This is a genomic window from Streptococcus suis (assembly GCF_002964575.1).
In the GTDB taxonomy this organism is placed as follows: Bacteria; Bacillota; Bacilli; order Lactobacillales; family Streptococcaceae; genus Streptococcus; species Streptococcus suis_R.
Map to the genome: position 1 here is coordinate 1 of NZ_POQQ01000084.1, position 115,343 is coordinate 115,343.

Sequence of the window (115,343 nt, forward strand, 5' to 3'; positions counted from 1 at the left end):
TTTTCAAAGGTCTTGTTCACTGCCGCGCTCTCGCGACAACTATCTTAGTTTATCATTTCTTCAACTAATTGTCAACACTTTTTTGAAACTTTTTTTGTTTCTTTTTTCAGTGTTGTGTCTCAGATTTGACAACTCAATTATTCTATCATCTTCATTCAACCTTGTCAACACTTTTTTGAAACTTTTTTTCATTTCTTTCTATCAACACGGTCTCAAAAGACAACTCAATTATTCTATCATCGCATTGTGTGTTTGTCAACACTTTTTTGTTCAATTTTTTAAAAAAAGAAGCAGAGTAAAACTTCCATTGTGGCTCTACCTTGCTTCTTGATTATAATGAACATTTTATAATAACTGATTTATCGAAAATCTTTTAAATGAATTTGTAATTCACGTATCATTTCCCGGCGACCATTGAAACATTGTCCGCTAATTAATTTTTCATATTTATCAAGTTGAGCCTTGCTTAGATTTTGTCGATAATCTCTCAAGGCACCTCTCAACATTAATAGTTCATCGTTTATCAAGCCTGGTGATTGAATTGCATGAGATAATTCATGAATATCTTCATGTGGCATACGATCAAACTTGCGTTTTTGACTTTCCTGCTTGCGAATATGATCCTTGATTCGATTTCTGAACTTGACTTTGAAATAACAATACAATTGAACTTGTTCATCAACTAACCACGGTTCTTCTTCCAATAATTCAAACAAGGTCATCATTCCTTCTTGTTCCCAATCATCGCGATCCCATAGTTTAATATAAAACTCTTTTCGAGCCTTGTTTACAATGCCTTTGACGCTTGCGTACACTTTTTCGAATTCCATTACTTAATCTCCTTTGGTTGATGGGTTAAGTTTATCGAAAAGCGCTATCTTTCTACAGGACATCTTTGTCTAATATACATTATTTGATTTTGTTTGTTGCTTATGACATTTAATAACCACAAAACCCTCACTAAGTATATAATCTTATTGAGGGCTTGTGGTCATTTTATTAGTTTAATAGCAAAGATTGTAGATGTCATACTCAAAGTATCTTTATATTACTCTTTCGTATTAATCTTCTCTATTACTTCTTCGTAAGAAAGGGGATGAACATCCTCGTCTTCTTGTTCAATATTCTCTGGCATTTTGCCTGTTTCATATAGAGATTTAATTTGAACACTATCGAGAGTTTCGTATTTAAGCAAGGCTTCTGCGATTAGTTTATGAGTTTCGCGATTAGACTGAATAATTTCAGCCGCTTTGTTGCGAGCTTCATTCAGCAAATCACGGACTTCGTTGTCTAATTCATAGGCAGTTTGTTCTGATATGTGTTTGTGAGTTGTTTGTCCACCAAACATAGCATGACTACCTTCATACTGCATTGGTCCCATTTTTTCACTCATACCATACTCAGCTACCATAGCACGCGCCATCTGTGTCGCTTGTTCAAAGTCATTTGAAGCACCTGTTGTTTGGGTATTGAAAATAATTTCTTCTGCAACACGTCCACCCATAAGACCAGCTAATTGCTCTTTCATATCTTCTTTAGATAGGAGCATTTGGTCTTCTTTTGGAAGGGCAATCATGTAACCACCAGCACGGCCACGTGGTACAATAGTAACTTTATGAACTTCACGCGCATTTGACAAGACAAGGCCAACAATCGTATGACCAGCTTCATGGTAGGCAACGATCTCACGTTCTTTAGCTGAAATTTGGCGGTCTTTCTTAGAAGGACCAGCAATGACACGGTCTTCTGCTTCATCAATATCTGAAGCATCAATGACAGTTTTGTTTCGACGTGCGGCTACAAGGGCAGCTTCATTAAGAACGTTCTCTAAATCAGCACCAACAAAACCTGGAGTTTGCTGAGCAACCAATTTCAAGTCTACGTCTGCTGCTAATGGTTTATTCTTCGCATGAACTTTAAGGATTGCTTCGCGACCCTTGACATCTGGACGACCAACCAATACCTTACGGTCAAAACGTCCCGGACGAAGAAGGGCTGGATCTAAAACATCACTACGGTTAGTTGCAGCAATGACGATTATTCCTTCGTTGCCTTCAAATCCATCCATTTCAATCAAGAGTTGGTTGAGGGTTTGTTCCCGTTCGTCGTTACCACCACCCATGCCGACACCACGTTGGCGACCGACAGCATCGATTTCATCGATGAAAATGATAGCTGGTGCTGCTTTTTTGGCATCTTCAAACAGTGAACGAACACGGCTGGCACCGACACCGACAAACATTTCAACGAAATCAGAACCAGAAATCGAGAAGAATGGAACGCCTGCTTCACCCGCTACAGCTTTTGCTAAAAGAGTTTTACCTGTTCCTGGAGGTCCCTCTAATAAGACACCTGCTGGAATACGGGCACCAAGCTTGGTAAAGCGTTTTGGATCTTTCAAAAACTCTACCACTTCTACCAGTTCTTGTTTTTCTTCTTCTGCACCCGCGACATCTGAGAAACGAACTTTGATATTGCTTTGCTCAAGAGCTTTTGCTTTGTTTCGTCCAAAGTTCATTGCTCCTCGAGCTCCGCCACCACCCTGGTTCATCATCATCATGAAGAATACACCAACGATAACAAGCGGTAACAAATTAAAGATGATATTTAACCATAGTCCATTAGAACTTTCTGGTTTAATGGTTACCTTAACACCATTTTCATTTGCTAGGGTTTGTAATTCTGATAAATTTGTTTCAGACGGTAGAATAAGCGATTTGAAGTTTTTATAGGTAACAGTACTTGACACTTGGAATAGCTTAATAGAAGAAGCTAGTTCATCCTTGGCTGTCTGCTCTGTCTTGTACTTACCAGTAATTTCAATAACACTTGAATCTGGTTGATAGGTCAATTCTGAAACGTTATTATTCTTAAGCTCGGTAATAACTTGTGAATAGCTGATTTCTTGAGTCGCAACCTGTTGACCTGCATTAAAAAATTGGAATGCTGTAAGAATGGTCGCGATGACAAGAATAATGAGAAAAGGATTTCTTATAAATCCTTTATTTTGTTGATTGTTCATAATATAGTAGGAAACCTTTTTCTAATTTGTATAAACTTCCTCTTTTAGTACACCAACGTAAGGAAGGTTACGGTAGTTTTCATCGTAGTCTAATCCAAAGCCAACTACAAATTCATTTGGAATAGTGAAGCAAGTATAGTCTGGCTCAATTTCAACTACACGACCTTCTGGTTTATCAAGTAATGTAGCAATCTTGATTGAAGCAGCTTGACGGAATGCAAAAAGCTCTTTCAATTCCTTCAAGGTACGACCAGTATCAATAATATCCTCAACAAAGATAATATGACGACCAGCAACACTGTTATCTAAATCCTTGATGATTTTAACAGTTCCGCTACTCTCCGTACCACCATGATAGCTTGAAACAACCATATAATCCGTTTCGATATGCGCATCAATATGCTTCATCAATTCTGCCATAAATGGAATAGAACCTTTTAAAATTCCAACAAGAATAGGGTTCTTATCTGCGTAATCTTTTGCTAGAATTTGCCCAAGTTCTTTACATTTTGCAACAATTTCTTCTTCTGAAACAAGAATTTTCTTAATATCTTTGTCCAACATAGTTGTTCTACTCTTTCATTTTAATATATAAGGTAGCTTTGATTATATCATTTTTTATTGATTTACTCAAATCACTGCTAGCAAGATTGGCAATTCCATAAATTTTACCAGCCTGTTCAATCACAACTGCCTCTTGACGAACTTTCTGAGGTATTTTATTATCAATAAACCAGCGACGAAGTTTTTTAGTGACGCCGTTTATTCGGATAGTATCTCCCGCCTGTCTTCCTCGTACTAGAATGGGTAAATGACTTGGAAAATGTAAAACCTGCTCCGCGTCTTCCATTGGGTGATTGAGTGAAAAAATATACGAACCATAAGAAAAAATACCTTCTGATTCTATCATGATTGGTTCTATTTGCTCATCCGTCTGAGGTCCTATTTTATCAATTGTGAAACGATGATAATCTTTTTCTAAAACATAATTATTTTTTAGTAGATGTTTATAATTCGCTTTTGATTGCAAAATATGAAGAACCTCGTCAAACTGGGAACGGGATAATTGTAAATCAGGGAAGCCTTCTAAATATTCCTCTAGTAAATACCTCTGGACTGCTTGTGTCTGTTGCAGAAAACTTGTCAAATCTGTAACAGATAAATCTTTTGTTAAATCTCGTAACGCCTGTAATAGATTTCTAGTATCAGTTGCAAGGTTATTGACAGCAAACTCAATTTTAGGATTTTCCTGTTTGAATTGTGGTAAATAGGTATTCCTTACCCTATTTCTAAAATAGTTTAAACTTTGATTGCTGGAATCTTCAAAATGAAATACATTTTTGAAATCAGACTTTTTAAAAGACAAGAGTGGTCGAATGAGTTCTCCATTTGCAAAAGGCTGGATAGGCTGAATGGCAGACAGATGACGCAAACGGCTTCCCCTAATCAATCGCATTAAAACAGTTTCTGCTTGATCATCAGCATGGTGGGCTGTGACGAGAGCTGTATAGCCTTCTTGCTCCATGATGTCCGCAAAAAATGCATAACGCCATTTCCTGGCTGTTTCTTCTGAAAACTTCCCTTCAAAATGTGATAGGTAGAAAGGAACATTATAATCCTCTGCTAACTGCCTGAGGTAGCTTTCCTCAAGAGCGGCTTCCTCCCGTTGTCCATGATTTATATGGGCTATACCAAGTTCAATCCCTAATTCTTGTCTGTATTCGTATAGGAGGTGAAATAAATTCATTGAATCCAAGCCGCCTGATACAGCCACTAAAACTTTCTTATGTTTATCAAAAAAGTGACCATCCTGTGTCACTTTTAAAAATTTATTTTTCATTTATTTTAAAATCCCGTAAACATCATTTGCAATTTGTGTAATCTCATCATAGCTTGATTTATCCGTAAAAATAGATAGGACAAAAGGAGATTCTGCATAAACAATGGCTACATCGTGCTTGACATCATCCGCATCACCAATTTTGTGAGCAACCGGAACAGCAATGTCTTTTGAAATACGTTGGTTATCAAACTGCGTTGATACAAGACTTTCTAAAACATAACCTTCTTGTTCATACAAGGCTTCCATCATTTTTCCAGCAACTTCTGCTGTGGTTTCACGTGTAACCATATCCCACTTACTACCTGTAATAGCAGTAATATTCTGGTAGAAGTCGTCATTAAACTGATGTGTCACATAGTAAGAAAGTAAATTGCTGGCTACATTATCCGACTCTTTAGCAGTCTTGTTGATCAATTCTTCTACCGAGTATTCTTTATTGTCTGGTGTTTTAGATAAAGAGCCACTACCACCAACAACATAGGCACCTGGAAAGGACATAGAATCTGCCGTGTACTTCACTTTAGTCGTCAAATCAACCTGTCCTGCATTGATTTGCTCCTGAACATAGTAAAGAATAGGTAGTTTAGCAATACTAGCAGAATAAAACACCTTATCTTGATTAAGACCAGCTGACTGACCAGTTGAAAGTTGCTTAACATATATTCCTATGTTGTTTTTAGAATATTTTTGTGTGAGCAAGGCTTGAACAGCTTCCATTCTATTATCAACTGTAGACAAATCATCCATAGCAATCCAGCCCTTGTCTGCGACATAAGCAAAGTCACCTACTGGCGTAGTAGAAATTTTAGAAATGGTAACAGCTTGATAAGCCTGTATATCTGTTTTGACTTCCTTGGCTTGATTTGCTATCGGAGAAGATAGAACAGTAAGATTTTTATTTGTCCAGTAGGTCTGCTCAACAAGAGTTTCTGTTAAAACGACGTCATCAAATAATTTATTGGTATCTGCCACAATATAGGAAGCATTGTCAATCTGAAAAACCAACTCTTTTTTGGAATTCACAATCACGTCTGTGATGGAAAAAGCCTGATTTGGTTTCAACTGACCTACTACTTGTGTCAATTCTAGGTCAGAATAAAGATTTTCAACTTGAAACACATTTGGATTTTGAGGGATAGTCTGAAAATACTGGTCATATACTGTCTGAGTCAATTCATATTCTTCTTGTGCTGTGAGTTTAAACGGTATTTCTGTACTATCAACCACCTGCCATCCAAATAAAACTGGCAATAACCATACGAGCAGTTTCTTCTGCATACTCCCTCCCTTCTATAAATCCTTTTCCTCTAATTTCAATTCCTGATTTTTTTGAGACAACTCTTCCAACTTCTCTTCCGAATGCTGTAGAAATTGCTCTACAATTTTAAAGATAGAATCTGTCATTTTGGTAACCCTGGAATATTGTAGACAAATTCCCCTTCTTTAGAGTATTGGTATTTGGCACGAACATATTTGGCAGCGTAATCTTCATTCTTTAATTTCGTAACCATTTCAGCTACTTGTTTCTGCTCTTTGGTCAATTCATCATAGTTTTTTTCTAATTCAGCTAACTTCTTTTCCTGTTGCTGAATAGTTGTATAGGTCACCACCAGATTATAGGCTGGCAACATAAATAAAAAGATAACCAAAACCAAAATAGCAGCCATGAAACGATTTTTCTGCTGACGCTCTGCCAATTTATTCTGAGATTTTGCACGTTCCGATTGAATAAAGGCATTATTCAACTGCAGGATTTTAGATTTTCTCATCTGCTTCTATCCTTTTTTCACTGACAATTTCATACATTTTCAGTGCATCTTCTTTTTTTGTAGAATCTTTCATTTCAAGGACTTTTACAGTTAGCAACTTATTGCCGAATTGGATTTCAACTTGATCATCAACTTTCAAATCTGTTGAAGACTTAGCCAAAATACCATTAACTTTAATTCTTCCCTTGTCAGCTACTTCCTTTGCAACTGTCCGACGCTTGATAATGCGAGAAACTTTTAAATATTTATCTAGTCTCATAAACTTACCTCAACTATATATTTTACCATTTTTTCATCTAATTGAGAAATTTATTCTGCCTTTCTGGTCTTGATTTCTTGTAACTTCTCCGCAAAAGAAATCAATTCTTCAATAATTTCAAAGTCTTTCTTCTGTTGAATGTTAAACACAACAGCTAGTTTTCCTTTATTTTCCGTTATCTGAGCTTTCAAATTCGTAGCAGATAGTGCTTCAAAGTAATCTTGCGTTAGGAAAATTTGACCAGCCATGGGTTCAAATGTCACTGTCACTTGATGTTGTCGTCTAAGAACTGTATGACAGAAAACTTGGTCTAAAAATGACTTCAGAAGACCAATTTCAAGCAAGTAGGCTACTACATCAGGATACTCTCCAAAACGGTCTATCAATTCTTCCTGTAGTTCTTGATAGTTTACACGACTGTCAATATTCTTAATACGTTTGTAGATTTCAATTTTTTGACGTTGGTCAGCAATATAGTCACTTGGTAGGTAGGCATCGATCTGTAGATTGACCTCTGAATTGCTTTTCTGACGTTGAGCTGCCTTACCTTGTTTTTCTAAGATAGCTTGTTCTAAGAGTTGAGAATAGAGTTCGTAACCAACTGAATCAATAAAGCCAGATTGGGCTGCTCCCAGGATATTTCCCGCACCGCGAATGGACAAATCTTGCATGGCAATCTTGAAACCAGAACCTAGTTCTGTAAAGCCCTTAATAGCTTCCAAACGTTTTTCAGCCACTTCTGTCAAGGACTTGTCTGGGCGATACATAAGGTAGGCATAGGCAATCCGATTGGAACGACCGACACGACCTCGAAGTTGATAGAGGGTTGACAGACCCATATGATCTGCATTTTCAATAAATAAGGTATTCGCATTTGGAATATCAACACCCGTTTCAATGATTGTTGTGGTCACTAAGATATCATATTCGCCCTCAACAAAGGCATAAAGGGTATTTTCTAGCTGAATTTCCGACATTTGACCATGGACGTATCCGATGGTTGCTTCTGGAACTAATTCTTTTAATTCCGAAACTTTTTGCTCAATGGTGTCAACTTTGTTGTAAAGATAGTAAACCTGTCCTCCACGATCAATTTCACGGAGAACCGCATCCCGAATTACTGAAGGATTGGTTTCCATGACATAGGTTTGAACAGGATAACGATTGGTCGGTGGTGTCTCAATTACTGATAAGTCGCGGATTCCCAGCATAGACATTTGCAAGGTACGAGGAATTGGAGTTGCAGTCAGGGTTAGGACATCTATTTTCTTTTTCAATTCCTTCAAGCGTTCCTTATGCTTGACACCAAACCGTTGCTCTTCGTCAATAACTAGTAAACCTAAATCAGCAAAAACAACATCTTTTGATAGAAGGCGATGGGTACCAATAATAATATCAACTTGACCTTTCTTCAGTCTCTCAAGCGTTTTTTCCTGCTCTGCCTTTGTTTTAAAACGACTCATAACATCCACATTGACAGGAAATTCAGCAAATCGTTCTTGGAAATTAGCATAATGTTGCTGGGCTAAAACAGTCGTTGGAACAAGAATAGCTACTTGCTTACCATCATTAACAGCTTTAAAGGCGGCTCGCATGGCTACTTCTGTCTTACCAAATCCAACATCTCCTACTAACAGGCGATCCATTGGAGAATCTTTTTCCATATCCTTTTTAATTTCATCTATGGAGCGGAGTTGATCGTCAGTTTCCACATGTGTAAAGTAGTTGTCAAATTCAACTTGATTTTCATCATCCGGTGAAAAGGCAAAACCTTTCAACTGACTACGTTCAGCGTAAAGCTTAATCAAATCATCCGCAATATCCTCGACTTGTTTCTGAACCTTTTGTTTAGTACGCTGGAAACGACCATCGTTCAGTTTATTGACCTTTGGAGCTTTTCCATCAGACGCTAAGTATTTGGAAAGGAGATCAATCTGCTCTACAGGAATAGAAATACGATCGGCATTTTGATATTGAACTGTCACATAGTCACGGTGGATGCCTGATATTTCAATGGTTTCTATCCCTAAATACTGACCGATCCCGTGAACATGGTGAACGACATAGTCACCAACAGCTAGCTCACTATAGTCTTTAATGCGCTCAGCGTTCGAGATATTGGTTCTTCGAACCTTACGCTTAATCTTTTTATTGAAAATCTCTTTTTCAGTAATGAGAACTAACTTCTCATCCATCAGATGAAATCCAGAAGCTAGCTGCCCAATGGTCACTTGTTGCTGACCTTCTACTAACTTATCCGATGAATAGGTAGGTAGCTGAATATCATACTCCTGTAAAGATTTTTGTAAAGTCTGTAAACTCGCTTCAGAACTTGCTTGAATAATGACTGTATTCTTCGATTTAGCATACCGAGTTAGTTCTTCTTTCAATAGGGGAATTTGATGGAAAAATTCCTGCATAGGATGCTGAGTAAATTGATAGAGGGCGTCAAATTTTACATTTCCCAACCCCTTTTGAAAACTTGAAAAGAAGGTGGCAGGTTTATATTTTCTTAATTCCGAATAGGTAGATGCAAAATAGTTTAAACTTGACACTGATTTACTCTTTTGTAAATCATCTGTCAATAACTCTGCTGATTCTTTTTCGAATTGAGCCTGCTTATCAGCGATTTTATGAAAATCATCCAAAAATAAGGGGGATCCCTTTGGCAAATAATCTAGCAATGTCCAAGATTGTTCATATAAAAATGAGAGAAATTTTCGTAAATCGGGATGACGATATTCTGTTTGCATATCCGCCAAAACTTCCCGTAAATAAGACTGCTGCTCTTCTATATGCGATTGTTCAATAGCTGTTTCAATACTACTGCAGGCCCGTTCATAGTCAGTAGCTGTCAAAAGAATATCCGATGCTGGAGCAATGCTGATGCTATCCAAATTTTCTAAAGACTTTTGACTGTCAACATCAAAGATACGAATGCCATCAATCTCATCTCCAAAAAATTCTAAACGATAGGGAGCCTCAGCTCGCATATCAAAAATATCTAGGATGTCACCTCGTTGGCTAAATTCTCCCTGAGTTAAAACTCGTGAAACCTTCTTATAGCCTGTGTTGACAAGTTTCTTTACAAGTTTGTCAACTTCAATTTCTTGACCAACCTCAATTTGAATCTTTGACTGTTTGAAAATTTCTGGATTTGGTAAAAGTACCCTACAGGCAGCCATGCTGACAACTAGAACTCCTGACTGAGTTGGATCAGTCAGAAAATTCAAGCTATCAATTCTTGACTGCGTCCGTTCCTTAGAAGCGAAAACAAACTCTGCAATCGGACTATCATCTGTAAAGAAGTTGTAAATATTCTCACTACCTATAATGGCTGATAAATCTGTAGCCAACCTCTCCGCTTCATTCTGACTAGCCGTTACAATCATTATTTTCTCAGCCAAACTATCATAGGCAGTCGCCATGACTAATGACTTACTTGTTCCAGACAATCCTAATAGTAACTGACGTGTTGATTTGTTCAAACCAGACTGCCATTGATTGATCTGCTTGTTCTTGTGAAGTATATCTAGTATATTCATTAGCCATTAAACTTTCTCATAATGGTATCAAAATCATCTTCTTCCAAATAGAAGTTGACAGCCTTGTCAAGTTTATCTAGTGCTAAGTCGATTTCAATACGGTCTTCTGTGTCAAATCCTGATAGTACATGGTTGACAACACTCATTTTTCCTTTTGGTCGTCCAATACCAATCTTGATACGGTCAAATTCCTGTGTGCCAATATGCTTAACAATGGACTTAATCCCGTTGTGGCCACCTGCCGAACCTTTTTGTCGGAAACGGATTTTTCCTACTGCCATATCCAAATCGTCGTAAGCCACCAAGATATCCTTTTCATCCAAACCATAATAGGCCATCAAGGCATGGACTGCCTTGCCTGATTCGTTCATGAAGGTGGTTGGTTTGACCAGGTAAATTTTTTCACCGTCAATAAAGGTTGTGGCAATATCTGCTTGGAAAATCTTGTCATGACTAAAAGTCACATTTTCACGCTTGGCAATCTTATCCAACAACATAAAGCCGACATTGTGCTTAGTTTCAAAATAGCGGTCCCCAGGATTTCCTAGGCCTATGATTAATCGTGTCATTTTTTCTCCTTATCGTCACTTAGTTTATCTTTTATTACTTCAACGAACGAGGAAACTTCGTTTCCTTATTTCCAGATTCAAATAATTATGAAATTATTTGAACTCACCTTGCCGTACTCTAGTACTGCCTACGGTTCGTTGCCTAGTACTAAAAGCAAACTAAACGACTAGAAATACCAAAAGGCTGGAAAATGCATTCCAACCTGATTGTCTATTATACGTTAAAGCGGAACTCCATGATGTCCCCATCTTGAACAACGTACTCTTTTCCTTCCTCACGGAGTCGTCCTGCTTCTTTAACGGCCTTCTCAGATCCGTAGGTCATCAAATCATCATAGGACATGGTGACGGCACGGATAAAGCCTTTTTCGAAGTCTGAGTGGATGATGCCTGCACATTGAGGAGCTTTCATGCCACGCTTGAAGGTCCAGGCACGAACTTCTTTTTCCCCTGCTGTAAAGTAGGTGCCAAGTCCAAGCAAGTGGTAGGCTGCACGTGTTAATTTGTCCACACCAGATTCTGTTAAACCAAGGGCTTCCAAAAACTCACCCTTGTCTTCATCGTCGAGTTCTGAAATTTCTTCTTCAGCACGCGCAGAAATCACTACCACTTCTGCATTTTCTGTTGCAGCAAAGTCACGGATTTGCTGAACATAACTGATAGACTCAGGATCTGCTACCTTGTCTTCATCGACGTTGGCAACATAGAGGACTGGCTTGGTGGTCAAGAGGAAGAGTTGCTTAACGATTTTTTGTTCTTCATCTGTGAAGTCAACTGTACGAGCAGATTTTCCGTCTTCCAAGACAGGTTTGATTTTTTCAAGGACTGCAAATTCTGCCACAGAATCCTTGTCTTTTTGTGTACGGGCCATTTTTTCTACACGCGCATAACGCTTGTTGATGCTCTCTAGGTCCGCCAAAATCAATTCTAGGTTAATGGTATCAATATCTGCGATAGGGTCCACAAAGGCGTCTTCACGGCCTTGTTCACGCATAACATTTTCATCATCAAAAGCACGCACCACGTGGACAATGGCATCAACTTCGCGGATATTGGCCAAGAATTTATTTCCAAGCCCCTCACCTTTAGAAGCACCTTTTACGATACCAGCAATATCGGTAAATTCAAAAGTAGTTGGCACTGTCTTTTTAGGAGTGATGAGTTCTGTCAACTTCTGCAAACGCTCATCAGGCACTTCTACAATGCCGACGTTTGGATCAATGGTCGCAAAGGGATAGTTGGCAGCCTCTGCTCCTGCCTTGGTAATTGCGTTAAATAGGGTTGATTTACCAACGTTTGGCAAACCGACGATTCCTGCTGTTAAAGCCATATTTTTACTCTCCAATTAAAAATTCAATCATGACTATTATAGCAGAAAAATAGAGAAAAAGCTTGCTGTTTGGCAAGCTTCGTTAAAAATAATGCTTAATAAACATTGCACATAAGAAGACAATGAAACAAAGAATGAGAAAGACAAAATCTCCTCTTGTAAGCTGTCGTTTGGATTCTTCGTTCAAGTATTCCCAAACATTCATTTTTCCTCGCTGTTCCACCACAATTTCCTTCTCGGGCTCTTTGCCTAAAACCAGATAATCCAGACTGACACCAAAAATTTCTGACAGCTGGACCAGTTTGTCAATGTCTGGCGTTGCTTCGCCATTTTCCCATTTGGAAACAGCCTGACGGGAAATATAGAGTTTCTCTGCCAACTCATCTTGGGATAGGTTCTTGGCTGTTCGTAAAACTCGAATTTGCTGTGCTAACTGATTCACGATCATGTCCTCCTCTTTTTTCTAAGTCTATTATAGTTTAGAAAGGAACAGTTGACTAGCACTTTTTAGGAAAAACTCGCAACCAGTAGTTGCAAACTGTCAACTAGGCTTCACTTGGTAGAACTTGTTTCATTTTTCGTTCAAAATCATGCCGGCTCATCATAACAACATGGTCACAGTTGGTACAACGGATTTTGATATCCGCACCTAGTCGGATAACCTCCCACTTATTGGCCTTCTTGCCGGTCGATTTGATGACACAGGCATGAGGCTTTTTCATTTCAACAAATGATCCTAATTGGTACATAAATACTCCTTTAGTCCTATTTCTTTCAGTATAACATAAAAACGGCTAGGCTAGCCGTTTATGATTAAATTAGTTTGTACGAACCGGTGTGACTAATTGAACAAGGTCATCCCCTTCGCTATTTGGTACCACTGTAAATGGACGGACTGATGAGATAAAGCTGATTTTGACCTGCTCACTATTGGTAGCCTTCAAGGCTTCAATCAAGTAAGTTGGGTTAAAACTAATCACCAAATCTTCACCTGTCACTTCTAAGGTGTCTAATTCTTCATTTACACGACCGACCTCTGGAGAGTTTACATGAGCTGTGACAATATTGTTGGCAATCTCAAGTTTCACTGTACCATTTTGTGTTGCATTGGAAAGCAGACGGGCACGTTCCATCGAATGACGGAGATTGGCGGTGTCAAATACAGCAACTGTTTTGAATTCTGTTGGAATCAGGCGATCTGTATCTGGATAGGTTCCTTCAAGCAAACGTGTATAGAAGCTAATATGCTCGCTTCTGAAAAGAATTTGATTGTTTGAGAAGAATACTTCCACAGTTTCAATATCATCTGTGAAAACAACTGTAAATTCGCGAAGAGAACGGCTTGGGATCACCACGTTAAAGTCATCTCCAGCCTTTTCAAGAACCAATTTACGTTGGCTCATACGGTGTGAATCTGTGGCAACTGTTTTTAGATTTTTATTATCTGTCAAAACAAAGTGAACACCTGTTAGTATTGGGCGACTTTCTTGCAAGGAAGCTGCAAAAGCTGTTTCGTTGATAGTTTGTTTGAGTACTTTTGTTTCTAGGACCAAAGGTTTTGAAGTTGGTACTTCTTGCAGACGAGGATACTGTTCAGCATCTTTCCCCTTTAGGGTGATTTCTGACTTACCGCTTGTTAATACAACTTGCTTTTGTTCAATTTCATTAAAATCAAGTACGACATCAGGTAGGCTAGAAACCACATTGATAAAGAATCCAGCTTCTAAAAGAATTGCACCTGGAGAAGTTATCAACAGACCTGCGTTTTCATCCTGAGTAGAAATAAAATGTTCGATAGAAATTTGGCCATTGGAACCTGTTAATGTAATTCCATCACTAGTCACTGTAATTTTAACTGTTGAAAGAATGGGAATAGCATTTTTTGTGCTGATTGCTCGTTTGGTTGTATTCAGTGCTTGGAGAAATACATTTTTGTTGATTGAAAATTGAATCATGGAAACTCCTTTATTTATTATTTATAAGGTTAGTAGTAGTAGTAGGCCCTGTGTATTCTGTGGAAAAGTGGCTCAAATCCTTTTTCTTTAAGAAAAATCGCTTGTTCACAACTTGTGGAAAAATAGACTGATTTTTAAAAACTTATACACAGGCTAGCGAATTTTATTTTTGATGCTGGTAATTTCAATTTCTAAATTATCATCGTCCATTAGTAAGCTCTTAATCTTATTGTAGGCGTGCATCACAGTCGTATGGTCACGATTACCAAATTCTCTACCTATTTTTGGTAGGGAATTATCTGTCATTTCACGGGCTAAAAACATAGCCACTTGTCGCGCGTGAACAATATGTTGGACGCGTTTTGACCCCTTTATTTCTTTCAGGCTAACTCCATAGAAATTTCCAACTTCTGTTTGGATTTTTTCAATCGGAATCACCATATTTTGAGGATTGGTTTGCTTTCTGGAGCGGATGGCTTCGGCAGCGACTTCTACTGTTATCTCAGACAGATTGCGCATGGTAGCCAGTAGGTTAATGTCTTTTAATGCTCCCTCAAGGTCACGGACATTGGAATCAAATTGACCTGCTAAGTAGGACAGGGTATCATTAGTGAAATCATAGGGGAAAGCCTCACATTTATTGCGTAAAATGGCAATACGGGTTTCAAAGTCAGGAGGTGTGATTTCACTCGTTAAGCCCCATTTAAAGCGAGTCACTAACCGTTCTTCAAGGTTGTCCAGATAGTCTGGGTTGCGATCACTGGTCAGAACAATCTGCTTATTTTTTTGGTGGAGTGCATTGAAAGTATGAAAGAATTCTTCTTGTGTGGTTTCCTTTTTTTGAATGGATTGGATATCATCAATCAGAAGTAAATCAAGATTACGGTAGGTTTCCTTGAATTGCTTCATCTTGTTTAACCGCATGTGCTCCAATAATTCATTGATAAAGGTTTCAGATGAAACATATTTGATTCTTGCATGAGGATTGTCTGCTAGGACCTTATTACCGATTGCATTTAGAATATGAGTTTTCCCTAAACCAGGTCCACCAAATATAAAGAGCGGATTATAGAGCTCTCCTAAGTTATCAGAAACAGCCAATGCTGCTGCCTTGGCCCAATGATTGTTATCTCCTTGGACAAAATTTGAAAAGGTATATTGGGGCTTAATATCAGAATGGACAGGTTGCAGTACCTTTTCTACCATATCAGTTCTTGAAACTGGCTTAGAAGGTTTGTATGGAGTTCTGTTAGTAGGAATTACGTCAGTGACTTCCTCTGTAAATTGATAACGAGTAGTTAGTGGTTCACCGAAAATCTCAAAACTAGCCGCAATCATCAACTCTTCAAAGTTTGTTTCCCAGAAATCTTTTTTAAAGGGACGATTTAAGAAAATAGTGGCTACTTGTTGTTCAATACTCAGTAATTTTGCATCTGCAACGTAAAAATCATAAATAGAAGCTTTGAAACTTGCTTGGACTAGTTCGATAAATCGTTGCCAGAATTGTTGCTCTTTGTTCATAATTTCCTCCTCTCATTTTCTATTGGTTAGACTAGTGTACCATAAAAAGCAAAAGTTTTCCACAGATACTTTTTAAAATCCACACTGTTAAGAAAAGTTTTCCACAGGATGTGAATAAAAGCTAGAACCTGTGTAGATTCTAGCTTTTTATCGTTAATGCTTTGTGGAAAAAGGTGTTTATTCTAAAATTCTATAAACAAGCTTATTTTAAATTGTTGATAATTCGTTCAAATTCTTCCAGGTTGTTAAAGTGAATTCGGATTTCTCCACTGCCATTTTTTTTCTGAAGAATGTTTGTAGTGGTTCCAAGTAGCTGGTTGAGCACTCCTTCTTGTTCCTTTATAAATTGATTTTTAGGTTTTGATCTTGTTTTTTTGCTTTTCTTCTTAGATAAGGTGTTTTCAAGTTCTCGGACAGTCAAATCTTTTTCGATGATTGCATGAAGCCACTCAGCTTGTTTTTCTTCTGAAAATGCAATGAGCTGACGCGCGTGCCCTTGTGAAATTTTTCCTTCTTTAAGAGCTTCTTGAATTTGTTCTGAAAGATTTAGTAATCGAAGGAGGTTGCTGATATAGGGACGTGATTTCCCCATAATTTGTGCGATATCGTCATGTGTCAGGCCCTTGCTAATGAGTTTCTGATAAGAGGTCGCTTCTTCGATAGGATTTAAGTCTGAACGCTGTAAATTTTCAATGATTGCTTGATAGAGCAAGTCATCATCGCTTAATTCTTTTACAATAGCAGGAATTTCTGTCATTCCTGCTAGTTGACTGGCTCTCCATCTTCTTTCACCTGCTAGGAGTTCATAACCAATAATAGATGATTTCCTTACGATAATCGGTTGAATTAGACCATTTTCTTTGATAGATTGCGCCAGCTCTTCTAACTTCTCTTCATCAAAATGAATTCTAGGTTGGTAGGGATTGGGTTGGATATCTGAAATGTTTATAATACGTAGTTCTTCCATATAGGCCTATTTTAGCAAAAAAAAACAGACTTTACAATCTTGTAAAGTCTACTTTGGTTTATTTTTACTGTAGTTGATCTGTAGAGTGTGTCAACTTGATGTCAACTGTATGTTTCTTATTGTTTCTATAATAGGTAATAGTAATTGTATCCCCAACCTGGTGCTTGTAAAGGGCACTCTGTAAATCACTCTTATTTTCAATGACATCTCCATCAATCTCTGTAATGACATCGTAGGTTTCAAATTTTCCATCTGCTGGAAGTCCAGCTTGTGTAGAAACAACGATGACACCAGAAGTTAGCTCCGTATTAGCTAGCCCTGCTTTTTCGAGTTGACTTGTTGACAAATCTGTCAAGTTAACCATGTGAACGCCAAGTGCAGGACGACTGACCTTACCATCTGTTTCCAGTTGATTAATAATGGATACTGCGTCGTTTGAAGGAATTGCAAATCCCATCCCTTCAACTGCCACTCCAGAACTACTTAAAGAACTAGAGGTAATTTTGCTAGATGTAATCCCGATAACTTGACCTTGAATATTGATGAGTGGTCCACCGGAATTACCAGGGTTAATGGCTGTATCTGTCTGAATAGCATTGGTTGAAATGGTTTGTCCATCTTCAGACTGAGAGGTAACGGTCCGACTGAGGCTGGATATAATTCCTTGTGTGACAGTATTTGCATACACACTACCCAGTGGGCTACCGATTGCGATAGCAGTTTCACCAACTTTAATGGTGTCAGAGTCTGCGAATTCAGCTACAGCTGTCACCTTGTCTGCAGCGATTTTAATAACGGCTATGTCAGAATAGGTATCGGCTCCAACTAATTCCCCAGCTACTTTTTCTCCCGAAGCTAACAGAATGTCAATTTTTTCTGCATTATTGATCACGTGGGTATTGGTTACAATATAGGCAGTGTTTCCATCTTTCTTATAGATAACACCAGACCCTTCCCCAGCTACTGCTAATTCGTCGGAACTAGCAATATTTCCAAAAATGGCACTTAGACTATTACTTGCTGCAGTTTGGTAATTGATAACGGAAACAACGGCGTTTTGCACCTTTTCAACTGCCTGAGTTGTTGAAGTTTCATTATCATATTGGACATTGCTGACGCTGGTAATAGCTGAGTTGGCTTGTTGGACCTGTGGTTGAAAGATAGATGCAGTCAACGCTCCAGCTAAACCACCGATAAAACCAACGGCGAATAAAATAGCAAATTTCAAATATCTTTTCATATAGAGAATCCTTTCTGTTTCTTTAATTTTCCTTAAGATTACTCCTGCTTTCTTAATTATAGCTTAAAGTTTTCAAAAATCAATCCACAACCTGTGGATAACCACATGAATAATGTGAACAAACTCTGATTTTCTGAGATTTTTTTCGGAATTAAGTCTACTAGAAGCCTGTGGATATGTTACAATATTTTTATGAAAATAAAATTGATTACCGTTGGAAAATTGAAAGAGAAATATCTCAAGGATGGGATAGCAGAGTATAGTAAACGATTGGGTCGTTTTACCAAGTTGGAACTGATTGAGCTTGCGGATGAAAAGACACCAGACAGGGCAAGCCAGGCCGAAAATGAACAAATATTGAAAAAAGAGGCTGAGCGAATCATGGCTAAAATCAGCGATCGTGATTATGTTATTGCTCTAGCTATTGAAGGTAAACAGTTTCCATCTGAGGAGTTCAGTAAGAAATTATCTGATATTACAGTGAGCGGCTATTCCGATATTACCTTTATCATTGGCGGTAGCCTAGGTTTGGATCCTCAAGTGAAGAAAAGAGCCAATTTACTGATGAGCTTTGGTCAACTAACCCTTCCTCATCAACTAATGAAATTGGTCCTTATCGAGCAAATTTATCGCGCTTTTATGATCCAACAAGGCAGTCCCTACCATAAATAGTTTCACGTGAAACAAGGAGTTAGAATGAATCAGAAAGATTATCGTGTTTTTGAAGGATTACGCGTAGCTTGTTCCTTGACCTTTATCAGTGGTTATCTCAATGCCTTTACCTATGTGACCCAAGGTGGACGTTTTGCAGGTGTACAATCTGGTAATGTGATTTCTCTTGCCTACTATATGGCTAAGGGAGATATTGCTCAAGTAGTTAATTTTTGTGTTCCTATTTTATTTTTTGTGATTGGACAATTTTTTACCTATTTAGCTAGAAAATATTTCGAAAAACAATCCTGGTCCTGGCACTTTGGGAGTAGCTTGATTATGCTAATTTGCATTCTCTTAACTATCCTCTTATCTCCTGTTATGCCGGCCTATTTTACCATTGCAAGTTTGGCCTTTGTAGCTTCTATTCAGGTGGAAACCTTTAGAAGATTGAGAGGGGCACCCTATGCCAATGTTATGATGACTGGTAATGTAAAAAACGCAGCCTATCTGTGGTTTAAAGGTATGATTGAACAAGACGCAGAGCTGAAAAAGACAGGAAGAAATATTTTATTTACCATTATTGGTTTTATGTTAGGAGTTAGTATTGCAACCCAGCTGTCATTTCAATTTGATGAGTACGCCTTAATCGGAATTCTCATCCCTGTCCTTTATATCAATTATAAATTATGGCAAGAAAAAAGACCTATCTCACGATAGGCCAATATGATTCCAGCAGGATTCGAACCTGCGACCGTTCGCTTAGAAGGCGAATGCTCTATCCAGCTGAGCTATGGAACCTTAACTACTTTATTGTACATTAAACAACTAACTCTGTCAATACGGTAAAAATTTTTAAAAAAGTGTTGACAAAAAATAGGTGGTGTATTATACTAGTTATTGTTCTGAAAAATGGTCCGTTGGTCAAGGGGTTAAGACACCGCCTTTTCACGGCGGTAACACGGGTTCGAATCCCGTACGGACTATTCTTTCCGCCATAGCTCAGTCGGTAGAGCGCATGACTGTTAATCATGATGTCACAGGTTCGAGCCCTGTTGGCGGAGTAGATAAAGCATAGGAAACCTTGAGAAATCAAGGTTTTATTTTTTAAAATTAAAAAGAAAACATCTCAGTAATTCATTCATACTGAGATGTTTTTAGTATACTTGTGTTTAAAAATTTGGTAGCTAGTAAAAAGAATGAGAGCGCATATAGAAATAATTAAACCTAGGTAAAATCCTTGAGGTGTAAAGGTAAGAATTGCTTGTACTTGTCCTGGCTTGACATCGATTTTCATAAAGCCCTTTTGAGCTCTATGAATTTTTACTGGCTTACCATCAATAGTAGCTTTCCATCCTTTATCGTATGGCAGGGTAAAAAGAAGTGATGCTTCATTCTCTGTTTCAAAATCAACAGTCACCTTATTTCCCTCAGCTTGTGTCACCACTTGCTTTTCTTTTAGAACAGTGGCAGCTTCTTGGAAAGCAAGTAAATCAATACGATAAAATTGTGGTTTATCAAAGGAAACTTGATTATTTTCAGGGAAATGGATGTCAACTTGGACTACCTGTTCTTCTGAAAAACTACCGATATTAAAGAAAGAAAAGGCATTATCCAGTGTAAATTCACTTGACTGGTTATTGACAGTAATGACAACTTTTTTTGAACTTTCATTTGAGAAGGTTAGTTTTGGTAAATTGAAATAGACTTGACTATTTGCAGGTACTGTTAAGGTGTAACTAATCTTAGCATTCGTTTCCTCACTTGCTTTATTCACAGTGATGCGATTTCCCAACTCTGTAGCATTTTGAACAGAGCTAATTGGAATGCTGTAGTAATATTTATGATTTAGTCCCGATAATTGATTGAGAAAATTGGTTTGGTTATCAAGTGTGAGATTCGTAAACTTGACATCCTTGTAAACTTGATTAGTGAGAATAGCTAAACCTTGATTAAAACTACTTTCATAGAGATTGATGGTATCGGAACTTTTATAAAGTGAAAAACCAAATTTATTTGGATCAAGGGTTGCAAGATTATATTTTATACCAAATAAGCTATCAGCGATAATTGTATTGTTTTGATAGCGGAGGTTGAGGTTGGTTCCATCTGAACGGAAACCTAATTTATCTAGGACTGAGCTAGAAGCTCTATTACGGATAGAAGAAAATTGCGAAATACCATTGTAGTTATACTTCATACTATCGTTTCCAGTTTGTGGTAATAGTCGTTCAGTACGATAGAAACTAGTGTTATCAGATTTAGCAGTCTTTACAAGATTGTCAATATCTGTCAATTTTTCTTCATAATTGGAGCGACTAGGGAAATGCCACTCTTGAGATAATCCCTGTACCTGATAATGTGTATGGATACTGATTTCAAACAGCCCAAAGAGTAGGAAAATAGTAGCAATCCATTTACCTGATAGTCGGTGACGAAATAGGAGTAAGAATAGAATACTGTATAGAATGAGAAATTCAAGTGTCAATAAGAAGTTGACATCTTCTAAGAATGCGTACTGTTCTCTAAAGAAAAAAGTCAGTAAGAAGCCTAGCGTTAGAAAAGCAATTACTCTATAGAAGTTTTTAAGGGAAATCTGCTTTAATCGGATGATAGTTTCTGCAGCCAGATAGATGAGGACAGTAGATAAAACCCAGGCATATCGATAGAGAAACATATTTGGAGCATGCATTCCTTGCCAAAACAGGTTGAGAGGTTGTAAATAGAAGCTGGCCAGAATGGTTGCTAGTAATAGAGCATAAGATAGCTTTACACGCCATTTTATCTCTTTCAAAGTAAAGAATAGGATGGTCAGTAGAAGTGGTAGTAAACCTACATAAATCATCGGAATTGAACCGAATTTTGTTGTATCAAAACTACCGACTAAATTCTTAGCAAAAAAGTCTAAATACCAAGAGTCTTCCGTTTTTAGGTTGACAATCTTTGTAAAGGTCTCCCCGTGCGTTTTTAAGTCTAAATATGTAGGAAGCAACATGAATAGACTGCTAAGGGCGGATAGAATTGACACTACTGTAAAGTTAAGAAAAACGTTTATTCTTTGTTTCTCTAACCAAGATAATTGAACTAGCGTCCATAAGGTTAGAAAAATAGCAGTCATGTAGCCGAAGTAATAGTTTTGGACAAATAGACAGGTCAAAGCTACATAGTAAATCATTTGATTTTTTCCTTCTATCAATCGATGTAAACCGAGAAGGATAATAGGAATGAGGATGAAGACATCTAGCCAGCTATTGATTTCTAGTTGACTGGTAGAGAAGCTCATCAAAGAGTAGGATGTAGACAGGAAAAGAGCCCAAACGCTATCTATTTTTTGATAAATCCCTTTTAAACTGTAATAGGTTGACAATCCTATCAATCCAAACTTGACAATAGTGACAAGATAGAGGGCGTCGGGCATGGATTGTAAATCAAAGAAAAAAACAATCGGCGATAGGAAGGAACCTAGATAGTAGGAGGAAAGAGCGTAGAAGTTTAGACCTAAACCGCTTGTAAAGGTATAAAAGAGAGAACCGTCCCCATGTAAAGTATTTCGTAAAGTTTGATTAAAGATAACATACTGATGAAAGCCATCACTGGCTAAAATAGTGGTGTCACTACCAAACCAAATACCTTGAAAGGCTAGGACAATAGAAATAATAGTCAGCGGAATAAGGAAGGATAAGAGGTAATAAATAGATGTTTTTGTAAATATTTTTTTCATAGATTTAAAAGAAAAGGCGAATGAATCGCCTTTTTATTATGCTTTCCAAAGTTCTTGTACTTTAGCCTGTACTTCAGCGTTTTCCAAGAATTCGTCATAGGTTTCGTCAATACGGTCAATGACGCCATTTTTTGAAATAACGATGATGTGGTTAGCAAGTGTTTGGATAAATTCGTGGTCATGGCTGGCAAAGATGATAGACTCTTTGAAGGCTTTCAAACCATCGTTCAGACTGGAAATGGATTCCAAGTCCAAGTGGTTGGTTGGGTCATCCAATACCAAAACATTTGATTTGAGGAGCATGAGTTTTGACAACATCACGCGCACCTTTTCTCCCCCTGACAAGACGTTGACAGGTTTGTTAACCTCATCGCCAGAGAAGAGCATACGACCTAAGAAACCACGTAAGAAGGTATTGTCATCTTCTTCCTTGCTGGCAAAATTGCGAAGCCAATCAAGGATGGATTCATTGCTGTCGAAATCACGGGTGTTGTCTTTTGGTAAGTAGGACTGACTAGTAGTGACACCCCACTTGACAGTACCTTCATATTCAATATCGCCCATAAGAGCACGGATAAGAGCAGTCGTTTGAATGTCATTTTGACCAATGAGAGCAGTCTTGTCACCTGGACGCAGGATAAAGCTGATATTGTCTAAGATTGTTTCACCATCGATGACAACTTTCAAGTTTTCAACTGTCAAGAGGTCGTTACCGATCTCACGTTCTGCCTTGAAGTTGATAAATGGATACTTACGGCTTGAAGGAATGATTTCCTCCAACTCGATTTTATCCAGCATCTTTTTACGTGAAGTAGCTTGCTTAGACTTAGAAGCATTAGCAGAGAAACGAGCAACAAATTCTTGCAATTCCTTGATTTTTTCTTCAGCTTTTGCGTTACGGTCTGCTTGCAGACGGGCAGCTAATTCACTGGATTGTTTCCAGAAGTCGTAGTTACCAACGAAAATCTTGATTTTTCCAAAGTCAAGGTCAGCCATGTGGGTACATACCTTGTTTAAGAAGTGGCGGTCGTGGGACACGACGATAACTGTATTTTCAAAGTCAATCAAGAAATCTTCCAACCAGTTGATTGATTGAATATCCAAACCGTTGGTTGGTTCGTCCAAAAGAAGAACATCTGGTTTACCAAAAAGTGCCTTAGCCAAGAGAACCTTAACCTTCTCACCGTTGGTCAATTCGCTCATGTTTTGGTAGTGGAGGTCTTCTGAAATGTTGAGGTTTTGGAGTAATTGTGAAGCTTCACTTTCAGCTTCCCAACCACCAAGTTCAGCAAACTCACCTTCTAATTCAGCAGCACGAACACCATCTTCATCAGAAAAATCTTCCTTCATGTAAATGGCATCTTTCTCTTTCATGATGCTGTAAAGTTGCTCATTCCCCATGATAACGACGTCAATCACGCGCTCATCTTCGTAGTCGAAATGGTTCTGGCGAAGAACGGATAAACGCTCGTCTGGACCAAGTGAGATATGGCCTGTTGATGGTTCAATGTCACCAGCAAGAATTTTCAAAAAAGTAGATTTACCAGCACCATTGGCACCAATCAAACCATAGGTATTTCCCGCTGTAAACTTGATATTGACATCGTCAAATAATTTGCGGTCGCTAAAGCGGAGCGACACGTCTGATACTGTAAGCATAGTTTCTCCTATATTTCTGTCTATTACACTTTATTATTGTACTAGAAAGGGCTTGATTTTTCAATGAATTATAGTCTTTTAGTTTGCTTTTAGTACTAGGCAACAAGTTGCAGATAGCTTCAATAGTCCAGTGGACTATTGAAGGTTGGAAATCATACTTACGATAGTAAGTAACATTCGTGTAGTACGGCAAAGCGAGTTAACGACGTAATAAAAGATAAACTAAATGACGTTACATTGGAATCAAGATATCTTCATCGTAGTGTTTATGGTCTTTTTGCAAGCTGAAACCACGTCCACGAACTTGGCTGGCAGGCATGACAACCATAAAGGCAGTTTCATCAATTTCTAATACAGCCGTTTCCAGTTTTTGCATTTCTGGGATAGAGATGGTGGTCATCAACATGCGCTTGTCAACCCCTGTAAAGCCACCGATAATTGGGAGCTCTGTCACACCGCGATCAGCAACTTTTGTGATGTAGTCTTTTATTTCTTCTGATTTTTGAGAAATAATCATGACATTTCGAGATGATTGGGTACCGGACATCATGCGGTTGACAATGTAAGTAATGGTCATAAGGGCAATGATGGAGTGCATGACAGTATCTGGGTCAAAAGCGATAAAACCTAGTCCGACGATTATTCCGTCGATGATAGCCATTGTTACTCCTAGAGAGAGAGGAGTGTATTTATGGATAAATTGAATGAGGATACCTGTACCACCGGTAGAAGAGTTTCCTAGGAAGACAAGTCCAAGCCCAAAACCAAGAATAATCCCTCCAAAAATAGCAGCGAGCAAAGGATTTTCTGTCAAGCTTGGTAAACCTGCTGTCAACTTTATGCAAAATGGATAAATGATAGCGCCGTAAACTGTTTTGACAAAGACAGACTTTCCTAGAAACACCCAACAAATAATGAGCAAAGGAATGTTGCAGTAGAGAACAAAATCAGCTGGGTTCCAGCCCAAGAGCGTATTAAGTGCTATAGCAAGACCTCCAACCCCTCCAGAAACAATATTATTCTCTAAAAATAGACTGTTAAAACCAACAGCCATGACAATGGAACCCAAAGTTACATAAGCAAAATCTTTAATCCGTTCTTTCATACACTTCTCCTTGTTTAAATGTCATAAAATGCAACTTCTATTATCCCTAAAATCCAGCTTATCGTCAAGGCTTGGAAGTATTGACTTTCTATTTTTTAAAAGGTATAATAGAGGTCAATCAGAAGAGTAGGTAATCTTCCATTTTTAGAGAGCTTGTGGTCGCTGCAAACAGGTAATGGTGATTGGTGAATGGACTGATTTTGTAATGAATTCGAACCAATAAGGATTCGGCTAGCAGGCCTTATGTGCATAGAGATGGGAGTATGTTCTCCTAAGTAAGGTGGTACCGTGTCCTTGACGCCCTTGCACAGTTTCTGTGCGGGGCTTTTTTTATGAAAATTATCAAATGAGGTGAAGGAATGACCAAACCAATTATTTTGACGGGAGACCGTCCAACAGGTAAACTCCATATCGGCCACTATGTTGGCTCCTTGAAAAATCGTGTTCTACTGCAAAATGCTGGACAGCATGAACTCTTTGTCTTTTTAGCTGACCAACAAGCGTTGACAGACCATGCCAAAGAACCACAAAAAATTATCGAATCAGTTGGTAATGTGGCATTAGACTATCTTGCAGCAGGTCTTGATCCAGCTAAGACAACGATTTTCATCCAGAGTCAAATTCCTGAATTGGCAGAGTTGACCATGTACTACATGAACTTGGTATCTGTTGCACGTCTAGAACGCAATCCAACGGTTAAGACGGAGATTGCTCAGAAGGGATTTGGCGAAGGAATTCCAGCTGGTTTCTTGGTCTATCCTGTATCACAAGCGGCGGACATTACAGCCTTTAAGGCAAATTTTGTCCCTGTTGGAAATGACCAGAAACCGATGATTGAGCAGACCCGTGAAATCGTTCGTAGCTTTAACCATGCTTATCAGACGGATATTTTGGTGGAGCCAGAGGGTATCTATCCTGAAAATGAAGCAGCTGGTCGCTTGCCAGGTTTGGACGGCAATGCTAAGATGTCTAAGTCACTTGGAAATGGGATTTACTTGGCAGATGACATGGATACACTCAAAAAGAAAGTCATGTCCATGTACACAGATCCTAACCACATTCGTGTAGAAGACCCAGGTAAGATTGAAGGAAATATGGTTTTCCACTATCTTGATGTTTTCGGACGTGAAGAAGATAAAGCTGAGATTGAGTCTATGAAGGAGCATTACCAGCGTGGTGGCTTGGGCGATGTGAAAACTAAACGCTATCTTCTTGACATTTTAGAACGTGAATTGGGACCAATCCGTGAGCGTCGTATCGAATTTGCTAAAGATATGGGGCAAGTCTATGCCATGTTAGAGGCAGGTAGCCAAAAAGCTCGTCAGGTTGCAGCAAATACTTTGGATCAAGTCAAGGATGCAATGGGAATCAACTACTTTAAATAAGGTTAACGATGGAAGAGCAATGTTTAAAAAACGTTGCTTTTTTCATTTGTTTTATAATAAAGTAAAAACCAAACGTTCGAATTTCTAAAAGGAAGTGGTAAAGAATTTTCTGAATTTTTATTATTCCCTGTTTTAATGCGAATAATATTTGACAAATGATTTCAAAATGTTATCATAAATAAAATAATTATAGCGATAGCTAGTAAGAAAAAAAGAAAAGAGGAAGAAAATGTCAAACTGGGACACTAAATTTTTGAAAAAAGGCTTTACCTTTGATGATGTACTACTTATTCCGGCTGAAAGTCATGTATTGCCACATGATATTGATTTAAAAACGCAATTAGCACCAAATTTGACCCTTAATCTTCCAATTATTTCTGCTGCCATGGATACTGTAACAGATAGCAAAATGGCTATTGCTATGGCACGTGCAGGTGGCTTGGGTGTTATCCATAAGAATATGTCTATTGCAGAACAGGCTGAAGAAGTGCGTAAGGTAAAACGTTCTGAAAATGGTGTCATTATCGATCCATTCTTCTTAACTCCTGAGCACACAATCGCAGAGGCTGAGAAACTCATGGGGACCTACCGTATCTCTGGTGTGCCAATTGTAGAAACCATGGAAAATCGTAAGTTGGTTGGTATCATCACCAATCGTGATATGCGTTTTATTTCGGATTACTCACAGCCAATTTCTACAAACATGACTAGCGATGGCTTGGTAACAGCACCAGTTGGAACAGACTTGGCGACAGCTGAGGCTATTCTTCACAAGCATCGTATTGAAAAATTACCATTGGTTGATGAAAATGGTCGTTTGTCTGGCTTGATTACCATCAAAGATATTGAGAAAGTGATTGAGTTCCCAAATGCTGCGAAGGATGAATTTGGTCGTCTCTTGGTTGCGGGTGCTGTTGGTGTCACATCTGATACTTTTGAACGTGCAGAAGCTCTCTTTGAAGCGGGTGCAGATGCCATTGTCATCGATACAGCTCACGGTCACTCAGCAGGTGTTCTTCGCAAGATTAAAGAAATCCGTGAGCATTTCCCAACTCGTACCTTGATTGCAGGTAACATTGCCACAGCTGAAGGCGCTCGTGCTCTTTATGAAGCTGGTGTGGATGTTGTCAAGGTCGGTATTGGACCAGGTTCCATCTGTACAACACGTGTCATCGCAGGTGTTGGTGTACCACAAGTGACAGCCATCTATGATGCAGCTGGTGTTGCGCGTGAATTTGGCAAAACCATTATCGCTGATGGTGGTATCAAGTATTCAGGTGATATCGTTAAGGCACTTGCAGCTGGTGGTCACGCAGTTATGCTTGGTTCTATGTTTGCAGGAACGGACGAAGCACCAGGTGAGACAGAAATCTTCCAAGGTCGTAAGTTCAAGACCTATCGTGGTATGGGTTCTATCGCAGCCATGAAACAAGGTTCAAAAGACCGTTACTTCCAAGCATCTGTCAATGAAGCCAACAAGCTTGTTCCAGAAGGAATTGAAGGACGTGTAGCTTATAAAGGTTCAGTTGCAGATATGATTTTCCAAATGGTTGGTGGACTTCGCTCAGGTATGGGCTATGTAGGGGCTGGTAACTTGGCTGAATTGCATGAAAATGCACAATTCATCGAAATGTCAGGTGCTGGTTTGAAAGAAAGCCATCCACACGATGTTCAAATCACAAACGAAGCTCCAAACTATTCAGTACAATAAACAAAAATAAGACCCTGATTGACAGGGTCTTTGCTATGTTGTAAACAAAGTTGACAAATTTGTAAAGATTTTTGTAAACACCCGTTATTCCGACTCCGTAACATTACCAGACTCAATATGGAAGATTTTTAAACTATTTGGTAGCCTATGTAAATGGTCTAAAGATGTCGTTGTAATAAATGTTTGAATCGTATCCGTAATAGTTTCTAGTAGTTTGATTTGGCGATTATTATCCAGCTCACTCATAACATCGTCTAGGAGTAAAATTGGGTACTCTCGTGTGACTTCTTTCATCAGCTCGATTTCAGCCAGTTTGATTGATAGAACGAGACTGCGGTGCTGACCTTGGCTACCATAATGGGCATTCATTCCATTTATAAAGAAAGCTACATCATCCCGATGTGGTCCAACTCCTGTATTTTTCTTAAATAAATCACGTTTACGAGACTTTTTAAGTTCTGTCAAGAATTTGTCAATTAAATTGACATCATCTGTCAATCCGATTGAGGTTTGATATTCGATAGTCAGTTCTTCCCGACTGCCAGATATTTCCTGAACTTTTCTGTTTCCAAATTCCTCTAGTTTTTTGAGGAAATCAAGTCGATGTTGGATGACACGACTGCCATATTCAGCTAGTTGCTGGTCAAGTACAGATAGAAAGGTTTCGTCTACTTTGTCAGTGGATTTTAGGTAGGCATTACGTTGTTTGAGAGTGTGGTTATAATTAGTCAAATCAGAGAGGTAGAGTGGCTTGATTTGACCGAGCTCGACATCGATGAACTTTCTTCTCAGAGCAGGCGCACCTTTAATCAGCTGTAAATCTTCTGGTGCAAAGAGGACTACATTCATATGCCCTATATAGTTGGATAGTTTGGCTTGCTTGAGATGATTAACCTTGGTAATTCGTCCCTTTTCTGTCAAGTGGATGTCAAGTGGTACTTTACCATTTGTACGATGGAGTAAACCAGAAATAGACAGCTCTTTTTCTTGAAATTGGAGCAGGTCCCTGTCCGTTCGAGTACGGTGGCTACGTGTCAAGGCTAAAAAGTAAATAGATTCCAAAATATTGGTTTTACCTTGGGCATTTTCACCCAAAAAGACATTGAGTCCTTTGTTGAACTCAATATCTTGTTGACTGTAGTTGCGAAAGTGCCGTAATTCTAATCTTTCAAGCCACATGTTTACATACCAGGAAAGCGGACAGGCTTCTTATCGGCTTTTTTTGTACTTTTTTTAGTAGGGGTTACTTGTTTCTTATTCTTTTTATTTTCTTGATTTAACTTTTTAACGATTGCAGCCACACGTTCTTTTTCAGCTTGATCCTCTTGGTGCTGTTTGATTTCCTCTGCACTAGGAGCGACGATTGTGATGCTGGTATTGTGGTCTGGGAGTGTGATAACATCTCCGATGCGGATTTTTTTACCGCGTCTTTTTTCATCCTCTCCATTGAAAAGAATGGTATTTTCTTCTAAGAATCCTTTAATGGCACCTCCTGAATGGAGAATACCAGTTGTTTTTAATAATGCTTGTAATGTGATGTAGTCATCAAATAATTTAAATTCCATAAGTCACCTCGTTACAGAATATTATATCACAAAATGATATAATGGAAGGTACAATGTTTGAAAGAGGAAGAAGATGAAATTACAAGAAGGAATTGATTTGCATTTTATTGAAACGGATCAGTTTACTACAAACAGAATTAAAGTGCGTTTTGCTGCTGAGATGAATGAGGCAACGGTTGCAGGACGTGTATTAGTAGCGAATATTCTTGAGATGGGGAACCAGGATTATCCTTCCGCTCAGGCAATGCGTAGACGCTTGGCAGAGCTATATGGGGCACATTTTTCAACATCGGTTGCAAAACGTGGGCGTGTACATATGGTAGATTTTACAATCTCCTATACCAATCCAAGCTATCTACCAAATAATGAGGATATTACCGGAGCCATTCTTGATTTTTTATATTCCAGTCTGTTTCGTCCACTAAAGCAAGGTCAGGGGTTTGAACAAAAGATTTTTGAAGTTGAGAAAAAGAATTTAATCAATTTTCTTGAGTCTGAAGTAGAGGATAATTTTTATCATGCGGATGTCGAAGTGAACAAGTTATTTTATCAAGACCAAGCCTTGCAAATTCCACGTGTCAGTCGCCTAGATTTGGTTGAGAAAGAGACAGCCGAGTCGGTATATAAAATCTATAGAAACATGCTACGTGTGGATAAGATTGATATTTTTGTACTTGGGACCGTAAATCAAGACCTTGTTCGAGAAAGATTTGAACAATTTAATTTTACCTATCGCAAGCCCAAACTAGAGTTGGAGTACCAACAAGAGTATTCAAATATTACAAGAGAGAAAGTTGAGAGAAAGCAGGCAAGGCAATCGATTTTAGAAATGGCTTATCATTTACAGGTCCTTTACAATGATGTAAACTATCCAGCCTTGATGGTCTTTAATGGGCTACTTGGTGCTTTTTCACATTCGAAATTATTTGTAAATATTCGTGAGAAGGAGAGTTTGGCTTATACAATCGGAAGTCAGGTGACTATCTTTTCTGGGATGATGAAGGTTTATGCTGGTATCAATCGTGGGGATCGTTTAAAGGTGATGAAGCTGATTAGTAAGCAAATTCTTGATTTGAAGCGTGGAAAGTTTACAGAAGATGAATTAGAGTTGACAAAGAACATGCTCGTTCACTCAGCAACACTGGCTCAAGATAGGCAGAATAATTTGATAGAACAAGTTTACAATCAAATTAGCTTAGGCGAGCGAAACTTGACTTGGATGGAATGGATAGAAGCTGTAAAGGAAGTATCAACTGAAGATATTATTCGCGTTGGGAAAATGATAAATTTACAGGCGGTTTACTTTATGGAGGGGACAGAGGAATGAAGTTAATTGAGAAAAAATATCCTTATATGAAAGAAGCTGTCTACTATGCTAAACTTGACAACGGATTGACAGTAGTTCTCTTGCCTAAGATGGATTTTCATGAAACCTACGGAGTTATTACAGCTAATTTTGGAGCTTTACATACCCATCTTTTTTTAGAGGATGGGAGGGATATCGCCTATCCTGCAGGAATTGCACATTTTCTGGAACATAAATTGTTTGAAAATGAGGATGAAGATGATGTGATGAATGAGTTTGCTAAATTTGGTGCGAGTGCAAATGCCTATACCAGCTTTGGTCAGACTAGCTATCTATTTTCAACAACTCAGGAAGTCTTGCCAGCCTTATCTTTGTTACAATCCTTTGTTCGTCAACCTTACTTTACAGATGAGAATGTTGCGAGAGAACAGGGGATTATCGAACAAGAAATTGAAATGTACCAAGACGATGTAGATTACCGTTTGTTTACAGGTATTCTAGGCTCCTTATATCCTCAAACACCTTTAGCCCACGATATTGCGGGGACAGTAGAGTCGATTGGACACATCACAGCAGAAGATTTATATGACAATTTTGATTTGTTCTATCATCCGTCGAATATGACATTATTTGTGATTGGACATTTTGATTTGGACCAGGTATGGCAGCAAATTTCAAGTTATCAGACTGCGCAACTTGATGAGAGTAAGTCAAAATTTGAAGTAAAACCAATCGAAAAGCTGCCTATTCTTCAACACCGTACAGAAGAGTTTGAAGTATCCACTCCTAAATTAGCAGTTGGTTTAAGAGGTAATGATGTATTTGAGCGTGAGGAGATACAAAAGTATCGCTTGTGTTTGCAACTCTTATTTGCCATGTTGTTTGGTTGGACCTCAAAACGTTATCAGAGTCTGTATGAGCAAGGTAAGATTGATTCATCCTTCCAATTTCAGTTAGAAGTTACCCCGGACTATCATTACTTGGTTATTTCTGGTGATACGCAGGAGCCAATTACCTTGTCTAGTATGCTTATGAAAGCTGTTCGTAATTTTGAACGAGATGAGGATGTGAATGAAAATCACCTGCACTTGCTAAAAAATGAAATGTATGGAGATTTTATTCGGAGTTTAAATTCCTTGGAATTTACTGCCAGTCATTTTGTTGCTCAGTATTCAGATGTTGAAAATATATTTGATTTACCTCAAATGATACAGGAACTACAGCTGGATGATATTAGAGAAGCTGGTCGTCACTTTATTAGTAACTGTGATATGACAGATTTCACGATTATTCCCAAATAAATGGACCTAACTCATCGAAATTTCCTTAGATTTTTGTTAGAATAGAGTATTGTATATAAGTGAACGGAGGGGAGAGTTAGTAGTGAGACAAAAGAGTATAGGTGAGGTACTTAGATCAGCGCGTGAGTCACGAGGTTGGACTTTTGTTGATTTACAGAGAATGACAAAGATCCATGCTAGGTACTTACAGGCCTTGGAGTACAATGATTTTGATTCTATTGCTGAAGATGAGGATGTTGACTATGTCTTGACTGTCTATGCAGATGCTTTAGAACTGGATGCGGATGTTCTCTTGGAGGCTTATGATAGCAATAGCTTGATAAAGTATCATGAAGAGGGGGAAGAGGAAATCTTAGCAGCAGAATTGAAGAGGAGTTATCGAGTGAAAAAGAAAACTCAGAAATCTTTTCTTCCCCTGCTTTATCTCTTACTTGCTTCTAGTTTTATTATCATTTTTGTAACCTATATCGTGTATAGCCGCATGCAAAGTCAGGTGTTGCCGACTTCAGAAACTTCTTACACTGTTGTGGGACAAACTGCTACAAGTACGACTTCTGAAACCAGTACGACAGAGCAGTCCACAACTTCTTCAAGCAGTTCTTCTGCTAAGAACATCAGTATTTCTGGGACGGGTGACTATATTGTAGCGACTGTTAAAGAAACGGTTTATCCAGTAGAGGTTACTATTTCAGCTAAAGATGTCACTAGCTGGATTAGTCTATCAGGTACAGAATTGGCAGAGGGAGTGGTGCTTTCTCCTGAAAATCCGACGGTTACGACCAGCCTGCCAGAAGGTACCAGTGAAGCCTATCTTGTTATAGGTGTGGTAAAGGGGGTAGACATTACCATTGCAGGTCAAAAGTTGGATACCCAAGCATTAACAAGTGATACAGGTTCTATTGGACTTGTATTTGAATAAAAAGGAAACACAATGAAAAAAGAAAATATTCCCAATGCTTTGACAGTAGGGCGGATTCTGATTATTCCAATCTTTATCCTCCTTCTTACTGTCTGGCAGTCACCGATTAGCCATGTGTTAGCGGCGATTATTTTTGCTTTAGCCAGTATTACGGATTACCTAGATGGTTATTTGGCTCGTAAGTGGCAGGTTGTGACAAACTTTGGTAAATTTGCGGACCCAATGGCAGATAAGATTTTGGTCATGTCAGCTTTCATTATGTTGGTGGAGCTTGGTTTTGCTCCAGCTTGGGTGGTGGCTGTTATTATCTGTCGTGAATTGGCAGTGACTGGTCTTCGTTTGCTCTTGGTTGAAAATGGAGGGACCGTTTTAGCTGCTGCTATGCCAGGTAAAATTAAGACTTTTTCACAGATGTTTGCGGTGATTTTCCTGCTCTTACACTGGAATTTGTTGGGACAGATTACGCTTTATATCGCTCTTTTCTTTACCCTTTATTCAGGTTATGACTATTTCAAGGGTGCATCTTTTTTGTTCAAAGATACGTTTAAGTAATGACAAATATTATTGAAGTAAAAAATCTTAGATATAAATATCATCAAGAGGATGAGCATTATACCTTAAAGGATGTTTCGTTTCACGTGAAACAAGGGGAATGGTTGTCCATCATCGGTCATAATGGGTCTGGTAAGTCCACAACGGTTCGTTTGATTGACGGTTTATTGGAAGCTGAGTCTGGAGATATTATAATTGATGGTGATGTCTTAACAGTTGAGAATGTCTGGGATAAGCGTCGTCTGATTGGTATGGTATTTCAGAATCCAGATAATCAATTTGTGGGCGCAACAGTAGAAGATGATGTTGCTTTTGGCTTGGAAAACCAAGGGATAGCCTTGGAAGAGATGCAGACACGGGTTAATGAAGCCTTGGAGTTGGTCGGAATGGCTGATTTTAAAACTCGTGAACCTGCTCGTTTATCGGGTGGTCAGAAGCAACGGGTAGCTATTGCTGGAGTGGTAGCTTTGCGTCCAAAAATTATTATTTTGGATGAGGCTACGTCTATGTTGGATCCAGAAGGGCGCCTTGATTTGATTAAAATCGTTCGTGAAATTAAGGACCAGCATGGTATGACGGTTATCTCCATCACACATGATTTAGATGAGGTTGCATTGAGCGATCGAGTGATTGTGATGAAACAGGGGCAGGTTGAGTCCGTTAGTACTCCAACTGAGCTATTTATGCGAGAGGATTTAGCAGATTTAGACCTGGATAGACCGTTTACAACAGAACTGGCAGCATCTTTGCGTCAGGCTGGGCTTGATCTACCGCTCCGCTATTTTACAGAGGAAGAATTAGAGGAAACTGTATGGGAATTCATCTCCAAGAAGTAAGCTATACCTATCAAGCTGACACGCCTTTTGAGGGGCGTGCGCTTTTTGGTGTGGATTTGGAGATTGTTGACGGCTCGTATACGGCGCTTATTGGGCATACGGGGTCGGGGAAATCAACGATTTTACAACTCTTGAATGGATTGAATGTGCCGACAGAAGGAAGAGTGGTTATTGATGACTTTGTAATCACAGCAACGTCTGAAAATAAGGAGATTAAGCAAGTCAGGAAGAAAGTTGGTCTTGTGTTCCAATTTCCTGAAAGTCAGGTCTTTGATGAAACGGTCTTAAAAGATGTTGCTTTTGGTCCACAAAATTTCGGAGTTTCTCAGGAAGATGCTGAGCAGATTGCGCGTGAAAAGCTGGCCTTGGTCGGAATTGATGAAAACTTGTTTGAGCGTAGTCCATTTGAACTATCTGGTGGCCAAATGCGTCGAGTAGCGATTGCTGGGATTTTAGCCATGGAACCAAGTATTTTAGTTTTGGATGAACCAACGGCAGGCTTGGATCCTGCTGGTCGTCAGGAATTGATGGATATTTTCAAGAAATTGCATGAATCAGGTATGACCATTGTTTTGGTCACTCATTTGATGGATGATGTGGCCAATTATGCTGATTTTGTTTACATTATGGAGAAGGGAAAATTGGTGCGTTCTGGAAAACCAGTCGATATTTTTCAAGAGGTGGATTTTTTGGAGAGTATTCAACTGGGTGTTCCTAAGATTACCAAGTTTGCAGCTAATTTGGAGAGAAGAGGCTTTGTATTTGAACGTCTTCCGATTACAATCGACGAATTTACGGGGATGGTGACGCATGGATAAATTGATTTTGGGTCGCTATATTCCAGGAAATTCCATTCTTCATCGCTTGGATCCGAGAAGTAAGCTCTTGGCTATGTTTGCCTTTCTCTTGATGATATTTTGGGCCAATAACCTGATTACCAATGCTTTGTTGATTGGATTTATAATTGGTTTGGTTGTGCTATCGCGTATCCGCCTGTCGTTTTTTATCAACGGTCTAAAACCAATGATTGGGATTATTCTCTTTACAACCTTTTTCCAAGTTTTCTTTACTCCAGGTGCGACAATTCTATGGGAGTTTTGGATTTTCAAAGTATCATTAGAGAGTTTGCAACAGGCAGGAATTATTTTTGTTCGCTTTGTCTTGATTATTTTCTTTTCAACCCTATTAACACTGACGACAACGCCGCTTAGTTTAGCAGATGGTATTGAATCAGGTCTGTCACCTTTGAAACGATTCAAGGTTCCTGTACATGAGATAGGCTTGATGTTGTCCATGAGCTTGCGTTTTGTACCGACCTTGATGGATGATACCACCCGTATTATGAATGCACAAAGGGCACGTGGAGTGGACTTTAATGAGGGAAATCTTATCCAGAAGGTGAAATCTGTCATTCCTATCCTAATTCCCTTGTTCGCTTCTAGTTTTAAGAGGGCTGACGCTTTGGCAACAGCTATGGAGGCGCGTGGTTATCAGGGAGGAGAAGGTAGAACCAAGTACCGTATTTTAGCTTGGAAATGGGCAGATACTGTGGCTATTCTTCTAATGATTTCTTTAGCGGTTGCTCTATATTTATTAAAGAGTTCCTAATAAGTAAGCGTTTTACTGAATTGTAATATTTTTTTAAATAAAAAGTAATAATTTGGTAGTATGATAGGAATGGTTATAATAATCAGATAGAGGATAGTTCTTTTTGATGAAAAAGAGTTTTATAAGTAAGTTTATCAAAGGTATAGTAGGGGTTATTATTATTTCAGTTCTTGTTTTATGTGGTCTGATGTTGACAGGTAACTATTCTTATACCAAGCTTGTAAGAGCAGTGTCAAATGCGCCCTATAATGTGGTTAATGCTATCAGTAAGATTGGAAGTGGATCTGGGTCTACAACAGAATACGTTGCTGTCAGTCCTGTTTTTGAGTTAGGTTACGATACAATGTTAGCAGTAGAAACAGATGCCCAGCCTCTACAGGTAGAAAATCCCAATATTGCGTTTGAAGAGCCGCAAATTATTGAATCGTCAGATGTAGTAACGTCTACATCAGTAGATGAGACAAAAATGGTTGAGCAGACAGAGGTTACAGAGGTATATCACGATAGCCCTAGGGAAGAATCTATAATTGAAGTTACTTCAACTCCTCAAGCTCAGGTTCAAGTAGCTACGGTTTCGACAGGTTCAATAGTAGACGATGCTACTGCTAAAGAATGGATTGCTCAAAAAGAATCGGGTGGTAGCTATTCCGTAAATAATGGTATTTATATAGGACGTTATCAACTGAGTAGCGCTTATCTAAATGGAGATCATTCACCTGAAAATCAAGAACGTGTAGCAGATGCTTATGTCTTACAACGCTATGGTTCATGGTCGGCAGCCTATCAGTTTTGGTTGGCAAATGGCTGGTATTGATAGGAGTAAGATGTCTAGATGTATCCTAGGCATTGATTCGCTTTCTCATTTCCGTATTCAGATAAAAGGTCCACTGGACCTTTTTGTTTTTCTTTACAGTAACTGTCAAAAATACGGAAATTTCTGTAAAGAAAACTGTAAATGATTTTGACAAAAAACTTCTAAAATCGCGAAAATAGTCCTTTTATAGTGTAAACTCAATGTCATTGTAATATTTGTAATAGATTTACAAAACGAGAGTAATAGTCAGAGGGTATGATAGATACATAAGAGAAAGGAATGTGACTATTATGAATATTACATTGAAGAAAAACTTGAAAACAACAATCGCTGGTTTGGTGGCAGGAGCAACCTTATTGACTGCTGGTGTTGTTAGTGCGGAAACCTATACTGTACAATCTGGCGATACCCTGTCAGCAATCGCCACAAAATACAATACAAGTGTAGAGAAATTGGCAGAACAAAATAAAATCTCCAATCCAAATCTTATCCATGTTGGACAAGCTATTGAAGTTGGTGAAACAGCTTCTACTACTACAGAAGAAAAACCAGCGGAGCAAGCTCCAGCAGCTGAAATAGTTGCAACAACTAGTGAAGCGACAACTACTACCACTGGTTCATATACTTCAAACTTGAGCGCTGAGGATGCAGCAGCAAAAGAATGGATTGCTATGAAGGAATCAAGCGGTAGCTACGATGCACGCAATGGTATCTACATTGGTCGCTACCAGTTAACCAATACTTATTTGAATGGTGACTATTCACCAGAAAACCAAGAGCGTGTGGCAGATGCCTATGTAGCAGAACGCTACGGTTCATGGTCAGCAGCCTATCAGTTTTGGTTGGCAAACGGCTGGTATTAAGAACACAATAAAAAGTCTAGTTTTACTAGGCTTTTTTAGTTGAGGGTTTTCCATGCTTTACAAATGCTACGAATTTGCTTATAATGTGGAAAAATTGACTAGAAGAGAAGAACAATGAATTTACAGAAACGAATATTTCGCTTGAATATGATGATGCTGGTCCTGTCATTGATAGCCATGCTGGGCGTCAGTGTCTATGTGGTGAACAGCATTTATCGTAGTCAGGGTACTTGGCAATCAACCAGTCAGAAGACAGCTAGCAGTCAGCAAATGCTGGAAAGCTTTTCAGGTACAGATTTTCCAAAATTAGCTGACGATTTAGCATTAAGTGATGCAAAATTATACGTAGAGAGCAATGGTGAAGTCTTATTTTCAAATCTGACAGATGATGCAGATGAGTTGTCAGAAGTGACAGTGTCTGCTACAACCCACACTTCCTATGTAGATGGAGAAATTGTCATTAGTCGCAAGGTCGCAACAGATGGTCAGATTTACTATCTCTATGCCTTGCTAGAGGATATGGAAGAACAGCAAGAAAGTCAGGAATTTCAAGCCTTTCTACTACAACTTTTCTTGGTTGGCGGAGCGGGTATCCTCATAGTTGTGGTGCTGAATTTCTTCTTTACTCGCCGTCTTTTAAGTGTCGTCATGCGGCCTTTGGATGAATTGCATAGCGGTGTAGACCGTATTCAACAGGGAGATTATACAGTACCCCTAGCCTACCAAGGAGATAAGGAATTTGAAGAATTGACCCAAGGGTTCAATCAAATGCAGTCTTTCTTGTTAGCTGCCCATGAGAAAAATCGATTGTATGAGCAAAACCGAACGCAGATGGTCGCAGATATTTCTCATGATTTGCGGACCCCCTTGACTTCAATCAAAGGCTATGCCAAGGGAATTTTGGATGGTATTGCCAATACGGAGGAAAAACGCAATCAGTACCTGACGGTCATTTATCAAAAATCTCAGGTGATGGAGAAGTTACTGGAAAAACTATTTGCATTCTCACAGTTACAAACAGATAAGATGCCTTTTGATAAAGTAAAACTGGATCTAGTTCCATTTTTACAGGAATATGTCAGAGAAAAAACAGCTGAGTTGGCAGATGAAGGTGTTCAGTTCCAACTGGATCTATCTGAACACTTGCCTGTTGAGATAGATCCGACCCAATTCCGTCGGATTTTGGACAATCTGGTTGATAATGCCAGAAAATACGCAGCTGTTCGTCCATTGAAAATAAGCCTTGCTGGTCATCTAGAAGAGCAAGAAGTTGTTTGGACCTTTATGGATAATGGAAAAGGTCTAGAAAAGAATAAACTTAGCTTGATTTTTGAAGAATTTTACAGGGAAGATGATACGCGCCAACAAGTAGAAGGTCATGGTTTAGGTTTAGCTATCGTAAAAAATATTATTGAGAGATTGGGTGGTCGTGTGTCTGTTGAGGCAACTCCAGGGCTTCGATTTACCTTTAGATTACCGAGAAAGGATATGACATGACACGGATTTTAATTGCGGAAGATGATCTAGAAATTGCTTATTTGGAGCGAGATTATCTGGAAATGCAGGGCTACCAAGTTGACTTGGTTCATGATGGAGGACTTGTTGAGGAACAACTCAAAAAAGAGGATTATGCTCTTCTGATGCTAGATGTTATGCTTCCAAACAAAACTGGCTATGATTTATGTCGAGATTTACGGGATAAGGTGGATTTTCCTATCTTGATGGTCACGTCTAAACAAGAAACCATGGATGTGGTGAGAGGCTTGGGATTGGGAGCGGATGATTATATCAGCAAACCCTTTGATCCTATGGAGCTGGTGGCACGTGTTAAGGCCCACTTGGCTCGCTACCAACGTTTCCAAAAGGATGATAGCAGTAATGAATTGATTGTTGGAAATGTGACTATTTTCTTGGATAATTGGAAGGTGACTTTGGATGGTCAAGAACTCAAATTACCCAACCGAGAATTTGAGTTGCTTGTTTATCTGGCAAAGCATCCCAATCGTGTCTTCTCTAAAGACCATCTGTTTGAAACCATTTGGGGATATGATTATGTTGGAGATAGTGCCACAGTGGCTGTCCATATCAATCGTCTGCGAGATAAATTGGGAGCTGATTTAATCGAAACGGTTTGGGGAGCAGGTTATCGTCTTAATGCATAATTTAAAAGTGTTTAAAATTTGTTTATAAAATTTCCCCAAAGTGTTCAAGATTGTCCTCTATAATAGACTTATCAGCAGGAGCTGAAAAATAGATTTAATCAAGAGGGATATAACATGGAAAACAAAAATCAACAAGAAATCATTGAAGTGACAGAAAATCAGAAAACAGGTGCTTGGGAATCTGTGAAAAGTAAGGTTGCAGGTATGAGTAAGAAATCAATTATCTTATTGTCAGTAGGTGCCTTGACCTTGGCAACGATTGGTTTTGTCGCAGGAGAGGTGTATGAAAATAAACTTGATGCTTTGGAGAACCAAATTGAACAACAAGTTGGTATTGTTGATTACGATGATGACAATCAGCAGGTTGTTGCGACCGCTAACTCCTCATCTGTAGCAAGTTCATCATCAGCAACGACAAACGCTGCAACAGTTACTACAAATGCACTGTCAGTTAGTGATCTCGCAGCAAGCTATGGTGTAAAGCTGGTTGACACTTCTGAGTTAGATGGTACTTATACAGCAACATCCGGAAATGACACCTACACCCTGACTGTCAAAGGAAATCAGGCTACCTTGACAGAAGTTGACAACGATGGGGATCAAGACATTGAGCAAGTTATCTTTGATCTAGACAAAAAACTTGCCTATATTGATGGCGAAGCAGATAGCTATAACTTGAGCGGCTCTACACTTACCTTGACAGAAATTGACGCCAATGATACAACCTTAGAGAAACTAACGTTCACGAAACAATAAGAAAAGGACCGCAATGGTCCTTTTTATCTTGACAGGTTTGTCAACTTTCCCCGAAAATTTCTTGTGCGAGGCGACGCCCCGTCGGTGTAGCTGCAAGGCCACCTTCAGCAGTTTCACGGAAGGCAGTTGGTAGAGCTGAACCAACTTGGTACATGGCATTGATGACTTCGTCAACGGGGATTTTGGATTCGATACCTGCTAGTGCCATATCGGCAGCTACCATGGCGTAGCTTGCGCCCATTGCATTACGTTTGACACAAGGGACTTCCACTAGACCAGCGACGGGATCGCAAATCAGACCCAGCATATTTTTAATGACAAAGCAGATGGCTTGGCTAGCTTGATAGGGAGTTCCGCCTGCAGCCAGTGTCAAGGCTGCAGCAGACATAGCAGAGGCAGATCCGACTTCTGCCTGACAGCCTCCTTCTGCACCTGATATAGAGGCATTGTTGGCGATGACCAGACCAAAGGCTCCTGCTGTAAAGAGGAAGTCAAGTTGTTGGTCTTCTGTCAAGTTTAACTTGTCAATGGCAACGCCAAGCACAGCAGGTAAGCAACCAGCAGATCCAGCGGTTGGGGTGGCGCAGACCAAGCCCATTTTGGCGTTCAATTCATTAACGGCCATGGCATTTCTTGCGGCGGATAGGACGGCGGAATCTGATAAGGTATTACCAGATTTCATATAGGCATCTAACTTGGCAGCATCGCCTCCTGTTAAACCAGATACGGATTTGCTTTCAGTAAGTCCATCTACGATGGAGGCTTTCATAACTGTCAAGTTTCTTGACATGATTGTCAAGATTTCTTCGCGGCTACGACCGGTCAATTCAATTTCAGTCGCAATCATGAGTTCAGCTACATTGCCAGAAAACTGTTCGGCTTGCTGAACTAATTCTTCGATAGTATAAAACATGTCTTTCTCTTTCTAGTTGAAGAAGGTTACATTGTGCAGGTGTGGAATTTTTTCAATTTCTGCAATAGAATTTTCACACTGGCGAGCATCCACTTCGATAATCATAATAGCTTTTTCGCCAGCCTGTTCACGTGTCACGTTCATTTGGGCAATGTTGATATTGTATTTTGATAAGATGTCAGTTACCTTGGCAATCATACCTGGAACATCCTGGTGAACAATAATAATAGTTGGCGTATTCATATTGAGATTGACAGAAAAACCGTTGAGTTCTGTTACTTGAATATTTCCTCCACCGATGGAAACGCCAGTGGCTGAGATGGATTTTTTATCGTTTTTTATGATGATTCTGGTGGTATTGGGGTGTGGGGTATTGCTGTCTTTGTTGACACGCCAGTAAACCTTAATGCCTCGTTCTCTTGCAATATCAAGAGAGTCAGGAATGCGGGGATCATCCGTATCCATGCCCAGAATACCTGCCACCAAGGCTACATCCGTACCGTGACCACGATAGGTCTTGGCAAAGGAATTGTAGAGTTGAAATTCCACCTCTGTCGGCTTATCGCCGAAAATTGAAAACACAATTTTCCCAATTCGGACCGCACCAGCTGTGTGACTAGAAGACGGTCCAATCATAACCGGTCCAATGATGTCAAAAACCGATTGAAATTTTAAGTTTGTCATAGTTTTCCTCGCCTTTCATTCTTAGGTATATTATATCAAATTTTCCGGTCAAGGAATATGCTAAGATGAATGGGTTTTCAATGCCAAATTCCTGTTGCTTCTCCCATTTGTGTGATATAATACAAGTTGTTCAAAATCGACCTTCAAATCGTTTTTTGGAAAAAATTTTGAAATACGACCTTCAAATCGTTATTTCTACGAAAAGATGGGAGAAGATTATGTCAACTGACAATTCTAAAACCCGTGTTGTTGTCGGTATGAGTGGCGGTGTGGATTCATCGGTTACGGCTCTCTTGCTCAAGGAGCAGGGCTACGATGTCATCGGCATCTTCATGAAAAACTGGGACGACACGGACGAAAATGGCTTCTGTACAGCAACAGAAGATTACAAAGATGTGGCTGCGGTGGCAGACCAAATCGGCATTCCTTACTACTCTGTCAACTTTGAAAAAGAGTATTGGGACCGCGTATTTGAGTACTTTTTAGCAGAGTATCGGGCTGGCCGCACCCCCAATCCAGATGTCATGTGTAACAAGGAAATCAAGTTTAAGGCCTTCTTGGATTACGCTATGAACTTGGGTGCGGACTATGTGGCGACGGGCCACTACGCTCAGGTGTCACGCGACGAGGACGGTACCGTTCATATGTTACGCGGGGCAGATAATGGCAAGGATCAGACCTACTTCCTCAGCCAACTTTCACAGGAACAGCTGCAGAAAACCATGTTTCCGCTCGGCCATTTACAAAAGCCTCAGGTGAGGGAAATAGCAGAGCGAGCAGGCTTGGCGACAGCTAAGAAGAAAGATTCGACAGGTATCTGCTTTATCGGTGAAAAGAACTTCAAAGAATTTTTAGGGCAGTATTTGCCAGCCCAGCCCGGCCGGATGATGACGGTTGACGGTCGTGATATGGGAGAACATACAGGCCTTATGTACTATACCATTGGTCAGCGGGGCGGGCTTGGTATTGGAGGACAAATCGGTGGGGACAATGAGCCTTGGTTTGTTGTCGGAAAAGACCTGTCAAAAAATATTCTCTATGTCGGTCAAGGCTTCTATCATGAGTCCTTGATGTCAACTTCTTTACAGGCTAGTCAAGTTCACTTTACACGTGATATGCCTGAAGAATTCACACTTGAGTGTACAGCTAAGTTCCGCTACCGTCAACCAGACAGTCAAGTAACTGTCAAGGTGAAAGGGGATAAGGCAGAAGTCATCTTTGCAGAGCCACAGCGGGCCATCACACCAGGACAAGCCGTTGTTTTCTACGAGGGTCAAGAATGCTTGGGTGGCGGCATGATCGACATGGCCTATAAAGATGGAGAGGCTTGTCAGTATATTTAATCAAAAATAAAAGCTTAGCACCCTCATGCTAAGCTTTTTATCTTATCCCCAGAAAGCATCTTCGGCTTTTTGGTCGGCTGAGAAGAGCCAAACTTCCTTGATTTTGCCATCTTCCATACGGAAAAGATCGATGCCATTCATGTTTAGTTCTTCACCATCTGTTCGAGTACCGAGGAATGTTACGTTAGCGGCAACAAGAGTATCATTATCGGATACCCAGTTTGTCACTACTTTGAAAGTTCCATTTGTTTTTTCGGCGAAAGTTGCTAGATGTGCTCCGAGTACTTCCTTACCAATTTTAGCACCAGATGTTGAATGATTTCCGGGTTGATGCCAGATAATGTCATTAGCCATTGTTTCAAAAAGAGCTGCAAAATCACCAGCGATGAGAGCATTGTTATAGGCATTAAAAATTTCCAAGTTTGTTGACATTTGATGTCCTCCAATTTTTTTGATATAGTACAATTATAGTTGAAGCATTCCATTATGCAAGTAGGTACTTTTGCATTCGTTGGTATCAAAAGTGATACTATTGTGATAAATAAAGGAGAATTTTTTTGAAAAAAGTTAGTGAATATGGTATTTGCCCTTTTGCAACAACACAAAAAGTCTTGACTGGTAAGTGGGGATTGGTGATTATCTACCAACTCAGTACAGGAACGAAACGCTTCAATGAATTACAGCGACTGATTCCAGGTATTACTCAAACCATGTTAACAAGGCACCTTAGACAATTGGAGGAGGATCGCATTATTAGTCGCACGGTCTATGCAGAAGTCCCCCCTCGTGTAGAGTATAGCTTGACTGAGATGGGCGAAAAATTTCGTTCGGTACTGGATGCTGTTGAGGCTTGGGGCTTAGAATATATTGAAACGTTAGCGTAACACTAGATTTGAAATTCTACAAATCTTTTGATAGAATAAGAGTAACAATTATCATGATGGTCAAAGCTCATGGGAATTGTAGGCTTTTTTGTCCTGCAATTTTCGAGAGTTTTGGCTATTTTTGTGAAATTAGGAGGAACCATGCCTGTTAAGCTGATTGCCCATGTTTTACTGACTGTTGCAGACAGCCACTTGATAATTCAGCGTTCTCAGATTAAGCGTGGCAAACCCAACGTTTTTCCTCAGTATTGGGATATTCCGGGTGGTCGTGTCGAGGAGAATGAATTCCCTCGTGATGCTGCTGTTCGAGAATGCTATGAAGAAACAGGCATTTCGATAGTCAAGGAAAATTTGACCATTATCCATGAAGATAGTCAGTTTGATAAAGAGAAACAGACGGTGTTTACGAGGCTGGTCTATGAAGTAACACTTCCTGAACAGCCCAAAACAATTCTTCTTGATCCAGAAGAGCATACTGATTTTCTATGGTTTACTAGTCGCGATGAAAACAAGAAAAATTTAGTTCCATATCTCGAAGAAATTTTAGAAAAGAGAAGGAAGAATGGATTTTAGGACTAGAATTGACAATCAGATCTTCGGTGTTCGGGCGACGGCATTGATTATAAAAGACGGGAAAATATTTTTCACCAAGGACGCTAAGGGGCGTTATTATACCATTGGCGGTGCAGTCACAGTCAAGGAAACGGCACAAGATGCGGTTGTTCGAGAAATCAGAGAAGAATTAGGGGTTGACAGCCGTGTCAACCAACTAGCCTTTGTCGTTGAAAATCAGTTTACATATGAAGGAATAGATTTTCACAACATCGAGTTTCATTTTATCGTTGAGCCTACTGGAGAAATGCCTAAAGAGATGATTGAAGATAACTTGAAACAAGCTTGTGAATGGATTGAACTTGACAATCTTGTCAACCTAGATATCGTACCAGCCTTTCTGGCTAAAGAATTGCCAAACTGGAATGGGCAAGTCAAACACATCATGAATATGAAGGAGAAAACAATATGACACACACATTTGCAGAAAACTACGATGTCATCGTGATCGGTGCGGGGCATGCGGGTGTAGAATCAGGCTTGGCTGCCAGTCGAATGGGCTGTAAGACCCTGCTTGCGACGATAAACTTGGATATGGTGGCCTTTATGCCCTGTAATCCCTCTATTGGTGGCTCTGCCAAGGGGATTGTGGTACGAGAAATCGATGCCCTAGGTGGTGAAATGGGCCGCAACATTGACAAGACCTATATCCAGATGAAGATGCTCAATATGGGCAAGGGGCCAGCTGTACGTGCCTTGCGGGCTCAGGCGGACAAGGCAGAATATGCAGCGGAGATGAAGCGGACGGTGGAGCGTCAGGAAAATTTGACCCTGCGTCAAACCATGATAGATGAGATTTTGGTGGAAGACGGCAAGGTTATCGGTGTCCGCACGGCTACCAACCAGAAATTTTCTGCCAAGGCAGTTGTGGTGACGACGGGTACAGCCTTGCGTGGTGAGATTATCATCGGTGACCTAAAGTATTCATCAGGACCTAATAATAGCCTAGCTTCTATCACGCTGGCGGATAATCTAAAAGAATTGGGTCTTGAAATCGGTCGTTTCAAGACAGGAACGCCACCGCGTGTCAATGCTCGCACTATTAACTACGAAGAAACTGAGATTCAGCCAGGCGATGAAAAACCAAACCACTTTTCATTCTTGTCCAAGGATGAGGACTATTTGCAGGACCAAATTCCTTGCTGGTTGACCTATACCAATGCGACCAGCCATGAGATTATCAACAGCAATCTTCATCGGGCACCTATGTTCTCAGGCATTGTCAAAGGGATTGGTCCCCGTTATTGTCCATCTATCGAGGACAAGATTGTTCGTTTTGCCGACAAGGAACGCCACCAGCTTTTCTTAGAGCCAGAAGGTCGCAATACCGATGAAATCTATGTCCAAGGGCTGTCAACCAGCCTGCCAGAAGACGTGCAGCAGGACCTGATCCACTCCATTAAAGGTTTGGAAAATGCCCAGATGATGCGGACTGGCTATGCCATTGAGTACGATATGGTTATGCCTCATCAGTTGCGGGCAACGCTGGAAACCAAGAAGATTTCTGGGCTTTTCACAGCAGGTCAGACCAACGGAACATCAGGTTATGAAGAAGCGGCAGGTCAGGGAATTGTCGCTGGTATCAATGCTGCCCTCAAGGTGCAGGGCAAGCCTGAGCTGATTTTGAAACGAAGCGACGGCTATATCGGTGTCATGATTGATGACCTAGTGACTAAGGGAACGGTGGAGCCTTACCGCCTCTTGACCAGTCGGGCAGAATACCGCCTGATTCTGCGTCATGACAATGCTGATATGCGTCTGACGGAGATCGGTCGTCAGGTAGGCTTGGTGGATGATGAACGCTGGCAGGTTTTCCAGATTCACAAAAATCAATTTGACAATGAAATGAAACGCTTGGAGTCTATCAAACTCAAGCCAATCAAGGAAACCAACGAAAAAGTTGTTGCCATGGGCTTCAAGCCCTTGACAGACGCTTTGACTGCCAAGGAATTCATGCGCCGTCCAGATGTGACTTATGCAGATGCGGTAGCCTTTATCGGTCCCGCGGCAGAGGATTTGGATGCTAAGACCATTGAATTGATTGAAACAGAGGTCAAGTACGAGGGCTATATTGCCAAGGCCTTGGATCAGGTGGAGAAGATGAAACGTATGGAAGAAAAGCGTATTCCAGCCGACATCGACTGGGATGACATTGATTCCATTGCGACTGAGGCTCGACAGAAATTCAAGCTGATTTCACCAGAAACCATTGGCCAGGCTAGTCGGATTTCCGGTGTCAATCCAGCGGACATCTCCATTCTCATGGTCTACTTGGAAGGACGCAGTCGTTCCATTTCTAAAAACAAATCAAAGGACAGTCACTAAGGCTGTTCTTTTACTATATTTAAAGTCATTTGAATTAGCTTTGATACATCGTCACTTTCGGCTGGCAGTACCCTACGAAAGTGACTTGCTTCGCAAGTCCCATTTCCAACCTAGATCAGCCTCTGGGCTGTTCTAGCAACCTACGTCTCAGTTCCTTGTCTGAAAGCTCTTCATTCGACTATACTAGCGAAAACTAGCAATTTCTGGCTATTTGTGGTACAATGGCAGGCAGAGGTTAATGATGAAAAAATTTCGATTTTCGACAATTCATTTTGTCATGATTGGCGTTATCTTGTTTGGCTTGGTGGCTTTGGTTCATCAATTTTCTCCAACAAGTGCCTTTACAATTTTTGCCTTGCTAGTGTGCTTGGTTGTACTGGTTGCCTTATTTATCTATCAGAAACAATCTTATGAGTTTAGTGAACTAGAACAAATTGAATATCTCAATAATCAGGCTAATTCTGGCTTGATGATGCTTTTGGATAAGATGCCAGTCGGAGTAATTAAGGTTCGTCCAGATAGTAATCAAGTGGAGTGGTTCAATCCCTTTGCAGAACTGATTTTTGCCCAGGAAAACGGGGAATTTGATCAGAAAAAACTGCGTGAAATTATTGATGTGGGTTTGGATGAAGACCGTGTTTATGCTAATTTTTCTGGAAAACGCTATCTTGTAAACGTTGATTTTGATCATGGGTTGTTTTATTTCTTTGACGCTTCATCAGAGTATTCAGCAACCAATAGTTTGATTGGCAGTCGTCCAGTTATCGGGATTATTTCCGTTGACAACTACGATGAGCTAGAAGATACAGTGACGGATTCGCAGATTAGTCAGGTCAATTCATTTTTGGCTCAGTTTGTTTCTGATTTCTGCCACGATTACGGTATTTATTACCGTCGTGGAACCATGGATCGTTTTTACTTCTTTACGGATTACTCTGTTTTAGAAATGTTAATTGAAAATAAGTTCTCTGTTATTGATAAATTCCGTGAAGAAGCCAAAAAATTGGAGTTAGGCTTAACGCTTAGTATGGGTCTGGCCTACGGTGATGGCAACCATTATCAGATTGGTCAGGTGGCCCTTCAAAATCTCAACATGGCCGAGGTTCGTGGCGGAGATCAGGTGGTTGTCAAGGAAAATGATGAGAGCAAGCAACCGCTTTTCTTTGGAGGTGGCTCAGCTTCGTCAGTAAAACGTACTCGTACTCGAACGCGTGCTATGATGACAGCTGTCTCTGATAAGCTAAAATCGGTGGATACAGTCTTTGTTGTTGGCCACCGTAATTTGGATATGGATGCTTTAGGTTCAGCAGTCGGGATGCAATATTTTGCTCAAAATATCATGAACAATGCCTATACGGTTTATAATCCTGATGAGATGGCACCAGATATTGCACGGGCCATTAAAAAGTTGAGTGATGAAAATTGTTCGAATCTGATTACTGTTGAGGAAGCCAAGAAAATGGTTACCTTCCAATCCTTGTTAATCATGGTTGACCATTCTAAGATTGGTTTGACCTTGGACAAGGAACTCTATGAGCAATTCAGTCAGGTTGTGATTGTGGATCATCATCGTAGGGATACGGATTTTCCAAGCAATGCTGTATTGACTTATATTGAAAGTGGCGCGAGTTCAGCCAGTGAATTGGTGACGGAGTTGGTGCAATTCCAAAACGATAAACGGCATAAGCTCAATCGTTTGCAATCCAGTTTGTTGATGGCTGGGATTATGCTGGATACCAAGAATTTCACTTCTCGGGTAACCAGTCGGACCTTTGATGTGGCTAGCTATTTGCGTACACGTGGTAGTGATAGTCTTGAAATTCAGCAGATTTCAGCGACAGATTTTGATGCCTATCGTCAAATCAATGAGTTGATTTTGCGTGGTGAGAAGCTGGAGCCCCACATCGTGATTGCCTGCGGTGATGAGGAGTTAGAGTATGACACAATCATTCCTAGTAAGGCAGCTAATACCATATTGGATATGGCTGGCATTGAGGCAGTCTTTGTTGTTACCAAAAATACCAAAGGTTACATAGCCATTTCCGCTAGAAGTCACAGCAAGGTCAATGTTCAGCGGATTATGGAAGAAATGGGGGGCGGTGGTCACTTTAATTTGGCTGCAGCTCAGGTCTATGACCAAACCCTTGAACAAGTTAAGGAAAACCTCATCAGTAAAATTTATGAGGAAATTAAAGAAAGTAAGGTGTAGTAAATGAAAGTTATCTTTTTAGCAGATGTAAAAGGTCAGGGGAAAAAAGGTGAAATCAAGGAAGTTCCAACAGGTTATGCCCAAAACTTCTTGATTAAGAAAAATTTGGCTAAAGAAGCTACAACCCAAGCAATCAGCGCCCTACGTGGTCAAGAAAAGTCTAAAGCTAAGGCACATGCAGAAATGATTGCTGAAGCAGAGGCTATCAAGGCTAAGTTGGCAGAAGAAGCTACGTTAGTGAAATTTGTCGAAAAAGTTGGTCCAGATGGTCGTACATTTGGTTCGATTACTAGCAAGAAGATTGCTGAAGAGTTGGAAAAACAATTTGGTATTAAGATTGACAAACGTCATATCCAATTGGACCACCCAATTCGTGCCCTTGGTTTGATTGATGTACCAGTCAAAATTTATCAAGATGTGACAGGTGTCATCAATTTGAGCATTAAGGAAGCTTAGAAGAATTAACAGCATCAGTGAGGAGGTGAAATCTTGGCAGACTTAGATGAATTGCGGGTGCAACCGCAGGATATTTTGGCTGAACAGTCGGTCTTGGGAGCTATTTTCCTGGATGAAGGCAAGTTGGTCTTTGTTCGTGAATATATCGAGGCAGAGGATTTTTTCAAGCATGCCCATAAGCTGATTTTCAAAGCCATGATTGCCCTTTCTGATAAGAATGAAGCCATTGATGCGACCACCATGCGGAACTATTTGGTCAACCATGGTGATTTGGAAAATATCGGTGGTTTGGCATACTTGGCTGAAATTATCAGTTCCGTACCGACGGCGGCCAATGCGGAATTCTATGCCAAGATTGTTGCTGAAAAATCAAATCTCCGTAAGTTGATTGCTCGTTTGACGGATGCAGTTAATCAGGCTTATGAGGGTGCGGATGGTTCAGATGACATTATCGCCAATGCTGAAAAAGCCCTAATTGATGTAAGCGAAGGTGCTAGTCGAAGTGGTTTCAAGCGGATTGATGATGTTTTGAATATCAACTTTGACAATCTTGAAACCCGTGCCAAGCAGACATCGGACATTACAGGTATTGCGACTGGCTATCCTGCCCTCGATGCTATGACAACGGGTCTGCATGAGGAAGAGCTGATTATTCTTGCGGCTCGTCCTGCGGTTGGTAAGACGGCCTTTGCTCTCAATATTGCTCAGAATATTGGTACAAAATTAGGTTTGACCGTCGCCATCTTTTCTTTGGAGATGGGTGCGGAGAGCTTGGTGGACCGTATGTTGGCTTCTGAGGGAGTTATCAATTCGCGTTCCATTCGTACGGGTCATTTGACGCAGGAAGAGTGGAACAAGTATATGGTGGCTCAGGCCAATTTGGCTCGGGCAAGCATCTACATTGATGATACACCTGGTATCAAGATTACAGAAATCCGTTCGCGGTCACGAAAGTTGGCTCAGGAAACTGGAAATCTGGGCTTGATCTTGATTGACTATCTCCAGTTGATTACTGGAACTGGTCGTGAAAACCGGCAACAAGAGGTTTCGGAGATTTCCCGTCAGTTGAAGATTTTGGCTAAGGAATTGAAAGTTCCAGTTATCGCCCTTAGTCAGTTGTCGCGTGGTGTGGAGCAACGTCAGGACAAGCGTCCCGTCTTGTCCGATATTCGTGAATCTGGGTCTATCGAGCAGGATGCGGATATCGTTGCCTTCTTATATCGTGATGATTACTATGAGCGTGGTGAGCAGGAAGAGGGTGCTATTCCTAACAATACGGTTGAAGTCATCATCGAGAAAAACCGTTCCGGTGCGCGTGGTACCGTGGAATTGATGTTCCAAAAAGAATACAATAAATTTGCAAGTATTTCCAAGAGAGAGGATGGATAGAGAATGAGTGATGCATTTACAGATGTTGCTAAGATGAAGCAAATCAAACAAGATATTAAAGACCACGAGGGACAAATTGTCGAGTTGACCCTTGAAAATGGTCGGAAGCGTGAGAAAAATAAGCAAGGTCGGATTACAGAAGTTTATCAGTCTTTGTTTATCGTTGAATTTGAAGATCCAAACAATACTTTTGTAGAATCTTATACCTACTCGGATGTATTGACGGAGAAAATCTTAATTCATTACTTGGATTAGGAATGGGAGCCTGTGTTTGCAGGCTTTTTTGTATGCTTTAACCAAACTATATATTGACTAAGATAAAGCAGTGTGTTACAATATTAGTACATAAAAACGTTTTCAATAACATTTGTGTGCGAGATAGAAAGGAGTTTGTATGGACTTGCAATGGTTTACATTTTTGGCTCTGTTTGCTGAGGGGCTTTTGTCTTTTCTTTCTCCCTGTGTTCTGCCAATTCTCCCTATCTATATTAGTTTGTTGGCAGGTGGAGCTGAAGGGAAAGAGGGGGAGAGAAATGTCCTGGTTAATACGCTGAGTTTTGTGGTTGGGATTGCTGTGACCTTCTTCTTATTAGGCTTTGCCTCTAGTTTACTGAGCAGGGTCTTACAAGCCAATGCTCAAGTCTTGCAAATCATCAGTGGTCTGCTGATTATTCTCATGGGGATTTTGCAGTTGGGCTGGTTCAATATTCCCATGTTGGAGCGTGAATTTTCTGCGAGAAACAAGGTCTATCAGGCAGGGAAACAGGTCACTCCTTTTTTAGCTTTTTTGATGGGCTTTACCTTTAGTTTTTCTTGGACACCATGTATCGGTCCGATTCTGGCTTCTGTATTTATCTATGCTAGCAGTCAGGAGGGCTGGTTGAGTGGTATCTTGCTGTTGGTTTATTGTCTTGGTTTTATTCTTCCCTTTATTTTGGTTGCCTTTTTTTCTCAGAAAATGTTGGCTTTCTTCAAGAATAATCGGCACTATTTGGCTTGGACCAAGCGTATTTCAGGTTATCTATTGCTCTTGATTGGCTTGAGTATTTTAACAGGTTTCTTCCAGCATCTTGTTCGTTTTTTCCAGTAGGATAGAAAGGATTTGTTTATGAAAAAGTTGCTATCTATTATCGCTTGCTTACTTGCTTCCTGTTTTGTGTTGACGGCTTGTTCTTTGTTACCATTGGTAAGTCCGTCTTCTACGGAGTCAACTTTACAGGCTAATCAACCTGTCACGCTAGATTTTTCCCTAAAGGATAAGGATGGAAATGATGTCAATCTGGCAGATTACAAGGGGAAGAAGATTTATATCAATGTTTGGGCGACCTGGTGTGGTCCTTGTCAGAGAGAAATCCCAGAATTGGAGGAGGTCTATCAAGAGTATAAGGATAAGGAAGATTTTGTCTTTTTGTCGATTACGTCACCTGAGGATGCTGAGTTTGAGAATACCAATCCTGCGGATGTGAGCAAGGCTGAGATTTTAGAGAAGGCTAGTGAGCTAGGGGCGACTTATCCTGTCTTGTTTGATACAAAAGATCAGGCGATGACACAGTTTGGCATTGCTGCTTTTCCGACTCATATCCTCATAAATAGTGATGGAACCCTCAAGGTTTCCTTTGCAGGACAGGTTCAAAAGGATAAATTGGTCCAACTATTGGAAGAAATGCAATAAGAAGGATGAAAAAGGCTTTACAGAGCCTTTTTTTTGTGCTATACTAACCTTTGTGCGAAATAACAGCAGAGCAAAATGAAGCTCGTCAACAGAAGGTCAGCAAGAAGAGTAATCGTTGCTGTTTCGATGAAGGCCTCCTGCACGAATCAGGTTTGCTTAAAACGTTATTTCCTACAATAATATTTTTTATTTTAGGAGGACATAACTATGTCACGTTATACAGGACCATCTTGGAAACAAGCTCGTCGTCTTGGCTTGTCATTGACAGGTACAGGTAAAGAATTGGCACGTCGTAACTACGTACCAGGTCAACACGGACCAAACAACCGTTCTAAATTGTCAGAATACGGTTTGCAATTGGCTGAGAAACAAAAATTGCGTTTCTCTTACGGTTTGGGTGAAAAACAATTCCGTAACTTGTTCGTACAAGCTACTAAAATCAAACAAGGTACTCTTGGTTTCAACTTCATGCTTCTTTTGGAGCGTCGTTTGGATAACGTCGTTTACCGTCTTGGTTTGGCAACTACTCGTCGTCAAGCACGTCAATTCGTAAACCACGGTCACATCCTTGTTGACGGCAAACGCGTTGATATCCCATCATTCCGCGTTGAAGTTGGTCAAGTTATCTCAGTTCGTGAGAAGTCAATCAAAGTTCCAGCTATCCTTGAAGCTGTTGAAGCAACTCTTGGCCGTCCAGCTTTCGTATCATTCGATGCTGAAAAGCTTGAAGGTTCATTGACTCGCTTGCCAGAACGCGACGAAATCAACCCAGAAATCAACGAAGCTCTTGTCGTAGAATTCTACAACAAAATGCTTTAATTTTAAGAAATATCTTACAGAAAGCCTACAACAGTGGGCTTTTTGCTTTGTCTTAAAATGTTGATTTCTGGGTTTGCTCCCCTTTTTGCTTCCTATATGGAGATAGTGGAAGCATCCAAGTCCTATAGTCATTTTAATGAACTTTGATACATCGTCACTTACGGTTTGCCCTACTTCTACGAAAGTGATTTGCTTCGAATGTCTTATTTCCAACCTAGAACAGGCTTTAGACTATTCTAGCAACCTGCACCTCGGTTCCTTGTCTGAATGCTCTTCATTTGATTATATTATAGAATACCTTAATAAAGCTAGTTAGACAAAAATGTCCTGTAGAAAAATAATCCTTTTCGATAAACTTAAACCATCAACCAAAGGAGATTATAAGATGGAATTTGAAAAGGTCTATGATAGTGTAAAAGGAATTGTTAACAAGGCTCGAAAAGAGTTTTATATCAAGCTGTGGGACAGAGATGATTGGGAACAGGAAGGCATGATGACATTGTTTGAATTATTGGAAGACCAGCCGTGGTTGCTCGGTGAGCAGGCTCAACTATATTGTTACTTCAAGGTCAAATTCCGAAATCGGATAAAGGACCGTGTTCGCAAACAGGAAAGTCAAAAGCGCAAGTTTGACCGTATGCCTCATGAGGACATCCACGACCTATCGCATATGATCCAATCACCTGGTTTGGTTAATGATGAATTGTTGATGTTGAGAGGTGCCTTGAGAGACTATCGGAAAAATCTATCCATGGACCAACTGGAAAATTATGAAAAATTGATAAGTGGACAATGCTTCAATGGTCGTAGGAATATGCTTCGGGATCTGCAAATACATTTAAAGGATTTTCGATGAGGAAGCACCAGGACCATGATTTTATAAAGGTTATCCACAGGAAAATAAAGAATTCCACAACTTATCCACAACTTGTTGATAAGTTGGTTAGGTTTGGTCTTTAAAACAAAAATGCCCAGCAACTTTCTTGAAAATATGATAAAATAGTAACAAATTGTGTCAAATGGAGAGAAAGATGACCTTACTGAGTATTGCCATTCCGAGCTATAATTCGGAGGCCTACCTTCATTACTGTGTTCATTCCCTTGTAATGGGAGGTGACAAGGTTGAAATTCTGATTATTAACGACGGGTCGACCGATCGGACTCAGGAAATCGCTGAGGGACTAGAGAATCAATTTTCAAACGTACGTGCCATCTATCAGGACAATAAGGGCCATGGCGGAGCTGTTAATACAGGGATACGTGAGGCTAAGGGGAAGTACTTTAAAGTTGTAGATTCAGATGACTGGGTCGATACCAGGGCCTATTTGAAGATTTTGGAAAGTTTACAGGCCTTGGAAGATGAAAACACACCTGTTGATGCCTTCATTTCCAACTTTGTTTACGAAAAAGAAGGGCAGTCTCGGAAGAAATCCATGTCCTATCAGGATGTCTTGCCAGAAAATCGGATTTTCGGTTGGGAAGATGTAGGTGCCTTTTCTAAGGGTCAGTACATGATGATGCATTCCCTGATTTACAGGACAGATTTATTGCGTGAGGTTGGTCTCGTTCTACCAGAGCATACCTTCTATGTGGATAATATTTTCGTATTTACTCCTTTGCAGGCTGTGAAAACCATGTTCTATCTGCCAGTAGATTTTTATCGGTACTTTATTGGTCGAAATGACCAGTCTGTCAATGAATCTGTCATGATTAAGCGCATTGACCAGCAGTTAAAAGTCAATCGGATTTTAGTGGATGATTTAGACTTGGAGGCGATTGATAATCCTGATTTACGAAGTTATTTGCTCAATCATGTGGAAATTACCACCATCATCTCCTGTGCTCTTCTCAATCGTGCTGGAACAGCTGAACACATGATGAAAAAACAGGAATTATGGCACTATATTCGAGATAACAATCCAGCTCTCTTTAAAATCGTTCGAAAAGGGTTACTCGGACAATTAACTAACTTATACGGTTACCCAGGTCGAAAAATTTCCAATGCAGTCTATAAAATCGCGAAAAGAATTTATGGTTTTAACTAAAACTCAGTTTCGGCTGAGTTTTTCTTATCGGTCTTCTAGTTAGTAGTAGCTGCTTAAAAAATAAAAGTAGGATGGTTGACATTTATAAACGACAAGTGTAGAATATTAGAGAAAGAAGAGAGGAATTCGAGTATGAATGAATTAAAACGTCTACCAGATACAGAATTTTCTGTACTAAGAACCATTTGGCACCTGCCAAATCCAGTAACTTCTGCTCAAATCATTAGCAATTTGGGTGAGGAGAATCATTGGAAACCCCAAACCTTATTGACTATTCTTGCGCGCTTGACGGAAAAAGGTTTTTTGAAGAGTGAGCGAAATGGTCGGGAACGTCATTATACGGCCATTGTGTCTGAAGAAGAATATATGGCGGTTGAAACATCAAATTTTTTAGACCGTTACCAGGGGAATTCACTTGGTGGTTTGGTCAAAACCCTCTTCTCCTCCAATGCTTTGTCAGCCGATGAACTGGATGAGTTAAGGAGCTTGTTAAATAAATAATATATAGTTGGAGATTTGAAATGTCATCACTCATCTTACGCTTTTTCTTAATGAGCCTCTACAAATCGGCCCTGATTTTAGTGGTTAGCGGCCTGTTTATCTTATTAAAAAACAGGGTTTCAGCTAGGGTTCGGTACTTGACCTGGTTGGTCTTGTTAGCCAGTCTGATTTTTCCTTTCAGACCTCGCTTTGGTTCGGGCTTGGTAACCATTGAACACAGTCCAAAGGCAGTATCGACTGCTGTTGAAATGACAGGTACCGTAGCTAGTTCAGTAACCGCTAGTCAACCAAGTTTGTTGGATCTCTTTCTCGGTTTGCCTTGGTTGCAGATTTTCTTGTTTGTCTGGTTCCTAGGTTTTGTGGTGGTGATTGGACGTTCGATCTTTGCCTATGTAAAATTCAGTAATCTTTTGAAGAGATGGGGGACGCCTATTTCTGATTTGAGAATTTTAGAAACTTTTTATATCATCAAAGAAGAGTTTGGTATTAAAAAGGATATTCGTCTGTTCCACTATCCACAGGTTTCCAGTCCTATGATTTTTGGTCTGCGTCATCCGATTGTCTTGTTGCCAGCGACGGACTATACGGATGAAGAGCTGGATCTAATCTTTGAACATGAGTTGACCCACTACAAGCATAGGGATATTTATGTCAATCTCTTGGTCTTGCTTGTAAAGGCTGCGCACTGGTTTAATCCCATTGTGGCCTTTGCCTGCAAGGAAGTACAGGAAGCTGCAGAAAGTTACTGTGATCATAGCGTTCTCAACCAACGCGATCAATCCTACCGTTCTTTCTATGGTGAAACCATTATCACCATGATTCACAAGAGCCAACAGCCTGTTCTGCTTTCTAGTTGCTTCTATTCAAACAAGTTTAACCTCAAGCGTCGTATTATTGCGATCATGGATAACCGTATTCCCATGCGTTCACTTGGCTTGTTGGTGACAACTTTTATGACTCTTGCCCTGGTCTTTTCAGGTTCCATTTTTGTGGTGGCAATGACAGAAGATCAAGTTAATCAGGTTATTCAAGAGGAAGGTTTGACCGATAAGCAAGCCTTAGAGGCGGCACTAAAAGACCAGAACTTCAAGCAAACAGATGTTAAAGATGTTAAGGTGACAGAGGGAGCGGATTACTGTTTGGTTGAATTTTCTAAGGGGGAAACGCGTTACCATATCCAAGTTGATAAATTGACCAAACAGGTAAGGAAAGTGGAAAAAGAAACCTTGAAACTTGTGTCATCATCATCTTCAACGACAAAATCTTCATCAACAACCACAACGACTACAAAGGCATCTTCAACTGCAACCAGCACAGCAAGCTCCACGATAGCGACTACAACAACCACAACAAATGCTGGTAATGCTGGAGTGACTTCAAATGGTTCTGCAACTACTAATTCTCAAGCTCCAGCCTCAAGTGTAGTGGAAACGCCTGTAGTTACTGAAACTCCAACCACAACCTATACCCCTCCGGCTACAACATCTACTCCAACCACGACTTACACCCCTCCGGCGACAACCTATACTCCTCCGGCTACCTACACACCGCCTGTAGACACCAGTGACGATGTAGATGTCAGCGATGATACAGATGATGTAGATACCAGTGATGATACAGATGATTCTGATGACTAACCCCAAGCACCTCTGATTAGAGGTGTTTTTTGATATACTTGCATAGCATAATCATTGTGTAATATGAGAATAGGTGAGCTACCACGGTATTTTTTTTACTCTTAGAAGACAATCTTTAAAAAATTTTTACTTTTTTGAGTTTTTAGGCTTGACTTTTTAAAACGACAAGTGTAGAATATATTTATACTACAGTTGTAGAAAATGAGTGGGTGACCACTCTATTCTAAAATTCAAAAAACGACAAATGTAGAAAAAACAAAAAAAATGGAGTTTATTATGAAACACTTGAGAACTTTAGCATTTACAGCACTAGTAGCAGCAACTCTTGGCTTGCAACAAACAGCATCAGCTGCTCAAATTAAAACCATCGACTCTGCCAAAACAATCGTTCTAAAAGATTTGGGTTTAAAAGCGAATCAAGTTCGCTTCAAGGAAGTTGACTTTGAAAAAGGCATTTATGAGATTGATGTCGTTGCTAATAATGTTGAATACGATTACGATATCCAAGCTAGCACAGGCAAGATTCTTAAGAAAAAGTCTAAGACTTTAGCCCCTAAAAAGACTACAGCTCAACCTACTCAACCAAAGAAAACAACAGTTTCCGTAACGATTTCAATGGAACAGGCAAAAAATATTGCCTTGAAAGATGCAGGTTTGGCAGCCAATAAGGTTCGCTTCAAAGAAGTTGACTTAGAAAAGGGTGTTTACGAAGTTGATTTTGTTGCGAACAATCTTGAGTATGATTATGATATCAATGGTTTGACAGGAAAAATTATCAAGAAAAAGACAAAATCAGTAGCCGTTAAACCAGCAGCTCCAAAGAAAAATCCGGTAGTGGTAACACAGCCTAAGAAAGTTTCAGTAGTGCCAACACTTTCAGTAGAACAAGTGAAAACAATTGTTTTGAAAGATTTAGGTTTGGCAGCCAATAAAGTTCGCTTCAAAGAAGTTGACCTTGAAAAAGGTATCTATGAAGTTGAAGCTATCGCCAACAACTCTGAATTTGACTATAAGATTAATGGAACAACTGGTCAAATTGTGAAGAAAAAAGTAGAGGCAAAAAAAGGCTGGTAATAGATAAGAGTTACAAGAGTGGGGAACCGCTCTTCTCTTAACCGCTTAAAACGACAAATGTAGAATAGAGAAAAAGATGAAAGAAACAGTACAAACCAAATTTAAACGTATCGAAACAAAATATATCCTTGACCGCCACCAACTAGCAGCCGTTATGGCAGAGCTACAGGCCCATGTTGTGAAGGACGATTATCCAACCTCAACCATTACCAACATTTACTTTGATACCAATGAGTATCGAATGATTCAAGATTCAGCGGAGCGCTTGTGGAAGCGTGAGAAGATCCGTATGCGGACCTACGATGCCCAGCCACACGCAGATAGTCAAGTCTTTTTGGAAATCAAGAAAAAGGAAAATGGTGTTGGTTTGAAGGATCGCTTGACATCAAAACCAGCCTCTGTATTGAAATTTATGAGCCACAACCTAGTAGACGAAACCATCAGCAATCCTGTGCTTTTGGAAACCATGGCAGAGCTACGCGAGCGTTATGGCAAGATTGAGCCGATGATGTATATTTACTATGATCGTTTTTCAATGAAGGGGATTGAGGATAAAAAGGTTCGTATTACCATTGACCAAAATATTCTTTACCGTCATTACGATGTGGATTTATTTGCAGGAAAGTATGGTTATCCTTTGCTAGAGGATGATCAAGTTATTATGGAAATCAAGGTGCCTGAAACCTACCCAGAATGGCTTCAAGCCATTATTGATCAGTATGGTCTGGAGCGCGTGTCATTTTCTAAATATGGGACAGCCCACCGTAAGTTAGTAGAAAGTCAAGAAGAGGACATTATCTTTGAAAGAGCAATTGTTTAAAAGTATCTTTGAAAGCAATACAGGACCTGCAGAGCCCTCTATGCTGGCAACCAGTTTAGTGGTTAGCTTGGTTCTAGGTCTGATTATTGCCGTAGTTTATAAATACAAGACCCTTTATTCTAAGGAATTTGTGATTACCTTGACGGTTCTCCCAGTTCTCATGACCATGATTATTTTTATGGTCAATGGAAACTTGGGAACCAGTGTGGCGATTGCAGGGACCTTTGGGATGATTCGTTTTCGTTCGGCAGCAGGTGGAGCTAAGGAACTCTTGATGGTCTTTATTGCAACAGGTATTGGCCTGGCCTGCGGTATGGGATTTATCATCCTAGCAACGATTTTTACGCTCTTTGTTTGCCTAGTCTTGCTATTCTTGGAGAATTCTTCCTTTGCGGCAGTTAGTCAAACCAGACGGAATATCACCATTCGCGTGCCAAGGGAGTTGGATTATGAACTGCTATTTGAAGCTACTTTTATCAATGCATGTAAGTATGTAGAATTGGTCAGCATTAAGAATATTAAAAAAAGCAATAGCCTGGAATTAGTCTACAATGTTGATTTGGATGCGAATTTGTCCGACAAGCAGGTGATTGACACCTTGCTCAGTATCAATGATTCTATTGAAATTAGCATCAGCAAGTTGGCACAAAAGAAGAAAACTTTATAAGAGGGTGAGAGATTGGCAACAATCTCTTTTTTCGTATATAATGAAGTCAGAAGAGGAGGCAAGTATATGCAAATATTAGGACAAACAGGTCTGGAAGTATCGCGAATTGGTCTAGGCTGTATGCGAATGGCTAGTCTGATAGAGCAGGAAACAGCCAAAGTGTTAGATACAGTTGTTGGACAGGGAATTACCTTTTTCGACCATGCAGATATTTATGGTGGTGGTGAGTCAGAAATTCGCTTTGCTCAGGGCGCCAAGTTGGCAGGCTTCAAGCGTGAGGACATGATTCTCCAGTCCAAATGTGGCATTCGTAAGGGCTATTTTGATTTTTCAAAGGACTATATCTTGGAGTCTGTAGATGGGATTTTGAAGCGCTTGGATACAGATTATTTGGATGTTCTTGCCTTGCATAGACCAGATGCTCTGATGGAAGCAGAGGAGGTGGCAGAAGCCTTTTATCTCTTGAAGCAAGCGGGTAAGGTTCATCATTTCGGCGTCAGCAACCAGAATATCTACCAAATGGAATTGCTCCAGTCCTATCTGGACCAGCCCCTAGCAGTCAACCAGCTCCAGCTGTCGCCTGCCCACACGCCATTGATTGATGCTGGACTCCATGTCAATATGAAAGATGATGCTGCGACCATGCGGGACGGAGGGCTGATTGATTATTGCCAGCTTAAAAAAATCACTATCCAAGCCTGGTCACCTTTCTTGATTGATTTGCAACAAGGTATTTTTGCCAACCATCCAGACTATGCTGATTTAAATCAAACGATTGGGGAAATAGCAGAGCGCTACCATGTTTCACATGAAACTATTGTCGTAGCTTGGATTTTGAGACATCCAGCTAAGATTCAAACCATTGTGGGCTCAATGAACCCAGAATGTTTGACCAAGATTGCACAAGCTAGTCAGATTAGCTTGACTAGACCAGAATGGTACGAGATTTACAGAAGCGCAGGTAATATCTTGCCTTAGGAGGTGTTTATGCAGTGGGAGATGAAAGCATTTGACCAATTAAGTTTACAGGAACTTTACACTATCTTGACACTGAGGACGGATGTCTTTGTCGTTGAACAGGCCTGTCCCTATCCTGAAGTTGATGGAAAGGATCCAAACTGTCTTCATCTCTTAGGAACGGATAATGGGGAGTTAGTAGCTTACTTGAGAATATTGCCAGCTGGTCTAAGTTATGACGAAGTTTCCATCGGCCGTGTAGTTATCAAGCCAAGTCATCGTGGCAAAGGCTTAGGTCGCCCAATGATGGAGCAGGCAATTCACTTTATTACAAACGAATGGAAAGAAAGTCAGATTAAAATTGGTGCCCAAGCCCATTTAGAAAAGTTCTATAGTTCGTTAGGTTTTGAGCCAGTTTCTGAAGTCTATTTGGAGGATAATATTCCGCATCTAGATATGTTGTACAGTAAACCAGTCAACTAAGGCTGGTTTTTCGATTTTTCTTGGCAAATTCCCCCAAAAATCCGCTATTTTATGGTAGAATGAATAGGTATAAAATCAGTAAAAGAGGAAGAAAATGAAACGTTCTATGTACGCTGGACGTGTTCGTAAGGAGCACGTCGGACAGGAAATTACTTTGAAAGGTTGGGTTGGTCGCCGTCGTGACTTGGGTGGCTTGATTTTCATCGACTTGCGTGACCGTGAAGGCATTATGCAGTTGGTCATCAATCCAGAGGTGGTAGCCAGTGATGTTATGGCAACTGCTGAAAGCCTCCGCAGTGAGTTTGTTATCGAAGTAACGGGAACGGTTGTGGAGCGTGAACAAGCCAACGACAACATCCCAACAGGAGCTGTTGAATTGCAAGTAACAAGCTTGACAGTGCTCAATACTGCTAAGACGACACCGTTTGAAATCAGGGATGGCATCGAAGCCAGCGATGATACCCGTCTTCGTTACCGTTACTTGGATCTTCGTCGTCCAGAAATGCTTAACAACTTCAAATTGCGTGCAGCGGTAACCCACAGTATTCGCAACTACTTGGATGACTTGGAATTTATTGATGTGGAAACGCCAATGTTGACCAAGTCAACGCCAGAGGGTGCGCGTGATTACTTGGTACCATCTCGTGTATCTAAAGGCCATTTCTACGCATTGCCACAAAGTCCACAGATTACTAAGCAGCTTTTGATGAATGCTGGCTTTGACCGTTACTACCAAATCGTTAAGTGTTTCCGTGATGAAGACTTGCGTGGAGACCGTCAACCTGAGTTTACACAGGTGGACTTGGAAACCTCATTCTTGAATGAAGTTGAAATCCAAGACATCGTAGAAGGATTGATTGCTAAGGTCTTGAAAGATACCAAAGGGATTGAGTTGACCTTGCCATTCCCTCGTATGGCCTATGATCATGCTATGAACTTCTACGGTTCAGATAAGCCAGATACTCGTTTTGAAATGCTTTTACAAGACTTGACAGAACTTGTCAAGGAAGTTGACTTTAAGGTCTTCTCAGAAGCACCAGTTGTCAAAGCGATTGTTGTCAAAGCAGCGGCGGATAGCTACTCTCGTAAAGACATTGATAAACTAACAGAGTACGCCAAACAATTTGGTGCCAAGGGACTTGCTTGGGTCAAGGTTGACAAGGGAGAATTAGCGGGTCCAGTTGCTAAGTTCTTGACAGGTATTACAGATAAGTTGACAGCAAGTTTACAACTTGAAGATAAGGACCTGGTCCTCTTTGTGGCGGATGAATTGGAAGTAGCCAATAATACCCTGGGAGCTTTGCGTAACCGCTTGGCAAAAGAGCAAGGTTTGATTGACGAAAGCAAGTTTAACTTCCTTTGGATTGTGGACTGGCCGATGTTTGAGTGGTCTGAAGAAGAAGGTCGCTACATGAGTGCCCACCACCCATTCACTTTGCCGACGGAAGAAACAGCTCATCATTTGGATGGTGATTTGGCACAGGTACGTGCAGTTGCCTACGATATTGTTTTGAATGGTTATGAATTGGGTGGCGGTAGCCTTCGTATCAACCAAAAAGACATGCAAGAACGGATGTTCAAGGCTCTTGGTTTCTCAGCTGAGGATGCCCATGAACAGTTTGGTTTCCTGCTGGAAGCTATGGACTACGGCTTCCCACCACACGGTGGATTGGCTATTGGTTTAGACCGCTTTGTCATGTTATTGGCTGGTGAGGATAACATTCGTGAAGTTATCGCCTTTCCGAAGAATAACAAGGCATCTGATCCAATGACCCAGGCACCAAGTACGGTTGCATCAGCTCAATTAGAGGAATTGGCTTTAGACATTACACTTGAAAATGAATAAATTTTTCAGAAAACAGCGTGTACGCTTTCTACGTTTGGCTAAGAAGAATAAATTTTGGTCAATCATTTCGGGAATTTCTCGAGAAAAATATGCAGAACGGATATCGGGGTCCATTATTTATGGGCTCCTATCTAGTATTGCGGTGAATTTTTTCTTTCGACCAGGGAATGTCTATTCGTCTGGAGTTACTGGTCTAGCTCAGATATTGTCAGCTCTCGCTGGGACTTATCTTGGTTGGACCTTACCTATCGCTGCGGTCTATTATGCCCTCAATATTCCTCTGCTCATCATAGCTTGGTATAAAATTGGCTACAAATTTACCATCTTTACTTTTATCACCGTATCTCTCAGTTCCTTGTTTATTCAGTTTATGCCGCCAGTTACCCTGACAACGGATCCTCTGGTCAATGCTATTTTCGGTGGTCTGGTGTTGGGAACTGGGATTGGATTTGCTCTTAGGAATAATGTATCCAGTGGTGGTACAGATATTGTTTCCATTATTATTCGCCAGAAGACGGGACGACAAGTCGGATCCATTTCCTTGATTGTCAATATCATGATTATGCTGATAGCGGGAATGACATTTGGCTGGAAGTATGCCTTGTATTCTATGGTAGCCCTTTTTATCTCTAGTAGGATGATGGATGCCATTTATGTTAAACAAAAGCGGATGCAGGCCATGATTATTACTAATCAACCAGAGCGAGTTATCAAAAAGATCCATAAGAAGCTTAATCGCGGTGTGACCATTATCAATGGCGCAGAGGGTGCCTATAACCATGAGCAAAAAACAGTTCTGATTACGATCATTACTCGTGCAGAGTTTAGCGAGTTCAAACAAATTATGAAAAAAGCGGATCCGTTAGCTTTTGTATCTGTTGCTGATAATGTCAATATTATCGGGCATTTTGTGGAAAGTGAGTAGGAATGAATAAAAAATTGTATCTGGTTTATATCAGTTTGAGTGGCAATACAGAGAGTTTTGTGAAACGCCTAAAGTCTTTTTTCCAATTTCAAACTGACTGGGAGATTGAACTGGTCCATGTCAAAGAGTTGGTTAAGCAGGATATGCCCTTCTACCAGCTAGATGCCCCCTTTGTCGCCTTTTTACCAACCTACTTAGAAGGTGGAAATGGAGTGGACAATGGAGATGTGGAAATTCTGACCAATCCTCTCGGAGATTTTATCGCTTTGGGGACTAATGCAGAGCTCTGTCTAGGTGTTGTCGGCTCAGGCAATCGCAATTTCAACAACCAATATTGTTTGACTGCCAAGCAGTATTCTGAACGATTTGGTTTTCCAGTTATTGATACCTTTGAGCTCAGAGGAATGCAGAATGATATTGAGCGCATTGGTCGGAAAATCATTGAATTGATGTAACATCTGTCAACCCAGTCAAGTGCTGGGTTGTTTTCTTTTGGGTTTTCTTTGTGACACAAAAAACTCACCAGCAAGGGCTGATGAGTTCTAAGGAGATTTATGAAAAATATTTAGGAGTGATTATAGTATATCCTAGATTCTGATTTCCTACATCCGTCTTAGGTCCTATTTATCTTCCAAAATGCAAATGCTTTGTCCAGCCAGTGTGATGTGCTGGGCTTTTTTATCGTCGACAGGCGGGAAGCTGAAACGAATGGTTTGTTCATCCTCATTTTCAAAAACAAAATCGCTGTCCGCAAAGTTGATAATGAAGTGGATGGTTTTCTCGCCATTTGTGACTTGATAGCGGAGAACATATTCGGTCAACCAGTAGAAATCACAGGTTTCTTGAATGGTTTCATAGCTATCTTGGCTGAGAATTGGATTGTCTTTACGGAAGGCAATCAATTCTTGGATAAATTCGATATGTTCTTTATAGTGTACAGCTCGTGTCCAATCCAGACGATTGATTCGGTCGGGAATATTGTAGCTATTGTCAATCTCATCTTTGGTACGGAAGAATTCTTGTCCACTATGAATAAAGGCCATACCTTGAGAAATAAGGATCAACTGTAGTCCAAAACTTGCAGCACGCTTTTGTTGTTGCGGTGTCCAGCTTGGATTTTCAATATGGAAGTAATCAAAGGCTGTCGCATTATCATGGCACTCGATATAGTTGAGTGACTGCTGCGGTTTAATGAAGTGGCTATAGCGGCTACCTGTCAAAAGATGCTGCACTTTTTCGTGTAGTTGCTTGTCAACCAAACGATGTGGGTTGAGTAAGAGTTTTTTGAAGGTATCACGGTAGTCATCGTTGAAGAAGCTCACTTCAGGGAGTTGGTCTGCGTTGTATTGGTGGGCTAGTCTTTCATATTCTAAACCAGTTGCCATCTTCCAGCCTTCGCCATAGAGATAGACATTTGGGTGGATGGCAGCCAATTCTGCTTGGATTTGATTGATAGTTTCGCTATCCAAGATACCCATTAAGTCAAAACGGAATCCATCAAAACCATAGATTTCTAGCCATTGACGAAGGGACTGCTTGATGTAGTTGCGGACCATGCTGCGTTCGCTGGCGACATCGTTGCCACAGAAGGTTCCATCCGTACGCATACCATGCTCGTTGTAACGGTAGAAATAACCAGGTACGATGAGTTCGAATGCGTATTTTTCAGCGTGATACACATGGTTGTAAACAACATCCATATTGACCGAAATATCTGCATCGTGATAGGCTTGAATGGCCTCTTGGAGTTCTAGGATGCGGGCGTAGGGGTCATTTGGCAGGCTGGAGAAGGATCCTTCAGGCAGATTGTACTGCATAGGATCGTAACCCCAGTTGTAAACAGCTTGGGGTTTGTTTTCATCTACACTGCCAAAATCATATACTGGTAGGAGTTGAATATGGGTAACACCCAGGTTTTTGATATAGTCCATGCCCAGTGGCATGTCGTCTAAGATAGGAGATTCGGTTAGACCGAGGAATTGGCTACGGTGTTTGAAGCCTGCTTCTGTCTGCCAGGAGAAATCACGGACACTCATTTCATAGACAATAGCCTGAGAGATAGGGCGTTGAGTCTTGGCACGACGAACCTTGTGGAGCTTACTTGGGTTGATGACGTAGCTATCGCCAGAATTAGCCTTGGAAGAAAGGGCATACGGGTCGTGAACAGCAATCCACTCGCCATTGACCTTGTGGAGATAGTGGTAGCTTTGACTGTCTAAATCCCCCTCTACTGTGACCTGCCAGACACCATTAGAACCCTTAGTCATTGCATGAGGCTTGCCCTCTAGGACTAGAAAGACTTGCTTGGAGATAGGTGCCCAAAGCTTGAAGCTGGTGGACTGAGGGCTATAACTAGCTCCCAAATCACTTCCATCATAGGTATAGTTCTGTTCGAAAATAGCAGAGCGGACGATATGACCATAGCCTAGCTCGGTTTTATTTCTGTCCTGGTCGTAAATGATATAGTCCGTGTCCAAACTGAGAGGGTGTAGGCTAGTTAGATAGTAGAGAACCAGATTGTCCACCTCTAAACAGGAATGAATAAAGAGTTGAGATGTAGTGTCGGATGATTCGAGTGAGAAACTCATATGCTCGGAATCAAATCGTTTTTCCATTACTAGGCGAATAGTAGCTACATCATCCAGAAATGCTTGAAATTGTCGTAATGCCATGAGCCAAACGGCTCCTTTCTAGGTTAGAGTTCGGTAATAGTATGTGGAATGACACGGCGGTAGCAGACCTGCTTGTCTTCCTTATTGTCATTGATAATTTGGTGGAGGGTATTGAAGGCCACGCGTCCAAGTTTAATGGCATGGACATCAACGTAGGCTTCAATATCCAATTTTGGTTTGACAGAGTCAAAGGAGATGATGGGTAGTTTGGTACCGGCTTCGTTGAGGTATTTGACAATCCCTTCCGCGACTATGGTATCGGTTGTGACGATTGCGTCTATATCCTGTTTGAGTAATTTCTTGGAGATTTTATAGGCACTATCTTCCAAAAGGAAACCTGATACAAACTTGACCTTGTTTTCATCCAGAGGGATATTGTGTGATTTCAAGGCATTTTTATAGCCTGCATAGCGGTCTTGGGATACGACCAGCTCCTTGTTACCAGCGACAAAGGCGATATTCTTGTAGCCTTTATTGATAAAGTAATTGGTCGCTTCAAATCCAGCCTGGATATTGTCATTGTCGACCAGGGAGATAAATGGAGAATCTGCCTTTCCGAGAATGAGGAAGGGAAACTTATGCTGAATGGCTAGTTGGACCAGCGGGTCATCTGGCTTGGAATAAAGGAAAATCAGCCCGTCTACTCGTTTCCCATAAACCATTTGAGAAATAGCTTCCAGACGCTGCTCTTCGTTTTTACCTGTAGAAATTTGAAGGGCGTAATTGTGGTCTGCAGCTACTTGTGAAATGCCACGTAGGGCTGTCGGGAAGAAGGGGTTTTGGTAGAAGACATCCGAGTCTTCAGGCAACACTAGCCCAATCACCTGAGTGTAGCTGGAAACCAAGCTACGAGCATTGAGATTAGGATGGTAATTGAGGTCTGCCATGGCTTTTCTAACTAAGTCTTTGGTTTTTTGGCTAATGGCAGAGCTGTTTTGAATGACACGGGTAACGGTAGAAGGCGACACACCTGCTAATTTAGCGACATCTTTAATGGTAGCGCGCATGGGAACCTCCTAATTGTCATCTCTAAATTTGGTTTTGAAAAATACCCATAGTAAGCATAGTACAAAAAGGATATTCTGAATGGTTAAAACAGTCGTGACAGGCTGACCAAACAAGCCGATTAGACAGGCTAAAATGGTTGGTAGTCCCAAGCAATTGAGTGAGAAATTGTAGCACTCTGCAAAGGTTTTAAAATGGAAGAAACGAGATTTCTTCGTTAAAAACAGGAAGAAGCTAGCGCCTAGCAAAATAAAGAGGAGGTTGGTCGATAGGATAATTGTCGACACTAGGGTAATACTTAGGCCAACGGCTGCACGATTGGCTTGATACCATGATTTTGAAATGGCAGTTGTCAAGCTTTCCTTGTTAGAGAAATCAGCGGTTGTTAGACCTTCATAGCTTAACTGGGTCAGGATATCCTGACCTTTTCGAATGGTTAAGGTCTGTGCGTCAAATTGATAGGAAAAGTCGGAGCTCGTAGACACTGTGTCGCCGAAGGTTACTTGTTCCCAGTTACCATTTCCAGTATAGGCCAGTTGATGATTTTCAATTGTCACATGTTGGTGAAGATCCTCAACAATTTGCTCTGTCAAGGGATTATAAATCCCCTCTACAAAATTCTCCATAGGGTAGGTTTCAAGACTGACAGTTTGCAATGAACTTGGGATAACTAATAGGGCGACCAGGAAAATAGTCGTAAATAGTCGCTGCCAGAGTGTCATCATATGTCGATTGGCAAACATCTTTCTTGGAGAAAAAATACTGGAAAAATAAGAGAATGGGTAGGGCAGCATGTCTTGTACCTTTCATAAATATCTTTGCTGTATCTAAAAAGGGAAAAGGTGGGACAGGGTTATCCCTTGTCACCACCACTTGTTAAACCAGATACAAAGTTCTTTTGTAGGAAGAAGAATAGGATACTGATAGGGAGGGCGATAAGGATAGCACCTGCCGCAAAGTAGGCAATCTTCAAGTTTTTCACATCAGAGATGAAGGTTTGAAGACCTACGGCTACAGTATAAAATTCTTTTTCACGAAGCAAGAATTTGGATAGGATGTAATCTCCAAAAGGTCCCATGAAGGCCCAGAGTGCTTGTACCGCAATCATTGGGCGAACAAGTGGAAGAACGATTTGCCAGAAACGTCTGAAGTGACCAGCACCGTCTAGTTTTGCAGATTCATCGAGAGAAATTGGCACCGTATCGAAGTAGCCTTTCATGAGCCAAGCGTTCATTGGGATACCACCACCGACATAGAGGAAGATGAGGAACCAGCTTTGGTTGAGCGCGTTGAGCATGAGGGCCATAACGAAGAAGGCTGTAAGGGCAGCCATGGTTGGCACCATTTGAATAATCAAGAAGAAGACCAAACTCTGTTTACGAGCGATGAAGTTATAACGGCTATATGCATAACCTGCTAATACCACTATACTTGTTTGGATAATCATTGTCAAGAGAGCGATGATAAGCGTATTGAGGTACCAAGTTCCGTAAAGAGTTTCGGTAAAGAGTCCTTTGAAATTATCTAGTGTAAAGCTGATGCTGCTGTCCAGTTTGAATGCAACTACGTTACCAGACTTGAAGGCAGACATGATGGTAATCAATAGAGGGTAGATAATGATGATAGACAAAGCAATCAGATAAAGATAGGTAAAGGTCTGATTGAGCATGCGTCTCGTTTTTACAGATACTTTCATCTTATACATCCTCCATTTCAAAGGCATTTAATTTCTTGAAGGCAACCATAGAGATACTGATGACGATCATAGAGATAATCAAGGTTACTGCAGCAGCCATTGAATACTGAGGAGCAGTACCAGTTGTCAATTTGTAAATCCATGAAATCAAGATGTCAGTTGAACCAGCACCACCACCGACGCTACCAGGTCCACCGTTGTTGAAGAGGTAGATGATAGAGAAGTTGTTGAAGTTGAAGGTGTACTGACTGATAAGAGTTGGTGCAGCCACTGCCAAGATCATTGGAAGTGTAATGCTGCGGAATTTTTGAATCGCACTTGCACCATCAATGTATGCCGCTTCGTACAAGTCGTTTGGAATGGATTGCAAAATACCCAAGGTCAAGACGTAGATATATGGGAAACCAAGCCAAGCCTGCATCATGATAAGGGCAACCTTAGTCCAGAATGGATCTGTTTTCCATGGAATAAGGAAGTTGTCAATAAATGGCAGGAATTTGCTCAAGAATGGCAATACTTGTGTGTTAATGGCACCGACACTATCGTTGAACATGTTACTGAAAGTCAAGATCGTCACGAAGGCCGGAACAGCCCATGGGAGCAAGAAGATAACACCGAAGATACGCTTGCCTTTGATAAATGGCTGGTTGGCAATAATGGCTGTCAAGATACCGATAACAATCTGTGCTGTTGATGCAGCCAAGGCCCAGATGATTGTCCAACCTAGAACAGAACCGAAGGCTGAACGGAAGGTACTGAGTTTCCAGATATTTGTAAAGTTGGTAAAGCCAATCCAATCAAGAAGGGCACCAGGAGGTAGGTGTTGGAAATCGTAGTTGGTAAAGGCGATAAAGAGGGTTACCACAACAGGAAAGATAATGGCAAAGGTCATGGCAATGTAAGAAGGGATAATCAAGAGATAAGGGAAACCATTCTCATAGATACCTTTTACCATATCTTGCAATGTAACGGCTACAGGAATGCCATTATTGATTCGTTTGGCTGTATCGCGGGCATCCTTCAAGTTGAGGGCATAAAAAGCAAGATAGACAACTGTAATGATGAGGTGGAAGGAACCACGAATCAGCATGAAGAGAGAGTTGTCACGACCACGTTGGCTACCCAGAGTAATCAAGTTTCCGATTTCACCAGCTGCGATTACAATAAAGTAAATCAGGAAAGCCAGCGTTACGCCAAGAAAAATGTAGCCTTTTGCTTTTTGCTTGTTATAGATTTGTCCAAGACCAGGAATCAGGGACAAAAGGAGTGCCTTATTTGGATTTTGTTTCATAGTTGTAATCTCCTTTAGGTCAGTCCTAAATATCAATATACTTTTTAGTTTCTTATTAACAAAGTAGACTGGGAAGATATCCCAGTCCTACTTAAGAATGACTAGTTGCCGTATTTTTGTGCGATTGTGTCTTCAATCAATTTCACAGCGTCAGTAGCAGCAGTTTTAGGATCTTTCTTACCGCTTACTGCTTCAAAGAGCATGTTGGCAGCTGGTTCCCAAACTGTGCTCATTTCTGAGATGTTTGGCATTGGTTGTGCAGAAGCAAATTGCTCTACAACAGCAGTTGTCAATTCATCGTTCTTACTTACTGCATACTCACGAGCTTCAGTGTTAGCTGGAACTTCGTTTGTAGCATCGTAGAATGCTTTTTGTTGATCAGTAGAAGTCAAGTGGTCAACGAATTTTTGAGCCAAGTCAGGGTTTTTAGAACCTGCAGGGATAACCCAAGCCTTACCACCACCGAATGCTGAGTATGCTTTGCCGTCAGCAAGTGTAGGGATAGTAGCAACGCCGTAGTTGACACCAGCATCTTTCAAAGCAGAAGCTTTCCAAGGACCGTCGATGATGACAGCTGTTTTGCCTTCAGTAAACTGAGTTTGGATCAAGTTGCCAGCAGCAGATGCGTCTTGAAGACCTTGAGGCCATTTTTCATACCAAGTTTTAGCGTATTCGATAGCCTTGATAGCACCGTCGTTAGCAAGACCGATGTCTTTTGGATTGGTACCATTTTCACCGAATACATAACCGCCGTAACCTGAAAGAAGTCCGTAAGCGTAGTAGAAGTTTGTCCAGTCAGCTAGGAATGCTGAAGTTTTACCTTCTTCACCAGCAAATGCGTATTTGCTGTCTTTTGCCAATTCTTCCAATTCAGCAAATGTTTTTGGTGCTGCAGAAACAAGGTCTTTGTTGTAGTAAGCAACCAATGTTTCGATAACGGCAGGTGAACCATAAACTTTACCGCCAGAAGTTACCAATGTTTCAGTAGTGTCATCTGTATTGCTTGTTTCAGCCAATTTCACTTCTGAAAGCTGACCTTCTGCCCCAAGGCTACCTACACGGTCGTATGGTGCCATCATCACGTCTGGAGCTGAACCTGATTGGTTGTCAAGTGACAAGTTGTCCAAACCTGTAAGAGCATCACCAGTCTTCACTGTAACAGTTACGCCTTCATTTTCTTTTTCAAAGGCAGCTTTTGCTTCGTTGATGTATGCTTCGTATTGACCATCAACGTAGATTGTCAACTCTTTTCCGCCTTCAGCAGAAGAGCTTGAAGTGGATGATGAGCTTGAGCAAGCAGCCAAGACAGCAGTAGATGCAGCTAGAAGAGCAACGCTCTTAAGAAGTTTGTGTTTCATATTCTTCCCTCCAAGAATAAATGGTTTATTGTGAAACGTCCACTAGCGCAAACGTTTTCCTAAGTTGACTTTATTATACCTCATAATGAATCTGTTTGCAAGCGTTTTTATAAAAAAATTAAAAAATTTTTTTAGGTTAATATAAAATGTCGAAAATTTTTTTGAAATATAATGAAGAAACTTGTAAACTCTATTGAAATTATGTGATATAGATGTGAAAAAAGCTTGATTTGTTACCGTTTTCATTATATAATAAGAAAAAGCAACCGTTTGCGTAATATTTAAGAATTTTAGAAAGCTAAGGGGAAGTATTATGAAAGAACGCCAAAGCGGTGTGCTCATGCACATCTCATCTCTACCTGGTCAATACGGCATTGGTTCTATGGGACAGGCTGCCTATGATTTTGTTGATTTTTTGGAAAGAACCAAGCAACGTTACTGGCAGATTTTACCTCTAGGAACAACCAGTTATGGTGACTCACCTTATCAATCTTTCTCTGCCTTTGCAGGAAATACCCACTTTATTGACCTTGGTTTCTTGATTGAAAAGGGTTGGTTGACAGTGGCTGATCTTGCTGGGATTGACTTTGGTGCCAATGCTACAGAAGTGGATTATGCCAAGGTCTTTTACGGTCGCCGTCCTGTTTTAGAAAAAGCGGTGCAGGCTATAAAAGCAGAGGGACTGCCTGCTGATTATTGGTCTTTTGCAGAGGAAAATGGTTTTTGGTTGCATACCTTTGCGGAGTACATGGCTATCAAAGAGCATTTTGACCTCAAGCCATGGACGGAGTGGGAGGACCAGGGGGCTCGTCTGCGTTACCACGATACTTTAGAATATTACCGTCATCTCTTGGCGGATCAGATGGATTATCACCGCATTACCCAGTATTTGTTCTTCAGCCAGTGGCATGCTTTGAAGGCTTACGCTAATGCCAAAGGGATCGAGTTTGTTGGGGATATGCCGATTTATATCGCGGCTGATTCTGCGGATATGTGGGCCAATCCACACTTCTTCAAGACAGACGAAGAAGGCAAGCCAAGTGTGGTTGCCGGCTGTCCACCAGATGCTTTTTCAGAAATTGGTCAGCTCTGGGGCAATCCAATTTATGACTGGGAAGCTATGAAGAATGATGGCTTTACTTGGTGGGTGGCTCGTTTGCGTGAATCCTTTAAGATTTACGATATGGTGCGGATTGACCACTTTATCGGCTTTGCTTCTTTCTGGGAAATTCCAGCAGGGGAAGAAACAGCGGTCAATGGCTACCGTGTGGAAGCACCAGGTTTCGAACTCTTTGAAACCATCAAGTACCACTTGGGTGACTTGAATATTATCGCGGAAGATTTGGGAACTGTGACAGATAAGGTCATTCAATTGCGTGAAAGGACTGGTTTCCCAGGCATGAAAGTCTTGCAGTTTGCCTTTGACCCTGAGGGTGACAGCATTGAAATGCCGCACAACCACCGCAACAATGTCGTAGCCTATACTGGCACCCATGATAATGATACCATTCTGGGTTGGTATGAGAGCGAACTGTCTGACGAGGGCAAGGAATTCTTAGACAAGTACAGCAATCGCCGTGAGGATGAAAGGGTTAGTCATGCCATGTTCCGTTTGCTTTTCGGTTCGCCAGCCTTTATGGCTGTGGCTACCATGCAGGACTTGCTCGGCTTGGATGGGTCAGCTCGTATGAACCTGCCAAATACCCTTGGTGGTAACTGGACTTGGAGGATGACTGCCGACCAGCTTACCCCTGCAATTGAAGCAGAATTGCTTGATTTGACAGTGACCTACCGCCGTGAGAATGCCATTGTCAAGGCGAAAGAACAAGAAATGACAGAACCATCAGTCTAGGCTGGTGGTTTTTTGTAAAGGCTTGCAAGATGTGGTATACTGTTTAGGTAAGGATAAATAGGTGCAGTGGGGGACTGGTATGGATTTGGGACAAAAAATCGAGCAACTGAGGCTAGAAAAGGGACTGAGCCGTCCAGATTTTTGTGGAGATGAATCCGAGTTGACGGTACGTCAGTTGGCTCGGATAGAAAGTGGTCAATCGCAGCCTTCTATACCTAAGTTAGAGTACATTGCCCAGCGTTTAGGCATTCCAGCCTATAGCCTAATGCCAGACTATAAGGAATTGCCACAAGGTTATTTGGAACTCAAGTACAAGTTGCTGCGGGAGCCGATATATAATAAGGTGGAGGTGTTGGATAAAAAGGAACAATACCTTGATGAAATAGAAGAACTGTATTGTGAACAATTACCACCAGAGGAAACGGTGTGGGTTGAAACGTCAAGAGCGATTTTGGATGTTATTCGCACACAACATCCAGAATATGCGGTAGCCTCATTAGAAACGTATTTACCTGAACTTGAGGAGAAAGAAGTCTTTTCGTTGAAGGATTTAGAACTGATTAGTCTGTATTTCGTTAGTGTATTTGCACATATAAAAAACAAGAAAAATCAGTTATCAGAAATTGGCAAGTTGCAATCGTTCTTATCGCGTTTAATAAAGCATGTCAATCTTGTTCAGCCAGAGCAATTATTTCTTCTGAGTAATGTTATTTTTTCAGGTCTGGCTTGTTTGGATATGCTGGAGTCCTATGAATTTTTTGACCTTTATATTGCTTGTCTTCAAGAAATAATGGAGAAAACACAGGATTTTCAAAAGAAACCTATTTTACTTATGTTGCATTGGAAACATGCTCTTGTTGTGGAGAATAAGTATAGTTTGGCAGAAGGGTTCTATCAAAAAGCAAAACTATTTGCTGATATGATTGAAGATACACATTTGGTAACCATGTTAGAAAAGCAATGGCAAGAAGATTTGAAAAAATATTTGTAACTATAATTTATCGGTGACATGAATGTCATCGCTGAAAGACCTAAAAGATGAGATTGTTCGTCTTTTAGGTCTTTTTCTATCTCTTTATTACTTTTTAGGGTTTGAAGAGTATTTTTTGATGACATTGCTGTCATTGGTGATTTTGTAGAAACTAGATATACTCATAATGTAAATAAAATTAAAGGAGTTAAGAAAGTATGTTTGGCTATTTCAAAATTTTGGATATTTCAGGTTGGTGGATAAAGAGAGGATAGAAAATGAGATGTATTTTTGAAAAGGTCTATATTCCGTGAAAGGAATTAGACCTAAAGAATAAACAATAAAACAGAAAAACAAAAGGAGAAAATTAAAATGAAAAAGACACTTAAAAAATTTGCACTCATCGCGGGACTTGTAGCAACAATTGGCGGAACAGCAGTAGCTTCAGCGGCTGTACAGTATCCTGGTGGAGGAGTTTGGACGTACGGAGCAGGATATGGCGGTGCTTATTCAAACTATTACCACGGTAGTCGCTACCATAGTTCAACAGTGGTAAGTCGATGGACTGGTGCCTCAAGTAAAGGGTATGCACAGGCAGGACAGACCTCTCGTGCATGGATTAGTACAAAACGTGGAGAGCAAGCAGCTTTCTATTACAACTATTAACATAGTACATTTTGCTTGGGACTACTTTCTGTAGTTTCCAAGCAATTCTTTGGAGGAGACGATGAAACGTTTATTTATTCTAGTATCGACCGTATTGGTAGCGATTTACCTGAGTATTTCTTTGGCTGGTCAGGTTAGTCTTGTAGAGTTTGGTTCATATCAGGCAGTGGATGTCATCGGGAAAGATACCAATAGACAGACAGCCAATCGTGACCAGGTGACAGAAGTTTTGACCAACTTGGCAGATGAGCATAAGAGTGTGATTGCTAGACGGATTGTCGAGCCTAATGCTTCTGGGGAAACCAGTTTTACCTACGCTATCTATGGTAGCGGACAGGTTCCAGAAGGTTTGACCGTTTCCTCCAAGGAAAGTGCTGAAACCAGCGACTTGGTCAGTTCTTATCTGATTGTTTCAGGTGATTTGGACAACCAAGTCTTGAAAGAAAGTTTGGAATCACTGGGTTACAGTGGCATGGTCCATCATGGCTATTCTCTTTTTAGCATCTTCCTGTCCACAGTCGTTTCAGAAGTGGCCATACTGAGCTTCTTTGTCTTTCTCTTGACCTTCATGGCTCTAACCTTAATCTATCGGATCAAGACTTTACGATTTGCAGGGATTCGTCTGATTTCTGGTCAAGATTTTTTACAGGTGGTGGCTCGACCTTTATGGGAGGATGTCCGTCAGATTACGGTAGCTACATTGGTGGGGGCTATAATCGGACTTCTTATTCTCTATCTTCAAGCTGGATTTTTACTATCCATCTTGCAGGTCTTCTTCCTGGGACTTTTCCTCTATGCACTGGCTCTTGCTAGTATTTCTGTCCTACTTAGCCTGGTGTATTTACTAGGGTTGAGGCACAATAGCTTGGTTGATTTGCTCAAGGGAAAACTTCCTCTCAAACGGATGTTGGCTATGATGATGGTTGGGCAACTGCTGGCTATTTTGGTAGTAGGTTTTAGCACTGGCCGTCTATTGCAGGGCTATCAGGAAATCCGCTTGCTGGAACAGGCTCAGGAAGAATGGGCATTGAGAGATGACTATTACAAATCCGTCTTTAGTTACAGCTCTGCTATGATGTCCGAAGAGGAAGTCGCCCAGCAGAATAAAATGTGGCGGGAGTTTGCCAAGGGACAGCTAGAAGCTGGGTCGGCTCTATTTGTGAAAAGCAATGTAGACCAGTATCTCTTTGGTAGTGATGTGGATCCAGAGGGCAATCGCCTGACGGATTATAGTCCTCGTGGCAATGTCCTCTATGTAACGCCAGCATATCTGACCGAGCAGAAGGTGGCAGTGGATACCGCATTCTTGGAGAAGATGAATCACTTGAGCTTAGGGGAGTATGGCTTGATTTTGCCAGAGAGCTTACGACATCAAGCGAAGCAAGTAGAGGAGATGTTTCAGGCAGAATTAGAAGGATTTTCTCGTGAAAGCTTGGAAGCAGGTAGCCAGCAGTTATTTGATACCAAGCTCAGTCTGACCTATACAGATAGCGGTCACCAGCGCTTCCTCTATAATGACGGTGAGCGTAGCCAGCTTCAGTATCTGACAGATCCGATTATTGTTGTCTTAACTCCGAAGTCCACTGGTGCAACACCGATTTCAGATATGTTCTGGGGAACCAGTATTGATGTGGGGATGAAGTTTAAGGACTATCAGGCTACGATTGAAGCTATGAAGGAGCAGGGGGTATATAACTGGGTGTCATATTTGGTCAATCATCGTTTGACCTTTATGGGTGTCTTGAACACCAAGCGGACAGAGTTTTATTCGCTACTCATTGGCACTGTCTTGACGTTAGCAACGGCTATTTTGCTCTTTGATGCCATGAACTTGCTCTATTTTGAGCAATTCAGACGAGAAATTTTTATCAAGCGCTTGGCAGGAATGACCTTCCGTGAGCTTCATGGACAGTATCTCTTGGGGCAACTAGGGGTATTCCTAGTAGGTTTACTTACATCAGTTTGGTTGACAAGTAATCTTGTTATGAGTACTTTGGCAGTGGGCTTGCTTGCTGTCAATGCCATGGTGATATTGAAACTGCAAGATAAAAAAGAACAGACTGCCAATGTCGCAGTATTGAAAGGACAATAAGATGATTGAGATTCAGGGATTGAAAAAGAGTTTTCAACAACGGGTGATTTTTTCTGATTTGAATATGAAGCTTGAAAAAGGGAAAATATATGCCTTGATTGGTAAAAGTGGCAGTGGCAAGACGACCTTGTTGAATATGCTGGCTAAGCTGGAAGCTACTGATGGTGGGCGGATTATGTATCAGGGACAGGATTTGTCCACCTTATCTTCGCAGGTTTACTTTCGGCAGGAGATGGGCTATCTGTTTCAACATTTTGGCTTGTTGGAAAATCAGTCCATCAGAGAGAATTTGGACTTGGGATTTGTTGGACAGAAGCTATCAAAAGCTGAGCGGTTGCAAAGGCAGTTGGTGGCTATGGAACAGGTCAATCTGGGCTATTTAGATGTGAACAAACCCGTCTATACCCTATCAGGTGGAGAGGCGCAGAGGGTCGCCCTGGCCAAGTTGATTTTAAAAAATCCTCCTTTGATTTTAGCGGATGAACCAACCGCTGCACTTGACCCTAAAAATTCTGAAGAGGTCATGCAGCTTTTGACAGAATTAAAAAATGACAAGCGTGTGATTGTCATTGCGACCCACAATCCTGCTATTTGGGAAAAGGCAGATGTGGTCATTGATATGAAGGAGATTGGACATGGATAAAAAGTTTCATTACTATAGAGTGCCAGAATATATGATCGGACGTAGAAAGATGGATATGCTGGTCATTGAAAATTTGACGGATAATTTGATGTTGTATCAAGTTCGGGTAAATGGGTATTTGCTAGACTTTGTCAGTGCAGAGGGGCGTGTGATTAGACGCTATAGGCTGAAGGATCTGCCCTTGGATGTGGAATTAACCGTAGCGGATGTGGAAGACGATGTGGATTTGACCTTACCGGAAAATCTGACCTACCGCCAATTTGACTTTTTCCAAAACATCGCCAATAAATAAAAGTATCTCCTCTAGGTCAGACTTAGAGGAGATTGTTCTTATTTCTTCTGCTTACGGACATATAGCCAGTAGCTAATCCAGTAGTAGATGGTATAAACTAAGCAAGCTAGAACGGTCCAGACGAGAAAAGTGTTCAGCACTTTAGCAAGGCTTGGTAAGAGCCAGTTAATGAGTAGTGCTATGAAAAAGATTATGAGTCCGATAGATGCAGGTAATTTTCTCATGTCAAGTCCTCCTTGCCACTTTTCTTTATTATAGCATTTTAATATATTTATTTCAACTTGTTTACAAAATCACATTGACAAGGCATGGTTTTTGGAGTAGAATAAGACTAAAATTAGGAGGTGTTTATATGAAAAGACCAATTCATCTGTATATTTTTGTAATACTATCTAGTATTGCCAGTATCTTGAGGCTATTCAGTGCCTTTGTTTCGACCTTTAACGAGGAGCAACTTCGTTCGTCTATGCAGGGGGCTGTTGGGATTGATGTGGAAGAGTTAATTCTTGTTTCGCGCGAAACAGCCAATCTTCAGAATGGTATGCTTCAAAAGATAGTAGCGGTGGTCTTGTTTGGGCTACTGATTGCGGTCATTGTTTTCCTATTCATGAAGAAAAATGAGCTGGCTTCCTACCTCTACATTGGCTATCTCTTCTCAACCTTACTACTGAACACCTATAACTACCTAGCAGGTAAAGGAGTTGTGCAGCTCTACTCAGATGCAGCCTTTCGTGATGTGACAGCAGCAACTATGTTAGGGGGCTACATTATCAATATTGTTTTATTTGCTATTTATTTTGGTGTGACCATTTTCTTCCATCTGCGTAAGCCAAAGGAACAGCCAAGTACAGCTATCAATTCTACCGATATTTAATCATCCAAAAAACTGCACGGTGCATAGTGACCCTGCAGTTTCTTTTGTTTTTATGGAATTGCAATGTAGCGACGGGCTCCAGAAAAGCTGACATAGCTAATCCATTGACGGCCTTCGGCTGTGACAACCCGGTCATAGCGGACACTTTGTCCAATACTATAATGGAATAAGACAGGGGAAGAGAGACTCGGACTGTTTCGAATGGCTAGTCGAGATTTAAAGGTATAGGTTCCAGACGATGGTAGGGAACTTGTATTTGCAGCTGTAGTAGAAAGCTGGGTTGTTGTGCTTCCTATAAAATCAATCTGATTTGCAGCATCTGTGAAATAGACGTGGATGTGGTATTTTCCGCTGTCATTTTTATGCTTGCTAGCTAGGACCTTCACCTTGTAGCTGCCATCACTTTGTCGTTGAGCAGGGTACCAAATGAGGTCGTCTTGTCCACCCTTATCTGACCAAACAGGTACAGATACAGCTGTAATTTCTTTTGGTGATTTAGCTCCTGTTATAAGAACCTCAAAACTACCTTCTGCTTGATTGATATTTGTAATGTGAATTTTCCCTTGAGGTTTGATGGAAGTCGATACGATTGCTTGCTGTGGTGCAGGGGAGGGCTGTACTTGTTTGATAGGAATGTAGCGTCTTTGACCACTATAGCTGAGGTAGCTAATCCACTGGTAGCCATCAGCTGTTAGAACCCGGTCGTAGCGTACGCTCTCACCGGCATAATAGTAATCTAGGGTTGTGCTAGATTGTTTGGCTTCATTTTTAATTGGCGCTTGTTGGGTGAAGGTATAGACACCGCTGTTTGCTAAGCCAGCTATCTGAGTAGGTGCAGTGCTAGTTTGACTGACAGGAGAGCTAGCTAGATCCTTGAAGTGAATGTAGCCACTGACAGAGTTTTTATGAATCAGTCGTCTACTGTAAGTGAAGCGAGGACTGTAGTTGTATTCTTCGATTTCTACCATGTCCCCTTGGATGCTAGATACCCAGGCAACGTGCATAGGGGAGGTCCACCAAGCTACTGCTCCCACGGCAGGGTTCATATCCACGCGGTAACCTTCACGCTGCGCTCGGTATCCCCAGACATCCGCATTACCGTAAGCTGGTGGGATTTCAAAACCGTTGACTTTACTGAGGCGAAAGGCTACAAAAGAAGTACATTGACGGGTGTAGAGCCTCCAGGGGTCAATAGCGTCAACCGCTGTATAAGGATAATCATCCCCCAAGGCACTGGTGGAGCTAGAACGTGTGCTGGCAGTACGAGTTTGGGTAGTCGGTCGAGTTCTGGTGGTCTTGGTTTGTGTTTGGGTGTTTGTTTTTTGGGAAATGGCAGAGCTGGTTGAAGCTGTTCGAGTGCTAGCTTGTTGGTTGTTATTTGTCTGCCTAGTTTGGTTATGGCTTTCCTGTGAAACAGATGGAGCCTGTTGGGAACTTGCTGGACTAGTTTGACTGGTTGATGGAATGCCTCCTTGGGCTTGCTGGCTTGATGAGGAAGGTGTTCCTGTTTCAATCTTTTCTGGAGAGATTTGCCCGGTCTGTTCAGGGCTGATAGGACTAGTAGTAGGATTGGTACTTGTTTGATTGGTTTTAGCTTGGTTTGTTTCTGTTTGGGTGACTGTTTGACTGACTTGACGTTCTGCTTCTTGTCCAGTAGAACTGCTTGTTGTGGTCTGGACGGTAGCTAAGCCTGCGCTTGTACTTGTTTCTGTTCCTGTGTTGGCACTAGCGACTGGTCCCGTTGCCAAACAAGCGTAGGCTAGTAGGACGGAGGCAGCGCCTAGAGAATAGGTGCGGATAGAAAAGCGTGGTTGGTTTGTTGAAAGTGCTTGTTGTGTCATTCAGACTCCTTTGAAAAAAATATTTTGTAGAGGTCTTAGAACCTGTATTCACAAGTAAAGTGCTTTTAGATAAGAGATCGTTTTTTGCTAATCAAGGCAGTTTTTTGAGGGAATACTGACTGTATTTTGAAAAAAACGAACGATGAGTAGCTGGAAAACTAGCCTTAGGTGAACGTGCTGAACTGTGAATACAGGTTCTTACTCCCCCTCGCTAAATCTATTCGCACTTGTCTGATAATTTTTGAGAATTTTTATTTATTTCCTGGAGCATATTAGTTATCAACAAGGAAAAATCCTCAACCTGTAAGATTGAGGATAGAATGCTATTACATTTTTTCAGGTGCTTTTACGCCGAGCAGACGTAGGGCTTCTTTAAGGACGACACCAGTTGTGTAGGCAAGAGCCAAACGGCTGTCACGCTCTGGGCTTTCGTCCAAGATACGTGTGTGGGCGTAGTACTTGTTGAAGGCTTGAGCTAGGTTGATCGCGTATTTAGCGATGAGGGATGGGTCAAATTTGTCACCAGCACGTTCTACAACGTTTGAGAAGTTTTGGATGTGCTTGATGATGTCCCAGCTTTCTGCGTCAGCCAGTTTGTAGTCATTTTCTGCGCTTGGGATAAAGTTTGCTTTGCGCAGGATAGACTGGATGCGGGCGTATGCGTATTGCACATAAGGACCTGTCTCACCTTCAAAGGAAACCATGGCTTCCAGGTCAAAGTCGTAGCCGTTGTCACGGTCGGTTTTGAGGTCGTAGAACTTAACAGCGCCGACACCAACTGCGTGTGCCACTTCTTCCTTGTTTTCAAGGTCAGGGTTTTTGGCTTCAATTTGGGTAAGGGCACGTGAAATGGCTTCGTCAAGAGTTGGCTCGAGCAGGATGATATTTCCTTTACGAGTGGAGAGTTTTTTCTTGTCCTTGGTCACCAAACCGAAGGTGATGTGGGTCATATCGTCGCTCCAGTCGAAGCCCATTTCTTTCAAGACAGCCTTGAGCTGTTTGAAGTGGTTGATTTGCTCCTGACCGACGACGTAGATGCTTTTCACGAAGTCGTAGGTGCGCTTGCGGTACATAGCTGTCGCCATGTCGCGCGTGATGTACAGGGTTGCACCGTCTGTCTTCATGATGAGGGCTGGTGGAAGGTTATAGCTTTCAAGGTCAACGATTTTTGCACCTTTTGACTCTTGGAGAAGTCCTTTTTCTTCTAAGATTTGGATACCTTCGTCCATCTTATCATTGTAGAAGGCCTCACCGTTATAACTGTCAAAGGTTACATCCAGCTTGTCGTAGATGCGGTTGAATTCGACCAAGCTTTCATCACGGAACCATTGCCATAATTCCAAGGCTTCTTTGTCGCCATCTTCCAATTTTTTGAACCATTGACGTGCTTCTTCGTCCAACTCAGGTTTTTCTTCCGCTTCAGCATTGATACGCACATAGAGTTTGAGGAGTTCTGAAATTGGGTCTGCTTCGACTGCAGCCTTATCACCCCAAAGTTTGTAGGCAACAATCAACATACCGAACTGTTTGCCCCAGTCACCCAAGTGGTTGATGCGGATAGGTTTGTAGCCAAGTTTTTCGTGGATATTGGCAAGGGCATCGCCGATAACGGTTGAACGCAAATGTCCAACTGAGAAAGGTTTGGCAATGTTTGGGCTAGACATATCGATGGTAACATTGCGTCCCTGACCGATGTTGAGTTGACCGTATTGGTCTTTCTGCGTAATGACATCTGTCAAGACTTGGTGGGAAATAGCAGCCTTGTCCAAGAAGAAGTTGACATAAGGACCTGTTGCAAGGACTTTCTCAAAGCCAGTTGTATCCAGTTTTTCAACGATATCCGCTGCGATAGCCTGAGGAGCTTTTCGTTCTACTTTTGCCAAGGAGAAGGCTGGGAAGGCGATGTCGCCCATTTCTGATGATTTTGGTTTTTCTAGCAGATTGTAGATGGTTTCCACTTCCAAATTCGGAAGGACGGCAGCCAGTCTTTCTGCAATGACTTGTTTTTGGTTCATATTAGGATTTCCTCCAAAGTTATTGATTCTATTTTATCACATTTCTAGGCTAATAGCGGTGAAAAGTGTTATAATATTTTTATAAATATACATTCTGAGGTAAGATGATGAATAAAGCAGGGCGACATGAATTGATAAAAAACATGATTCGTCAGGAAAAGATTGGACGCCAAACCGATATTCAGAAAGGTTTGGAAAGTCAGGGAATCGTGGTCACTCAGACAACCTTGTCACGTGATTTACGTGAGTTGGGCGTCATTAAAATTTATGAGAATGGTCGTTCTTTCTATTCTCTGGCGGTTGAAGAAGAGGGAGCGAATTTTGTTGAATTATTGGCTCAATATGCCTACAAGGTGGATAGGGCTAGTTTTATTCTAGTTCTTCATTCTGACTTGGGAGAAGCAGCTTTGATGGCTAATATTATCGATGCTGAAAAGCCATCGTCTATCCTAGGAACCTTGGCTGGCGCTGATACGCTTTTGGTGATTTGTCGAGATGAAGAAGCAGCTAAGCAGGTTGAAGCTGAGATAAATCATTATTTGGTATAGAATTGAGAGGAAGAATGGCAGTAGAGAAAATTTCTCCAGGCATGCAGCAGTATCTGGATATCAAGGCAAACTATCCAGATGCTTTTTTGCTGTTTCGCATGGGTGACTTTTACGAATTATTTTATGAAGATGCAGTAGAGGCTGCGCAGATTTTGGAATTGTCCTTGACCAGTCGGAATAAAAATGCGGAAAATCCCATTCCCATGGCGGGTGTTCCCTATCATGCGGCCCAGCAGTACATTGATACGCTTGTTGAATTAGGGCACAAGGTGGCTATTGCCGAGCAGATGGAGGATCCTAAGCAAGCAGTCGGTGTGGTCAAGCGCGAAGTGGTGCAGGTCATCACGCCGGGAACAGTCATGGATTCCACAAAAATGGGAGCCGACAGCAACTACCTGGTCACCATTGACCGTCAGGGCGTACAATTTGCCCTTTCCTACATGGATGTGTCAACAGGTCAGTTTTTTGTGACTAGTTTGGATGATTTTACCAGTCTTTGCGGTGAAATCCGCAATTTACGGGCACGTGAATTGGTCATCGGCTATGCTCTGTCGGAGGAAGAGGAGCAGGTTTTCTCGAATCAGATGAACTTGTTGCTATCTTTTGAGGATGAGGTGACGGAGGATGTTCAGCTGATTGACAACTCGCTGACGGATTTGGAAAAGGCTGCGGCAGGCAAACTCCTCAGCTACCTGCACCGGACACAGATGCGGGACTTGAGCCACTTGCAGAAGGTGGTCCACTATGAAATTAAGGACTATCTGCAAATGGACTATGCCACCAAATCTAGCCTGGACCTGCTTGAAAATGGCCGAACTGGCAAGAAACATGGCAGCTTGTACTGGTTGCTGGACGAGACCAAGACAGCCATGGGCATGCGGCTCTTGCGGGCTTGGATTGACAGGCCCTTGATTGACCTCAAGCGGATTGAGAGCCGACAGGCTGTCGTGCAGGTTTTTCTGGATTATTTCTTTGAGCGGAGCGACTTGGTGGAGGCCTTGAAGGGTGTCTATGACATCGAACGCTTGGCCAGTCGGGTGTCTTTTGGCAAGACCTTGCCCAAGGACCTCTTGCAACTTTCACAGACTTTGGGAAATGTCCCTGCGATTAAGAATATCCTGCAACAAATGGACCAGTCTGCTCTGGCTAGCTTGGTAGCTGGTCTGGACCCAATCCCAGAACTCCACGCCCTCATCAGCTCTGCTATTGACCCAGAGGCCCAAGGGGCTATTACAGACGGTAATATCATTCGCACGGGCTTTGATGAAACCTTGGACCAGTATCGCCTGGTCATGCGTGAGGGTGCGGGCTGGATTGCGGAGATTGAGGCCAAGGAGCGTGAGGCTTCTGGCATCAATAACCTCAAGATTGATTACAACAAAAAGGATGGTTACTATTTCCATGTGACCAATTCCAATCTGGGCAACGTGCCGGATCATTTTTTCCGTAAGGCGACCTTGAAAAACTCGGAGCGCTATGGAACGGAAGAGTTGGCTAAGATCGAAGGGCAGATGTTGGAGGCGCGTGATAAGTCTGCTAATTTGGAGTACGAGATTTTCATGCGGATTCGCCAAGAGGTTGAGAAGTATATCGGTCGCTTGCAGAAGTTGGCTCGGACCATTGCAACTATTGATGTCTTGCAGGCTTTTGCGGTTGTGGCGGAGCAGCAGCACTGGGTTTGTCCGAGCTTCAATGCGGATAAGCTGCTGGACATTGATCGTGGTCGTCATGCTGTGGTAGAGAAGGTCATGGGCAAGCAGACCTATATTCCCAACTCCATTCAACTGGACCAGGCGACGACCATGCAGCTGATTACAGGTCCAAACATGAGCGGTAAGTCTACCTATATGCGTCAGTTGGCGGTCATCGTCATTCTGGCTCAGATGGGGTCCTATGTGCCAGCAGACCAGGCGACCTTGCCAGTCTTTGACGCTATTTTTACCCGTATTGGGGCGGCAGACGACTTGGTTAGTGGACAATCCACCTTTATGGTCGAAATGATGGAGGCCAACAAGGCAGTCCGCTTGGCGACAGACCAGTCCCTGATTCTCTTTGATGAGCTGGGGCGGGGGACGGCCACTTACGACGGCATGGCTCTGGCCCAGTCCATTATCGAGTATATTCACGACAAGATTGGAGCCAAGACCCTCTTTGCTACTCACTACCATGAGTTGACAGACCTTAGCCAGACCCTCTCAGGTCTTGAAAATGTCCACGTATCGACCTGGGAGGAAGACGGGCAAGTCACCTTCCTCCACAAGATTGCCCAAGGTCCAGCTGATAAGTCCTACGGGATTCATGTGGCTAAGATTGCGGGAATGCCAGAGGAGTTATTGGAGCGGGCGGATAGGATTTTGCAGACACTTGAAAACCAAGCCCCTACTGCACCAGCTCACCCAGCTCCGACAGTCGTAGAAGAGCCGTCTGGTCAAATCGACCTCTTCGCAGACACCCCTTCTCACCCAGTCCTTGATGAACTGGAAAAACTAGATATCTACAATATGACCCCAATGGAAGTCATGATGAGGGTGGCAGAATTGAAGAAGAAATTATAAGATAGTCATTTAGTTTGTTTTATTACTTCGTTAACTCGCTTTGCCGTACTCCAGTACTGTCTGCAGCTCGTTGCCTAGTACTAAAAGCAAACTAAAAGACTATACAATGAAAGTCAGGACAGCTGTTCTGGCTTTTTTGCTGTTTAGCGCTGGAAATCGACCACATAGTCAAAAGCCCTTGAAACCAGTAAAGAAATGGTGTTTAATAAGGACAGAGGGAAAGAGAAAGGAGAGCAGATGAAAGTAAAATTAGCTATATCACCAGAAATTTTGGAAGATTTTGTGACCATTGAGGCTCAAGCTATGTCTGAGCAGATTACACAGTTGGTGGCCTATGTTAAAAACCTAGACAAGCAGACATCTAGGCTGACAGTCAAAAAAGGGGAGCAGGTATATCTTTTGGAGTATGATGAGATAGTCAGACTCTACTTAGAAGACAAGGTTTTACAAGTGGAAACGGTGGGAGATTCCTTTACTTCCAACCTACGCTTGTATCAGGTTAAGGAGGAACTGCCTGCCAACTTTTTGCAGATTTCCCAGTCGGAAATCATTCACATCAAGCAACTGGACCACCTCAAGTTGACAGCCAATGGTCTGGTCAAACTAGTCATGAAAAATGGCTCTGTCACCTACTCGTCCCGTCGTTATTTAAAAGTTATCAAAGAAAGGTTAGGACTATGAAAAAATACATCTTATCAGCCAGTTTAGGCCTTACAATTGGAACCATTATCTCTATCATCACATCGGCTGTCTTTGGACAGGGAGCTTATCTTCCGCTCAATCCTTTTTCAACCATGGGGGCTTACTACCTAAGCAATTTTAATCAGGTAACCGTCATGTTAATCTGTGTGCTGATTTGGGCAGCAATCGGTCTCTTGTTTCAACTGGCAGAAAAGATTTTTGAACAGGATTGGAGCCTTTTGCGAATGACAGCGACACATTTTTGCATCACAGCTTTAGGCTTCACACCGCTGGGCATTTTGGCTGGTTGGTTTCCGCTCAATTTTGCCTCTCTCCTCTTCTTCTGGTTTATCTTTGTCTTGGTCTACGCTTCTCTCTTTTTCCTAAACTATCGGAAAATGGAGCGGCAGATTAAGGACATCAACGGTCGTTTGTAGTATAATAGCACTATCATTTAGTTGGAGTGTTTTATGAAAATTATTTTGACGATTATCTATAGTTTGGGGGTAGTGTGGAATACTCTCTATATTGCCTATAATGTCGGTAAACTTCCTTTGTTAAATTTGCTTTGGCCTACTGTGATTTTAGTGGCCTGTGCTATCAATTTGTACTTCTTATGGACCAGAAAGCAAGAGTCAGAATAGGCTCTTGTTTTCATTTGCTTTTCAGAAAGAAAATCTATATTTAGTGTAAATTTTTAATTTTTATATTTTTTGGCACAAGATATTGATTTTTAATTTGTGAAATGTTACACTAGTAGCAATGAAAAATGGAGGCTAGTCAGATGAAGATGCGAGAAAATGATGTAGAAAAACTGAATTTAGTCGTCTTGAAACGGGATGGTCGGACGGTGTCTTTTGATGAGCAAAAGATTTTTTCTGCTCTTTCGCGGGCCAATCAGGAGTTGGAGCATCCAGTATCAGAGGCTGGTCTGCAGCTGGTTTTAGAGGCAAGCTTGCAAGAGATTGGACGCCGTTTTACAGGCGATATCCAAATTTATGAAATCCAAACCATTGTGGAGCAGGAGTTGCTCAAGGCTCATTTGTATGAGTTAGCAGAACGCTATATCCAGTACCGGACCCAGCGAGATTTTCGTCGACATCAGGCGACCGATATTAACTTTGAAATTCACAAGTTGCTGAGCAAGGATCAGGCTTTGGTCAATGAAAATGCCAACAAGGACGCCGATGTGTTCAATACCCAGCGGGATTTGACAGCGGGGATTGTTGGAAAATCCATTGGTCTCAAACTCTTGCCTGCCCATGTGGCAAATGCCCATCAAAAAGGCGACATTCACTACCACGACTTGGATTACAGTCCATATACTCCCATGACCAACTGTTGCTTGATTGATTTCAAGGGGATGTTGGCTCAGGGCTTTAAGATTGGGAATGCGGATGTGGAAAGTCCCAAGTCGATTCAGACGGCTACGGCACAGATTTCGCAGATTATTGCCAATGTGTCCTCTAGTCAGTACGGGGGCTGCTCAGCTGATCGCATCGATGAGGTGCTGGCTCCTTATGCTGAACTCAATTACCAGAAGCATTTGAAAGACGCTAAGGACTGGGTCTTGCCAGACAAGCAGGAAGATTATGCGCGTGCCAAGACTCAAAAGGATATCTATGATGCCATGCAGTCTTTGGAGTATGAGATTAACACCCTCTTTACGTCCAATGGGCAAACACCCTTTACTTCGCTTGGTTTTGGCCTCGGAACTTCCTGGTTTGAACGGGAAATTCAAAAGGCCATTCTCAACATTCGTATCAAGGGTCTGGGGCGAGAAGGTCGGACAGCTATCTTTCCTAAGCTGATTTTCACAGTTAAGCGTGGCTTGAACTTGGAGCCTGATTCGCCCAACTACGATATCAAGCAGCTGGCAGTGGAGTGTGCAACCAAGCGGATGTATCCAGATATGTTGTCTTATGATAAGATTGTCGAGTTGACGGGCTCCTTCAAGGTGCCAATGGGTTGCCGTTCTTTCTTGCAGGGCTGGCAGGATGAAAATGGGCAGGATGTGACGTCTGGTCGGATGAACTTGGGTGTCGTGACGGTCAATCTGCCACGGATTGCCATGGAGTCGGCGGGTGACATGGATAAGTTCTGGGAAATCTTTGCAGAACGGATGTCCATTGCCAAGGATGCCTTGGTTTATCGTGTGGAGCGGGTCAAGGAAGCAACTCCAGCCAATGCTCCAATTCTCTATCAATATGGGGCATTCGGCAAGCGACTGGCCAAGACCGATGCGGTGGATGAGGTGTTCAAAAATCGCAGAGCGACCATTTCGCTGGGCTATATCGGACTTTATGAAGTGGCGGCAGTTTTCTACGGTGGTCAGTGGGAGGACAATCCAGAAGCCAAGGACTTTACGATTGCTATTATCAAGCGGATGAAGGAATTGACAGAGGCTTGGTCGGACCAATACGGTTATCATTTCTCAGTATACTCGACCCCGTCTGAAAGCCTGACGGACCGCTTCTGCCGGCTGGATACGGAGAAGTTTGGTCTGGTTGAAAACATCACCGACAAGCAGTATTACACCAACTCCTTCCACTACGATGTACGGAAAAATCCGACTCCCTTTGAAAAACTGGACTTTGAAAAGGTTTATGTGGAGGCGGGTGCTAGTGGTGGCTTTATCCACTACTGCGAATACCCTGTACTGCAACAAAATCCCAAGGCCTTGGAGGCTGTTTGGGACTATGCCTATGACCGTGTAGGCTATCTGGGGACCAATACCCCGATTGACCATTGTTACGCCTGCGATTTTGAAGGGGACTTTGAGCCAACGGAGCGTGGTTTCAAGTGTCCAAACTGTGGCAATAGCGACCCCAAAACAGTTGATGTTGTCAAGCGGACCTGTGGTTACCTAGGCAATCCGCAGGCCAGACCCATGGTCAATGGACGCCACAGGGAAATTATTTCTCGTGTCAAACACATGAATGGGTCGAGTTTATAAAGAAGGACATGAGGACTTCCGTGGTTTTGAAGAACTACGGAAGTTTGTTATAATAGAGGGAAAAAGTAATAGCTCTGCTATTTCATCGTCATCCAGTTTATCTTTTATTACGTCGACGTATGAGGAAACTTCGTTTCCTTATTTCCAACTTCAAATAATCCACGATTATTTGAACTCGCTTTGCCGTACGCCAGTACTGCCTACAGCTTTTGAGGCGAACGCAGTTCGCCCTATTTCCAGTCTTCAAAGGTTCCCCAAACCTTTGAAGCGAGTACTAAAAGTAAAGTGAACGACTACATAAAAAGGAGAAAGAACAATGGGAAAATACCAATTAGACGACAAGGGCAAGGCCTTGGTGGCACGCTATCACGAGAAGCATTCCAATGTGAAGCAGGACAAGAAGTCGCGTGTGCAGGAATTGCTCAAGCAAGCTAAGAATAAGAAGAAATAGTATGGACTTTACAGATATCAGCATTCTCCATACCAATGATATGCATTCCTACATGGAGAATTTTCCAAAGAAAGCCCAGCTGATTGCGGATATTCGAGCTCGCAATGAGCAAAAAGGTATTCCGACTTTTGTCTTTGACAGTGGCGATCTGTTTTCGGGCAATATCTTTTTCAATATGTACCGTGGAATCAAGGAAATCGAGTTGATGAATCGTATCGGTTGCCAGGCCATGACCTTGGGCAATCATGAATTTGACCACGGAGATGAACTGCTCAGTCGCTTGGATGACTTTGCCCAGTTTCCAATTGTGTCTTCCAATCTCTGCTACCGTGACGAGGAGGTGGCGGATGAATTGGTGCCACTTGAGGATGTCCTAGAATTTGATATGAATGGGCAGTCCTTGTATGTCTTGGGTTTGACCACCTTGGAAACCCAGGAGGTTGCCTCACCGTCAGACAAGGTACTTTTTGAGGATCCACGACAGGCATTGCGGCGATTGGTGGACCAGATTGTGAGTCAGAATCCACAGGCTCATCTGGTTTTACTCAGTCATCTGGGCTACGATGAAGATCTTGCCTTTGCCCAGGACTTTCCAGAAGTCAATGTGATTTTGGGTGGGCATACTCACACGATTTTGAGAGAACCAAGTCAGGTAGGCGGCGTCAGCATTTGCCAGGCTGGTCAATACGGTCGCTTTGTCGGTCATCTATCCCTGCGGTGTTATGCAGACGGGCGACATGAAGTCCTGGCTTATGACTTGATTGAGGTGGAGCAACTGACCCAAGAAGACAGGGCGGTCAAGGCCGTTATCGACCAGATGAAATCGGAACGGGACGCAGCCTTTTCCCAACCGATAGCGACTTTACCTCAGGCACTAGATGGAGAGCGAGATAGCATTCGTCAAGGCCTGTCTAGTCTAGCTCCCGTCATTTGCCAGGCTCTCTTTGAGCGGGCTGGTCAGCTGGGCTTGCAGGCGGACGGTGCGGTCATCAATGGCTTTGGCATTCGGGCTTCCTTGTCGGCGGGACCGATTTACTATTCGGACTTGGTCAAGGTCCTGCCCTTTTCTAAGCGTGTGCTCTTGGTTGCGATCAAGGGTAGCGATTTGGTGGCTAGCCTCAAGACGGGGCTCCACCCTCAGATGTGGGGCATTGTCCCAGACGGTGAGGGTTTTGTGGTCAATGGCAGAGCAGTCGAGTCAGATAAGATCTATCAGATTGTGACTAATTCCTTTGTTTGGAGTGGCAAGGACAACTATGATGATTTCCACAAGGCAGAAATTGTGCAGGATTTAGGACTGGATACGGACATCATTAGTGAATTTTTCAAAAGACAGTATGGAGGATAGTATGGAATTGCGACGACCAACACTAGCAGATAAGGAAACGGTTTTGGATATGCTAGCGGAGTTTGAAAAAGCAGGCTCAGCTATGGACGGAGGCTTTATCTCTAAAGATGTCGACTTTGAAGAATGGATTTTTAGAAACAGAGACTATGAGGCAGGTCTCAATCTGCCAGACGGTTTTGTTCCTTCCATTCAATATGTGTCATTTGACCAGACTGGTCGAGCCCTTGGTTTTCTCAGTCTACGCCTACGGCTCAACGATTTCCTGCTCAATAAAGGCGGTCATATCGGATATTCCATTCGCCCGACCGAGCGAGGAAAGGGCTATGCCAAGGACCAGCTGCGACTTGGTTTGCAGGAGGCGGCTAGTAAAAATATCACCAAGGTTCTCGTGACCTGCTCGACAGACAATGAGGCTAGTCGCAAAACGATTGTAGCATGTGGTGGTAGCTTAGAAGATATCAGAGAAGGAGTAGAGCGTTACTGGATTGACTAAGAGAAGGAGGCAGCTATGACGGAACAGACTTGGAACAATCCCAAGCCAGGCGAGTGGAAGAGTGAAGAACTCAGTCAGGGACGGATTATGGACTACAAGGCCTTTAATTTTGTGGATGGCGAAGGCGTGCGGTGCTCCCTCTATGTCAGCGGCTGCCTCTTTCACTGTCCTGGTTGCTACAATGTCGCCACCTGGTCCTTCAAGGCCGGCATTCCCTACACCAAGGAGCTGGAAGACCGCATTTTAGCAGACCTGGCCCAGCCCTATGTGCAGGGTCTAACCCTCTTGGGCGGAGAGCCCTTTCTCAATACAGGTACGGTCCTCCCTCTCGTTAAGCGGGTGCGGACGGAATTGCCAGACAAGGATATTTGGTCCTGGACAGGCTACACATGGGAAGAATTGATGCTGGAAACGTCAGACAAACTAGAACTGCTCAGCCAGTTGGACATTCTCGTAGACGGCCGCTATGACAAAAGCAAACGCAATCTCATGTTGCAATTCCGAGGCTCCTCTAATCAACGCATCATTGATGTCCAGCAGTCATTGCAGGAAAATCGAGTGATTTTATGGGATAAATTAAAAAAATGACCCGTACAGTTCTCATGTACGGGCTTATTGTCCCCTGAAAACCACTAGCTATGCTAGTGGTTCAGTAGAGCTTCTAGCGAGGTATTAAAAAATCCTCCCAAAGTGATAAGATAGAAGTGGTTTCCCCGCCACTACATCACATCAAATAGGAGGTACCTCATGAGAGAGGATAATGAAAGTTTATCACATACTCGCTGGAATTGTAAATATCATCTAGTTTTTGCGCCTAAATATCGTCGTCAAATCATTTACGGCAAGTAAGAGGCTAGTATCGGAAAGATTATCCGAGATTTTTGTGAACGAAAAGGCGTCACTATCCATGAAGCTAATGCTTGCCCTGATCACATCCACATGTTAGTTATGGGAATAGAAAGTTTTGGTGTAGAGGCTACTATGTGGATATGGTTGGACGCAATCAAAAAGTGATAGCAAAATACATACAGAACCAATTACAAGAAGATAGGGTAGCGGACCAGCTCACTTTGTTTGAAACGGTTGCCCCATTTACAGGGGAAACCAACATGAAAAAACTGATGGTGCTTTAGCACCTGATCGGGAAAGTGGTGCGCGAGGAAGCTATTTCAGTGGGCCTTTGGCCCTGGCCGGATCAAGCGGCTTATAGCCGCAGAACAAACCGCCAGTTTGACTAGTGGTTTTGATTGTCATTTAGTTTCTCTTTCATTACTTCGGCGATTGGAGGCATTTGTTCAGCCTCCTTTTGTAAGCACACCGAGATTAGAGAACGCTTTCTTTTTTTATTTTTATATGTTATAATATCATTATAAAAGGTTCAGGAGGTGGAGTGATAGAGTATAAATAAATAGGTTGGCAGACCAAACATTTGAATAAACAAAGGGATGATACATGGAGGTACCTATGCATTATAAGATAATGAGAAGTATTGCGTTTTTAATATTGTTAATTGGCACAATCATAGTAGAATCGGAAAATTTATCACCTTTAACAAGCAGTCAGCCAGTTTATGCTACAGAGAGTATACCTAAGTTTGAAAGTCAAGGAGGATCAGAGTATGAAGAAGGTACTTTTCGTCTAACATTAAAGGTTGGCGAAAGTGGGCAAATTCGTCGTCCTCAAGATTCCCCCTTAAAAGATTTCAACTATTCTTTTGATATGAAAGTGGAGGATTCCTCTATTCTTTCGTTTGATAGCCAAGGTAATTGGACAGCTCATAAAGCTGGAATAACGAAGGTTTATCCAAGTTTTCCTAATGAATCTAGTGAACATTTGAAGGAATTTGAAGAAGAGTTAGTCATAAATCCAGTTGAACTATATGTTAATGAGATTTCAGTTGTTTGGGAAGTTACAGTAGAAGAAAGTGAGCAGGGGCTAGAATCAAGTTCAAGGAGGTCATTGATTGAGAACGATGCTGTAGAATCTCTTTCGGAGACAACGCCTTCTTCAATGGAATCTTCTGTGAGAGTATCTGATACTAATGAAGTTGACGGTTCAAATGCTCCAACTATGATTTTCGGTTCAGATAATATGATTCCTATTGAAAATACCACAGTAAATCCATATAGAAAAGTTGTAGCTGTATATAAAGTAGTAAATGGTTTGGCCACTTGGAATGGAAGTGGTGTTATGATTGCTCCAAACAAGGTATTGACAGCAGCTCATGTAGTTCGAGACTTTAGAACAAATGAGACGTATGACCAAATAATGGTTGCTCCTGCACAAAATGGTAATAAATATCCGTACAATAAGTTTACTGGTTCTACCTATCATTTTTTTACTAGTTATTTAGATGATGCTACATTAGGTTATACACGTACAAAAGCTAATGAAGATATTGCAGTAGTGACTTTGGATAGTTCGATTGCTTCTGTAGGTTTTCTCCCAGTAACCTCTATCTTAGCTATTAACGATGATATCACAGTTATTGGTTATCCTCAGGATAGAGGAGTGGTTATGCACAAATCAGGAGGAAAAGTTAAAAGTATTGATGGAAAGATAATAGGTTATCAAAATGATACGCTCTCTGGAAATAGTGGGGGTCCAGTACTGGATAGACAAAATCGAATTGTCGCAATCAATGTTGCTGAGCCTAAAATAGAAGGTGAATACACAGAAGAATATTTACAAAAGTATGGTGCTAATACAGGTAGAAAAATTGATCAGGATGCGTTGCGCTTGATTGATGTTGCACTTCATAATAGAAAGACTGGTGATGGTATATCAGCCTCTGTACCAACCTACCGCCTATATAATGATGGTTTGAAATACCATCTATATACAAAAGATAAGAACGAAGTAGATATTTTAAGTAGCCGTGGTTGGATATATGAGGGTGTTTCTTGGAGAACAGATACATCAGGTGTCCCGATTTACCGTTTATACCATTCTGGTCTTAAGAAACATTTATTAACTAAGGATGTTAGAGAAAGAGATGTTTTAGTGAGAAGTGGCTGGATATATGAGGGTGTTATCTTCCATTCTTCTGGTAAGCGTCCAGTTTATCGTTTGTATAATTCAGGACTAAAAGTTCATCTCTATACTTCAGATAAAAATGAGTACAATGTCTTAAGCATACATGGTTGGAAGCAAGAAGGAGTTGCATGGAATGTTGAATAAGGCAGGAGAAATAAATATGAAATTAAGAACATTTATTTTATTGCTAGTAGGAATTTTTTCCTTAGTAGGATTATCGCCGATGAATGCAACATCTATTTTTGCCAATGAACAGACCTATGACTATCTTCCTTCTGAAATATATTTTGATAGGAATACAATTCCAAAGGGAAATTTAGTTGTTGGAGATTCAGGACAGATTCGTCCGAATCAAAATAGTATATTTAAAGATTTTGAGTATGCTTTTAAGTATAAGTTGAGCGATTTTGGTGTAATAAGCATAGATGAGAAAGGGAATTGGCAGGCTATCGGACCTGGTCAAGTTACCTTATGGGTTCATGGTCGATCTGAGTACAATGAAAGCCCAGAATTTGAAGCGGAACTTGATAAGCATGGAATTGTGCGTGTTAATGCTGGAATTTATCCCACTGTCGTACCTGATTATGTTAAGACTCATATTATAGTAACAGAGAATCCCCTAAGTACAGAGGTTTACCGCCTATACAATCCAAATCTTAAAGTCCATCTTTATACTCAGGATAGCAATGAATACAATGTATTAGCTACACGAGGTTGGGAGCAGGAGGGAATTGCATGGTTATCACACAATACGGAGGGAGATCCTGTTTTTCGTCTCTATCATCCTGGATTAAAAGTTCATCTATACACACGTGATGTGAATGAATTTGCTGTTTTAGTCAGTCGAGGCTGGAACCAAGAAGGTATAGCTTATCGTTCCAAAGGGGATAAAGAAATTTATCGTCTTTATCACGAAGGGGTTAAGAAACACCTCTACACCACAAATGAAGTAGAAAGAGATATCCTTTCAACACGCGGCTGGCGTTATGAAGGCATTGCCTGGTATGGAAGTTAATAAATTGAAGAGGTTGGGCAAAAACTAGCCAGTAAATAAAAAACACAGATAGATTCAAGCTAATTTTGATGAAATCTAGCCGAACTATTTGTGTTTTTTATTTTTGTCTCTATTATCTTGGGCTAATTTCGTAGCCAATTTCGTTAAATTCATGCACATTAGGAGGAATTCTATCTCAGTTTCAACCACCTTTTGACCTCTGACATGCACTCTGCGCACGCCAAAAACACCCTTCATCCTATCAAATACAGGTTCGACATCCACCTTGCGTTTGGCATAAATGCGGGCTCTGTTGTTTATACATTTTCATGCCTTTCTAGTTGTTTTGTCGTTATTATAATTATAAAGCATGAAATGGAAAACGAGCAACTCCTAATTGGAATTGCTCGTTTTTTATATGTGAGCGACTAGTTTTTGCCCAGCCTCTTTTTCTTTGTGTTAGAGTTTATTGATAAACAAAACGAGAAAAAGCCTTGATAAATCAAGACTTTCCTCATATCAACCAATCCTCCCTGTAGGGATCGAACCTACGACCCACGGATTAAGAGTCCGCTGCTCTGCCAGCTGAGCTAAGGAAGGGCAAAATAAAAATGCTGTATTGGTACCGGTTATTCATGAATTGTATTGATCCCGCACGCTAGAAGCAGGTGGGTGACGTGTTTTTGACTTAGTTGCTTCTGGGTGTACCAGCCTGCATACTGCCAAAAGATCTTTGTCTCCCTAGTAATACAAAAATAGTCGGTCAACACATAGGTATGAATTCGTATACCACAGCAGTTCTTATTTATGATTTAATATTACCACATTTTTTAAAAAAATCAAGAGAAAATCGGCAAAAAATGAAAACGTTATCAACTTTTTTTCTTGTTCTGTTTTAGATGCCTGATTTTTTCTTGGGTCATGCCCAAGGCACGCTCGTATTTGCCGGTGTCGTTGGCGGTGAAGTAGTCCGCAGTCAGTAACTTATCGGGCAGGTATTGTTGGTCCACCCATTTTTCAGGATAGGCATGCGGATACTGGTAGCCAATAGCATTTCCCAGCTCCTTACTACCAGCATAATGACCGTCTCGCAGGTGATTTGGAATAGGCAGATGGCCGTTTTTCCGTAAATCAGCCAGAGCTGCATCCATAGCCAGATAGGCAGAATTGGACTTGGGAGAAAGGGCCAAATCGACTACTACATTGGCAATCAAAATGCGTGCCTCTGGAAAGCCGATTTTCTGGGCAGCTTCAAGGGCGGTCACCGTATGGATTTGTGCCTCTGGATTGGCCAAGCCGATGTCTTCATAGGCAATGACGGTCAAGCGACGGGCCAAACTAGGCAGGTCTTCCGCCTCAATCAAACGAGCGGCGTAGTGGAGGCTGGCATTGACATCGCTACCCCGAATGGATTTTTGCAGGGCTGAGAGAATGTCGTAGTGGGCATCGCCGTTCTTGTCCATACTGATGTAGGATTTTTGCAGGCTATTTTCCACAGCGTCCAGATCAATGTGACGACTGCCCTCACTTTCCTTGGTCGAAAGTACAGCTAGTTCCAGTGAATTGTAGGCAGCCCGAAGGTCCCCGTTGGTCGCATTTGCCAGAAAGTCCAGAGCCTCAGGCTCAATGGTGACTGGGAAGTCAAAACCACGTTCGCTGTCAGTCAGAGCCAGTTCTAAGGCCTGTCGGATGTGGCTGGTTTTCAAGGGTTGTAATTCAAAAATCTGCACCCGACTGCGAATGGCGGGTAAAATAGAGAAAAATGGATTTTCCGTCGTTGCCCCAATCATGATGATATTGCCATTCTCCAAGAGAGGAAGCAGGAAGTCTTGCTTGGTCTTGTTGAGGCGGTGGATTTCATCGAGCAGGAGAACCAGACCACCGGAAAACTTAGCCTCTTCAGCGATTTCCTGCAGGCGTTTTTGGTTGTCGGTCGTAGCATTAAAGGTCCGAAAGGCATACTTGGTTGTGCCAGCAATGGCGGACGCAATCGAGGTCTTGCCAATCCCCGGCGGACCGTAGAGAATCATGGACGACAGCATATTTGCATCAATCATGCGGCGGATAATCTTTCCAGGACCGACCAGATGTTCCTGACCGATGACCTCATCAATGGATTTGGGCCGCATACGAAGGGCGAGATTGGCTGGCATAGGCTTCCTTTCAGTGCATTTATGGTATAATCATTATACTACAATTTTAGGATTTGGAGAGAAACGAAGATGGCGGAGTTAACGGTGAGTGTTTTGGAAGAATACTTGCGTGACCACTATGGGACGACAGTTCCAGAGCAAAGTCTCTTTATGAAATTAGTGGAAGAAATTGGTGAAGTGGCAGAGCTACTGAATCAACGTGCAGGCCGCAAGATGATGGATAGCGAAGACGACAGCTCTGCTCGTCTGGCAGAAGAATTAGCTGACGTTATTCACTATGCTGTAGCCTTAGCAGCGGTGAATCAACTAGATTTAACCAAGTCCATTTTGGAGAAAGACAAGTGGGCTTCCGTCAAATATGGTCGAGAAATAAATTTATTGGAATTTATCGTCATTTAGTTTTTCTTTTATTACGTCGTTAACTCGCTTTGCCGTACTTCAGTACAGCCTACAGCTCGTTGCCTAGTACTAAAAGTAAACTAAAAGACTATATAGAAAAGAGGAAATAGAATGGCGAAACATGGCTTTTTAGATGTGCTGGAAGCGGCACTGGACAAACATTTTACTTATGATTACGAGCTCAACTGGGACAAGAAAAATCATGCTGTTGAGTTGGCTTTCATCTTAGAAGCACAAAATGCGGCTGGGATTGAAACGGTGGACGACGAAGGCAATGCGTCTTCTGAGGATATTTTTCTAGAGGAGTATATCCTTTTCTACAACCAGGACAAGTCTCGCTTTGACGAGGAAGACTACCTGGTCGCTCTGCCATTTGACGCCAAGAAGGGCTTTTCGGCAGAGTTTTTGACCTACTTCGCAGGTTTTCTCAAGGACACCGCCGACCAAGGCCTAGATGACCTCATGGACTTTTTGGCGGACCCAGAAGCCCAAGAATTTGCGATTGCTTGGGACGGAGAGGCTTTTGAAAAAGGCAGAGCAGACTTGGTGGAAGGGGAATTTTACCCATATCCGAGGTATTGAGATGGTATATGAAATTGGAAATATTGCTCCGCTGCTACTTGTCTCAGAACTGAATCGATCACGAGTTTTTTACGAAAATCTACTACAATTGACAGTTGTTTACGAATCGTTCGAGAAAGGTCTTGTCTGTTATGCTTTTGGCTCCAATAATACCATTATTTTACGGATTCGTCAGGGAACAAAGGAAGAACTGGAGAAAATGGCTGCACCACTTGGTCAAGGGGCTGAATTTGTTTTAAATGTTGGACGCGGTTATCAATATGCCATAGGACCTTTTGAAAAGGCCAGCTATCCTTATAGTTGGGATGGTTGTGTCGTAGCGTTTGACCCAGATGGATATAAGTGGAGTTTAGTAGGATGAAATTCAAAAAAATAATAGATTGATTCGTAGTAAGAAAGGTTAAAACAAACATGAACTCATGGCAAGAATTAACGATTCACGTGCATCGTGATGCAGAAGAGGCAGTTTCAAATCTCATGATTGAAACGGGCAGTCAGGGGGTGGCCATTAGCGACTCGGCTGACTATGTGGGACAGGAGGACCGTTTCGGCGAACTCTATCCCGAGGTGGAGCAGTCGGATATGATTGCCATTACGGCTTATTATCCTGACACTTTGGATATTGAGGAAGTTAAGGCAGACTTGGCGACTCGTTTGGCGGATTTGACAGGATTTGGCTTGGAAACAGGTCAGATTAGCTTAGAAAGTCAGGAATTGGCAGAGGCAGACTGGGCGGACAACTGGAAGAAATACTATGAGCCAGCCCGGATTACCCACGATTTGACCATTGTGCCGTCTTGGACGGACTACGAGGCGACGGCTGGTGAGAAAATTATCCGCTTAGATCCAGGTATGGCTTTCGGTACGGGGACCCACCCGACCACTAAGATGAGCCTTTTTGCTCTTTCTCAGGTCCTGCGTGGTGGTGAAACGGTCATCGACGTCGGTACAGGTTCAGGTGTCCTTTCCATTGCTAGCTCTCTTTTGGGTGCCAAGGAGATTTACGCCTATGATTTGGACGAGGTGGCGGTGCGTGTAGCTCAGGAAAATATTGACCTTAACGCTAATACTAGCAATATTCATGTCGCAGAGGGCGACCTGCTTCGTGGCGTTGACATTAAAGCAGAAGTCATCGTTGCCAACATCTTGGCGGACATTCTCATCCATCTGACCGAGGATGCCTACCGTCTGGTCAAGGACGAGGGCTACTTGATTATGAGCGGCATCATCGCGGACAAGTGGGACATGGTGCGAGCATCCGCGGAGGCGGCTGGCTTCTTCCTTGAGACCCACATGATTCAGGGCGAGTGGAATTGCTGCGTCTTTAAGAAGACCGCTGATCGTTCAGGTGTGATTGGAGGCTAGGATGCAGCAGTATTTTGTCAATGGCAGAGCACCGCAGGGCATTTTCCAGATAAGCGATAAGGACACTGCCAAGCATATGTTTTCTGTCATGCGCTTGCAGGCAGATGATCAGATTGTCCTGGTCTTTGACGATGGGATTAAACGCTTGGCGCGGGTAGTAGATAGCCAGAGCCAATCTGTTGAAATCATCGAAGAACTGGTAGATAATGTTGAATTACCCGTTTCCGTTACCATTGCCATGGGCTTTCCCAAGGGAGATAAGCTCGAATTTGTCGCTCAAAAGGGAACAGAGTTAGGCATGACAGCCCTCTGGGCCTTTCCAGCGGATTGGTCTGTGGTCAAATGGGACGGTAAAAAACTGGCAAAAAAAGCAGAAAAGTTAGAAAAAATTGCCCAAGGAGCAGCCGAGCAAAGCAAACGCAATCGCATTCCAGCTGTTCGCTTGTTTGAGAAAAAAGCGGATTTCCTAGCTCAGCTGGCAGGATTTGACCAGATTATCTTAGCCTACGAAGAGGCTGCCAAAGAAGGCGAACAAGTTAATCTAGTGAAAATCTTATCTGGCTTAGAAGCTGGCCAATCAGTCCTTGTCATTGTCGGTCCAGAAGGTGGCGTGTCGCCTGAGGAAGTAGTCGCATTTGAAGGAGCAGGAGCGGTTAAAACGGGTCTAGGTCCTCGTATCTTACGAGCGGAGACGGCTCCACTCTACGCCCTTTCTGCAATTAGCTACGCGACGGAATTGTTGAGGTAGTCTATGTTTGCCTTAGGAACGATTATCAATACGGTGGCCATTGCCCTAGCAGGTTTGCTAGGGTCTTGGTTTGGACATTTACTGAAAGAACGGCATCAGTCTGGTCTAACCTTGGCCAGCGGCGTTGCTATTCTCTTTTTAGGGATTTCTGGAACGCTGACAGGTCTTTTAAGAGTGGAAAGTGGTCAACTGGTCACCCAGAACACCCTGCTCTTTGTGCTCAGTCTGGCTTTCGGTACTTTCTTAGGAGAAGTGCTCCATATCGAAGGTTGGTTTGAGCGCTTGGGTATCTGGCTGCGTGAAAAGTCTGGCAATGGTCAGGACTCTCAGTTTTTAGATGCATTTCTAACCGCATCCCTGACGGTCTGTATCGGTGCCATGGCCATTATCGGCTCTATCCAAGACGGCTTGACGGGGGATTATACCCTCCTCGCCATTAAGAGCATTCTGGACTTTATCATCATCTTTATCATGACAGCAAGTCTGGGTAAGGGAGCAGGATTTTCCGCAGTACCGGTCTTGATTTTTCAAGGCTCGGTCACTCTTTTGGCGCGCCTGATTGAGCCTCTGATGACGACTCAAGCCCTTACCAATCTCTCTTTTATTGGCTCCGTCCTCATCTTCTGTGTCGGGGTTAATATTGTTTGGGAGCGAAAAATTCGCGTGGCCAACATGTTGCCAGCTATTCTCATTGCGGTGATTTGGAGCTATTTTGCATAAGAAAAACCAGGATTTCCCTGGTCTTTACTGTCTTCGTTCAAACTGCAAGAGGCTGACCTGCCCCAAGCCCTTCCAAACCTCCTCGACTTGCCCGACCTGTTGAAAGTCATTTTTCAAGAGCACTTGCTGAGAAGCTTGATTTTCTGGCAGGACAAAGGCGGCGATTATTTTTATTGAACATTCTTTTAGTAGGAAATGGCAGAGCAGGCTGACCGCTTGGCTGGCCAGACCACGATTCCAGAAGGCATGGTGAAGCCGATAGCCAATGGTCACCGACGCAGATCGTTTCTTGTAGTCAAAGACTTCCAAAACGCCAATCAATTTCCCTTGGTGCTCCAACCCCAAGAACAAACGTTTTTTCTTATCAAAATCCCTCTGGAAATGCCCAATGCGTTTGCGGAGAGTTTCTTTGTTTTGCGTGGAAGTATTGGGGGTCATCTGAAAGTGAATGGGATTGGAGTAGATTTCCCAAAGGTCATCGAGGTCTGACTCATAGATAGCACGTAATCGAAACGCTGAATGTTCAATAAATGGAATAGTGTCGAATAGTTTAGGGCTGATGTTCATGGATGTAGTATACTGGAAAAGCCAGACTTTAGCAAACTCTTACCGCTTCCCTTTTTCTTTTTCAGTGAAAATGGTAAAATAATAGGAAATAGTTAGGGAGAGAAGTAAATGAAGGAAATTAATTTTACAGGAGAAGAGGTCGTTGGGCTAACTGCCACCTATCTTCCAGCCGAAGATGTTGCCTTTGTTCAGAAGGCATTGGACTTTGCGACGGAGGCACACAAGTCACAATTTCGCAAGTCAGGAGAACCTTATATTGTTCACCCCATCCAAGTAGCGGGAATTTTGGCAGGACTTAAGCTTGATGCTGTCACTGTTGTCTGCGGCTTCTTGCATGATGTGGTCGAAGATACTGATGTGACACTGGACGATATGGAAGCTGAATTTGGACCAGAGGTTCGCCATATTGTCGGTGGTGTGACCAAGCTAGGTAAGGTCGAGTACAAGTCTCATGAGGAGCAGTTGGCTGAAAACCACCGCAACATGCTGATTGCCATGTCCCAAGACATGCGAGTGATTTTGGTGAAGCTGGCAGACCGTCTCCACAATATGCGGACCCTCAAGCACTTGCGCAAGGACAAACAGGAACGGATTTCACGTGAAACAATGGAAATCTATGCACCGCTTGCCCACCGACTTGGTATTTCTTCTATCAAGTGGGAATTGGAAGATATGTCCTTCCGCTATCTCAATGAGATTGAATTCTATAAGATAACTCGAATGATGAGGGAAAAGCGTCGTGAGCGGGAAGAATTGGTCAATGAAGTTGTTGACAAGTTGCGCGAATATACAGAGGAACGCCATCTACATGGTCAGATTTACGGTAGACCCAAGCACATCTACTCTATCTATCGGAAGATGCATGACAAGAAAAAACGCTTTGACCAGCTCTATGACCTGACGGCCATCCGTTGTTTGATGGATACCCCAAGCGATGTCTATGCCATGTTGGGCTATATCCATGAACTATGGAAGCCGATGCCTGGTAGATTCAAGGACTACATTGCCAGTCCAAAAGCCAATGGCTACCAGTCCATCCATACGACAGTCTATGGTCCAAAGGGACCGATTGAGTTCCAAATTCGGACGGTGGAAATGCATCAGGTGGCAGAGTACGGGGTAGCGGCTCACTGGGCCTACAAGCGTGGTGGCAAGGCAACTGCCAGCGAAAAAGAATTGCGATGGATTAACAACCTGATTGAACTTCAAGAAGGAGCAGGAGATGCCCAGTCCTTCGTCGATTCTGTCAAGGACGATATTTTTACAGAGCGTATTTACGTTTTCACGCCAGATGGTGCAGTGCGTGAATTGCCTAAGGACTCCGTACCGATTGACTTCGCCTATGAAATTCATACCAAGGTCGGCGAGCGGGCGACAGGCGCCAAGGTCAACGGCCGTATGGTGCCTCTGACGACCAAGCTTAAGACAGGTGATCAGGTGGAAATCATCACCTCTGCCAACTCTTTCGGTCCAAGTCGTGACTGGGTCAACCTAGTTAAAACCCACAAGGCCCGCAACAAAATCAAGCAGTTCTTCAAGAATCAGGACAAGGAACTATCTATTTCCAAGGGGCGGGAGATGCTTCAGAACCTACTCCAAGAAAATGGCTACGTTCCCAACCAATACCTGGACCGTCGTCACATGGACGAGGTCTTGCAAAAGACTAGTTACAAAACGGATGAAGCCTTATATGCGGCGGTTGGTTTTGGGGAAATATCTGCCGTGTCAGTCTTTAACCGTCTGACAGAGAAAGAACGCCGAGAAGCCGAGCGGGCCAAGGCCAAAGCTGTCGCGGATGAATTGGTCAACGGTGGCGAAGTCAAACACGACAACAAAGATAGTTTGAAAATCCGTCACGAAGGTGGTGTGGTCATTGAAGGGGCGTCAGGCTTGCTGATACGGATTGCCAAATGTTGTAATCCAGTACCTGGCGATGAAATTGTCGGCTACATCACCAAGGGGCGTGGGGTAGCTGTTCACCGTGTAGACTGTATGAACCTCAAGAGTCAGGAAAATTACGATGTCCGCCTGATTGATGTCGGTTGGGAGGATGAAAATTCGACCAAGGAATACATGGCAAACATTGACATCTATGGTCTCAACCGTTCAGGCCTCCTCAACGATGTTCTCAAGGTTTTGACAAATGCCAGCAAGAACATTTCTTCGGTCAATGCCCAGCCAACCAAAGATATGAAGTTTGCAACTATCCACGTTTCCTTTGGTATTTCCAACCTAGCAACCTTGACCAGTCTGGTGGACAAGATCAAGTCGGTGCCAGAAGTTTACTCAGTGAAAAGGACCAACGGATAAGATGAAAATTGTATTACAACGTGTATCACAGGCCAGTGTGACCATCGACGGAAGCATCCATGGGCAAATTGATCAGGGGCTTTTGCTTCTAGTCGGTGTGGGACCAGATGACAGCCAGGAAGACCTGGACTATGCTGTTCGAAAAATCGTCAATATGCGGATATTTTCAGATGAAGCAGGCAAGATGAACAAGTCTGTTCAAGATATAGGAGGCAAGATTTTATCCATTTCCCAATTTACCCTTTTTGCGGACACCAAAAAAGGCAATCGCCCTGCCTTTACAGGAGCGGCAGCTCCTGCCCTAGCTAGTCAACTCTACGATGCCTTTAACCAAGCCCTGTCAGCCTTTGTGCCTGTTGAAGTGGGCGTTTTTGGGGCGGATATGGCGGTTAGTCTGGTCAATGATGGGCCGGTGACCATCGTTTTGGATACGAAAAATCGCTAGACCTCTATACATCTATATGTAAATTTGGTATACTAACATTAAGAAAATGTGGAGGTGCTCAATGAAAAAGTTATTGACCAATCATTTCTTTTATTTAATTCTCGCCTTTGTTTTGATAGTAGCCATCTATCTTAGCGATCTAGATAAACGCTGGATTATTCTAGCAAGCTTTCTTTACTTCATTCCCTCACAGATTTTGTACCGTCGCCGCCTTAAAGAGCGACTCCAAGAAGACCAGCCCAAGTAGGTTGGTTTTTTGATGTGTAAATTGGACTATAATTCTTTATTAAATATGCTATAATAGTTTTTGCAGAAAAGTAAAGACGGTGGCTCTAATTTCTGAAAGGTAGGTGGGAGCGGTACAGAACTCAACTAGTAGAAAATGAGTTCGTTTTACCGCCCCCGCATAGTTGATTAGGTCAGATTTGGAGTGCGAAGCACGAACAAATCTGCCAATCAACCACTGCGCTGAGATGTTGACGCGAATTAAGAGAAGTGGAATGGAACTTTTTGTTCTACTATGCAAATCATCAAAATCTAACAGAAAGGAGAAGCTATCATTGTCAACCTTTGAGTGGCTAACACTCATTTTTGTAGCTGGTACAGTCATCCAGTTTTTCTTTTATTACTTCGACGAGCGAGGAAACGTACTTTCCTTATTTCCAACTTCAAAGACTCCACTGGAGTCTTTGAACTCGCTTTGCCGTACTCCAGTACTGTCTGCAGCTCGTTGCCTAGTACTAAAAGTAAACTGAATGACTATTTTCTTTTATCGCTCTCGTGATGTTAGTGCTTGAATTGGTGAAAACGACAAAAAAATAACCGTCTATAACTTTGGTAGGTTAACGGTTATTTAATACGAATAATCTGCCACCGTCTTAAACGGTTCTGCAAGGGGTAGTTGTTTCTGGCAACTACCTTTTTCTATGTTTATTATACATCGGTAGGTCTACCAAGTCAAGTTGGACATTTATCTTTTGTCTAAATATGCTATAATAATGATTATAACTTACAAAAAGTTTAGGAGATAATCTATGCTTAATATTTTTGTATTAGAAGATGATTTTTTTCAGCAGAGTAGGCTAGAAAATGCTATTAGGCGGTGTGTTGAAGAAACGTCAGTAAGGTATAAATTCCTAGAAGTTTTTGGTAAACCAAATCAATTATTGGAATCAATCGAGGAAACGGGTAATCACCAATTTTTCTTTTTAGATATTGAAATAAAAGGTGAAGAAAAGAAAGGAATGGAAATCGCTAAAGAAATCCGTGCTCGTGATCCCTATGCTGTTATTGTCTTTGTAACAACTCATTCCGAATTTATGCCGGTAACGTATCGTTATCGGGTTTCTGCTTTAGATTTTATAGATAAAGGCCTGGAGGATAGTGACTTTCAAAAGGCAGTATCAGATGTCTTAGTGTATGCTTTTGAAAATATTGATCATACTATAGCTGAAAATTCTTTTGTATACAAAACTGAAACTGCTCATATTCAAGTTCCTTTTAGCGACATCCTTTATTTTGAAACATCATCAACGATTCATAAAGTTATTTTAAAAACGAAAACAGGTCAGACTGAGTTTTATGGGAAGGTATCCGATATAGCTAAAGCTGATGAACGACTTTACCAAGCACATCGTTCTTGTGTAGTGAATCCATTAAATATAACAAGATTGGACAGAACAAATCACATTGCCTATTTTGAGAATGGAGATTCTTGTTTTGTTTCCAGATTAAAACAAGGGAAATTGGTAGAACTAGTGGAGAATAATAATGACTATCTCACCAGGATATGATGTGCTTTTTTTCATTGATATCTTAATAAGACTTTATATTTTTCAGCAAATTAGTGGTTTTATAATAGAGAAGAAAAAGAGAATTACGATAGCAGTCATTATAACCATAGCGTCTATATTGTTCAGTAAAACATTTCAATTATGGGAGCCCTTTTCACTATTGCTGATAGTTTCTTTTTTAAAAACTGATTGGAATAAGACTCAAAAAATATTCTATTGTTTATTACCGTTTGTAATTGGAGATATGTTTCAAAGGATAATAGGATTGTATTTACGATTTATCTTTGATATTGATATTGTTACGTTAAATAGCAGTCCATTTTTTAATATTCTCCTAACACTATTATTAGTTCCATTTTATACAATATTTTTTAAAGGACTTGGGATAGAATCTAAGAATCTTCAAGTTGATACTTTGGATCAAGATTTTAAAAAGATATTTATTGGTCTGAATGTATTTTTTATTACGTATTTTTTGATAATCCGTAGTATGATTCAGCTTGAAATTGCGATTGAAAATGGTTTGAATTTAAAGCTAGATACTTATTTTATTAGGACTAATGTATTACTGATATACTTTGTATTATTTATTGTTGGTATGTTGTATTTGAACTATCAGAAGAAAGAGAAACAAGCTAGAGAAATTCAGGATTTAAAAGATAGGCAAATCACTGACTTAGGCCGTTATAGCCGTCATGTTGAGTCACTTTATAAAGAAATTCGAAGTTTCCGACATGACTACACTAATATTCTTATTAGTCTGAATGAAGCAATTAAGGAAGAGGATATTGTTGCGATTCGTTCAATTTATCATGAGGTTATTGCAGATTCTGATAGAAAATTCTATGATGGAAAGTATGATATAGCTAGACTATCCAATATACAAAATCCTGCAGTGAAGAGTTTACTATCATCTAAGATGTTGGAGGCACAAAAAAAGGGTATTGCAATTTCTGTGGAAGTAGATGCTGAAATTGAACCACCTGCTTTAGAGTTGATAGAATTCATAACGATTCTGTCTATTTTATTAGATAATGCTATCGATGCTGCAGAGCAGTGTACAAATGGAAATATTGTATTTGCCTACTTCCAGGAATATGACCGAAAAATTGTGGTTGTAGAAAATACTACTGTCGAGGATAAAGTATCAACAAGTCATATTTTTGAATATGGTCAGTCTACAAAAGGAGATAATCGAGGAATTGGCTTGGCCAATGTAAAAGCTATTTTAGATAACTATCCTAAATTTTCTATATCAACGAACAGTAGCAATCATCGATTTGTTCAGGAGTTGGTGTTTATAGATTAAGATTTATAGATGTAAGTCCAGTCGAAAGGCTGGATTTTTTTGCATTTTCTCGAAAAAATGGTCATTCATTACAAAATATCGACAGTTCATGACAAGAAGTAAAAACAGAATTCTTTTTATTTTATACTATGCATGTAAACAAAACAACACAGAAAAAACTAAATCAGACAGGAGTAAAGAATATGATTTTTTGGCAATTATTTTTTGAACTACTAAAGAAACCAATGGCTTAGTTAAATAAAGGAGAAATTCATGAAAAAAATGATAGATGTAGAACTTCAAAATGTTACAGGTGGAAGTATTTTAGGATTGGTAAGTTTTGTAGGAAATGCTATTCGTCGCCCTAGGATTTATCTTCCAGGAGAACCAGTAAAGTCTAAAGTAGCGATTATGTAGGAGGAATAGAATGACTAATATTTTAAAAAAGTGTGGCTATGTTTTGATATCTATTTTTGGGTTTATGTTTTTATCTATATTTACTCAAACCCCGGTTGTATCAACTTTTAGCGATGATCGTATCCATGTTAGTAATAATCTTACAGGAGATACTATTCGAATTATAGTGTGTATTGCTTTTGTATTATTATCGCTTTGGTTTCTATCATCTTTTGCTAAACGACTGGATACTACGTTTAATCTACTACAGTTTAAACAAGGAAAAATAAATAAAAAAATTCTAGTTATCTACTCATCAGTGACACTTTTTTTGACATTAGTATATCTGACGATTCTATATGTTGGAAATGGCTATAATGTAGGATCAGTTCCGACACAAATACTGGAAATGAAGGAAAGACCGATAGTCTTTATATTGTATATTTTAACCACAATCGTTACTCAGCCTATTTTGGAAGAAATTTTATATAGAGGAATTCTTCAAGAAAAACTATCACATTATATAGGTTGGGGTTCTATTGTTGTTGCTTCTATCATATTTTCGTATAGTCATGATTATCAAAGTGCATTTAATAGTAAGTTAATAAGTTCTCTAATTTATGGACTAGCTTATTATTCGACTAAGGATATTAGAGTGCCTAGTATCATGCATTGTTTGCACAATTTCGCAGTAGTTATGGTAGTTATTTTGCTGGGATAATCCGACAGAATAACATTATTAATGAAAAATAGAGAATAAAGAATGCCTATAGTCAACCGTGGTCAGAGCGTGAAAAAGTTTTGCTCTTGTTACTTTTGGTTAGTGTGATTGATATTCCGTCTCTCATTGACACCCTATATCAAATTGGTTATGAATTTGGTCAAGCTCTTGCACTTTGGTTTTAGTAAATGATGAGATAAATTTACGGAATGTGTTTGTTAGTGCATTTTTTACGCGTATCTTAGGAGGATCTGTTTTATGATTTGGCTTATTAAACTTCTTTTAGTTGTTGTGATTTCCATTCCTGTAACCAGTATTTTACAGCCTTTTCACAACCATTACTTAAATGGAGTCACGGTTGGGGTCATTACCATCATTGTGTCCCATTTAGTGGATAAATATGGGAAAGGTGGGGATGAAGTATGAGCAAAGAGCTGAAAAGAATGTTGAAACTTGGGACACTTTTCCTTGCCTTATTTGTCTTAAATATGTTTTTTTCTGAAATGGTTGTCAGTTTTAGGATTTGCTATTCATTTTAGCGAAATTAGTTATTTGGTCCCACCGCTGTTTTCAGTCATCGTTCTATCGATGGTTGAAAAAAAGAGAAGTATGAAAACGCCTTAATGAAAAAATGGTCATTCATTACAAAATAACGACCGTTCATGACATGGATGAAAAAATCGGACTGAGTTGGCTTATACTAAGAGTGTAAAAAACAAAAAGGAGATACGAGCATGAATACTTTAAAAACAATTGTTAAACACCGTCATTTCCGCTCCCTACTTGTAGGACTCGGAGCAGGAGCTATCATTGGTCTATGGGGAGTGTATTATGGAATGATTTACCTATTCAGTTACCTTGTCATTAGAGGGGTGATTTATATGTTTAAAAAATAAGGAGGAAAATAAGATGAAAATGATGAAAACTATTTTAGCGGTACTATTCTATTTTTGTTTAGACTATGTAATGAGAGAGTGGCTCGGCTTTGGTAGCCTTGGTTACTGGGCTCTATCCGTTCCAAACTTTTTGCTTCTAGTGATGTTGCTCAAACGTAACTATCAGGAACAAAAGCAAGTACAATGATGTTGACTGACTAGCTTGAAAGGAAATTGGTTATGGATAATCTAAAAATAATTAAAATCGGAAACTATGCCAGTATTGCAATTGACCTATTAGTTTTTTTGATATGGTTGGTTTCAGTTAGATCTGACGGAAAGGTTTTACTGCCAATCATGCTGATATTAACATTGCTTCACGCTTTAGTGATAGCGACAAGCTACTATTTTTTAAAGAAACATGGTATGTTGTACAGGATGCCTGTACATCAAAGATACCTCATTTTAGGGGTAGTTCTTGGGTCTGCTCTACTCTGTATGGAATCTATGATAATGGGGGAAGTGAGCCGCTTACTTCTTGTGTTAATTAATGGAGGGCTGGTATTGGTTTGTCCTATTGCGAGATTGGTTAACAATACTACTGTAAATTAGGTTTATAGGATGACACCTCCAATAGTTATTTGGGGTGTTTTCGCTTGCTAGAAGAAATTCAAAATATTGGAGGCTGATGTTGACTAAATCGCATCAAGTCAATGTTTCTAGTCAGTTTGTACGAGATACAAAGGAGGTCATTGATTACAAACATTGGAAAAGCCTTTGAGGATAGCAGGTGTTTTATAAGTTTATGAATAAATAGTTTGAAATTTGTCTAAAATCTGCTATACTAAGTTAGAAAGATGTAGTGCAAAGCACACCAAAGCCCCCAGAAATTGCAGTTTCTGAGGGCTTTTTTACGTTCTCTAGTTTGAGAGATTAACGGGTGTGGTTTGGGCTAGCTGTGGTCGTTGTACTTGCTATCTAGCCACTTGCAAATGCAGTATGCGGCTACATTTGCCATAACAGCAAGTAAGAGCTCTAAGATGTAATGCAAAGCTATTCACCCCCTTTCACGAACTCCTATTGAAGAACGCAATCGGTTTCCGACAGCAATATTATTTTATCACAATTTTTATGGTTTTTTTGTAGAAATCATAGTTCAAACTATTTTAGTTGATTTTACAATCTGTCACTTTCAAGTCCAGTCGAAAGGCTGGATTTTTTGCATTTTCTCGAAAAAATGGTCATTCATTACAAAATAGCGACAGTTCATGACATGGATGAAAAAATGGAGCTGATTTGGCTTATACTAAAGGTGTAAAAATAAGAACAAGGAGAAATGAGATGACAGTAAAAAAGAAAATTGCTATGACAGAAGAACAATTGCTACATGTCGCGATGCTTGTCTATACCTTGTATGTGCTGTACTTACTCGTCACTAAGAATCTTACATCTCGCTTCATAACTCCCTATGGACTGTATCTATTTATTCTCGTTGAAGAAAAATTAGAGAAATTTGTCAAAAAACTATATCATAACTTGATGAATCAATAAAAAATGGTCATTCATTACAAAATAACGACCATTCGTGACATGGATGAAAAATGGAGCTGATTTGGCTTATACTAAAAGTGTAAAGAAAACAAGAACAGGAGAAACAAAGATGAAAGAGAAAAAGGAACTTGTTATTACAGGGAAACATGTATTACACACAACAATGATTGTCTATACCTTCTTTATTGGATTTGCATTCATGAGTCAGAATTTTGAGTTGTCGCTGTTGATACCATACGGATTCTATCTAGCTACCCTTATTCTTGAAAAAATGGAAAAAAGTGGCAAATCATTATTTGAAATCAGAATTGAACGATAAGGAAAATGATAGTAAGGAGAACTGAGGATGAAGAATAAAAAATTCTATGCAGTTTTGATTCCCGTTGTGCTTTGGCTGGTTTTTAAAATCTGTGCGAATTTGTCAGATGACAGCCTTAAAGACTATTTCAATATTTTAGCACTCAGTAATCCAGGTCTAATCATCGCTTTTGCCATTTTAACAAATAAGGAACAAAACAAGGAAAAGTAAGCTAATAAAGAAAAAAAGAACAGGAGGACTAGCCTATGCAACGTGTTAAAAATATTTTAAAATTTATTGGTTTGATTCTTGTCATCATTGCGATTAACATAACTCCGATGCGATTGATTGCTATACAGGATTCGATGTCAGGTGTCATGCAGTGGGTTTCTGGCATTGGCTATCTAGTCATTGCGACAGCTATTGTGATGTGGACTTGGAAACGATATAAGAAAGGTCTACCTGACCAGCAAAAACGGTTCACATTTACTTGGAAAGATTTTGGGTTTGCTCTGCTATTTTTCTTGGCGGGACGGGTTGTCGGTATTGGCGGAACGCTATTGACCCAGTTGGTTACTGGCAATGCCACCACAGCCAACGATGCAGCACTCTTGGCAACAAATCAGCAATTGGCGAAGATGTTTCCGCTATACTTTGTTGCCTTTCATATTGCAATAGGCGTCTTTGCTCCTTTTATGGAAGAGCTTGTTTTCAGAGGTTTGTTTAGCAGTTATTTCTTCAAAGAAAATCAAAAATGGCTAAAATTGATAATCAGTTCAGCTGTCTTCGCTCTTCTTCACATGATTTTTCCAATTGAGTTTCCACTTTACTTCTTACTTGGGGCAGTCTTCTACTTGGCTTACGCTCGCCGTGGCAATATTGTGGATGCGATTCTTGTTCATATATTGAACAACAGCTTGATGGTTATCTTCTCAATTATTGGTTATTTGTTGGTACTGTTTGGTTAGTGATGTTAGAGGAGTTTAGTTATGACAACGATAGAAAAATTAGATAAAAAATACCAAGAATTTGAAACAGCTTATGAGTCTTCCTCGTTTGCAATGAAATTCTTAGTCTGGGTAGGAGTAGCTATGACTTTGATGGCTCTTGGCTCAGTTCTTGTACCAGTGATTTATTCTGCAGGGCAAGATTTCGGTGCCTTTCTGTATTCTGTTTTTGGATGAGGGAGTGGGAAAGACAGGCATCAATAATCGAAAAAGACAGAGATAGACCCAAGGAATGTGGAGGTTGCAGATGGATTTCAATAGTAGTGTATTCATGCTAGTCACTTTCTATGTTTTACTAGCGATTGTGGCATATTTACTATATGTTAAGACGGGAAAAGCCGTGTTTAAGACAGGTATTCGATTAATTATTGTTTTTCTTAGCTGGTATCTTCTATCTAAGTACTTACTCGGGTAAATACTCAAAGTATAAATAAAAAGCTGAGGAATCAGCTTTTTGTTTACGCTTGTTTCGTTAGACTTGTTGAAGGTGGGGGAGTTGCTCGTTATTTGAGGGTTTGCTTGAATAGATTGTCTAGGTTGTTTAGGTAGTCTGTCCTTGCTCCTCTAATGCGAAGGATATCTACACGAGAGCCACGAATCA

The 115,343-nt window shown here is 41.2% G+C and carries 117 protein-coding genes, 4 tRNA genes, 1 other RNA gene and 2 pseudogenes (1 of these 124 running past the window's edge); 83 read left to right on the forward strand and 41 right to left on the reverse strand.

Features of this window, described 5'->3' with window-relative positions:
• Positions 1–359: 359 nt before the first annotated feature.
• From C1E58_RS10125 to C1E58_RS10205, 17 genes are all read right to left on the reverse strand, one after another.
• Positions 360–830: a sigma-70 family RNA polymerase sigma factor gene (locus C1E58_RS10125; protein ID WP_105210251.1), complete on the reverse strand. Its 471-nt coding sequence runs from the start codon at positions 828–830 to the stop codon at positions 360–362.
• A gap of 218 nt (positions 831–1,048) precedes the next feature.
• Complete coding sequence (gene ftsH / locus C1E58_RS10130) at positions 1,049–3,022, reverse strand: ATP-dependent zinc metalloprotease FtsH (RefSeq protein WP_105210252.1); 1,974 nt, start codon at positions 3,020–3,022, stop codon at positions 1,049–1,051.
• A gap of 21 nt (positions 3,023–3,043) precedes the next feature.
• Positions 3,044–3,586, reverse strand: coding sequence for a hypoxanthine phosphoribosyltransferase (gene hpt / locus C1E58_RS10135; RefSeq protein WP_105210253.1), 543 nt, complete (start codon positions 3,584–3,586; stop codon positions 3,044–3,046).
• A 7-nt stretch (positions 3,587–3,593) separates the two neighbouring features.
• The gene (gene tilS, locus C1E58_RS10140; protein WP_105210254.1) at positions 3,594–4,862 is read right to left on the reverse strand and encodes a tRNA lysidine(34) synthetase TilS; all 1,269 of its coding nucleotides are present in this window, start codon (positions 4,860–4,862) and stop codon (positions 3,594–3,596) included.
• On the reverse strand, positions 4,863–6,143 hold the full coding sequence (locus C1E58_RS10145; RefSeq protein ID WP_105210255.1) for a serine hydrolase: 1,281 nt from the start codon (positions 6,141–6,143) through the stop codon (positions 4,863–4,865).
• Positions 6,144–6,155: 12 nt separating this feature from the next.
• On the reverse strand, positions 6,156–6,269 hold the full coding sequence (locus C1E58_RS12520) for an SP_0009 family protein (RefSeq protein ID WP_032499024.1): 114 nt from the start codon (positions 6,267–6,269) through the stop codon (positions 6,156–6,158).
• Complete coding sequence (locus C1E58_RS10155) at positions 6,266–6,634, reverse strand: FtsB family cell division protein (protein WP_044678578.1); 369 nt, start codon at positions 6,632–6,634, stop codon at positions 6,266–6,268. Before C1E58_RS10155 ends, C1E58_RS12520 begins: the two co-directional genes overlap by 4 nt.
• A complete protein-coding gene (locus C1E58_RS10160; protein ID WP_044678580.1) occupies positions 6,621–6,893 on the reverse strand; it encodes an RNA-binding S4 domain-containing protein in 273 nt (90 codons plus the stop codon). Before C1E58_RS10160 ends, C1E58_RS10155 begins: the two co-directional genes overlap by 14 nt.
• A gap of 50 nt (positions 6,894–6,943) precedes the next feature.
• On the reverse strand, positions 6,944–10,438 hold the full coding sequence (gene mfd / locus C1E58_RS10165) for a transcription-repair coupling factor (RefSeq protein WP_105210256.1): 3,495 nt from the start codon (positions 10,436–10,438) through the stop codon (positions 6,944–6,946).
• A complete protein-coding gene (gene pth, locus C1E58_RS10170) occupies positions 10,438–11,007 on the reverse strand; it encodes an aminoacyl-tRNA hydrolase (protein WP_105114112.1) in 570 nt (189 codons plus the stop codon). The genes mfd and pth overlap by 1 nt, the downstream gene beginning before the upstream one ends.
• 214 nt (positions 11,008–11,221) lie before the next feature.
• The gene (gene ychF / locus C1E58_RS10175; RefSeq protein WP_105210257.1) at positions 11,222–12,337 is read right to left on the reverse strand and encodes a redox-regulated ATPase YchF; all 1,116 of its coding nucleotides are present in this window, start codon (positions 12,335–12,337) and stop codon (positions 11,222–11,224) included.
• A gap of 82 nt (positions 12,338–12,419) precedes the next feature.
• Positions 12,420–12,779 carry a helix-turn-helix domain-containing protein gene (locus C1E58_RS10180; protein ID WP_105210350.1) on the reverse strand — a complete coding sequence of 120 codons (360 nt, stop codon included), beginning with the start codon at positions 12,777–12,779 and terminating at the stop codon, positions 12,420–12,422.
• A gap of 103 nt (positions 12,780–12,882) precedes the next feature.
• Entirely contained in the window at positions 12,883–13,086 is a 204-nt protein-coding gene (locus C1E58_RS10185) for a DUF951 domain-containing protein (protein WP_024379529.1), read from the reverse strand.
• A 69-nt stretch (positions 13,087–13,155) separates the two neighbouring features.
• Complete coding sequence (dnaN, locus tag C1E58_RS10190) at positions 13,156–14,292, reverse strand: DNA polymerase III subunit beta (protein ID WP_105114110.1); 1,137 nt, start codon at positions 14,290–14,292, stop codon at positions 13,156–13,158.
• Between the two features lie 153 nt (positions 14,293–14,445).
• Positions 14,446–15,813 carry a chromosomal replication initiator protein DnaA gene (gene dnaA / locus C1E58_RS10195; protein WP_105210258.1) on the reverse strand — a complete coding sequence of 456 codons (1,368 nt, stop codon included), beginning with the start codon at positions 15,811–15,813 and terminating at the stop codon, positions 14,446–14,448.
• 202 nt (positions 15,814–16,015) lie between these two features.
• Complete coding sequence (locus tag C1E58_RS10200; RefSeq protein ID WP_105210259.1) at positions 16,016–16,780, reverse strand: ParB/RepB/Spo0J family partition protein; 765 nt, start codon at positions 16,778–16,780, stop codon at positions 16,016–16,018.
• 64 nt (positions 16,781–16,844) lie between these two features.
• Positions 16,845–18,047 carry a S1C family serine protease gene (locus C1E58_RS10205; RefSeq protein WP_419579968.1) on the reverse strand — a complete coding sequence of 401 codons (1,203 nt, stop codon included), beginning with the start codon at positions 18,045–18,047 and terminating at the stop codon, positions 16,845–16,847.
• A gap of 165 nt (positions 18,048–18,212) precedes the next feature.
• On the opposite strand from C1E58_RS10205, the gene rlmH reads away from it, so the two are divergent.
• Positions 18,213–18,692, forward strand: coding sequence for a 23S rRNA (pseudouridine(1915)-N(3))-methyltransferase RlmH (gene rlmH / locus C1E58_RS10210; protein ID WP_105106565.1), 480 nt, complete (start codon positions 18,213–18,215; stop codon positions 18,690–18,692).
• A 24-nt stretch (positions 18,693–18,716) separates the two neighbouring features.
• Positions 18,717–19,391 carry a YoaK family protein gene (locus tag C1E58_RS10215; RefSeq protein ID WP_105210261.1) on the forward strand — a complete coding sequence of 225 codons (675 nt, stop codon included), beginning with the start codon at positions 18,717–18,719 and terminating at the stop codon, positions 19,389–19,391.
• Between the two features lie 7 nt (positions 19,392–19,398).
• Here C1E58_RS10215 and C1E58_RS10220 read toward each other — a convergent pair.
• A tRNA-Arg gene (locus tag C1E58_RS10220) sits at positions 19,399–19,472 on the reverse strand.
• A gap of 113 nt (positions 19,473–19,585) precedes the next feature.
• Between C1E58_RS10220 and C1E58_RS10225 the strand changes: the two genes are divergently transcribed.
• A tRNA-Glu gene (locus tag C1E58_RS10225) sits at positions 19,586–19,657 on the forward strand.
• A gap of 5 nt (positions 19,658–19,662) precedes the next feature.
• A tRNA-Asn gene (locus tag C1E58_RS10230) sits at positions 19,663–19,735 on the forward strand.
• Between the two features lie 77 nt (positions 19,736–19,812).
• On the opposite strand, the gene C1E58_RS10235 is transcribed toward C1E58_RS10230, so the two are convergent.
• The 3 genes from C1E58_RS10235 to C1E58_RS10245 all read right to left on the reverse strand — a co-directional run bounded on the left by C1E58_RS10235 (position 19,813) and on the right by C1E58_RS10245 (position 25,156).
• Complete coding sequence (locus tag C1E58_RS10235; protein WP_105210262.1) at positions 19,813–22,392, reverse strand: YfhO family protein; 2,580 nt, start codon at positions 22,390–22,392, stop codon at positions 19,813–19,815.
• 36 nt (positions 22,393–22,428) lie between these two features.
• Positions 22,429–24,051: an ABC-F family ATP-binding cassette domain-containing protein gene (locus tag C1E58_RS10240; RefSeq protein WP_105210263.1), complete on the reverse strand. Its 1,623-nt coding sequence runs from the start codon at positions 24,049–24,051 to the stop codon at positions 22,429–22,431.
• A gap of 232 nt (positions 24,052–24,283) precedes the next feature.
• Complete coding sequence (locus C1E58_RS10245) at positions 24,284–25,156, reverse strand: YitT family protein (RefSeq protein ID WP_105210264.1); 873 nt, start codon at positions 25,154–25,156, stop codon at positions 24,284–24,286.
• Between the two features lie 359 nt (positions 25,157–25,515).
• On the opposite strand from C1E58_RS10245, the gene trpS reads away from it, so the two are divergent.
• Together trpS and guaB are read left to right on the forward strand one after the other, a co-directional pair.
• A complete protein-coding gene (gene trpS, locus C1E58_RS10250; protein ID WP_105210265.1) occupies positions 25,516–26,541 on the forward strand; it encodes a tryptophan--tRNA ligase in 1,026 nt (341 codons plus the stop codon).
• A gap of 229 nt (positions 26,542–26,770) precedes the next feature.
• A complete protein-coding gene (guaB, locus tag C1E58_RS10255; RefSeq protein WP_105210266.1) occupies positions 26,771–28,252 on the forward strand; it encodes an IMP dehydrogenase in 1,482 nt (493 codons plus the stop codon).
• Between the two features lie 84 nt (positions 28,253–28,336).
• On the opposite strand, the gene recF is transcribed toward guaB, so the two are convergent.
• A complete protein-coding gene (gene recF, locus C1E58_RS10260) occupies positions 28,337–29,431 on the reverse strand; it encodes a DNA replication/repair protein RecF (protein ID WP_105210267.1) in 1,095 nt (364 codons plus the stop codon).
• A gap of 2 nt (positions 29,432–29,433) precedes the next feature.
• Positions 29,434–29,817, reverse strand: coding sequence for a S4 domain-containing protein YaaA (yaaA, locus tag C1E58_RS10265; RefSeq protein ID WP_105210268.1), 384 nt, complete (start codon positions 29,815–29,817; stop codon positions 29,434–29,436).
• 73 nt (positions 29,818–29,890) lie between these two features.
• On the opposite strand from yaaA, the gene yfmF reads away from it, so the two are divergent.
• The 12 genes from yfmF (at position 29,891) to C1E58_RS10325 (ending at position 40,934) form a co-directional block, all read left to right on the forward strand.
• On the forward strand, positions 29,891–31,144 hold the full coding sequence (yfmF, locus tag C1E58_RS10270) for an EF-P 5-aminopentanol modification-associated protein YfmF (RefSeq protein WP_105210269.1): 1,254 nt from the start codon (positions 29,891–29,893) through the stop codon (positions 31,142–31,144).
• Positions 31,141–32,424, forward strand: a complete 1,284-nt coding sequence (gene yfmH, locus C1E58_RS10275; protein WP_105210270.1) for an EF-P 5-aminopentanol modification-associated protein YfmH — start codon at positions 31,141–31,143, stop codon at positions 32,422–32,424. Before yfmF ends, yfmH begins: the two co-directional genes overlap by 4 nt.
• Before the next feature lie 82 nt (positions 32,425–32,506).
• On the forward strand, positions 32,507–33,343 hold the full coding sequence (locus C1E58_RS10280) for a helix-turn-helix domain-containing protein (protein ID WP_105210271.1): 837 nt from the start codon (positions 32,507–32,509) through the stop codon (positions 33,341–33,343).
• Between the two features lie 12 nt (positions 33,344–33,355).
• A complete protein-coding gene (gene pgsA / locus C1E58_RS10285; protein ID WP_105210272.1) occupies positions 33,356–33,895 on the forward strand; it encodes a CDP-diacylglycerol--glycerol-3-phosphate 3-phosphatidyltransferase in 540 nt (179 codons plus the stop codon).
• A complete protein-coding gene (locus C1E58_RS10290) occupies positions 33,895–34,731 on the forward strand; it encodes an energy-coupling factor ABC transporter ATP-binding protein (RefSeq protein ID WP_105210273.1) in 837 nt (278 codons plus the stop codon). The genes pgsA and C1E58_RS10290 overlap by 1 nt, the downstream gene beginning before the upstream one ends.
• A complete protein-coding gene (locus C1E58_RS10295; protein WP_105210274.1) occupies positions 34,707–35,549 on the forward strand; it encodes an energy-coupling factor ABC transporter ATP-binding protein in 843 nt (280 codons plus the stop codon). The genes C1E58_RS10290 and C1E58_RS10295 overlap by 25 nt, the downstream gene beginning before the upstream one ends.
• Positions 35,542–36,339, forward strand: a complete 798-nt coding sequence (locus C1E58_RS10300; protein WP_105114091.1) for an energy-coupling factor transporter transmembrane component T family protein — start codon at positions 35,542–35,544, stop codon at positions 36,337–36,339. The genes C1E58_RS10295 and C1E58_RS10300 overlap by 8 nt, the downstream gene beginning before the upstream one ends.
• 187 nt (positions 36,340–36,526) lie before the next feature.
• Positions 36,527–37,153 (forward strand): peptidoglycan-binding protein LysM, encoded by a 627-nt coding sequence (locus C1E58_RS12445; RefSeq protein WP_238142274.1) that lies wholly within the window; start codon positions 36,527–36,529, stop codon positions 37,151–37,153.
• Positions 37,154–37,443: 290 nt separating this feature from the next.
• The gene (locus C1E58_RS10310) at positions 37,444–38,016 is read left to right on the forward strand and encodes a LysM peptidoglycan-binding domain-containing protein (protein WP_105210275.1); all 573 of its coding nucleotides are present in this window, start codon (positions 37,444–37,446) and stop codon (positions 38,014–38,016) included.
• Positions 38,017–38,130: 114 nt separating this feature from the next.
• The gene (locus C1E58_RS10315; RefSeq protein WP_105210276.1) at positions 38,131–39,513 is read left to right on the forward strand and encodes a sensor histidine kinase; all 1,383 of its coding nucleotides are present in this window, start codon (positions 38,131–38,133) and stop codon (positions 39,511–39,513) included.
• A complete protein-coding gene (locus tag C1E58_RS10320) occupies positions 39,510–40,178 on the forward strand; it encodes a response regulator transcription factor (RefSeq protein WP_105114088.1) in 669 nt (222 codons plus the stop codon). Before C1E58_RS10315 ends, C1E58_RS10320 begins: the two co-directional genes overlap by 4 nt.
• Before the next feature lie 114 nt (positions 40,179–40,292).
• Positions 40,293–40,934, forward strand: coding sequence for a hypothetical protein (locus tag C1E58_RS10325; protein ID WP_105210277.1), 642 nt, complete (start codon positions 40,293–40,295; stop codon positions 40,932–40,934).
• 40 nt (positions 40,935–40,974) lie between these two features.
• On the opposite strand, the gene sdaAA is transcribed toward C1E58_RS10325, so the two are convergent.
• The gene (gene sdaAA / locus C1E58_RS10330; RefSeq protein WP_105210278.1) at positions 40,975–41,847 is read right to left on the reverse strand and encodes an L-serine ammonia-lyase, iron-sulfur-dependent, subunit alpha; all 873 of its coding nucleotides are present in this window, start codon (positions 41,845–41,847) and stop codon (positions 40,975–40,977) included.
• 12 nt (positions 41,848–41,859) lie between these two features.
• A complete protein-coding gene (sdaAB, locus tag C1E58_RS10335; RefSeq protein ID WP_105210279.1) occupies positions 41,860–42,531 on the reverse strand; it encodes an L-serine ammonia-lyase, iron-sulfur-dependent subunit beta in 672 nt (223 codons plus the stop codon).
• 218 nt (positions 42,532–42,749) lie between these two features.
• On the opposite strand from sdaAB, the gene mnmA reads away from it, so the two are divergent.
• Complete coding sequence (mnmA, locus tag C1E58_RS10340) at positions 42,750–43,874, forward strand: tRNA 2-thiouridine(34) synthase MnmA (protein ID WP_105210280.1); 1,125 nt, start codon at positions 42,750–42,752, stop codon at positions 43,872–43,874.
• A 42-nt stretch (positions 43,875–43,916) separates the two neighbouring features.
• Here mnmA and C1E58_RS10345 read toward each other — a convergent pair whose 3' ends face one another.
• The gene (locus C1E58_RS10345) at positions 43,917–44,306 is read right to left on the reverse strand and encodes a nuclear transport factor 2 family protein (RefSeq protein WP_024389859.1); all 390 of its coding nucleotides are present in this window, start codon (positions 44,304–44,306) and stop codon (positions 43,917–43,919) included.
• A 125-nt stretch (positions 44,307–44,431) separates the two neighbouring features.
• Between C1E58_RS10345 and C1E58_RS10350 the strand changes: the two genes are divergently transcribed.
• The 23 genes from C1E58_RS10350 (at position 44,432) to nrdI (ending at position 65,650) form a co-directional block, all read left to right on the forward strand.
• On the forward strand, positions 44,432–44,758 hold the full coding sequence (locus tag C1E58_RS10350; RefSeq protein ID WP_014638837.1) for a winged helix-turn-helix transcriptional regulator: 327 nt from the start codon (positions 44,432–44,434) through the stop codon (positions 44,756–44,758).
• Between the two features lie 141 nt (positions 44,759–44,899).
• Complete coding sequence (locus C1E58_RS10355) at positions 44,900–45,331, forward strand: NUDIX hydrolase (RefSeq protein ID WP_105210281.1); 432 nt, start codon at positions 44,900–44,902, stop codon at positions 45,329–45,331.
• Positions 45,321–45,782 (forward strand): NUDIX hydrolase, encoded by a 462-nt coding sequence (locus C1E58_RS10360; RefSeq protein WP_105210282.1) that lies wholly within the window; start codon positions 45,321–45,323, stop codon positions 45,780–45,782. The genes C1E58_RS10355 and C1E58_RS10360 overlap by 11 nt, the downstream gene beginning before the upstream one ends.
• Positions 45,779–47,695, forward strand: coding sequence for a tRNA uridine-5-carboxymethylaminomethyl(34) synthesis enzyme MnmG (gene mnmG / locus C1E58_RS10365; protein WP_105210283.1), 1,917 nt, complete (start codon positions 45,779–45,781; stop codon positions 47,693–47,695). Before C1E58_RS10360 ends, mnmG begins: the two co-directional genes overlap by 4 nt.
• Positions 47,696–47,936: 241 nt before the next feature.
• The gene (locus C1E58_RS10370) at positions 47,937–49,904 is read left to right on the forward strand and encodes a DHH family phosphoesterase (RefSeq protein WP_105210284.1); all 1,968 of its coding nucleotides are present in this window, start codon (positions 47,937–47,939) and stop codon (positions 49,902–49,904) included.
• Positions 49,905–49,907: 3 nt separating this feature from the next.
• Positions 49,908–50,360: a 50S ribosomal protein L9 gene (rplI, locus tag C1E58_RS10375; RefSeq protein ID WP_105125009.1), complete on the forward strand. Its 453-nt coding sequence runs from the start codon at positions 49,908–49,910 to the stop codon at positions 50,358–50,360.
• A 33-nt stretch (positions 50,361–50,393) separates the two neighbouring features.
• Positions 50,394–51,749: a replicative DNA helicase gene (gene dnaB / locus C1E58_RS10380; protein WP_105118840.1), complete on the forward strand. Its 1,356-nt coding sequence runs from the start codon at positions 50,394–50,396 to the stop codon at positions 51,747–51,749.
• 3 nt (positions 51,750–51,752) lie between these two features.
• Positions 51,753–52,004: a Veg family protein gene (locus C1E58_RS10385; RefSeq protein ID WP_105114079.1), complete on the forward strand. Its 252-nt coding sequence runs from the start codon at positions 51,753–51,755 to the stop codon at positions 52,002–52,004.
• 139 nt (positions 52,005–52,143) lie between these two features.
• The gene (locus C1E58_RS10390) at positions 52,144–52,839 is read left to right on the forward strand and encodes a cytochrome c biogenesis CcdA family protein (protein ID WP_105210285.1); all 696 of its coding nucleotides are present in this window, start codon (positions 52,144–52,146) and stop codon (positions 52,837–52,839) included.
• Between the two features lie 18 nt (positions 52,840–52,857).
• Positions 52,858–53,421: a TlpA family protein disulfide reductase gene (locus C1E58_RS10395; RefSeq protein ID WP_105210286.1), complete on the forward strand. Its 564-nt coding sequence runs from the start codon at positions 52,858–52,860 to the stop codon at positions 53,419–53,421.
• A gap of 207 nt (positions 53,422–53,628) precedes the next feature.
• The gene (gene rpsD / locus C1E58_RS10405; RefSeq protein ID WP_024407736.1) at positions 53,629–54,240 is read left to right on the forward strand and encodes a 30S ribosomal protein S4; all 612 of its coding nucleotides are present in this window, start codon (positions 53,629–53,631) and stop codon (positions 54,238–54,240) included.
• Between the two features lie 385 nt (positions 54,241–54,625).
• Complete coding sequence (locus C1E58_RS10410) at positions 54,626–55,096, forward strand: sigma-70 family RNA polymerase sigma factor (RefSeq protein WP_105210287.1); 471 nt, start codon at positions 54,626–54,628, stop codon at positions 55,094–55,096.
• 175 nt (positions 55,097–55,271) lie between these two features.
• Entirely contained in the window at positions 55,272–56,285 is a 1,014-nt protein-coding gene (locus C1E58_RS10415; protein WP_161951307.1) for a glycosyltransferase family 2 protein, read from the forward strand.
• Positions 56,286–56,417: 132 nt separating this feature from the next.
• On the forward strand, positions 56,418–56,786 hold the full coding sequence (locus C1E58_RS10420; protein WP_105114073.1) for a BlaI/MecI/CopY family transcriptional regulator: 369 nt from the start codon (positions 56,418–56,420) through the stop codon (positions 56,784–56,786).
• Between the two features lie 20 nt (positions 56,787–56,806).
• Positions 56,807–58,423 carry a M56 family metallopeptidase gene (locus tag C1E58_RS10425; protein WP_105114072.1) on the forward strand — a complete coding sequence of 539 codons (1,617 nt, stop codon included), beginning with the start codon at positions 56,807–56,809 and terminating at the stop codon, positions 58,421–58,423.
• A 276-nt stretch (positions 58,424–58,699) separates the two neighbouring features.
• A complete protein-coding gene (locus C1E58_RS10430) occupies positions 58,700–59,497 on the forward strand; it encodes a PepSY domain-containing protein (RefSeq protein WP_161951308.1) in 798 nt (265 codons plus the stop codon).
• A 76-nt stretch (positions 59,498–59,573) separates the two neighbouring features.
• On the forward strand, positions 59,574–60,317 hold the full coding sequence (locus tag C1E58_RS10435; protein WP_105114070.1) for a polyphosphate polymerase domain-containing protein: 744 nt from the start codon (positions 59,574–59,576) through the stop codon (positions 60,315–60,317).
• Positions 60,298–60,984: a DUF4956 domain-containing protein gene (locus C1E58_RS10440; protein ID WP_238142275.1), complete on the forward strand. Its 687-nt coding sequence runs from the start codon at positions 60,298–60,300 to the stop codon at positions 60,982–60,984. The genes C1E58_RS10435 and C1E58_RS10440 overlap by 20 nt, the downstream gene beginning before the upstream one ends.
• Before the next feature lie 66 nt (positions 60,985–61,050).
• Positions 61,051–61,962 (forward strand): aldo/keto reductase, encoded by a 912-nt coding sequence (locus C1E58_RS10445; RefSeq protein WP_105210290.1) that lies wholly within the window; start codon positions 61,051–61,053, stop codon positions 61,960–61,962.
• Between the two features lie 9 nt (positions 61,963–61,971).
• Positions 61,972–62,424, forward strand: coding sequence for a GNAT family N-acetyltransferase (locus tag C1E58_RS10450; protein ID WP_105210291.1), 453 nt, complete (start codon positions 61,972–61,974; stop codon positions 62,422–62,424).
• Between the two features lie 94 nt (positions 62,425–62,518).
• The gene (gene aspS / locus C1E58_RS10455) at positions 62,519–64,270 is read left to right on the forward strand and encodes an aspartate--tRNA ligase (protein WP_105210292.1); all 1,752 of its coding nucleotides are present in this window, start codon (positions 62,519–62,521) and stop codon (positions 64,268–64,270) included.
• Entirely contained in the window at positions 64,257–65,195 is a 939-nt protein-coding gene (locus C1E58_RS10460) for a YitT family protein (protein WP_105210293.1), read from the forward strand. Before aspS ends, C1E58_RS10460 begins: the two co-directional genes overlap by 14 nt.
• A gap of 2 nt (positions 65,196–65,197) precedes the next feature.
• The gene (nrdI, locus tag C1E58_RS10465) at positions 65,198–65,650 is read left to right on the forward strand and encodes a class Ib ribonucleoside-diphosphate reductase assembly flavoprotein NrdI (RefSeq protein WP_105114067.1); all 453 of its coding nucleotides are present in this window, start codon (positions 65,198–65,200) and stop codon (positions 65,648–65,650) included.
• A gap of 165 nt (positions 65,651–65,815) precedes the next feature.
• Here nrdI and pulA read toward each other — a convergent pair whose 3' ends face one another.
• The 6 genes from pulA to C1E58_RS10495 form a co-directional block, all read right to left on the reverse strand.
• Positions 65,816–67,867, reverse strand: a complete 2,052-nt coding sequence (gene pulA / locus C1E58_RS10470; protein ID WP_105210294.1) for a type I pullulanase — start codon at positions 67,865–67,867, stop codon at positions 65,816–65,818.
• Between the two features lie 23 nt (positions 67,868–67,890).
• Positions 67,891–68,874: a LacI family DNA-binding transcriptional regulator gene (locus C1E58_RS10475; protein ID WP_105114065.1), complete on the reverse strand. Its 984-nt coding sequence runs from the start codon at positions 68,872–68,874 to the stop codon at positions 67,891–67,893.
• Positions 68,875–68,883: 9 nt separating this feature from the next.
• Entirely contained in the window at positions 68,884–69,597 is a 714-nt protein-coding gene (locus tag C1E58_RS10480) for a hypothetical protein (protein WP_238142276.1), read from the reverse strand.
• 128 nt (positions 69,598–69,725) lie between these two features.
• Positions 69,726–70,568, reverse strand: coding sequence for a sugar ABC transporter permease (locus C1E58_RS10485; protein WP_105210296.1), 843 nt, complete (start codon positions 70,566–70,568; stop codon positions 69,726–69,728).
• Position 70,569: 1 nt separating this feature from the next.
• Positions 70,570–71,859 (reverse strand): sugar ABC transporter permease, encoded by a 1,290-nt coding sequence (locus C1E58_RS10490; protein ID WP_105210297.1) that lies wholly within the window; start codon positions 71,857–71,859, stop codon positions 70,570–70,572.
• Between the two features lie 101 nt (positions 71,860–71,960).
• Positions 71,961–73,217: an extracellular solute-binding protein gene (locus C1E58_RS10495; RefSeq protein ID WP_105210298.1), complete on the reverse strand. Its 1,257-nt coding sequence runs from the start codon at positions 73,215–73,217 to the stop codon at positions 71,961–71,963.
• A gap of 277 nt (positions 73,218–73,494) precedes the next feature.
• On the opposite strand from C1E58_RS10495, the gene malQ reads away from it, so the two are divergent.
• The 6 genes from malQ (at position 73,495) to C1E58_RS10525 (ending at position 79,732) form a co-directional block, all read left to right on the forward strand.
• On the forward strand, positions 73,495–75,069 hold the full coding sequence (gene malQ, locus C1E58_RS10500) for a 4-alpha-glucanotransferase (RefSeq protein WP_269088934.1): 1,575 nt from the start codon (positions 73,495–73,497) through the stop codon (positions 75,067–75,069).
• 79 nt (positions 75,070–75,148) lie between these two features.
• Positions 75,149–76,060 (forward strand): helix-turn-helix domain-containing protein, encoded by a 912-nt coding sequence (locus C1E58_RS10505; RefSeq protein ID WP_105210300.1) that lies wholly within the window; start codon positions 75,149–75,151, stop codon positions 76,058–76,060.
• A 351-nt stretch (positions 76,061–76,411) separates the two neighbouring features.
• On the forward strand, positions 76,412–76,705 hold the full coding sequence (locus tag C1E58_RS10510) for a lactococcin 972 family bacteriocin (RefSeq protein WP_105210301.1): 294 nt from the start codon (positions 76,412–76,414) through the stop codon (positions 76,703–76,705).
• Between the two features lie 61 nt (positions 76,706–76,766).
• Positions 76,767–78,797 carry a bacteriocin-associated integral membrane family protein gene (locus C1E58_RS10515; RefSeq protein ID WP_105210302.1) on the forward strand — a complete coding sequence of 677 codons (2,031 nt, stop codon included), beginning with the start codon at positions 76,767–76,769 and terminating at the stop codon, positions 78,795–78,797.
• 1 nt (position 78,798) lies between these two features.
• Complete coding sequence (locus C1E58_RS10520; RefSeq protein ID WP_105210303.1) at positions 78,799–79,440, forward strand: ABC transporter ATP-binding protein; 642 nt, start codon at positions 78,799–78,801, stop codon at positions 79,438–79,440.
• Positions 79,433–79,732 carry a hypothetical protein gene (locus C1E58_RS10525; RefSeq protein WP_105210304.1) on the forward strand — a complete coding sequence of 100 codons (300 nt, stop codon included), beginning with the start codon at positions 79,433–79,435 and terminating at the stop codon, positions 79,730–79,732. Before C1E58_RS10520 ends, C1E58_RS10525 begins: the two co-directional genes overlap by 8 nt.
• A gap of 38 nt (positions 79,733–79,770) precedes the next feature.
• On the opposite strand, the gene C1E58_RS10530 is transcribed toward C1E58_RS10525, so the two are convergent.
• Positions 79,771–79,956 carry a hypothetical protein gene (locus C1E58_RS10530; protein WP_105210305.1) on the reverse strand — a complete coding sequence of 62 codons (186 nt, stop codon included), beginning with the start codon at positions 79,954–79,956 and terminating at the stop codon, positions 79,771–79,773.
• A gap of 128 nt (positions 79,957–80,084) precedes the next feature.
• On the opposite strand from C1E58_RS10530, the gene C1E58_RS10535 reads away from it, so the two are divergent.
• Positions 80,085–80,606, forward strand: a complete 522-nt coding sequence (locus C1E58_RS10535) for an MFS transporter (RefSeq protein WP_105210306.1) — start codon at positions 80,085–80,087, stop codon at positions 80,604–80,606.
• 50 nt (positions 80,607–80,656) lie between these two features.
• Here C1E58_RS10535 and C1E58_RS12450 read toward each other — a convergent pair whose 3' ends face one another.
• The gene (locus C1E58_RS12450; protein ID WP_238142277.1) at positions 80,657–82,447 is read right to left on the reverse strand and encodes an SH3 domain-containing protein; all 1,791 of its coding nucleotides are present in this window, start codon (positions 82,445–82,447) and stop codon (positions 80,657–80,659) included.
• 326 nt (positions 82,448–82,773) lie between these two features.
• Positions 82,774–84,462 (reverse strand): arginine--tRNA ligase, encoded by a 1,689-nt coding sequence (gene argS, locus C1E58_RS10555; RefSeq protein WP_105114202.1) that lies wholly within the window; start codon positions 84,460–84,462, stop codon positions 82,774–82,776.
• Between the two features lie 107 nt (positions 84,463–84,569).
• Here argS and argR point away from each other — a divergent pair, with 107 nt between their 5' ends.
• The 12 genes and pseudogenes from argR (at position 84,570) to C1E58_RS10625 (ending at position 97,545) form a co-directional block, all read left to right on the forward strand.
• Positions 84,570–85,010 carry an arginine repressor gene (argR, locus tag C1E58_RS10560; RefSeq protein ID WP_105114203.1) on the forward strand — a complete coding sequence of 147 codons (441 nt, stop codon included), beginning with the start codon at positions 84,570–84,572 and terminating at the stop codon, positions 85,008–85,010.
• Between the two features lie 14 nt (positions 85,011–85,024).
• A complete protein-coding gene (gene mutS / locus C1E58_RS10565; RefSeq protein ID WP_105210307.1) occupies positions 85,025–87,565 on the forward strand; it encodes a DNA mismatch repair protein MutS in 2,541 nt (846 codons plus the stop codon).
• 237 nt (positions 87,566–87,802) lie between these two features.
• The gene (locus C1E58_RS10575) at positions 87,803–88,246 is read left to right on the forward strand and encodes a LytTR family DNA-binding domain-containing protein (protein WP_105114205.1); all 444 of its coding nucleotides are present in this window, start codon (positions 87,803–87,805) and stop codon (positions 88,244–88,246) included.
• Complete coding sequence (locus C1E58_RS10580; protein ID WP_105114206.1) at positions 88,243–88,683, forward strand: DUF3021 domain-containing protein; 441 nt, start codon at positions 88,243–88,245, stop codon at positions 88,681–88,683. The genes C1E58_RS10575 and C1E58_RS10580 overlap by 4 nt, the downstream gene beginning before the upstream one ends.
• Before the next feature lie 347 nt (positions 88,684–89,030).
• A complete protein-coding gene (nrdD, locus tag C1E58_RS10590) occupies positions 89,031–91,202 on the forward strand; it encodes an anaerobic ribonucleoside-triphosphate reductase (protein WP_105210310.1) in 2,172 nt (723 codons plus the stop codon).
• 316 nt (positions 91,203–91,518) lie between these two features.
• A complete protein-coding gene (locus C1E58_RS12525) occupies positions 91,519–91,653 on the forward strand; it encodes a hypothetical protein (RefSeq protein ID WP_105118664.1) in 135 nt (44 codons plus the stop codon).
• A 1-nt stretch (position 91,654) separates the two neighbouring features.
• Positions 91,655–93,001, forward strand: coding sequence for a bifunctional metallophosphatase/5'-nucleotidase (locus C1E58_RS10600; protein WP_105210311.1), 1,347 nt, complete (start codon positions 91,655–91,657; stop codon positions 92,999–93,001).
• A gap of 1 nt (position 93,002) precedes the next feature.
• Complete coding sequence (locus C1E58_RS10605; protein WP_105210312.1) at positions 93,003–93,494, forward strand: GNAT family N-acetyltransferase; 492 nt, start codon at positions 93,003–93,005, stop codon at positions 93,492–93,494.
• 15 nt (positions 93,495–93,509) lie between these two features.
• Positions 93,510–94,082 (forward strand): anaerobic ribonucleoside-triphosphate reductase activating protein, encoded by a 573-nt coding sequence (gene nrdG, locus C1E58_RS10610; RefSeq protein WP_105210313.1) that lies wholly within the window; start codon positions 93,510–93,512, stop codon positions 94,080–94,082.
• Between the two features lie 159 nt (positions 94,083–94,241).
• Positions 94,242–94,627: pseudogene (tnpA, locus tag C1E58_RS10615) on the forward strand (IS200/IS605 family transposase).
• A gap of 331 nt (positions 94,628–94,958) precedes the next feature.
• On the forward strand, positions 94,959–96,674 hold the full coding sequence (locus tag C1E58_RS10620) for a trypsin-like peptidase domain-containing protein (protein WP_161951310.1): 1,716 nt from the start codon (positions 94,959–94,961) through the stop codon (positions 96,672–96,674).
• A gap of 16 nt (positions 96,675–96,690) precedes the next feature.
• Positions 96,691–97,545, forward strand: coding sequence for a hypothetical protein (locus C1E58_RS10625; RefSeq protein WP_153055839.1), 855 nt, complete (start codon positions 96,691–96,693; stop codon positions 97,543–97,545).
• 119 nt (positions 97,546–97,664) lie between these two features.
• Here the strand turns inward: C1E58_RS10625 and C1E58_RS12645 are convergent.
• From C1E58_RS12645 to C1E58_RS10645, 4 genes and pseudogenes are all read right to left on the reverse strand, one after another.
• Positions 97,665–97,833: pseudogene (locus C1E58_RS12645) on the reverse strand (transposase); the annotation flags it as partial.
• Between the two features lie 218 nt (positions 97,834–98,051).
• Positions 98,052–98,124: transfer RNA gene (locus C1E58_RS10635), tRNA-Lys, on the reverse strand.
• 7 nt (positions 98,125–98,131) lie between these two features.
• Positions 98,132–98,325: non-coding RNA, 6S RNA (gene ssrS / locus C1E58_RS10640), on the reverse strand.
• A 71-nt stretch (positions 98,326–98,396) separates the two neighbouring features.
• Positions 98,397–99,677: a replication-associated recombination protein A gene (locus C1E58_RS10645; protein WP_105210316.1), complete on the reverse strand. Its 1,281-nt coding sequence runs from the start codon at positions 99,675–99,677 to the stop codon at positions 98,397–98,399.
• Between the two features lie 69 nt (positions 99,678–99,746).
• Here C1E58_RS10645 and C1E58_RS10650 point away from each other — a divergent pair, with 69 nt between their 5' ends.
• The 6 genes from C1E58_RS10650 (at position 99,747) to C1E58_RS10675 (ending at position 103,491) form a co-directional block, all read left to right on the forward strand.
• The gene (locus C1E58_RS10650) at positions 99,747–100,076 is read left to right on the forward strand and encodes a MazG nucleotide pyrophosphohydrolase domain-containing protein (protein WP_044676747.1); all 330 of its coding nucleotides are present in this window, start codon (positions 99,747–99,749) and stop codon (positions 100,074–100,076) included.
• 111 nt (positions 100,077–100,187) lie between these two features.
• A complete protein-coding gene (locus C1E58_RS10655; RefSeq protein ID WP_105144081.1) occupies positions 100,188–100,658 on the forward strand; it encodes a DUF3013 family protein in 471 nt (156 codons plus the stop codon).
• An 88-nt stretch (positions 100,659–100,746) separates the two neighbouring features.
• Complete coding sequence (locus C1E58_RS10660) at positions 100,747–101,019, forward strand: hypothetical protein (protein WP_153045612.1); 273 nt, start codon at positions 100,747–100,749, stop codon at positions 101,017–101,019.
• Between the two features lie 50 nt (positions 101,020–101,069).
• Positions 101,070–102,023, forward strand: a complete 954-nt coding sequence (prmA, locus tag C1E58_RS10665) for a 50S ribosomal protein L11 methyltransferase (RefSeq protein WP_105210317.1) — start codon at positions 101,070–101,072, stop codon at positions 102,021–102,023.
• Position 102,024: 1 nt separating this feature from the next.
• Positions 102,025–102,771 carry a 16S rRNA (uracil(1498)-N(3))-methyltransferase gene (locus C1E58_RS10670; protein WP_105210318.1) on the forward strand — a complete coding sequence of 249 codons (747 nt, stop codon included), beginning with the start codon at positions 102,025–102,027 and terminating at the stop codon, positions 102,769–102,771.
• 3 nt (positions 102,772–102,774) lie between these two features.
• Positions 102,775–103,491 carry a DUF554 domain-containing protein gene (locus tag C1E58_RS10675; protein WP_105210319.1) on the forward strand — a complete coding sequence of 239 codons (717 nt, stop codon included), beginning with the start codon at positions 102,775–102,777 and terminating at the stop codon, positions 103,489–103,491.
• Positions 103,492–103,515: 24 nt separating this feature from the next.
• Here C1E58_RS10675 and C1E58_RS10680 read toward each other — a convergent pair whose 3' ends face one another.
• A complete protein-coding gene (locus tag C1E58_RS10680) occupies positions 103,516–104,058 on the reverse strand; it encodes a GNAT family N-acetyltransferase (protein ID WP_105210320.1) in 543 nt (180 codons plus the stop codon).
• A gap of 108 nt (positions 104,059–104,166) precedes the next feature.
• Here C1E58_RS10680 and C1E58_RS10685 point away from each other — a divergent pair, with 108 nt between their 5' ends.
• From C1E58_RS10685 to C1E58_RS10755, 16 genes are all read left to right on the forward strand, one after another.
• On the forward strand, positions 104,167–106,368 hold the full coding sequence (locus C1E58_RS10685; RefSeq protein ID WP_105210321.1) for a RelA/SpoT family protein: 2,202 nt from the start codon (positions 104,167–104,169) through the stop codon (positions 106,366–106,368).
• Position 106,369: 1 nt separating this feature from the next.
• The gene (dtd, locus tag C1E58_RS10690) at positions 106,370–106,813 is read left to right on the forward strand and encodes a D-aminoacyl-tRNA deacylase (protein WP_105210322.1); all 444 of its coding nucleotides are present in this window, start codon (positions 106,370–106,372) and stop codon (positions 106,811–106,813) included.
• 61 nt (positions 106,814–106,874) lie between these two features.
• Positions 106,875–107,060: a hypothetical protein gene (locus C1E58_RS10695; RefSeq protein WP_105159389.1), complete on the forward strand. Its 186-nt coding sequence runs from the start codon at positions 106,875–106,877 to the stop codon at positions 107,058–107,060.
• Between the two features lie 787 nt (positions 107,061–107,847).
• Positions 107,848–108,606, forward strand: a complete 759-nt coding sequence (locus C1E58_RS10715; RefSeq protein WP_105210326.1) for a response regulator transcription factor — start codon at positions 107,848–107,850, stop codon at positions 108,604–108,606.
• A complete protein-coding gene (locus C1E58_RS10720; protein WP_238142278.1) occupies positions 108,584–109,915 on the forward strand; it encodes a sensor histidine kinase in 1,332 nt (443 codons plus the stop codon). Before C1E58_RS10715 ends, C1E58_RS10720 begins: the two co-directional genes overlap by 23 nt.
• Positions 109,916–110,167: 252 nt before the next feature.
• A complete protein-coding gene (locus C1E58_RS12125; protein ID WP_161951311.1) occupies positions 110,168–110,311 on the forward strand; it encodes a hypothetical protein in 144 nt (47 codons plus the stop codon).
• Between the two features lie 10 nt (positions 110,312–110,321).
• Positions 110,322–111,011, forward strand: coding sequence for a CPBP family intramembrane glutamic endopeptidase (locus tag C1E58_RS10725; protein WP_105210328.1), 690 nt, complete (start codon positions 110,322–110,324; stop codon positions 111,009–111,011).
• Between the two features lie 258 nt (positions 111,012–111,269).
• Positions 111,270–111,437, forward strand: a complete 168-nt coding sequence (locus tag C1E58_RS12130; RefSeq protein ID WP_161951312.1) for a hypothetical protein — start codon at positions 111,270–111,272, stop codon at positions 111,435–111,437.
• 308 nt (positions 111,438–111,745) lie between these two features.
• On the forward strand, positions 111,746–111,907 hold the full coding sequence (locus C1E58_RS12135) for a hypothetical protein (RefSeq protein ID WP_161951313.1): 162 nt from the start codon (positions 111,746–111,748) through the stop codon (positions 111,905–111,907).
• Between the two features lie 13 nt (positions 111,908–111,920).
• The gene (locus C1E58_RS12140; protein WP_161951314.1) at positions 111,921–112,094 is read left to right on the forward strand and encodes a hypothetical protein; all 174 of its coding nucleotides are present in this window, start codon (positions 111,921–111,923) and stop codon (positions 112,092–112,094) included.
• Positions 112,095–112,126: 32 nt separating this feature from the next.
• On the forward strand, positions 112,127–112,498 hold the full coding sequence (locus C1E58_RS10730) for a hypothetical protein (protein WP_105210329.1): 372 nt from the start codon (positions 112,127–112,129) through the stop codon (positions 112,496–112,498).
• A gap of 729 nt (positions 112,499–113,227) precedes the next feature.
• A complete protein-coding gene (locus C1E58_RS10735) occupies positions 113,228–113,437 on the forward strand; it encodes a hypothetical protein (RefSeq protein WP_105210330.1) in 210 nt (69 codons plus the stop codon).
• A 109-nt stretch (positions 113,438–113,546) separates the two neighbouring features.
• Entirely contained in the window at positions 113,547–113,756 is a 210-nt protein-coding gene (locus C1E58_RS10740) for a hypothetical protein (protein ID WP_105210331.1), read from the forward strand.
• A gap of 27 nt (positions 113,757–113,783) precedes the next feature.
• The gene (locus C1E58_RS10745) at positions 113,784–113,966 is read left to right on the forward strand and encodes a hypothetical protein (RefSeq protein WP_099876152.1); all 183 of its coding nucleotides are present in this window, start codon (positions 113,784–113,786) and stop codon (positions 113,964–113,966) included.
• 35 nt (positions 113,967–114,001) lie between these two features.
• Positions 114,002–114,703 (forward strand): CPBP family intramembrane glutamic endopeptidase, encoded by a 702-nt coding sequence (locus tag C1E58_RS10750; protein ID WP_105210332.1) that lies wholly within the window; start codon positions 114,002–114,004, stop codon positions 114,701–114,703.
• Positions 114,704–114,724: 21 nt separating this feature from the next.
• Positions 114,725–114,919: a hypothetical protein gene (locus tag C1E58_RS10755; RefSeq protein WP_105144069.1), complete on the forward strand. Its 195-nt coding sequence runs from the start codon at positions 114,725–114,727 to the stop codon at positions 114,917–114,919.
• 326 nt (positions 114,920–115,245) lie between these two features.
• Here C1E58_RS10755 and C1E58_RS10760 read toward each other — a convergent pair whose 3' ends face one another.
• On the reverse strand, positions 115,246–115,343 hold the 3' portion of the coding sequence (locus tag C1E58_RS10760; RefSeq protein ID WP_105210333.1) for a type II toxin-antitoxin system RelE/ParE family toxin. Its footprint extends 244 nt past the window's final position; 98 of the gene's 342 nt are visible here — the last part of the coding sequence; its start codon lies beyond the right edge, outside the window; its stop codon occupies positions 115,246–115,248.

What these genes read in the sequence shown, in the direction of transcription:
- C1E58_RS10720 (WP_238142278.1), top strand. Translation starts at nt 108,584, where the DNA reads ATGACTATCTCACCAGGATATGATGTGCTTTTTTTCATTGATATCTTA.
- C1E58_RS10390 (WP_105210285.1), top strand. Translation starts at nt 52,144, where the DNA reads ATGGACTTGCAATGGTTTACATTTTTGGCTCTGTTTGCTGAGGGGCTT.
- C1E58_RS10475 (WP_105114065.1), bottom strand. Translation starts at nt 68,874, where the DNA reads ATGCGCGCTACCATTAAAGATGTCGCTAAATTAGCAGGTGTGTCGCCT.
- C1E58_RS10520 (WP_105210303.1), top strand. Translation starts at nt 78,799, where the DNA reads ATGATTGAGATTCAGGGATTGAAAAAGAGTTTTCAACAACGGGTGATT.
- C1E58_RS10680 (WP_105210320.1), bottom strand. Translation starts at nt 104,058, where the DNA reads ATGAACATCAGCCCTAAACTATTCGACACTATTCCATTTATTGAACAT.
- C1E58_RS10495 (WP_105210298.1), bottom strand. Translation starts at nt 73,217, where the DNA reads ATGAAACACAAACTTCTTAAGAGCGTTGCTCTTCTAGCTGCATCTACT.
- C1E58_RS10445 (WP_105210290.1), top strand. Translation starts at nt 61,051, where the DNA reads ATGCAAATATTAGGACAAACAGGTCTGGAAGTATCGCGAATTGGTCTA.
- C1E58_RS10580 (WP_105114206.1), top strand. Translation starts at nt 88,243, where the DNA reads ATGAAAAAATACATCTTATCAGCCAGTTTAGGCCTTACAATTGGAACC.
- C1E58_RS10740 (WP_105210331.1), top strand. Translation starts at nt 113,547, where the DNA reads ATGAAAGAGAAAAAGGAACTTGTTATTACAGGGAAACATGTATTACAC.
- C1E58_RS10675 (WP_105210319.1), top strand. Translation starts at nt 102,775, where the DNA reads ATGTTTGCCTTAGGAACGATTATCAATACGGTGGCCATTGCCCTAGCA.
- sdaAA (WP_105210278.1), bottom strand. Translation starts at nt 41,847, where the DNA reads ATGTTTTATACTATCGAAGAATTAGTTCAGCAAGCCGAACAGTTTTCT.
- C1E58_RS10155 (WP_044678578.1), bottom strand. Translation starts at nt 6,634, where the DNA reads ATGAGAAAATCTAAAATCCTGCAGTTGAATAATGCCTTTATTCAATCG.
- C1E58_RS12140 (WP_161951314.1), top strand. Translation starts at nt 111,921, where the DNA reads ATGAAAATGATGAAAACTATTTTAGCGGTACTATTCTATTTTTGTTTA.
- nrdG (WP_105210313.1), top strand. Translation starts at nt 93,510, where the DNA reads ATGACGGAACAGACTTGGAACAATCCCAAGCCAGGCGAGTGGAAGAGT.
- ftsH (WP_105210252.1), bottom strand. Translation starts at nt 3,022, where the DNA reads ATGAACAATCAACAAAATAAAGGATTTATAAGAAATCCTTTTCTCATT.
- rplI (WP_105125009.1), top strand. Translation starts at nt 49,908, where the DNA reads ATGAAAGTTATCTTTTTAGCAGATGTAAAAGGTCAGGGGAAAAAAGGT.
- mnmG (WP_105210283.1), top strand. Translation starts at nt 45,779, where the DNA reads ATGACACACACATTTGCAGAAAACTACGATGTCATCGTGATCGGTGCG.
- nrdD (WP_105210310.1), top strand. Translation starts at nt 89,031, where the DNA reads ATGAAGATGCGAGAAAATGATGTAGAAAAACTGAATTTAGTCGTCTTG.
- C1E58_RS10160 (WP_044678580.1), bottom strand. Translation starts at nt 6,893, where the DNA reads ATGAGACTAGATAAATATTTAAAAGTTTCTCGCATTATCAAGCGTCGG.
- C1E58_RS10725 (WP_105210328.1), top strand. Translation starts at nt 110,322, where the DNA reads ATGACTAATATTTTAAAAAAGTGTGGCTATGTTTTGATATCTATTTTT.
- mutS (WP_105210307.1), top strand. Translation starts at nt 85,025, where the DNA reads ATGGCAGTAGAGAAAATTTCTCCAGGCATGCAGCAGTATCTGGATATC.
- C1E58_RS10515 (WP_105210302.1), top strand. Translation starts at nt 76,767, where the DNA reads ATGAAACGTTTATTTATTCTAGTATCGACCGTATTGGTAGCGATTTAC.
- dtd (WP_105210322.1), top strand. Translation starts at nt 106,370, where the DNA reads ATGAAAATTGTATTACAACGTGTATCACAGGCCAGTGTGACCATCGAC.
- C1E58_RS10575 (WP_105114205.1), top strand. Translation starts at nt 87,803, where the DNA reads ATGAAAGTAAAATTAGCTATATCACCAGAAATTTTGGAAGATTTTGTG.
- C1E58_RS10185 (WP_024379529.1), bottom strand. Translation starts at nt 13,086, where the DNA reads ATGTACCAATTAGGATCATTTGTTGAAATGAAAAAGCCTCATGCCTGT.
- C1E58_RS12135 (WP_161951313.1), top strand. Translation starts at nt 111,746, where the DNA reads ATGAATACTTTAAAAACAATTGTTAAACACCGTCATTTCCGCTCCCTA.
- tilS (WP_105210254.1), bottom strand. Translation starts at nt 4,862, where the DNA reads ATGAAAAATAAATTTTTAAAAGTGACACAGGATGGTCACTTTTTTGAT.
- C1E58_RS10655 (WP_105144081.1), top strand. Translation starts at nt 100,188, where the DNA reads ATGGCGAAACATGGCTTTTTAGATGTGCTGGAAGCGGCACTGGACAAA.
- C1E58_RS10450 (WP_105210291.1), top strand. Translation starts at nt 61,972, where the DNA reads ATGCAGTGGGAGATGAAAGCATTTGACCAATTAAGTTTACAGGAACTT.
- sdaAB (WP_105210279.1), bottom strand. Translation starts at nt 42,531, where the DNA reads ATGACAAACTTAAAATTTCAATCGGTTTTTGACATCATTGGACCGGTT.
- mfd (WP_105210256.1), bottom strand. Translation starts at nt 10,438, where the DNA reads ATGAATATACTAGATATACTTCACAAGAACAAGCAGATCAATCAATGG.
- nrdI (WP_105114067.1), top strand. Translation starts at nt 65,198, where the DNA reads ATGAATAAAAAATTGTATCTGGTTTATATCAGTTTGAGTGGCAATACA.
- C1E58_RS10600 (WP_105210311.1), top strand. Translation starts at nt 91,655, where the DNA reads ATGGACTTTACAGATATCAGCATTCTCCATACCAATGATATGCATTCC.
- C1E58_RS12445 (WP_238142274.1), top strand. Translation starts at nt 36,527, where the DNA reads ATGTTGACAGGTAACTATTCTTATACCAAGCTTGTAAGAGCAGTGTCA.
- C1E58_RS10420 (WP_105114073.1), top strand. Translation starts at nt 56,418, where the DNA reads ATGAATGAATTAAAACGTCTACCAGATACAGAATTTTCTGTACTAAGA.
- C1E58_RS10480 (WP_238142276.1), bottom strand. Translation starts at nt 69,597, where the DNA reads ATGATGACACTCTGGCAGCGACTATTTACGACTATTTTCCTGGTCGCC.
- C1E58_RS10235 (WP_105210262.1), bottom strand. Translation starts at nt 22,392, where the DNA reads ATGAAAAAAATATTTACAAAAACATCTATTTATTACCTCTTATCCTTC.
- recF (WP_105210267.1), bottom strand. Translation starts at nt 29,431, where the DNA reads ATGTGGCTTGAAAGATTAGAATTACGGCACTTTCGCAACTACAGTCAA.
- C1E58_RS10215 (WP_105210261.1), top strand. Translation starts at nt 18,717, where the DNA reads ATGAATCAGAAAGATTATCGTGTTTTTGAAGGATTACGCGTAGCTTGT.
- C1E58_RS10730 (WP_105210329.1), top strand. Translation starts at nt 112,127, where the DNA reads ATGGATAATCTAAAAATAATTAAAATCGGAAACTATGCCAGTATTGCA.
- C1E58_RS10435 (WP_105114070.1), top strand. Translation starts at nt 59,574, where the DNA reads ATGAAAGAAACAGTACAAACCAAATTTAAACGTATCGAAACAAAATAT.
- trpS (WP_105210265.1), top strand. Translation starts at nt 25,516, where the DNA reads ATGACCAAACCAATTATTTTGACGGGAGACCGTCCAACAGGTAAACTC.
- rpsD (WP_024407736.1), top strand. Translation starts at nt 53,629, where the DNA reads ATGTCACGTTATACAGGACCATCTTGGAAACAAGCTCGTCGTCTTGGC.
- C1E58_RS10625 (WP_153055839.1), top strand. Translation starts at nt 96,691, where the DNA reads ATGAAATTAAGAACATTTATTTTATTGCTAGTAGGAATTTTTTCCTTA.
- C1E58_RS12130 (WP_161951312.1), top strand. Translation starts at nt 111,270, where the DNA reads ATGATTTGGCTTATTAAACTTCTTTTAGTTGTTGTGATTTCCATTCCT.
- C1E58_RS10485 (WP_105210296.1), bottom strand. Translation starts at nt 70,568, where the DNA reads ATGAAAGTATCTGTAAAAACGAGACGCATGCTCAATCAGACCTTTACC.
- yaaA (WP_105210268.1), bottom strand. Translation starts at nt 29,817, where the DNA reads ATGGAATTTAAATTATTTGATGACTACATCACATTACAAGCATTATTA.
- C1E58_RS12125 (WP_161951311.1), top strand. Translation starts at nt 110,168, where the DNA reads ATGAAAAAAATGATAGATGTAGAACTTCAAAATGTTACAGGTGGAAGT.
- C1E58_RS10200 (WP_105210259.1), bottom strand. Translation starts at nt 16,780, where the DNA reads ATGGAAGAACTACGTATTATAAACATTTCAGATATCCAACCCAATCCC.
- C1E58_RS10685 (WP_105210321.1), top strand. Translation starts at nt 104,167, where the DNA reads ATGAAGGAAATTAATTTTACAGGAGAAGAGGTCGTTGGGCTAACTGCC.
- C1E58_RS10490 (WP_105210297.1), bottom strand. Translation starts at nt 71,859, where the DNA reads ATGAAACAAAATCCAAATAAGGCACTCCTTTTGTCCCTGATTCCTGGT.
- dnaA (WP_105210258.1), bottom strand. Translation starts at nt 15,813, where the DNA reads ATGAACAAAGAGCAACAATTCTGGCAACGATTTATCGAACTAGTCCAA.
- C1E58_RS10355 (WP_105210281.1), top strand. Translation starts at nt 44,900, where the DNA reads ATGCCTGTTAAGCTGATTGCCCATGTTTTACTGACTGTTGCAGACAGC.
- C1E58_RS10295 (WP_105210274.1), top strand. Translation starts at nt 34,707, where the DNA reads ATGGGAATTCATCTCCAAGAAGTAAGCTATACCTATCAAGCTGACACG.
- C1E58_RS10650 (WP_044676747.1), top strand. Translation starts at nt 99,747, where the DNA reads ATGGCGGAGTTAACGGTGAGTGTTTTGGAAGAATACTTGCGTGACCAC.
- C1E58_RS12450 (WP_238142277.1), bottom strand. Translation starts at nt 82,447, where the DNA reads ATGACACAACAAGCACTTTCAACAAACCAACCACGCTTTTCTATCCGC.
- dnaN (WP_105114110.1), bottom strand. Translation starts at nt 14,292, where the DNA reads ATGATTCAATTTTCAATCAACAAAAATGTATTTCTCCAAGCACTGAAT.
- ychF (WP_105210257.1), bottom strand. Translation starts at nt 12,337, where the DNA reads ATGGCTTTAACAGCAGGAATCGTCGGTTTGCCAAACGTTGGTAAATCA.
- C1E58_RS10245 (WP_105210264.1), bottom strand. Translation starts at nt 25,156, where the DNA reads ATGAAAGAACGGATTAAAGATTTTGCTTATGTAACTTTGGGTTCCATT.
- C1E58_RS10325 (WP_105210277.1), top strand. Translation starts at nt 40,293, where the DNA reads ATGGAAAACAAAAATCAACAAGAAATCATTGAAGTGACAGAAAATCAG.
- rlmH (WP_105106565.1), top strand. Translation starts at nt 18,213, where the DNA reads ATGAAAATAAAATTGATTACCGTTGGAAAATTGAAAGAGAAATATCTC.
- C1E58_RS10535 (WP_105210306.1), top strand. Translation starts at nt 80,085, where the DNA reads ATGAAAAGACCAATTCATCTGTATATTTTTGTAATACTATCTAGTATT.
- hpt (WP_105210253.1), bottom strand. Translation starts at nt 3,586, where the DNA reads ATGTTGGACAAAGATATTAAGAAAATTCTTGTTTCAGAAGAAGAAATT.
- C1E58_RS10605 (WP_105210312.1), top strand. Translation starts at nt 93,003, where the DNA reads ATGGAATTGCGACGACCAACACTAGCAGATAAGGAAACGGTTTTGGAT.
- C1E58_RS12520 (WP_032499024.1), bottom strand. Translation starts at nt 6,269, where the DNA reads ATGACAGATTCTATCTTTAAAATTGTAGAGCAATTTCTACAGCATTCG.
- pulA (WP_105210294.1), bottom strand. Translation starts at nt 67,867, where the DNA reads ATGGCATTACGACAATTTCAAGCATTTCTGGATGATGTAGCTACTATT.
- C1E58_RS10430 (WP_161951308.1), top strand. Translation starts at nt 58,700, where the DNA reads ATGAAACACTTGAGAACTTTAGCATTTACAGCACTAGTAGCAGCAACT.
- C1E58_RS10360 (WP_105210282.1), top strand. Translation starts at nt 45,321, where the DNA reads ATGGATTTTAGGACTAGAATTGACAATCAGATCTTCGGTGTTCGGGCG.
- C1E58_RS10345 (WP_024389859.1), bottom strand. Translation starts at nt 44,306, where the DNA reads ATGTCAACAAACTTGGAAATTTTTAATGCCTATAACAATGCTCTCATC.
- C1E58_RS10755 (WP_105144069.1), top strand. Translation starts at nt 114,725, where the DNA reads ATGACAACGATAGAAAAATTAGATAAAAAATACCAAGAATTTGAAACA.
- C1E58_RS10290 (WP_105210273.1), top strand. Translation starts at nt 33,895, where the DNA reads ATGACAAATATTATTGAAGTAAAAAATCTTAGATATAAATATCATCAA.
- C1E58_RS10125 (WP_105210251.1), bottom strand. Translation starts at nt 830, where the DNA reads ATGGAATTCGAAAAAGTGTACGCAAGCGTCAAAGGCATTGTAAACAAG.
- C1E58_RS10525 (WP_105210304.1), top strand. Translation starts at nt 79,433, where the DNA reads ATGGATAAAAAGTTTCATTACTATAGAGTGCCAGAATATATGATCGGA.
- C1E58_RS10735 (WP_105210330.1), top strand. Translation starts at nt 113,228, where the DNA reads ATGACAGTAAAAAAGAAAATTGCTATGACAGAAGAACAATTGCTACAT.
- pgsA (WP_105210272.1), top strand. Translation starts at nt 33,356, where the DNA reads ATGAAAAAAGAAAATATTCCCAATGCTTTGACAGTAGGGCGGATTCTG.
- C1E58_RS10410 (WP_105210287.1), top strand. Translation starts at nt 54,626, where the DNA reads ATGGAATTTGAAAAGGTCTATGATAGTGTAAAAGGAATTGTTAACAAG.
- C1E58_RS10695 (WP_105159389.1), top strand. Translation starts at nt 106,875, where the DNA reads ATGAAAAAGTTATTGACCAATCATTTCTTTTATTTAATTCTCGCCTTT.
- C1E58_RS10750 (WP_105210332.1), top strand. Translation starts at nt 114,002, where the DNA reads ATGCAACGTGTTAAAAATATTTTAAAATTTATTGGTTTGATTCTTGTC.
- C1E58_RS10300 (WP_105114091.1), top strand. Translation starts at nt 35,542, where the DNA reads ATGGATAAATTGATTTTGGGTCGCTATATTCCAGGAAATTCCATTCTT.
- C1E58_RS10395 (WP_105210286.1), top strand. Translation starts at nt 52,858, where the DNA reads ATGAAAAAGTTGCTATCTATTATCGCTTGCTTACTTGCTTCCTGTTTT.
- C1E58_RS10670 (WP_105210318.1), top strand. Translation starts at nt 102,025, where the DNA reads ATGCAGCAGTATTTTGTCAATGGCAGAGCACCGCAGGGCATTTTCCAG.
- prmA (WP_105210317.1), top strand. Translation starts at nt 101,070, where the DNA reads ATGAACTCATGGCAAGAATTAACGATTCACGTGCATCGTGATGCAGAA.
- mnmA (WP_105210280.1), top strand. Translation starts at nt 42,750, where the DNA reads ATGTCAACTGACAATTCTAAAACCCGTGTTGTTGTCGGTATGAGTGGC.
- C1E58_RS10415 (WP_161951307.1), top strand. Translation starts at nt 55,272, where the DNA reads ATGACCTTACTGAGTATTGCCATTCCGAGCTATAATTCGGAGGCCTAC.
- argS (WP_105114202.1), bottom strand. Translation starts at nt 84,462, where the DNA reads ATGAACCAAAAACAAGTCATTGCAGAAAGACTGGCTGCCGTCCTTCCG.
- pth (WP_105114112.1), bottom strand. Translation starts at nt 11,007, where the DNA reads ATGACACGATTAATCATAGGCCTAGGAAATCCTGGGGACCGCTATTTT.
- C1E58_RS10240 (WP_105210263.1), bottom strand. Translation starts at nt 24,051, where the DNA reads ATGCTTACAGTATCAGACGTGTCGCTCCGCTTTAGCGACCGCAAATTA.
- C1E58_RS12525 (WP_105118664.1), top strand. Translation starts at nt 91,519, where the DNA reads ATGGGAAAATACCAATTAGACGACAAGGGCAAGGCCTTGGTGGCACGC.
- yfmF (WP_105210269.1), top strand. Translation starts at nt 29,891, where the DNA reads ATGAAATTACAAGAAGGAATTGATTTGCATTTTATTGAAACGGATCAG.
- C1E58_RS10510 (WP_105210301.1), top strand. Translation starts at nt 76,412, where the DNA reads ATGAAAAAGACACTTAAAAAATTTGCACTCATCGCGGGACTTGTAGCA.
- C1E58_RS10715 (WP_105210326.1), top strand. Translation starts at nt 107,848, where the DNA reads ATGCTTAATATTTTTGTATTAGAAGATGATTTTTTTCAGCAGAGTAGG.
- C1E58_RS10745 (WP_099876152.1), top strand. Translation starts at nt 113,784, where the DNA reads ATGAAGAATAAAAAATTCTATGCAGTTTTGATTCCCGTTGTGCTTTGG.
- argR (WP_105114203.1), top strand. Translation starts at nt 84,570, where the DNA reads ATGAATAAAGCAGGGCGACATGAATTGATAAAAAACATGATTCGTCAG.
- guaB (WP_105210266.1), top strand. Translation starts at nt 26,771, where the DNA reads ATGTCAAACTGGGACACTAAATTTTTGAAAAAAGGCTTTACCTTTGAT.
- C1E58_RS10370 (WP_105210284.1), top strand. Translation starts at nt 47,937, where the DNA reads ATGAAAAAATTTCGATTTTCGACAATTCATTTTGTCATGATTGGCGTT.
- C1E58_RS10505 (WP_105210300.1), top strand. Translation starts at nt 75,149, where the DNA reads ATGGATTTGGGACAAAAAATCGAGCAACTGAGGCTAGAAAAGGGACTG.
- aspS (WP_105210292.1), top strand. Translation starts at nt 62,519, where the DNA reads ATGAAACGTTCTATGTACGCTGGACGTGTTCGTAAGGAGCACGTCGGA.
- C1E58_RS10320 (WP_105114088.1), top strand. Translation starts at nt 39,510, where the DNA reads ATGACACGGATTTTAATTGCGGAAGATGATCTAGAAATTGCTTATTTG.
- C1E58_RS10620 (WP_161951310.1), top strand. Translation starts at nt 94,959, where the DNA reads ATGCATTATAAGATAATGAGAAGTATTGCGTTTTTAATATTGTTAATT.
- C1E58_RS10145 (WP_105210255.1), bottom strand. Translation starts at nt 6,143, where the DNA reads ATGCAGAAGAAACTGCTCGTATGGTTATTGCCAGTTTTATTTGGATGG.
- C1E58_RS10310 (WP_105210275.1), top strand. Translation starts at nt 37,444, where the DNA reads ATGAATATTACATTGAAGAAAAACTTGAAAACAACAATCGCTGGTTTG.
- C1E58_RS10530 (WP_105210305.1), bottom strand. Translation starts at nt 79,956, where the DNA reads ATGAGAAAATTACCTGCATCTATCGGACTCATAATCTTTTTCATAGCA.
- C1E58_RS10425 (WP_105114072.1), top strand. Translation starts at nt 56,807, where the DNA reads ATGTCATCACTCATCTTACGCTTTTTCTTAATGAGCCTCTACAAATCG.
- yfmH (WP_105210270.1), top strand. Translation starts at nt 31,141, where the DNA reads ATGAAGTTAATTGAGAAAAAATATCCTTATATGAAAGAAGCTGTCTAC.
- C1E58_RS10645 (WP_105210316.1), bottom strand. Translation starts at nt 99,677, where the DNA reads ATGCCAGCCAATCTCGCCCTTCGTATGCGGCCCAAATCCATTGATGAG.
- C1E58_RS10385 (WP_105114079.1), top strand. Translation starts at nt 51,753, where the DNA reads ATGAGTGATGCATTTACAGATGTTGCTAAGATGAAGCAAATCAAACAA.
- C1E58_RS10315 (WP_105210276.1), top strand. Translation starts at nt 38,131, where the DNA reads ATGAATTTACAGAAACGAATATTTCGCTTGAATATGATGATGCTGGTC.